This window comes from Brevibacterium sp. R8603A2 (assembly GCF_023072605.1).
Classification (GTDB): domain Bacteria; phylum Actinomycetota; class Actinomycetes; order Actinomycetales; family Brevibacteriaceae; genus Brevibacterium; species Brevibacterium pityocampae.
Genome location: NZ_JALLGN010000005.1, coordinates 1 through 108,443, shown reverse-complemented (window position 1 = coordinate 108,443; position 108,443 = coordinate 1). Strand labels below are relative to the sequence as shown.

The window sequence follows — 108,443 nt, the reverse complement described above, 5'->3', positions numbered from 1 at the left end:
GAGCCGCCGCTTCGCGGTTCCGCCGAGCGCGGCCATCCAGAACAGGCCGGCGAACACGGTGAGGACGATGATCGGCGTCCAGCCGACCGCCGGGTCGCCGAGGAAGTTGTTGAAGCGGATGGCCCCGTACTGCTTGAGCAGCACCGCGACCCAGAACACCGGCAGCGAGTAGAGGAGGAAGGAGACGAAGGTGATGAAGTAGTCGAAGCCGGTGTACTGGCGGATCGCGGAGATCATGCCGACGCCGATGCCGAGCACGATCGAGACGATCGTGGCAGCGGTGACGAGCTTGATCGTGTTGCCGATCGCGCCCGGGAGCATCGAGGTGACCTCCTGGCCGCTCTGCCACGCGGTTCCGAGGTCGCAGGAGCCGATGAGGCACCCGCCGACGCCGCCGAGCCACAGGAAGTAGCGGACGATGACGGGGGTGTCGAGGTTGAGGAGGCGGGTGCGGCTCTCGTAGAGCGCGGCGATGTTCGGCGAGGTCGAGGTCCGCAGGTCGTAGTAGTAGTCCATCGCCGCGTCGAGCAGCAGATAGATGACGAAGGAGACGACGAGCAGGACGAGGGCCGAGGACAGGAATCGGCGGAGCAGGAATGTGAGCATAGGGGCTTCCGGCGGGCTCTGGGCCGGTGAACCTCACCGGTGGCGCCACCCGTGGAACGGGGTGACGCCACCGGGTCCGATCACGCGGCGGACGGAGGGTACCGCGGGGCCTCACGGCCCGCGGACCGGGCGTGATCAGGAGACCTGCCACTCCCAGTAGTTCCAGAACATCGTCGGGGACACCGTGGTGGAGCTGGCGCCCTGGACGCGGTCGCGGTAGATGAGGAGCTCGGGGTGCTGGAAGATCGGCACACCGAAGCCGTCCTCGAGCAGGGCCCGCTCGACCTCGGCGATGCCCTCCTCCTGCGCGGCCTCGTCGGTCTCGCTGAGGAGATCGTCGAGCATCCCGTCGACCTCCTCGCTGCTGAAGCCGCCGTAGTTGTTCTGCGCTCCGGACCGCCAGTTGGCGTCGACGTCCGACACACCGGTGGTGGTCGACTGCCAGCCGAAGAGCGAGGCGTCGTAGGTGCCGTCGCCGAGGCGGGTGCCCCAGTTGTCGTCACCGTCCTCGATCACGGTGAAGCCGGCCTCCTCAGCGGATTCCTTGATGAGCTGGAACTGCTGGGCGCGGCGCTGGTTGGACGCACCGTAGAGGAAGCGCACCTCGGGCGCCTCGACGCCGGCCTCCTCGAGGAGCGCCTTGGCGCCCTCGATGTCGGCGGCCGCCGGGTACATGTCGCTGCCGTTGTTCTCCACCACGCCGTCGTACATCGGTGCGCCGGGCACCTGATAGAGCGAGTCGCGGACGACCGCGGCGTCGTTGAGCGGCTTGATGATCGTCTCGACGATCTGCTCGCGCGGGATCGTCATGAGGAACGCCTGGCGCACCTTCTTGGCCTTCTCCTCGTCGCCGTCGTAGGTCGCCGGGTCGAAGGGGCCGTTGTTATTGAATGTGAGATCGACGTGCTCGTAGGTCGCGCCGTCGCCGGTGTCGACGGTGACGCCCTCGATCCCCTCGGCCGCCTGGAGGACGTCCGCGGTGGCCTGCGGCTGGGTGATGTCGACCTCGCCGTTCTCGATCGCCTGAACCATCGCCATCGGGTCCTCGTTGTACCGGAAGGTGACGGTCTGCACCTGGGTCTCGGTCGGGCCCCAGTAGTTCTCGTCGGCCTCGAGGGTGAGGTACTGGCCCTCCTCGAAGGCGGTCATCTTGTAGGGACCGTTGTGGACGAGGAGATCGGGGTCGTCGGGCAGCGAGGTGAAGTCGAACGCGGTGTTCCACGTGTTCGAGATCTTAGACAGCGCCTCGGCGTCCTCGTTCTCGAGCGCGTCGAGGATCTCCTGCTTCGCCGCCGCGGCGTCCTCGGTGCCGAGGGCCTTCTTGCCGACGATGTGGGCGGGCACGCCGATGCCGTCGCCGCCGAGACCGAGCGAGGTCTCCCAGTCGGCGAAGGGCTTGGAGTACTCGAAGGTGATCTCCTTGCCGTCCTCGGAGATCTCCGGGAAGTCCTCGATGAGGCCGGGGCCGATGTTCGAGGAGTCGAAGTAGACGGTGCCCTCGGGGTTCTCCTGGACGTTGCCCTCGTCGTCGTTGTTCGACTCGACGGTGTTGAAGTTCGCCGACTGCGCGGCCCAGGTGAGCACGAGGTCGGCGGCGTCGATCGGGGTGCCGTCGGACCACGCGGCGTCGGCGTTGAGGGTGTACTTGACCTGCAGCGGATCCTCGGAGACCTGCTCGACGGTGCCGAGCGTGCCGTCCTGCAGCTCGAGGTTGTCGTCGTAGTACTTGAAGTTGTCGTTCATCATGTACGTGACGATCGAGTTGGCCACCGCGTTGCCGTTGGCGGTCATGGTGTTCGTCGAGCGGAAGGGCTCGTTCCAGCCGACGTTGATGACGGAGTCGCCGCCGCCCTCACCGCCGCCCTCTCCTCCGCCGTCGCCGCCGCTGCCGCCGCCGGGCGGGGTGCATGCGCTGAGCACCAGTGCGGCGGCCGCCAGGCCTGCTCCGCTTGCGAGAAGTCGTCTCTTCACCGTGTTCGCTCCCTCGAGGGTTCGTGGACCTGCAGGTCCGACCAGGTGTCGTGCTCCACCGTGCGCTCATCGAGCGGTCAACTACAGTGGTCGGAACACAACACGAATTGATGAGGACACTAATGCGCCGCGTGTGATTCGCGTCTCATATGCCGGAATAATCGGGCGATCGTTATCAATTCGAGACACCGTCCGAGCCGAGCCGGAGCCATGACCGCGCACACCCCTCCCCCGCCCTCGCCGCAGCCCTCGGTGCTGCGCACCGGCGGCTCCCGCCTCATCGTCTCCGCAGTGGGTCTGACCTGCGCGATCGCCCTCGTCACGGTGATGCTCCAGGCGCCTCCGGGGCGCGCCGCCGGGCTCGCGGGGATCGCCGTCGGCCCGGCCGTCCTCGCCTGGGTCCTCTACGGCCACCCGCACCTGCGGATCGCCCCGCACGGGCTGTGGATCGCCAACCCGCTGCGCAGCCACGAAGTCCCGTGGCCGGCGATCACCGGGATCGACGAGCGCCTCGGGCTCAGCGTCGAGCGCGCCGACGGCCGACCGATCGCCGCCTGGGCCCTCCCGGCGGCCGGCCGCCGGGTCGTCCGGCGGGCCGGCGCCCGGCCGACGGTCACCGCCCGCACCTCGCCGCAGATCGCCGCCGTGCACGAGGCGCGCGCCGCCTCGGCCACCGCCCCCGCCGCGGTCCCCGGGACCGGGGTCGAGTCCCGCTGGAACGTCCCCAACCTCGTCCTCCTCGCACTCGCCTCCGGCTGGTTCGCGATCGGCCTCGCGACGCTCTGAACGCCCGGAGGAATCACAAGGAAGCTTGATGCTCGAACCCTCGACACGTCGGGCGGGCACGCGGTAGGTTCGGTGCACCCGGTGGTGCTCGTCGCACTGCCGCTCGACCGAGAGGATCCCATGCGAGTCGCAGTCGTCGGCGCCACCGGCAACGTCGGAACCGCAGTGCTCACCGCGCTGCACGAGCACCCGGAGGTGGCGGAGGTCCTCGGCATCGCCCGCCGGATGCCGGACGAGTCCCGTCCTCCCTACAGCGCGTGCCAGTGGATGTCGATCGACATCGGGGCCGCGCTCGATCCCGACGCCGCCGTCGCGCAGCTCACTCGAGCGTTCTCCGGGATCGACGCGGTCGTCCATCTCGCCTGGCTCATCCAGCCGAACTCGGACCGAGAGCTGCTGCGCCGGGTCAACGTCGAGGGCACCGCGCACGTCGCCCGCGCCGTCGCCGCGGCCGGCGTGCCGCACCTCGTCGTGGCCTCGTCGGTGGGCGCGTACTCGCCGGCCCAGGACGACCGGCCGCACGACGAGACCTGGCCGCGCGGAGGCATCCCGAGTTCGCACTACAGCGTCGACAAGGCGGCCCAGGAACGGCTGCTCGACGAGTTCGCCGCCGCCCACCCGAAGATCCTCCTCACCCGTCTGCGGCCCGCCCTGACCTTCCAGGCCGCGGCCGCCTCGGAGATCCAGCGGTACTTCCTCGGGGACCTGGCACCGGTGCAGGCCCTGCGCGTCGGGCGCCTGCCGGCTCTGCCGGTGCCGAAGGGGCTGCGCGTCCAGGCGGTGCACTCCGCCGATGTCGGCCGCGCCTATGCGGCGGCCGTGGCCACGCGCGCTCCCGGTGCGTTCAACATCTGCACCGATGACGTGCTCGGCGCTCAGGAGCTCGCCGACCTCGTCGATCACGGACGCTTCGTCGAGCTGCCGGTGGGGGCGGTGCGCGCCGCCCTTGCCGCCGCCCATCGGACCGGAGCCGTGCCGGCGGATCCGGGGTGGCTCGACATGGGGATGCAGGTCCCGGTGATGGACGGCTCCCGCGCCCGCAGAGAGCTCGCCTGGGAGCCGCAGCACACCGCTGCGGAGACGCTCGAGGAGCTGCTGGCCGCCCTGTCCGAGGGACAGGGCGGCGACTCCGTGCCGCTCCGGCCGCGCGACGAGCGCCGACTGCGGACTGCCGTGGGCGGCCCGGATCGGGATCGTGACGAGGGAACGCCGGCGATCGCCGCGGTCGTCGACCGGGACCTCCTGGGCCTGTACCTCTCCGATCACCTCACCGGCGCGACCGCGGGCGTGGAGCGGATCGAGCGGATGGCCGAGGCCTACGCGGACTCGCCGGTGTTCGCCCGCCTGTCCTCCCTCGCCGAGGAGATCCGCGGCGAGCGCGAGCTCCTCCGCCGGATCATCCGGCGACTCGGGCTCAAACAGCTCCCTCACCGTCAGGCGCTGTCGTGGGCCGGGGAGAGAGCCGCGCGCCTCAAGACCAACGGCACCCTGCTCTCCCGATCCCCCATGACCCTCGTGCTCGAGGCCGAGCTCATGCGCAGCGCGGTGGTCGGCAAGCGCGGCGGCTGGCAGACGCTGGAGACCAACGCCCACCTGCTCGATCTCGATCCGAGCACATTCGCCGGCCTGACCCGGCAGGTCGATGCGCAGCTCGCGATCCTCGACGAGGTCCATGCCTATGCCCGGGCGCGGGCGTTTCGCACCGACCGCGATACGCTCGGACCGGCCGACACCGACCAGCACGACGCACCCACAACACGACGCACCCAAGGAGACCCGATGCCATCCCCGCAGGACACCGAGACCGCAGCTGCCGACACCGCCGAGGAGATCGCGCGGCTCGCCCTCGCCCACGATTTCACCGTCGCGGTCGCCGAATCGCTCACCGGCGGGAAGATCGCCGTGCAGTTCGCCGCCGCCCCGAAATCCTCGGAATGGTTCGCCGGAGCCGTGGTGAGCTACCAGAGCGCGGTCAAACACAGTGCCCTCGGAGTCCCGGAGGGCCCGGTGATCAGCGAGGCCGCCGTAACCGCGATGGCCGCCGGAGCGGCCCGGCTGATGGGCGCCGATGCCGTCGTCGCCGCCTCCGGAGCGGGGGGCCCCGGGGATCAGGAGGGCAAGCCACCGGGCACCACCTGGCTCGCGGTCGACGTCCGCGGCCGCACGCGCACCGCGCTCCACCGCTTCGACGGCGGGCCGCTTCAGGTGCTGACGCAGACCCAGGAGCATGCTTTGGGCCTGCTCCGCGACGTCATGGCCGAGGACCGCGCGGAGGGCGGATCATGAGGGCGGTGACCTGGCAGGGCAAACGGAAGGTCGCCGTGGAGACCGTTCCGGACCCCGTGCTGCAGCAGCCCGACGACGCGATCATCGAGGTAACATCGACTGCAATCTGCGGTTCGGACCTCCATCTCTACGAGGTGCTCGGCCCGTTCATGGATCCCGGTGACATCGTCGGACACGAACCCATGGGGATCGTGGTCGAGGCCGGGAGGGACACCCGACTGGCGGTCGGCGATCGCGTGGTCGTGCCCTTCACGATCTCCTGCGGCCGGTGCTGGATGTGCGAGCGCGGGCTGTTCTCCCAGTGCGAGACCACCCAGGTGAGGAGCCACGGATCGGGCGCGGCGCTGTTCGGTTACTCGCGCCTCTACGGCTCCGTGCCGGGCGGCCAGGCCGAGTTCCTGCGCGTCCCGCACGCGGACTTCGGACCGATTCGGGTCGGCACGGAGCTGCCCGACCATCGCTACCTCTTCCTCAGCGACATCCTCCCCACGGCGTGGCAGGGGGTGAGGTACGCCGGTGTCGGGGCCGGGGACACCCTCGCCGTGCTCGGCCTCGGTCCGGTCGGCCAGTTCGCGGCGCGGATCGGCGTGCACCGGGGGGCCCGCGTGTTCGGCATCGACCCGGTGCCCGAACGGCGGGAGATGGCCGCGCGCCACGGGGTCGAGGTGTTCGACCCCGGGTCCGACACGATCGCGGCGATCCGGGAGGTGTGCGGCGGCCGCGGCCCCGACGCCGTCGTCGATGCCGTCGGCATGGAGGCGCATGGGTCCCCTCTCGGCGGCGCTGCACACGCAGCCGTCGGCCTGCTGCCCGATGCCCTGGGCCGGCGTCTCATGGAGACCGGCGGCGTCGACCGGCTGGCCGCCCTCCACGCCGCGATCGACCTCGTACGCCGCGGCGGCACCGTCTCGCTCAGCGGCGTCTACGGCGGTCAGGCGAGCCCGATGCCGATGCTCACGCTGTTCGACAAGCAGATCCAGCTGCGGATGGGCCAGTGCAACGTCAAGCGCTGGATCGACGATCTGCTGCCGCTCGTCGAGGACCCTGCCGATCCGCTCGGGATCGATGACCTCGTCACCCACCGGGTGCCGCTCGGGGCCGCACCGCAGGCGTACGCGATGTTCCAGCAGAAGTCCGACGGGTGCATCAAAGTCGTCCTCGATCCCCGGAAGGAACACCATGTCCAGCCCTGACACCGAGCGTGCGCACCGCTGACGGGGCCATCTCAGAAATCACAAGGGAACTTGTCCCATGAACCATTGTTGGCCGCGGTCTGCGCGAGTAGGATGGGAGCCGTGATCCCACCCGGTCGTCCGGACCGGGTCCACGTGCGGCCGTCCCGCTCGTCGGCCGCGGAGAGGACGAGTGCGATATGAGCACGAACGACCCCCGCAGCACCCCCGATCCGATGAACACCGAGCACACGGAGCAGAACCCGAACCTCGACCCCGACCCACGCGGGGATGCCGACCTCGAACCCGGGGGCGGCGTCCGGCCCGGCGACACTCCGCCGGAGTCGCAGTCGGCGACCTCGACCCCGCCTCACCAGCCCGAGGCCTCGTCGTCGGGCTCGAAGGGTCCCGTGATCGCGATCGTCCTCGTGGTCGCCGCACTGGTGTTCCTGTTCATCGCCTATGCCGTCGGCATCTTCGGTTCCTGAGGAGGCTCCCATGACCGACACCCAGCACACCGACCAGCTCACCTTCCAGAACCCCGTCACCCGCTTCCCGGAGATCTCACCGCCGCAGCAGGATCAGCCCGAGCCGGGCCTCGACCAGCAGCTCGCTCCGCAGACCGACCGCGGACAGCACTCGTACCGCGGGACCGGCCGCCTCGAGGGCAGGCGGGCCCTCATCACCGGCGCCGACTCCGGCATCGGCGCCGCCGTCGCGATCGCCTTCGCCCGCGAAGGCGCCGACGTCGCACTGTCGTACCTCCCGGCGGAGGAGGCCGACGCCCAGGAGATCAAGGGGTTCATCGAGGACTCCGGGCGCCGCGCGTTCCTCTTCCCCGGGGACATCTCCGACCCCGCCTTCTGCACCACGCTCGTCGAGCAGGCGGTCGAGGCGCTCGGCGGCCTCGATGCGCTCGTCAACAACGCGGGTCGGCAGATCGCCGTCGAGGAGTTCGCCGAACTCCCCGACGAGCAGTGGACGCAGACCTTCGCGACGAACATCCACGCGATCTTCCGGATCTCCCAGGCGGCGGTGGAGCACATGCCGCCGGGGTCGACGATCGTGAATTCGACCTCGGTCCAGGCCTACGAGCCCTCGGCCCATCTGCTCGACTACGCCTCGACCAAGGCGGCGATCAACAACTTCACCAAGGGTCTGGCCCAGTCGCTCGCCCCGCAGGGCATCCGCGTCAACGCGGTGGCCCCCGGGCCGATCTGGACCCCGCTCCAGGTGTCGGACGGGCAGCCGAAGGAGGCGCTGCCGGAGTTCGGGAAGAGCACACCGCTCGGCCGTGCCGGCCAGCCCACCGAGCTCGCACCCGCCTATGTGTTCCTCAGCTCACCGGAGTCGAGCTATGTGCTCGGTGAGACGCTCAACGTCAACGGGGGCATGCCGACTCCCTGAGGTCCCCGGCACACCGCGTCCCGGCGCACCCCTGGTCGACCCGCTGCGGCCGCGGTCGGCACGGATGAGACGAGAATGAGACACCCCGCATTTCGTCTCATTCTCGTCTCATCGCAAATGCATAGCCTTACGGTTATGAATGGACAGCGACGTCGATCCTCGCTGGCAGGTTCCGGGACCAGGCATACGACCCGGCGCCCTGCCTCCGGCCCGGTCGGCCCACGCGGGGCGCGTCGGCTCGGCCGGTGGGCGCCGTGATGGTGGACGGCGCTCGCCCTCGCCCTCGTCTGCGTCGCCCTGCGGCAGCGCCGCGCCTGGACGCACCTCGTGCTCGCCGCGACCTCGTCTGGATCATCATCGACGACTCCTTCGAGCTCCACGAGAACTGGGGCGGAGCGCTGTCCGACCGGTTCGCCATCCCCCACATGCTCGGCGTCCGCGGTCACGACATCGGCGAGCTCATGGCCTGGGGTCTCATGGGGCTGCCCGTGCTCATCGCGCTGGTCTTCGCGTGGTGGTTCTCCTCCGTGCACGCCCGCCGTCAGGCCTGGGTGGTCATCGCCGGGATCGCACTCATCGCAGTGTTCGCCGCCGGAGTCGACATGCTCACCCAGGCGTCCTACTGGTGGGGGTGGACCGTCCGACAGCGGTACCTCCTCGACCTCGCCGAATCCGCGGGGGAGCTCGCTTCGATCAGTGTGATCATGCTCTCCTGCCTGTGGTTCGTGTTCATTCAGGGCCGCCCCCGCTACGGCCGGCACTCGGTCCACCACCGCCCGCCGGGAGATCCGGCCCCCCGATCCATCGACACGCCCCCACCGGCCCGCACCTCGGGCCCGGACGACCGATAGGCTGGTCCGTCATGCAGATCTCAAATGTTCGAACACCTGTCCGCGACCTGCTCGGTCGGCGGGCGGTCTGGTGGTGGGCAGCGATCATCGCTTCGGTGATCGTCCTCGCTGTGCTCATCGGGTTCGGCATGCTCCACCGGCTCAACACGACGCGCGGGGCGTTCCCCGCCTTCGCGAATCCGCTGTTCAACGCCGACCGGGACCGCGGCTTCGGCGAGACGCTCGGCTACCTCCAGCTCCTCGTCGCCGCCGCAGCCCTGATCTACACCGCACTCCACCTGCCGCGGGCCTGGGTCCACTATGCGATCGCAGCGTCCTTCCTCGTCGTCATCGCCGACGACAGCCTCGAGCTCCACGAGAACTGGGGCGGCGCGCTCGCCGATCGCCTCGGCTTCGAGTCCGGGTTCGGCCTGCGCGGACAGGATTTCGGCGAGCTGCTCGCCTGCGGACTCATGGGGATCCCGGTTCTCCTGGCGCTCGCGATCACCTGGTTCTTCACCGGGAAGCGCGCGCGCCGACAGGCGTGGGTCATCGTCGGCGGGCTCGCCGCCCTCGTGTTCTTCGCCGCGATCCTCGACATGCTCCACCCGGCGTCGGGTCTGTGGGGCTGGCCGGAGCGGGTGCGCTACGGAGTCACCCTGCTCGAGGTCATCGGGGAGATCGGTGCGATGATCTTCATCATGGCCGCCTCGCTGGTCTTCGCCCTGCGGCAGAGCGTGGAGAAGCACACCGCGCGCGCCGGCCGGGCCGACGCGCGCGGGGACTGATCACCAGCCCCGGTCGCGCCATTCCGGGAGCTGCGGGCGCTCCGCTCCGAGCGTCGTCGTGTCCCCGTGCCCGGGCAGCACCCGGACCTCGTCGTCGAAGCGGTCGAAGATCCGCTCCTCGAGGTCGGTGATGAGCGACTCGAAGTCCTCAGCGCTCCACGTCTTCCCCGGCCCGCCCGGGAACAGGCTGTCGCCGGAGAAGATCACGGTCGTGCCGCCGGAGTCCCGGAGCACGTACGCGATGGAGCCCGGCGTGTGGCCGCGCAGCTCGACGGCCTCGAGCCGGAACCCGGCGAACTCGAGCGTGTCCCCGTGGGCGATCCGCTCGTCGATCCGGGCGCCGGACTCCTCCTCGATCGCGTCCGCGTCGTTCTCCCCGGCCAGCGTCCGCGCGTCGTGCTCCGCGGCGGTCTCGCGCAGCGCCCGCACGTGGTCCCAGTGGCGGTGGGTGGTGAGCACCGTGGTGACGCGGGTGCTGTGCGCGGAGTCCTCGGCCCCTGCGGCGAACAGCTCCCGGATCGCGGGGACGTCGTCGGCGGCATCGATGATCACCTGCTCACCGCTCGTGCGCGCGGTGAGCAGGTAGACGTTGTTCTCCATGTCGGAGACGGACGTCGCGCGGATGACGACGTCGCTGAGTGCGAGCGGTTCCATGGTTCTCCTCCTGTGGTCGTATCGGGTTCTGCGGGTGGCCCCGGTGCTGCCGGGCACCGTGTGATCGTGCCCCGGGTTCGGTCCGGGCTCCTCACCACTTCCCGCGGGTGTACTGCGGCGGGTACGGGGCCTCGCGCCAGCCGACCCCGAGCGCATGGGCGGCGCGCTGCGGCCAGCTCGGCTCCCGCAGCGCGGCCCGGGCGAGCAGCACGACGTCGGCGTCGCCGGTGACGAGCACCCCCTCGGCCTGGGCGGGCTCGGTGATGAGTCCGACGGCGCCGGTGGTGACCCCGGCCGCGGCGATCTCCCCGGCGAGCGGGACCTGGTAGGACGGGCCGAGCGGGATGTCGGCGAGCACGTTGCCGCCGCTCGACACATCGACGAGGTCGACCCCGGCGGTCTGGAGCCGCACGGCGATCTCGGTCGCCTCCGCGACGTCGAAGCCGCCCTCGGTCCACTCCGAGGCGGAGATCCGCACGAGCACCGGCATGGTGTCCGGGACCTCCGCGCGCACCGCCTCGACGACCTCGAACAGGAACCGGGCGCGGTTCTCGAGGGAGCCGCCGTACTCGTCGCTGCGCGTGTTCGACAGGGGCGAGAGGAACTCGTGGATGAGGTAGCCGTGGGCGGCGTGGATCTCGACGGCGTCGAAGCCGACGCGCTCGGCGCGAGCCGCCGCCGCGCCGAAGGCGGCGACCGCCTCCTCGATCTGCGCGACCGTCAGGGCGCGCGGTGCGGCGAGCCCTTCGAACGGGGCCTCCGTCGGTCCGACCGCCTGCCAGCCGCCCTCGGACTCGGGGACCGAACCGGTGGGCTCGCCGACGAACGGCCGGTACGTGCTCGCCTTGCGTCCGGCGTGGGCGAGCTGCACGGCGATCGCCGCCCCCTGCGAGTGGACGAACTCGACGACCCGCGACCATGCCTGCGCCTGCTCGTCGTTCCACAGCCCGGCGTCCTGCGGCGAGATCCTGCCCTCGGGGACGACGGCCGCGGCCTCGGTGATGATGAGCCCGAACCCGCCCTGCGCCCGGGCGCCGAGATGGACGAGGTGCCAGTCGGTCGGCACGCCGTCGCGGGCCTCGCACGAGTACTGGCACATGGGCGCGAGCCAGATCCGGTTGCGCACGGTGAGGCCGCGCAGGGTGATGGGGTCGAAGAGTCGGGGCACTGGGTCTCCTGGTCGTGTTTCGGTGCGGACGGTGGGTCGGTGCAGAGGTGCTCGGCGCGGTGCGCCGGAGCGGTCAGTAGGCGATGCCGAACACCCAGGTGGCCAGGGTCATCGTCACCAGGGTGATGAGGACGACACCGGCGAGGTTGAGCAGCACGCCGCCCTTGACCATCTGCGCGATCGTGACGTAGCCCGATCCGTAGGCCACCGCGTTGGGCGGGGTGGCCACCGGGAGCATGAAGGCGCAGGTCGCCGCGAGGGCGACCGGGATGGTCAGCAGCAGCGGATCGATCTCCAGGCCGACGGCGACCCCGCCCACCACGGGCAGGAACGTCGCGGCCGTCGCCGTGTTCGAGGTGATCTCGGTGAGCAGCAGGATGCCTGCGGCGAGGATGAGGACGAGGACGAGGACCGGCACGCCCGCCAGGCCCTGCGCCGATTCGCCGATCCAGTCGGTGAGCCCGGAGGACGAGAACTGGGCGGACAGCGCGAGGCCGCCGCCGAACAGGAGCAGCACGCCCCACGGGAGCTCGACGGCCGATTCCCAGTCGAGCAGCCGGACCCCGCGCTCGGCGCCGGCGGGGACGATGAAGAGGAGGATGCCGACGACGATCGCGATCCCGGCGTCGGAGATCGGCGGCTCCTCGAACACGAGCGGGATGGTGATCCACGAGGCGGCGGCGAGGACGAAGATCGCGAGCACGAGCTTCTCACCGAGCGACATCGCGCCGAGCTTCTCCTTCTCCGCCGCGATGAGGTCCCTGCCTCCGGGGATCCGATCGGTCTCCGGCTTGAACAGCACCTTGACGAGGAGGAACCACGTGATCGCCATCATCACCAGCGAGAGCGGCACGCCGACGAGCATCCACTGGCCGAAGCCGATGGTGATGTCGTGGTTCTCCTGGAGGTACCCGACGAGCAGGAGGTTGGGCGGGGTGCCGATGATCGTGCCGAGCGAGCCGACGGAGGCCGCATAGGCGATGCCGAGCATGAGGGCGGTGCCGAAGTTCGAGCGCAGCACGCTCGATCTCACCGATTCCCCGCCGGGGCTGTCGACGGCGGCCTCGGAGTCCCTGTCCGCCTCATCGGCCTCGCTGACCTCGGCGAGGGATTCGGAGTCGGAGTCCTTCTCCATCGCCTCGTTGACGAGGACGAGGACGGACAGGCCGATCGGCAGCATGAGCACCGCGGTGGCGGTGTTCGACACCCACATCGAGAGGAAGCCGGTGGCGATCATGAAGCCGGCGATCATCGCCCCGGTGCTCTCCCCCATGAGGGAGAGGACGAACAGCGCGATCCGCCGGTGGAGGTTCCAGCGCTGCATCGCGAGCGCGATGAGGAACCCGCCCATGAAGAGGAAGATCGTGTCCGAGCCGTAGCTCGCCCCGACCGAGGACACCGTCGCCGGCTCCTCCTCCGTGCCGCCGAGCAGCGGGAACACGACGAGCGGCACGAGCGCGGTCGCCGGGATCGGGATCGCCTCGGTCATCCACCACACCGCCATGAGCCCGGCCGCGGCGGCGGTGACGCGCGCGGCCTGCGGCAGGTCGTCCGGCATGATCACCCAGAGCAGGACGGCGGCGAGCAGTCCGCCGACGAATCCGATCCAGCGGATCCGGGTGGTGCCGAGGGAGAAGCCCTCGGCCCGCTCACCGGGTGACTTGAATTCTCTCTCCGTATCGCCCTGCGGCAGCGGCGCGTAGCGCGCCGCGTGCTCTCCGGCGGGTCGGGTCGATGACATGGTGTCCTCTTTCGCTCTCATCGGTCGGGCAGCGGTGATCGGGCGGTCCGGGCTGTGCGCTCGGGCCGGCGGCGACGAGCTCAGTCGAGCCGGGCGCCGAAGAATCCGGAGAGGTGCTCGGCGACGAGCTCGGGGTGCTCGGCGACGGGCAGGTGCGCGGAGTCCGGGACGACGGCGAAGGACGAGCCGTCGATCTGCTCGGCCAGGGCGCGCATCGCCTCGGGCGGGTTGCTCGGGTCCTGGGCACCGGCGAGCAGCAGGAGCGGCACGGTGATCGCTCCCACGGAGCCGCTGAGGTCGAAGCCGGCGAGCGCCTCGCAGCAGTCGATGTAGCCCGCGTCGTCCGTCGCGGCGAGCATCTCGAGGACGATCGGCCCGGCCGCGATGTCCTCGTCGAGGAATCCGGCGGCGAACCAGCGGTCGGCGGTGTCCGGCACGAGGGAGCGGGTGCCGTCGGAGCGGACGTCGGCGATGCGCTGCTCCCAGGTCGCGGCATCGCCGAACCGCGGCGCGCAGCACAGGGCGGCGGCGGCGCGCACCCGATCCGGAGCGCGCAGGGAGAGGGCGAGGGCGATCCCGCCGGAGATCGAGATCCCGGCGTAGAAGAAGGAGTCGGCCCCGAGCTCGTCGGCGATCTCGAGGACGAGGTCGCAGATCTGCTCGATCGTCACCCCGGGGACCCGAGGGCTGCGGCCGTGGCCGGGCAGGTCGAAGGTGACGACGCGGAAGTCGTCGGCCAGACGGTAGGCGGGACCGGCCCACAGCGACCCGGTGGTGCCGAGCGAGGGACCGAGGATGAGGACGGGGGCGGCGGGGTCGGCATCGTTGATGATCGAGTAGGCGAGCTGTGACATCGGCGCTTCACTCCCAGCGGGTCGACACTGATTCCGGCGGTTCACCCCTACTGTATCGGCAGGTCCGGACGCGGGCGGCGGTATCCGGCCCGCGCCTCGGCCCCGGCATCCCCGGTCCGCCGGCCGTCGGTGTCCCGGCCCGCCGGCACATCCGCGCCCGGGTCAGTCCGCGTCGCGCGGGAGACCGGCGGACTCCGCGGCGTAGCAGTGCGCGCACAGCGACTCGTAGGTCACCTCCGCGCCGTCGATCGCCACCTGGTCGCCGTCGAACACGAACCGGCCCTCGACCTTGCGGCCGTTGAACAGCGCCTTGCGCCCGCAGCGGCAGATCGTCTTGAGCTCTTCGAGGGTGTGCGCGATCTCGAGGAGGCGGGCGGAGCCGGGGAACGCCCGGGTGCGGAAATCCGTGCGGATGCCGTAGGTCATCACCGGCACCTCGTGGCGGACCGCGATCCGCAGCAGGTCGTCGACCTGGCGCGGCTCGAGGAACTGCGCCTCGTCGACGAACAGGCAGGCGACCGGGGCGAGCGGCATGTCGAGGTGCGTGAGGAGGGCCGACGGGTCCTCGAGCCCGGCGGTGTCGAGGAAGCGCCGCTCGACGTCCTCCCCGGCGCGGATGAGGAAGTCGACGCGCCTGCGCACCCCGAGCCGGGACACGACCTCGTCGTCGCCCTTGGTGTCGAGGGCGGGCTTGGCGATGAGCACCCGCTGATCGCGCTCCTCGTAGTTGAACGCGGCCTGGAGCAGCGCGGTCGATTTGCCGGAATTCATTGCGCCGTAGCGGAAATAGAGCTTGGCCATGACCGTGCGCACTCCCCTCTGCCCTGTCGCGGCATCCCGAACCGACGCCCTCCAGCATGGTACCGATCCGCCCTCACAGTAGAATCGGTGCGTAAACCCCCTACACGATCTGAGGTTGTCCACCGCATGGCAAAGATCATCTACACCCGCACCGACGAGGCGCCGCTGCTCGCGACTTATTCGCTCAAGCCGATCGTCGAGGCCTTCGCGACCACCGCCGGCGTCGAGGTCGAGACCCGCGACATCTCGCTGGCCGGCCGGATCATCGCCCTGTTCGGCGACCGACTCAACGCCGACCAGGCGATGGACGATGCGCTCGCCGAGCTCGGCGAGCTCACCCAGTCGCCCGAGGCCAACATCATCAAGCTCCCCAACATCTCCGCCTCGGTGCCGCAGCTCAAGGCCGCGATCGCCGAGCTCCAGTCGCAGGGCTACGACATCCCGGACTACCCGGAGGAGCCGTCGACGGACGAGGAGAAGGACGCCCGTGCCCGCTACGACACCGTCAAGGGCTCGGCCGTCAACCCGGTGCTGCGCGAGGGCAACTCGGATCGCCGTGCGCCGAAGGCCGTGAAGAACTTCGCGAAGTCCCACCCCCACTCGATGGGCGAGTGGTCGAAGGATTCGAAGACGAACGTCGCGACGATGGCGGCCGACGACTTCCGCGCGAACGAGAAGTCGCACGTGTTCGACTCCGCCGACACCGTCACCATCCGCCTGCGCACCGCCGCCGGCACCACCGACCTCAAGACCTTCGACGTGCTCGCCGGGGAGATCGTCGACGGCACCTTCATGAAGGCCTCCGCCCTCGACGCGTTCCTCCGCGAGCAGGTGCGGGCGGCGAAGGAGCAGGACGTCCTGTTCTCCGTCCACCTCAAGGCGACGATGATGAAGGTCTCCGACCCGATCATCTTCGGCCACGTCATCGAGGCGTTCTTCCCCGAGGTCTTCGAGCAGTACGGCGAGCAGCTCGCCGCCGCCGGCCTCACCTCCGACAACGGGCTCGGCGCGATCCTCAGCGGCCTCGATGCGCTGCCCCAGGACGTCGCCGAGGGCGTGCGCTCCGGGATCGAGCAGGGGATGGCCGAGGGCCCCGCGCTCGCCCAGGTCAACTCCGACAAGGGCATCACCAACCTCCACGTGCCCAGCGACGTCATCGTCGACGCCTCGATGCCGGCGATGATCCGGATCGGCGGCAAGATGTGGGGCCCCGACGGCGGCGAGGCGGACACCCTCGCGGTCATCCCCGACTCCTCCTACGCCGGGATCTACCAGACCGTCATCGACGACTGCCGCGCCCACGGCGCCTACGACCCGACGACCATGGGCTCCGTGCCCAACGTCGGACTCATGGCGCAGAAGGCCGAGGAGTACGGCAGCCACGACAAGACCTTCGAGATCACCGAGGCCGGCACCGTCGAGGTCGTCGACTCCGCCGGCACGGTGCTCTTCAGCCACGAGGTCGAGCCCGGTGACATCTGGCGCGCCTGCCAGACCAAGGACGTCCCCGTCCGCGACTGGGTCAAGCTCGCCGTCACCCGCGCCCGCCTGTCCGACACCCCGGCCGTGTTCTGGCTCGACGGGACCCGCGCCCACGACCGCAACATCACGGCCAAGGTCGAGGAGTACCTCGAGGAGCACGACACCGAGGGCCTCGACATCCGGATCATGAGCCCGGTGGAGGCCACGCAGTTCTCCCTCGACCGGATCCGCAACGGCGAGGACACGATCTCGGTCACCGGCAACGTGCTGCGCGACTACAACACCGACCTGTTCCCGATCCTCGAGCTCGGCACCTCGGCGAAGATGCTCTCCGTCGTCCCGCTCATCAACGGCGGCGGCCTGTTCGAGACCGGTGCGGGCGGCTCCGCGCCCAAGCACGTCCAGCAGCTCGTGGAGGAGAACCACCTCCGCTGGGACTCGCTCGGCGAGTTCTTCGCGATCGCGGAGAGCTTCCGCCACCTGTTCACCTCGGAGGACAATGCGCGCGCCGGCGTGCTCGCCGACACCCTCGACGACGCGACGGAGACGTTCCTCAACGAGAACCGCTCGCCCTCGCGCAAGGCCGGGGAGATCGACAACCGCGGCAGCCACTTCTACCTCGCGCTCTACTGGGCCGAGGAGCTCGCGCAGCAGACGGAGGACCGGGAGCTCGCCGAGGCGTTCACCCAGATCGCCGAGCAGCTGCGGAGCAGCGAGCAGGCGATCACCGAGGAGCTCCTCGCGGTGCAGGGCTCGCCGGTGGACCTCGGCGGCTACTACCACCCGGATGAGGAGAAGGTCGCCGCGGTGATGCGGCCCTCGCAGACCTTCAACGACATCATGCGGGGACTGGAGAAGAAGGACGTCTGACCGTCCGTCCCACCCTCCCCGTGAGAGTGCAATATCCTGCGGTTCCTGAGAACGGAACCGCAGGATATTGCACTTTCAGGGCCGCGGTGACGTGCGACAATAGGGCAACGACACCGGTCGGCGCGCTCCTCCCGGGCTCACCGGCCGGTCGCCCCCCATCGACGAAGGACATGAGTGCAGTGACCGATCCGTACCGCTCCCCCGACCCGGCCGGCGACCGGCCCCTCGACGCGTACGACCCCGCGCCCGAGGCGCCCGCCGGCACTCACCCGCCCGCGCGCCGGGACGTCCCGCCGGAGCACGACGAGCGCCGCGACGACTCCCGGCACCGCCGCCCGGCCACCGAGCCGCGCCGCTCGGCCGGTGTGTCCGCCGGGGTGTGGATCGCGCTCATCCTCGGCGCGGTGATCCTCGTCCTGCTGCTGATCTTCATCATCCAGAACAACGTCACCGCGCAGTTCCAGTACTTCGGCTGGGAGTTCAGTCTGCCGCTCGGCGTCGCGATGCTCCTCGCCGCGATCGCCGGGATCCTCGTCGCCGGGCTCGCCGGCTCCGTGCGGATCGCGATCCTGTCCCGCCGGCTCAAGAAGGCCGACCGCTCGCTGGCCGAGGTCGAGCGCATCCTGGACCGCTGATGGGTGCCGCACCGCTGCCGCCGGAGTCCGCGCTGCCGGGCATGCTCGTCGACGTCGACTGGCTCGCCGACCACCTCGACGACCCGCAGGTGCTCGTCGTCGACGTCACGGCCTTCCTCACCCGCACCGACACCGGGGTGCGCGCAGAATCCGGGGCGGACGCCTTCCGGGCCGGACACATCCCCGGCGCGGTGTTCGCCGACCTCGTGGACACCTTCACCACCGCGGAACCGGTCCGCTTCACCGCCCTGTCGAGCTCTGCGTTCGCCCGCGCCGCCGGCGGCCTGGGGATCGATGAGCACGTCGACGTGGTCGTCTACGACCACGGGGAGAGCGAATGGGCGACCCGCCTGTGGTGGAACCTCCGGCTCGAGGGCCACGATCGGGTCGCGCTGCTCGACGGCGGCCTGCCCGCCTGGCGGGCGGCCGGTCATCCGCTGGACACCGGAGATGCGCAGCCGGTGCCGCGCACCTTCACCGCGCGGCGCCGCCCGGAACTGCTCGCCGACGCCGCCGCCGTCGAGTCCGCGACAGGCGCGGGAGTCCCGGTGGTCAATGCGCTCGACCCGGACGCCTACTCCGGGCGCACCCGCCCCTACGGCCGCCCCGGCCACATCCCGGGCAGCACGAACTCGTTCTTCCGCGAGCTCTACGACGAGGACCGCGACCATCGCCTCGTCCCGGCCGAGCAGGCGCGCGCAGTGCTCGCCCCGACCGGGATCCTCGACTCCGCGGCCGCGCCGATCGCCTACTGCGGCGGCGGCATCGCCGCGACCCTCGTCGCCTTCAGCGCCGCCCGTCTGGGCCGCCACGACATCGCCGTCTACGACGGGTCGATGACGGAGTGGGTGGCCCAGGGCCATCCCCTGGAGACGACTCCCGACTAGACCCGCGCCACCTCGCCGCCCCATCCGACCCGACACCCGGTACGATCCGCACCAGCACCGCGATCGACCGGGCACCACAGGAGGAATCATGTACTTCATCGTCGTCAAGTTCCGTGTGAAGCCCGAGGCCGCCGAGGCGTGGCCGGAGATCGTGCGCGACTTCACCGAGGCCACCCGCGCCGAGCCCGGGAACATGTGGTTCGACTGGTCACGCAGCCTCGAGGACCCGCACGAGTACGTGCTCGTCGAGGCCTTCGCCGACGACGACGCGGCCGCCGCGCACGTGGGCAGCGCGCACTTCGCGACGATGCGCGAGGAGTTCCCGCAGCACCTGCAGTCGACTCCGCGGATCATCTCCCGCAAGATCGAGGGCGAGGGCTGGGACGCGATGGGCGAGCTCCAGGTCGACTGACCGCTCGGCCCGGGCGATGGCCTCGGCCCGGCGAGTGACCGCTCGCCCGGTCGACGACCCGGCTCAGTCGGTGACTTCGGCCCGGGACGCGATCCGCACCGCGGTCGGGTGCTCGACGGTGCGCGACACCGTGCAGTGCTTGTCGTGGGACAGGCGCACGAGGCGCTCGACCATGCCGGCCGCCGTCCGGCCGGCCTCGTCGTCGGGGAAGGCGAGATCGAAGTCGATGCCGATGTCGGTGAGCCGGGAGGCGCCGTCCTCCTCGATCTTCCGCCCGCTCGCGGTCGCCCCGAATCGCTGCGGTTCGGTGCGCCGCGTCGTCACGGTGTCGACGTCGATCGCCGAGCATCCCGCGATCGCCGCGAGCAGCAGCTCGACCGGGGTGAGGAGCCCTTCCCCGCGCCCGAACTCCACCGCAGCACCGTTCGCGCCGACGGCCCGGTAGTGATTCTCCGCCACCCGGGTGAGCTCGACGGAGTGCGTGGGCGCAGCAGCCCGGGAGGAATCGGCGGGCGTGGGGTCCTGGGGTGCTCCGGCACCGGTGCGGGGATCATTCATGCGCCCATGATGGCACACGCCACCAGGGCGCACCCGCCACCACCTCCGCCGCCGGCACTGCAGCAGACCGCACAGTCGCAGACCGCACCACCCCATCCCGCGGCTCAGCCGCACCCGGCGATCACCGCGAAGACTTCCCGGAGCTGGACGGGCGCGGCGTTCGCATGGGCGATGACGAGTCCGTGGCGGCGCGGTTCGCCGGACCAGCCGGCGGCGAGATCGCCCACCCGGATCCCGCGGACGGCGAGCGCACGGTGAGCTTCGCGGGTGGCCTCGGCCGGCATCTCCACGACGAGTCCGCGGCCGCGGTGCACGAGTCCGGGCAGGTGCGAGAACTCGGCGACGACCGTTTCCGCGGCCCGCAGGCGTCGGCGCCCGCGAGCGATCCGCCGGCGCAGTCCCCCGGCGGCCAGGTACTCCGCGAGCGCGTGCTGTATGACGGGCGGCACCGCCGGGCCGAGGCGCTCCCGGGCCGCACGGATGCGCGTGCCCTCCGGCCCGCGCGCCACGATGTAGCCCGTGCCGACCGCGGCGGTGAGGACCGTGGAGAAGGTCCCGATGTGCACGACCCCGCCGCCGGGCGCGGAGTCGAACAGCGGCGGCACCGCAGGTCCCAGGTAGCGCGCCTCGCTGTCGTAGTCGTCCTCGATGAGGAGCATCCCGGCATCGGCGGCCCACCGGCACAGCGCGGCGCGGCGGCCGGCGGGCATCGCGGTGCCGTAGGGGAACTGGTGGTTCGGGGTGACGAGCGCGGCCTCGGGCGGGCGGCCGGGAGTCCTGCCGGCGGGCACCGCGCCGGCGAGCCCCTCCGGGGGCAGCCCTTCGGCGTCGACGGCCACCGGGACGAGCTCGACTCCGTGCAGCGCGCGGCGCAGGCCGGGGAATCCGGGGTCCTCGACCACGAGCCTGTCGGCACCGATCGCCGAGAGCACGAGTGCCACCCCGTCCCGCGAGCCGGCGGTGACGAGGATGTCCTCGGCCTCGACGACCATTCCGCGCATGACCCGCAGGTGCTCGGCGATCGCACGGCGCAGCGGCTCCTCGCCGAGCGGGTCGGGAGGGGCCGGCCTGACGTCGAGGGCCCGGCGCCAGGCCGTGCGGAACGCCGCCTCCCCCAAAGGCGACTCCCCGCCGCGGCCCGGCCGCAGATCCACCCGGACGGCAGGGACGCGGGGCACCGGGGAGCTGCGCGGCGCGCTCGGAGCGGCGAGCGCGGCGGCGGGCAGCTCGGGGTCGATGACGGTGCCGCTGCGCGGGCGCTGGACGACGTAGCCCTCGGCGGCGAGCTGGGCGTAGGCGGTGTCGACGGTGCCCCGGGAGACACCGAGCGCCTCGGCGCAGGCGCGCGCCGAGGGGAGCCGGTCGCCGGGGGCGAGCCGGCCGGCGGCGACGGCGGCGCGGATGCCGCGGATGATCTGCACCGGCAGCGCGATGCCCAAGGAGCGGTCGAGGTCGATGCGGAGGTCGTTGCGTGCCACAGGCCCAGTCCATCACATCTGGCCCAATGGAGTGAGATGATTCTGGCACTTCTCCTGGTCCACATCCGGATCTAGCGTGACGAGTGACGCGCCATCCACGCACCCGCACCCGGCGTACGCACCCACCCACCGAGGAGAACCATGACGACCGTCGCCCAGCCCCTGCTCAACACCGGACTCGCCCAGATGCTCAAGGGAGGGGTGATCATGGACGTCGTCACTCCCGAGCAGGCCCGGATCGCCGAGGCGGCCGGCGCGGTCGCGGTGATGGCGCTCGAGCGGGTGCCCGCCGATATCCGCGCGCAGGGCGGGGTGGCCCGGATGAGTGATCCCGACCTCATCGCCGGAATCATCGACGCGGTGTCGATCCCGGTCATGGCGAAGGCACGGATCGGCCACTTCGTCGAGGCCCAGGTGCTCCAGACGCTCGGTGTCGACTACATCGACGAGTCCGAGGTGCTCTCGCCGGCGGACTTCGTCAACCACATCGACAAGTCCGGCTTCGAGGTGCCGTTCGTGTGCGGGGCGACGAACCTCGGCGAAGCGCTGCGCCGGATCACCGAGGGCGCCTCGATGATCCGTTCGAAGGGCGAGGCCGGAACCGGGGACGTGTCCGAGGCGATGCGCCACATCCGCACGATCACCGGCGAGATCCGGACGCTCGCCGCACGCAGCGAGGACGAGCTCTTCGTCGCGGCGAAGGAGCTGCAGGCACCCTACGAGCTCGTCTCCCGGGTGGCGCGCGAGGGCGCGCTGCCGGTGGTGATGTTCGTCGCCGGCGGTATCGCGACCCCGGCGGACGCGGCGATGATGATGCAGCTCGGGGCCGACGGCGTGTTCGTCGGCTCGGGGATCTTCAAGTCCGGGGACCCGGAGAAGCGGGCGCGGGCGATCGTCGAGGCGACCACCCACTACGATGACCCGGCCACGATCGCCCGGGTCTCCCGCGGTCTCGGCGAGGCGATGGTCGGGATCACCGTCGCGGAGCTGCCCGCCCCGCACCGGCTGGCCGAGCGCGGGTGGTGAGCCCGGCTCCCGTCATCGGCGTCGTCGCGCTCCAGGGCGCGGTGACCGAGCACATGCGGACGCTCACCGTGCTCGGCGCCGAGGTCCGCCGGGTCACCAGGCCGGAACACCTCGCCGGGCTCACCGGGCTCGTGCTGCCCGGTGGGGAGAGCACCGCGATGGTGCGCCTCGCCGCCGGGACCGGGCTGTTCCCGGCGCTCACCGACGCGGCGCGTGCCGGCCTGCCGGTCCTCGGCACCTGCGCGGGCCTCATCCTGCTCGCCCGGGAGGTCGAGGACGGTGCGGCGCTCGAGGGCTTCGCACGCGTCCCCGTGCTCGACATCACGGCCCGCCGCAACGCCTACGGCGCGCAGCGCGAATCGTTCACCGCGCGGGTCGCGCTCCGCACCCGCAGTGCCCCCGGGACGGACCCGGACGACGGGCCGGACGCCCCGGATCGGGAGATCGACGCGGTCTTCATCCGGGCCCCGCAGGTCACCCGGGTGGGCCCCGGGGTCGAGGTGCTCGCCGCGCATGCCGGATGTCCGGTGCTCGTGCGGCAGGGGGCGGTCATCGCGGCGGCCTTCCACCCCGAGCTCACCGCAGACCCGGCGGTCCACCGGCTGTTCCTCACCGCCGCCGCGGCCCAGCCGGTGCACTGACGCGATTCCCGGGTCACCCCAGTGCGGTCACCGGTCTCCGCGGTCGTTCCAGTGCGGATACCGTCCGGTAAGCGCACTGGAACGACTGCGGAACCTCGCACTCCCGGGCCGCGCGGCCGACCGAGTCGGCGGGGCGACCGACCCGGCGGCCCTCAGAACTGGAACGAGCTGAAGAGCAGCACCGCGAGGCCGAGGCCGGCGACGAGGTTGACGAGGGTGGCGGCGGCGAACACGAGGATCGGCTTCCAGCCGGCCTCGCGCACCGAGGACACTGAGAATTCGAGTCCGATCGACACGAAGGCGAGGCTGAGCGCCCACACCTGGAGATCCTTGGCCGCATCGAGGCGCGGTTCGAGCACCGCCGGGTCGACCGTCGCGGCGAGCACCGTGGCGACGATCGAGGCGAGGAGGAAGCCGAGGACGAACTTGGGGAAGCGATCCCACACCATCGCCCAGGCGCGCGGCTTGTGCCCGGACGCACTCGCGGAACCCGCACCGTCACCGGCAGCCGCACCGTCACCGTCACCCGCAGCCACCCGGTCGACGCGCAGCGCGAAGAACAGGGTGAGGAGGACGGCGACGAAGCCGAGCAGCGCGTTCTGCGTGACCTTGACGATCGAGGCGATCTGCAGCGGCTGCTCGCCGGCGACCGCACCGGCGGCGGTGACCGCCGCGGTGGTGTCGATGTTGCCGCCGATCCACGCGCCGGTCACCGCCGGTGGCAGCCCCATGAGGGAGGCGAGCCACGGGAGCAGGAAGATCGAGGGCACGGCGAACACGATGACGAGCGTCGCGGTGTAGGCGAGCTGCTCCTTCTTCGCCCGCACCGCACCGGCGGCCGCGACCGCGGCGCTCACCCCGCAGATGGACAGGGCCGAGGCGAGCAGAGCGCGCAGGCGGTCGTCGAGTCCGAGCACCCCGGCGAACCACCAGGTGAAGGCGAAGACGATCGCGATGAGGCAGATCGCCTGCATGACCGCCGGACCGAAGGCCTTGACGAAGATCGCGAAATTGATCGTCGCGCCGAGCAGCACGAGCCCGATCTTGATGAACAGCTCCGTCCGGAACGCGGCGTTCATCCGATCGCGCACCCCGCACAGCGAGAGCACCGCGTTGCCGAGGAACCCGAGGGCGATCGCGTAGATCGGGTACTCGATCGACTGCGCTACATCGCCGAACCACGTCCCGGCGGTCGACTCGGGGACGGTGTCGGTGAGGAGCTGCACGAGGGCGGCGAGGCCGAGCACCACGACCGCACCGGCGATCGTCCACCCGGTGCGGGCACGCGGGGATGCCGGCGCTGCGGGCGCCTCGGCGGAGGTGGTGGCGGGTGCGGGCCCTGATGCGTCGGTGCGGCTCACGGGATGAGGTCCGCGCTGATGAGGCCGAGCAGGCACGCGCCGAGGAGCAGGAGGCCGATGATCGTCGCGGTCCAGTCCTCGTTCAAGGAGAACTTCCCGTGGTCGTCCGGTGAGCTGTCGTCGTCCACGCCCGTATCCCTTCCTCGCTCGGCCCGCCCCGCCCGAGCCGGGCGGCGTCACCTCATCCTATGAGCGTCCGCGACCGCACCCTCCCAGCGGTCTGCCGCGGTCGGGCAGAATTCATCCTCCCGTCACCGGGCGCCGGATCCGCGCCGCCGCTGTCCCGCATCCCGTCCCGGCGTGTGAGCCGGTCCACATTTGCTCACCTGCGCACATCACGACTTGTGCAGGAGCGATCCGAATCGCTAGAAATTGAGGATCGCTGAGCGGACGGATCGAGGAGGGATCGAGTGGAGAACGTGCTCTTCGCCTTCGCGCTCACGCTCGCCGCCGGCCTCGCGACGAGCCTCGGCGGTCTCATCGCGATCCTCGGCGGCGGCGGTCGGTCGAAGCGCTTCCTCGCCGCCGCGCTCGGATTCTCCGGCGGGGTGATGATCTACATCTCGCTCGTCGAGATCCTGCCGAAGGCCGCGGACTCGCTCGCCGAGGAGCACTCCTCGGAGGCTGCGTCCTGGATGGCGGCCGGCGCCTTCTTCGCCGGCATCGCCGTCGTCGCGATCATCGACCGGCTCGTGCCCGACACCGTGAACCCGCACGAAGTCCCCGGCGACATCCACGAGGAGCGGCCCCGGGAGCGCGCGCTGCTGCGGATGGGCACCTTCACCGCGGTCGCGATCGCCGTCCACAACTTCCCTGAGGGCTTCGCGACCTTCGTGTCCGGCCTGCAGGACCCGCAGATCGCGGTCCCCATCGCCGTCGCGATCGCCATCCACAACGTGCCCGAGGGCATCGCGGTCGCCGCCCCGGTCCATCACGCCACCGGGTCGCGGGGCCGGGCGCTGACCCTCGCGACGCTCGCCGGGCTCGCCGAGCCGGCCGGCGCGCTCATCGGGTTCGTGCTCCTCGCACCCTTCATCACCCCCACCCTGTTCGGCCTCGTGTTCGCCGCGGTCGCCGGGATCATGGTGTTCATCTCCTTCGACGAGCTGCTCCCCACCGCGCAGCGCTCCGGACACCATCACCACGCGGTGTACGGGCTCATCGCGGGCATGGCGGTGATGGCGGCCAGCCTGCTCCTCATGATGTGAGGCGGGCGCGGCCGGTACGCTGGGACCCCACCGACCGCGCTGCCCCGGGAGGCACCATGGACACCGACGTCCTCGTCATCGGCACCGGACTCTCCGGGCTCGTCGCCGCGACCGAGGCGGCCCGTGCGGGAGCACGCGTCGTCCTCCTCGACCAGGAGGGTGAGCAGGACCTCGGCGGGCAGGCGTACTGGTCGTTCGGCGGCCTGTTCCTCATCGACTCCCCCGAGCAGCGACGGATGGGGATCCGCGACTCCTTCGAGCTCGCCCGGGCCGACTGGATGGGCTCGGCCGGCTTCGAGGAGCACGATATGTGGCCGCGCCGATGGGCGGAGGCGTACCTCGACTTCGCGCACGGGGAGAAGCGGGCGTGGCTCCACGCGATGGGCCACCGGTTCTTCCCCGTCGTCGGCTGGGCCGAGCGCGGGGACGGCACCGCCGACGGCCACGGGAACTCCGTGCCCCGATTCCACATCACCTGGGGCACCGGCCCCGGCGTCGTCGCGCCGTTCCTCGCCCGCACCAAGGAGCTCATCAGCGCCGGCCGGCTGCAGGTCCGCTTCCGCCACCGGGTCGACGCACTCCTCACCGGGCCCGGCTCCGTCACCGGCGTGCGCGGCTCGCTGCTCGCACCCGATGACAGCCCGCGCGGCGTCGCCTCGAACCGGGAGGTCACCGGGGAGTTCGAGCTGCGGGCCGGCGCGACGGTCACCGCCTCGGGCGGGATCGGCGCGAACCACGCGCTCGTGCGGCAGAACTGGCCGACCGACCTCGGCACTCCCCCGCGCACCATGATCTCCGGGGTGCCGGAGTACGTCGACGGGCGGATGATCCCGATCGCCCAGGCCGCCGGCGCGCACCTGCTCAACCCCACCCGGATGTGGCACTACACCGAGGGCATCCGCAACTGGGACCCAGTGTGGGCCGGCCACGGGATCCGGATCCTACCCGGCCCCTCGTCCCTGTGGCTCGACGACCGCGGGCGGCGGCTGCCCGTCCCGCTGTTCCCCGGCTCCGACACCCGGGCCACGCTCAAGCACCTGCGGGAGATCGACGCGGAGCACTCGTGGTTCGTCCTCAACCAGCGGATCATCGAGAAGGAGTTCGCACTCTCGGGCTCGGAGCAGAACCCGGATCTGACCGGGAAGTCGATCCGGGCCACGCTCGGGCGGGTGCGCGCGGGGGCGACCGCGCCGGTGGAGGCGTTCAAGCGCCACGGGGAGGACTTCGTCGTCGCGGATTCCCTCGAGGAGCTCGTCGCGGGGATGAACGCGCTCACCGGGGCCGAGACGGGGGCCGGCACGGGGGCCGGGGCCGGCACGGGTGCCCGGCACGTGCTCGACCCGGTGGAGATCCGGCGCATCGTCGAGGCGCGCGATGCCCAGGTGGAGAACGATTTCGGCAAGGACGCCCAGCTCGCCGCGATCCGGCAGGCGCGCGGGTTTCTCGGCGACCGGCTCATCCGGGTCGCCCCGGTGCACCGGATCCTCGACCCGGCGGCCGGACCGCTCATCGCAGTGCGCCTCCACATCCTCACCCGCAAGACCCTCGGCGGCCTCCACACCGACCTCCGGGCGCGGGTGCTCGATGCGACCGGGACGCCGATCGACGGCCTCTACGCCGCGGGCGAGGCGGCCGGGTTCGGGGGCGGCGGCATGCACGGGTTCAACTCGCTCGAGGGGACGTTCCTCGGCGGCTGCCTGTTCTCCGGCCGGGTCGCCGGCCGCGCCGCCGCGGCAGCGGTCTGAGCCGAGGCTCCTGACCCGGTGCGCGCTCTGCTGACCCGGCGCGCACCTCGAGCGCGGGGCACCTGCCCGGACCGTGGTGGAAACGGCGGACAGTGGTGGCATCGATGCCACCATTCCAGCACGGAACCACCACAGTCCGCAGCGCGCACTCGCGGGGCTGTGCCGGCGCGCCGGTGCGTGCGGGGTCGGAGCGTTCAGACTGCCACGGACAGGGCGCCCGGGAGCACGGAGATGCGCAGCCGGGCGACGTTCGGGAACGGTTCGCCGTCGAGGTGGATCGGTGCCGGTGCCGCGGGGACGATCTCCGCCCAGGCGCACCGGTGGTAGGCGAGCACAGCAGGCGCCTCGTCCTGTCCGAGCAGCCCGAAGCAGGCGATCCGCGCCCAGTCCCGCACGCTCCGCGGCGTGCACACGAGCAGCTCGAGGTCCCCGGCGTCCGGAGCGGCGCGCGGGAACACGCGGATCAGCCCCGGCAGGCCGGCGACGTTCCCGGCGAGCACGCTCCACGCCGGTCCGCGGAACTCCCCGTCGTGCCACCGCACGTGCACCCGGGTGCCGGCATCACCGAGGTGCCGGAGTCCGGCGACCAGGTAGGCCGGCCAGCCGAGGACCCGTTTGGCCCGGTCGGTGAGCCCCATGATCGTGGCGGCGTCGCGGCCGAGGCCGGCCGCAGCGAGGAACACCTCGCGCACCTCGGCGCCGGTTCGGGTACGGATGACGGCGATGCCGACATCGGCGCGTCGCACCTCGGCGGCGAACTGCCGCGAGACGCTCGCCGGGCCCGGGGTGACGCCGAGGTTCCGGGCGAAGAGATTCGCGGTGCCTGTCGGCACGAGGGCGAGCGGCGGGAGGTCCGCGCCCTCCCCCTCGGCGGCCATCATGCCGCGCACTGCGGAGCGCACCGTGCCGTCGCCGCCGACGACGACGATCCGGGCAGCACCCGCACAGACCGCGGCAGCGGCCTGCTCCTCCCCCTCGTGCACCGGGGTGGTGCGGTGCAGGGTCCACGGGATGCCGCGGTCGGCGAGGAGCGCGGTGAGCTCCGCGCACCGCCGGCGGCCGCTCGCGTGGATCGGGTTGAGGACGATCGCCCAGGGGCCCACGTGCTCTGCTCGGGTCAGAGGTACCGCTTGATCCCGGAGAACTGCTTGCCTCGGTCCCAGGCCCGCCAGTCGACGATCTCGACGCTCTTCGAGGCGTTGGGGGCGTGGATCATCTTCCCGTGCCCGAGGTAGATGCCGACGTGGTGGACGGCCCCGCGGCCGCCGTTGCCGGCGAAGAAGATCAGGTCGCCGACTGCGAGGTCCTTCACCTTCACCGACTTCCCCGCGCGCGACTGGGGGCCGGAGTCGCGCGGGATCTCGATGCCGTGGGCGCGGTGCACCGCATAGGTGAAGCCCGAGCAGTCGAACCCGGATGAGGAGGTACCGCCCCACAGGTAGCGCACCCCGAGGAAGTCCTTCGCGGTGGACACGAGCTCGGAGGGCTTGGGCTCCTCCGGCCCGCTGCCGGCCGGGTGGAGGTCGACGTCGCGGGTGGGCGCCCAGCCCTTCGCCCCGTCGGGCAGCGCCACCCGCACCCGGTCCCCGGCGCGGGCGAGCACGGGCAGCTCGGCGTTGAACGGCACGTGCTCGACCGCGCCGCCGGTGGGCCGAGCGGTGACCTCGGTGGTGCTGCTGGTGACGATCGCGGTGCCGTGGGCGTCGAGCGCCCGGTCGAAGTCGCGGTTCTCCACGAGCTGGCGGGTCGGCACCCAGCCGGGGTAGCCGTGCTCGTCCCCCGGGCTCTGCTGGCGGGCGACAGCGACCTTCGCCCAGTCGTCGGAGATCTCGAGGATCCGCACCTCGTCGCCGTAGACCGCTTGGGTCTGCGTCCGCCCGGTGAGCGCACGCCGCACCTCGGTCGTCGACAGGTTCGTGCTCCATTCCCCGGTCCGCACGGGGTTCGCGAGCGCCGGTGCATCGATGCGGCGCGGTGAGGAGGGCTTCGTCCACAGGGTGGCGACGGTGACGTCGACGAAAGCGGTGTCCCCGGCCTCGAGCCCCTTGCCCGGGGTCGCGGTGGGGCCGGCGACGGGTGTCCGGTCGATCGCGCCGGCGGACAGGCCCGGGACGGCACCGGCCGGCACTGCGGCGCCGGCGAGGAGGCCGATCCCGAGGACGGCGGCGCTGAGACCGCGGCCCACCCGGCGACGGGGAGCACTGCGGGAGGACTGAGCAGCGGAGGTCCGAGCAGCAGCGCTCTGACGGACAGCAGGCAGGGGTGCAGGCATGGGTGCGTCCTAAGGAGTGGGAAGTGGGACAGCTGCCGACAGTGTAGACATGCCGATCCGCAGCTCCCACCGGGAATCGCACTGGTGCGGGCCATCGTCACGGAATCGTGACTCTGCCGCGCGACTCCCCTACCGGAGGAGCCCGAGTCCCCGCCGCGCGATCCGTACCCCGCGAGATCCCACGATCCGTACGCCCGCGGTGGGACAATGGGTCCATGGTCCCGGCAGGCAGCATCGCGGCGCTGAGCGCGGCCCTCGGGTGCGGCAGCGACGAGGTCTCCGTGCTCGAGGCGATGCTCGTCATGGAGGAGAATCCCGTCACCCGCTCCTGTGCGGGTGAGCTGAGCTGGGAGTTCATCAATTCCGGGGTGGACTTCGTGTTCTCCGACAGCACCCTGTCCGCGATCGGCATCCGCCTCGTCTACGACCGCAGCGGCGGCTTCAACGGCATCGCGGTCCCCTCGTGGCTCGTCGCCGATTGGCACCGCCGCCCGGGCCCGGCGGACATGCGCCGGGCGTTCGGCGAGCCCGTCGCGGCCGGGGAGACCGCTCGTGAAGAGGTGCGGCTGCCGGAATGGGAGGCGCTCGGCGAGGTCTCGCAGCGCACCCGTCCCGGCACGCTGTGGGAAGTGTTCGACCTCGCGGACGGGGTGATCCACGCCGACTACGACGACTCCCGCACCGTGCGCACCCTCACCCTCATGGCCGAACCCCGCTGAGTCCTCGCACCATCTCCCCGAGCCCGGCACCCCCTCCCCCGGGCCCGTGCCCCTCGCTAGGCTGGGTCCATGGACATCACCCTGCGCACCGGAGACATCACCACCTCGACCGCGGACGCGATCGTCAATGCGGCGAACTCCTCGCTGCTCGGCGGGGGCGGGGTGGACGGCGCGATCCACCGCGCCGCGGGCCCGGAACTGCTCGCCGAGTGCCAGGAGCTGCGCGCCACCACGCATCCGGACGGGCTGCCGCCCGGTCAGGCCGTGGCGACCGGAGCGGGCGCGCTGCCGGCCCGCTGGGTCATCCACACCGTCGGCCCGAACCGGCACGCCGGCCAGACCGATGTCGCCGTCCTCGAATCGTGCTTCGCCACCGCGCTCGACGAGGCCGAGCGGATCGGGGCGCGCACGCTCGCCTTCCCCGCGATCGGCGCCGGGGTCTACGGCTGGGACGCCGCCGAGGTGGCCCGCGCCGCCCTCCGGGTGCTCACCGATGCCGGTGCGGCCGAACGCTGGCCGGGGGTCGGGTCGGTCGAGTTCGTGCTCTTCGGCGACGCGGTCGCCGACGCCTTCGCCGCCGTGTTCTGACGCGGTTCCGCGGTGCGTCCGGTGCTTCGGCCGTGTCCGCGCCCTGTGCCAGAATGACCGCATGAGCGATTCCCAGGCGAACCTCGAGGCCATCCGCACCGGCTACACCTTCGACGTCCCCGCACTCGACCTCGGCTCCGCCATCGACGGCGACACCGTGGTCACCGACGCCCGCGTCCGCCTGCCGCTGGGCATGCTCAACCGGCACGGGCTCGTCGCAGGTGCCACGGGCACCGGCAAGACGGTGACGCTCCAGGTGCTCGCCCAGGCGATCTCCGATGCCGGGGTGCCGGTGTTCGCAGCGGACATGAAGGGCGATCTGTCCGGTATGGCGACGCCCGGCGAGGGCTCCGAGAAGCTGCTGGCCCGCACCTCGACGAACGGCCAGGACTGGACTCCCGCGGCGAGCCCGGTGGAGTTCCTCGCCCTCGGCGGGGAGGGCACCGGGGTGCCGCTGCGCGCCTCGGTCACCTCGTTCGGCCCGCTTCTCCTGTCGAAGGTCCTCGAGCTCAACGACACCCAGGAGTCCGTACTCGGCCTGCTCTTCCACTACGCGGACGCGCAGGGTCTCGCACTCCTCGACCTCAAGGACCTCAAGGCCGTGCTCACCCACCTGACCTCGGACGAGGGCAAGGCCGAGCTCAAGTCGATCGGCGGGGTGAGCAGCGCCTCGGTGGGCGTCATCCTCCGGTCGATCGCCAACCTCGAGGCGCAGGGTGCCGACGTGTTCTTCGGGGAGCCGGAGTTCGACATCGCGGACCTCCTGCGCACCGCAGAGGACGGCCGCGGCATCGTCTCGATACTCGAGCTGCCCGCGGTGCAGAACCGCCCGGCCCTGTTCTCGACCTTCCTCATGTGGCTGCTCGCGGAGCTGTTCGAGACCCTGCCGGAGGTCGGCGATCCGGAGAAGCCGGCGCTCGTGTTCTTCTTCGACGAGGCGCACCTCCTGTTCCGCGATGCCTCGAAGGCGTTCCTCGACTCGGTCGCGCAGACCGTGCGCCTCATCCGCTCGAAGGGTGTGGGCATCGTGTTCGTCACCCAGTCCCCCACGGACGTCCCCGACGAGGTGCTCGCCCAGCTCGGCTCGCGCATCCAGCACGCGCTGCGCGCCCACACCCCCAAGGACGCCAAGGCTCTCAAGGCCACGGTGGAGACCTTCCCGATCACCGACTTCGACCTCGGGGCGCTCCTCACCGGGCTCGGCACCGGCGAGGCCGTCGTCACGGTCATGGATCCCGACGGCTCCCCCACCCCGGTGGCCCCGACCCGGGTCTTCGCCCCGGCCTCCCGCATGGGACCGACCGACGCCCCGGTGATGGAGCAGATGGTCGCCGGCTCCCCGCTCCAGGCGAAGTACGGGGAGGCGATCGACCGGGAGTCCGCTCACGAGCTCCTCACCCGGCGCTACTCCGAGGCCGAGGCGCAGCCGGAACCGGCCGACTGCCCGGCGAACGCCCCGCGCACCCCCGACGCCTCGACCACGGACCCGGGGCCCGCGGACACGCCGCCGGCACCCACCCGCCAGGAGACCCCGACCCGCATCCCGACGCCCCGCCGCGCGCCCCGGCAGCGCGCGGAGACGGCGTCCGCTCCGCAGGAATCGATGTTCGAGAAGGTCGTCGAATCGCAGGCCTTCAAGCAGTTCACCCGCACCGCCGCCCGGGAGATCGCCCGCGGCATCTTCGGCACCGGGCGCAGGCGCCGCCGGTGACCGACGGCCCCGACGATCACGCACCGGGCTCCGCACACCCGGACTCCGGGGAACCGGCATCCGTGCCGCAGGCGTCCCCGGTGCCGACCACCGAGCACCATGCGCCGGGCGGCCCGCTGGCCCCGAACGTCACCGACACCGCGCTGATCTTCGAAGGCGGCGGGATGCGTGCCTCGCTCACCTCCGCCGTCGTCGTCGTGCTCCTCGAGGCAGGGATCCGGTTCGACTACGTCGCCGGGATCTCCGCCGGGGCGAGCAATCTCGCCAACTACCTGTCGCAGGACTCCCGGCGGGCCCGCCGCTCCTTCGTCGACTTCGCCGCGGACCCGAGGTTCGGCGACGTGCGCACGATGCTCCGCGGCGAGGGCCTGTTCAACGCGAAGTACATCTACGAGGAGACCGGCCTGCCCGACCAGGCGCTGCCCTTCGACTGGCGGACCTTCGCCGACAATCCCGCCGACTTCCGGATCGGCGCCTTCGAAGCGGAGACCGGGGACGAGGTGTTCTTCTCCCGCGCGGATGTCACGGAGATGACCGACCTCATGGTGCGGGTGCGCGCCTCCTCGACGATGCCGGTGATCATGCCGCCGGTGACGATCGACGAGCGCACCTACGTCGACGGGGCGCTCGGGGCCGACGGCGGCATCGCCCTGTCCCGCGCCCAGGCGGACGGCTACGAGAAGTTCTTCGTCGTGCTCAGCCAGGAGCGCGCGTATCGCAAGGCCCCGCAGCGCTTCCCGTGGTTCTACCGACAGTACTTCCGCCGGCACCCGGCGATCGCCGAGGCCCTCCTCACCCGCTGGCAGCGCTACAACGACACCCGGGATCGGCTGCTCGAGCTCGAGCGGGCCGGGCAGGCCTACCTGTTCGCTCCCGAGGTCATGCCGGTGGGCAACGGCGAGCGCGACCTCGCGAAGCTCGCCGCGAGCCACCGCCGCGGCCTGTCGCAGGCCCGCCGCGAGCTGCCCGCCTGGCAGGAGTTCCTCGGCCGCGCCTGAGGTGCGTGCGATCGAGCTGCGTGCGCTCTGAGGCATTCGCGTGCGGACTGAGGCGCTCGCGCGCCCGCGCTCTGAGGCATTCGCGTGCGGTGGCCGGTCCCCGCGCTGCCCTCCCCGCCCAACTGCGGAGTATCCGAAGAGCGGCGCGCAATTGCGCGTCGCCTTTCGGATACCGCGCAGTACGCAGCGCGTCAGTGCCTCAGGTCAGCACCTCAGTTCACTGCCGTGCTCGGTCGGTGCCTCACTCGATGGGGTCGAGGTACATCCAGCGGCCGGCGCGGCGGACGAACCGCGACTTCTCGTGCATCCGGCCCTGCGCCATGAGGTCGCGGAACCGGGCGGTGAAGGTCACCGTGCCCTCCTCGTCCTCCGGTCCGCCGCCGGTGACGTCCTCGATCTCGAGACCGAGCCACTGCGTCGTCCGATCGGCCGTCGAATCCACCGGCCGGGTGCGCGGGTGCCAGGTGCGGAACAGGTGGTCGTCGTCGCGCAGCGCGAAGGCCGTGTAGCGCGAGCGCATGAGCGCCTCGGCGGTCTCCGGCCACACCTCGCCGGCGAGCGCCGGCCCGCAGCACTCGATCAGGGAGCTGCCCGCAGGCACTCCGCCGCACGGGCACGGGATCACAGCAGACATCTGTCCTCCTTCGTCTAGCATGACCCTATGCCGAAGCCGCAGCACTGCACGACCGCCCCTGCCCAGCCTTCCCGCCGCGTCGGCCGGAGCACCCGATGAGCGGCGGTCTCGTCGCCCTCCTCGACGATGTCGCCGCACTCGCACGGATCGCCGCGGCGAGCGTCGACGACGTCGCCGCCGGAGCCGCGAAGGCGAGCGCGAAGGCCGCCGGCGTGGTCATCGACGACGCCGCGGTCACCCCGCAGTACGTCACCGGCGCTGAGCCCTCGCGCGAGTTGCCGATCATCTGGCGGATCGCCAAGGGTTCGCTGCGCAACAAGCTCCTCATCATCGTCCCGGTGCTCCTCGTCCTCAGCCAGTTCGTGCCGTGGATCCTCACCCCGATCCTCATGCTCGGCGGCACCTACCTGTGCTTCGAGGGCGCGGAGAAGGTGTGGGCGAAGATCCGCGGGCACCATGCGGAGAAGGGCGAGCCCGCGGTCGAGCAGGGCAGGGATGCCGAGGACAAGATCGTCAAGAGCGCGATCACCACGGACTTCATCCTCAGCTGCGAGATCATGGTGATCTCCCTCAACGAGGTCACCGACGAGACGCTGCTGAGCCGCGCGATCATCCTCGTCGTCGTCGCGATCGGCATCACCCTGCTCGTCTACGGCGTGGTCGGCCTCATCGTCAAGATGGACGACATCGGCCTCCACATGGCGAAGAAGGACTCGGCCGGCTCCCAGAAGTTCGGTCGTCTGCTCGTCAGCGGGATGCCGCACGTGCTCGACTTCATCTCGCTCGTCGGCACCTTCGCGATGCTCTGGGTGGGCGGCCACATCATCCTCGTCGGCATGGACGAGCTCGGATTCCACGCGCCGTACGCATTCGTCCACGGGATCGAGGGCCTCGTCGCCGGCATCGCGGTCGCCGGTCCGATCCTCGCCTGGCTCATCAACACGTTCTTCTCACTCGTCCTCGGTCTGCTGTGGGGCCTCGTCGTCGTCGGCATCGTCCACCTGCTGCCGATCGGTCGCAAGCACGGCGACGTGCACACGAGCACCGACAGCGCCCGGGGAACCGCCGCCGAGGCGCGCGCCGGCTCACCCGCGCAGGCCGGGGAGCCGTCCCCTGACGGGGACGGGCCGACCGGTTCGCACGCCCCCGGGCACCGCCCGGGCGACTCCGCCTGAGGCGGCCCGGGTTCAGCGGAAGCGCCGCCACACCTCGGTGAGGAATGCGGTGAGCGGTTCGGCGCCTCCGCGCAGGGTGCTCGGCAGGGACAGGCCGGGTCCGCCGATGAGCTTCTCCTCGGTGGCGCGCAGGGACGCCAGGATCTCCGAGTCCGACTCCGCGATGTGCTCGGCGGCGGCCGGGGTGAGGCGGATGACGGTCATCTCCGTGGTGCGTCCGCTGCCGCCGGGCACCTCGGCCGTGTCGATCCCGGTGATGCCGGACCAGGCGAGCCGCCCGAGGTTGCGCTTGGAGTTCGGCCAGCCGCGCTTGAGCTCGACCCCGTCGGTGGTGACGATGAGCCGGTCGGGGTTGACGAACTGGCTGGCGAACAGCGGGAGGCCGAGCACTCCGAAGAAGCCGACGGACAGGATCCCGATCATCCACGACCAGGACCACATGGGCGATTCGAGGATCATGAGCAGGCCGGCGGCGGTGAAGCCGAGCGCGATGCCGAACACGCAGCCGAGCCCGGCCTTGCCCGTCGTGATGACGACGCGCCCCGAGCGGTCGAGCCGGGCGCGCCAGGTGTCGGTGAGGGATGCCATGGACTCACCGTACCCAGCCGCACCGGTGTTCGGAGATCCGGAATGTTCCGATTCCGTGACACCGGAGGCCGCCGTCCCCGCGGCGTACCCGGCGATGGTGCGCCGCTACATCCAGCGCACCCCGTCGTCCTCGAACTCGCTGAGGCGGCGGGCGATCATCCGGCGCAGGAGCGCGTGCGGGATCGGGGCGTCATAGGGCAGCTTCACCGAGCTCTTCGCCGCGGCGAACTCCGTGATCTCGGCGGCGGACGCCTCCTTGGTCGAGGGGGTGAACACGAAGTTCGCGTGGTGCCGGTGCCCGCTGAATTGGAACAGGATCGTGTCGGTCCAGTAGGCCGGGCTGCCCCACTTGAGGCCCTCCTCCGTGTGCGGAGCGGCCTCGCGGCTGAGTTCGCGGAGCTCTCCGAGGAACTCCCTGACGGGTGATTCGAGCCTCGCGAGGTACTCCTCGACGGTGCGCGGCTTCTGCGAGTCGGTCATGGCGGGCCTCCGTGGAGTGTTCGGGACGGGCGCGGTCGTCTCCTCGGAGTGTATGCCCGCGCTGTGATCGCGCCGCACGGTGACGCCGCCCCGATAGTCTGGGCCCATGAGCAGCGACGCCGCGGATCAGCAGGCCCAGGGACCGACCGTGCACTGTGACGACCAGCCCGAGGGCGCGGAGAAGGTCGTCCTCGATCGCCTCCGCACCCAGCTGCCCGATGACGCGGTGATCATCCACGGGCAGCGGCTCACCACCCCGGACGCCGACGTCGAGATCGACTTCCTCATCCTGTGGCCGGGCATCGGGATCGTCGTGCTCGAGGTCAAGGGCGGTCAGGTGCGGGTGCAGGACGGACGCTGGTCGGCGAGCGGCAATCCGCTGCGCCGCTCGCCGCTCGATCAGGCGATGGCGGGCAAGTACGCGTTCCTCGACTGGATCCGGCCCCGGATGAGTGTGCGCCCCGGCCGCACCGTCCACATGGCGTGCCTGCCCTACACGAACACCTCGCGGTGGGACGATCTGCCGGATGCGCCGCGCAGCCATGTCGTCGGCCAGCAGGACCTCGACGGTCTCGCCGCGGCGATGAGCACGGTGCTGCGCACGTCCATGCAGCGCGAGGACCCGCCGAGCCCGGCGGCCGTCGCCCTCGTGGTCAAGCAGCTGCGGCAGACGCACGCCGCGATCGAGAACGCGCGCTCGGCCGCGATCGAGCTCGAGGACCGCGCGAACCGCTTTACACAGGAGCAGGAGAAGCTCCTCTCCGTGCTCCGCTACCAGACCCGCGCCGAGCTCAGCGGCGGTCCCGGCTCCGGCAAGACCCACCTCGCGCTCATCAAGGCCCGGCAGCTCGCCGCGGACGGGCAGCGGGTGGCACTCATGTGCTACTCCCGCGGGCTCGGACGCTACTTCGAGCTCATGACCGCGCAGTGGCCGCAAGCGGAGCGCCCGGCCTTCATCGGCCTCTTCCACGACCTGCCGCTGAGCTGGGGCGCCGAGCACGCCGGTGACGACGACCCGCAGTTCTGGGAGGTCGAGCTCCCCACCCGGATGCGCGCGCTCGCCGCCGAGCGCGACCGGGCGGAGCTGTTCGACGCGATCGTCGTCGACGAGGGCCAGGACTTCTCCAACCTCTGGTGGGAGGCGGTGCTGTCGTGCCTGCGCGACCCGGACGCCGGCGTGCTCTACGTCTTCACCGACGAGCGGCAGCGGATCTTCGATCGCGACGGGGACGCCCCGATCGAGATGAACCCCTTCCACCTGGGCGAGAACCTGAGGAACGCGCAGACCGTGGCCGAGGCGTTCGGCTGGCTGTCCGACGAGCCGCAGATCGTCCGCAATCCCGGCGGGGAACCGGTGGAGCAGATCGATGTGCCGTTCGACCAGGCTCTCGAAGCCGCCGACGACGCCGTGGAGCGACTGCTGGAGAGCGGCGACTGGAAACCGGAGGACATCGCGCTCCTCACCACCTACAGCCGCCACCCGGTGCAGAAGGAGACCGTCGAGACCGAGGGCTACGACGCCTACTGGGACGGGTTCTTCTCCGCCTCCCAGGTGTTCTACGGCCACGTGCTCGGCTTCAAGGGGCTCGAGCGGGCCGTCGTCGTGTTCTGCATCAACGGCTTCCGCGATCCCGCCCGCGCCCGCGAGATGCTCTACGTCGGGATGTCGCGGGCGCGCTCCAAGCTCGTGCTCGTCGGCAACATGACGAAGATCCAGGAGCTCACCGCGGTCGCCGAGGAGCCCTGAGCCGGCATCCACCAATCAGGGGTGTTCGCACGTGATCCATGGGGACGACCTCTCTGCGATCTCATGCGGGTCCACGCCGAACAGCGGAACGAGTGGGGTGCACTTCTGGTGACGCATCCGGGGATGCCGAACGGCCGCCGGATTCCTCCGACGGCCGTTCGGGTCGAGCTGCTCGCACCCGGCCGGGGCTCGGTGCCCGGCGGGGCAGGAATCACAGGTTCGGGAAGGATCCGATCGACTCGCCCTCGCCGGCTTCCAGGAGCGACTTGCCGCGGCCGACGATCTTCTTGTCGACCTTGCCGACGACCCGATGGTCCTTCTCCGGGTAGTCGAACTGCGAGAGCACGTAGCGCATCGCCTCGAGGCGGGCGCGCTTCTTGTCGTTCGACTTCACCACGGTCCACGGGGCGTGGGCGGAGTCGGTGTAGAAGAACATCGCCTCCTTCGCCTCGGTGTAGGCGTTCCACTTGTCGCGGCTGGCGAGGTCGGTCGGCGAGAGCTTCCACTGCTTGACCGGGTCGTTGGACCGGGCCTGGAAGCGGGCGGCCTGCTCCGCCTGGGAGACGGAGAACCAGAACTTGATGAGGTGGATGCCGGAGTCGACGAGCATCCGCTCGAACTCGGGGCAGGTCCGCATGAACTCGAGGTACTGGGCGGGGTCGCAGTAGCCCATGACGCGCTCGACGCCGGCCCGGTTGTACCAGGAGCGGTCGAAGAACACGATCTCTCCGCCGCTGGGCAGGTGCTCGACGTAGCGTTGGAAGTACCACTGGGACTGTTCGCGCTCGGTGGGAACGCTCAGTGCGACGATGCGGGCGCCGCGCGGGTTGAGGTGCTCCATGAACCGCTTGATCGACCCGCCCTTGCCGGCGGCGTCGCGGCCCTCGAAGAGGATCGCGATCTTCTGGTCGTTGGTCTTGACCCAGAGCTGGAGCTTGAGGAGCTCGACCTGGAGCTGTCGCTTCTGGCGCTCGTAGCTGCGCCGGGACAGCTTGGTCTCGTAGGGGTAGTTCTCCTGCCACGCCGGGATCCCGCCGGGACCGCTGGGAGCGGTGGCCTTGGCGTCCTTCGCCGCCTGCACCTTGACCTTGGAATGGAGTTCGACGAGCTCGTCGACCTCGTACCGGTTGTGGTCGTGCTCGATATCGAGTTCGGTCATGCGGCACCCTCGGCTCTGCGGCTCAAGCGACGCAGGATACGCCGCCGGTCAATTGTACAGGACATGGACGATGCCCGCCGTGCCCGGGGGCTCCGGCACGGCGGGCATCGCGAGCGGATCTCAGCCCAGGGCTGCGACGGCGGCGTCGTAGTCCGGTTCGGTGGTGATCTCGGGGACGAGCTCGGTGTACGTCACGGTGCCGGACTCGTCGAGGACGAGCACGGCCCGGGCGAGCAGACCGGCCATCGGCCCGTCGGCGAGCCTGAGACCGAAGTCCTCGCCGAAGCTCGAGCGGAACGCCGAGGCGGCGGTGACGTTGTCGATGCCCTCGGCCCCGCAGAAGCGCGCCTGCGCGAACGGCAGGTCCTGGGAGACGCAGAGCACAGCGGTGTTCTCGAGGCCGGCGGCGAGCTCGTTGAACCGGCGCACCGAGGCGGCGCAGACGCCGGTGTCGATGCTCGGGAACACGTTGAGGACGAGGCGCTTGCCGGAGAACGATCCACTCGTCACCGCGCCGAGGTCAGTGCCGACGAGGTCGAACGCCGGGGCCTGGGCACCGGTGGCGGGGAGATCGCCGGAGGTGTGGACGGGTGTCGATTTGAATGCGGTTTCAGCCATGACCCCATCCTCGCCTGCCCGCGGCCCGCGATCAACCGTCTGCGGCATCCGTCCGGGTTCGCCGAGCGGCCTCCCGCTCGTCCTCCTCGGCCTCGATCTCGTGGACCGTGGGCGAGAACTTCCGCTCGAACACGACGAGGGCGGCCACCGCTGCGGCGCCGAGGAGCGCGAGCAGCACCGGCCCGAGCACGGGATCGTAGGGGGCGAGCAGGGTTCCCGGAGCGCTCTCATCGCCGCCGGCCGACGACTGCCACGGCCACAGGGCACGGAGCGAACCGATCATCAGCCCGGTCATGACGAGCAGGGTGAGGCGGCGGTGGCGGGTGAGGAGGTGCTTGAGGAGCCGCACGAACGAGGCGAGCCCGACGAGTGCGCCGAGACCGAACACCGCGATGTAGCCGAGGTCCCGGTCGTCGAGCGCGCTCATCGTCGTCGAGTACAGGCCGACGGCGAGGAGGAAGAAGGAGCCGGAGACCCCAGGCACGACGAGCGCGCAGATCGCGATCGAGGCGGCGAGGAACACGACGAGGAGCGAGGGGTCGGTCTGCGCTCCGCCGCCGGCGAATCCGATGAGCACGAAGGCGATGATCGCGGCTCCGATGACGAGCCCGGCATCGAGCAGCCGGGCGCCGGCCGAGGGCGATTCGCGGGAGGGGAGCATGAGGACCGGGACGAGGATGCTCATCGCGACGAGTCCGAAGAACAGGCCGCGCGAGGCCTCGGGGTGGTCGGCGACGAAGCGGGCCATCACTCCGGCGGCGGTGAGCACCGCGGCGGCCATCCCGATGAGCACCGGGATGATGAGCAGCCACTGCGTGCGCGCGAGCTCCGCCCGGAACCCGGCCCAGCGGTCGGGGCCGGCGACGAGCCGCTTGATCGCGGACAGCATGTGCGAGGCGGAGTCGATGAGCTGGTCGTAGACCCCGGTGACGAGTGCGACGGTGCCGCCGGACACGCCCGGGACGAGCTCGGCCATGCCGATGAGGAAGCCGCGGACGAGGTCGAGGGGCAGCACCCACAGGGGGCGTCGGGCCGGGGCGCTCATTCGGCCCCCGCAGCGGTGCGCTCGCTCACCTGGCGCTGGATGCGCGCGAGCATGCCGCTCATCCCGCGCAGCCGCAGCGGGCTCACCTGCTCCTCGAGCGACAGGCGCAGCGGCAGCTCCGCCGGGACTGAGAGCACGGTGGCGGCCGGGCGGCCGTCGAGTCCCTCGTGGAGGATGCCGGCGAAGCCGCGGGTGGTGGGTGCTTCGGGCGGGGCGCTGAAGTGGAGGTGCACGGTGCGCTCGGGGTCGTCGTCGACCTCGGTGACGAGGAAGATCGGCGACTGGCATTCGGGTACCGGTTCGAGCAGCTCGGGGTGCTCGGCGAAGCGCTCGGGCAGGTCCGGCAGCTCCTGGCTGAACTCGAGGAGCAGCTGGAGCTTGTCCGGGTCCGGCATCGCGGCGAAGTCGTCGGCGATCTCCTGCAGGCCGCCGGGCAGGGGTGCGGTCTCGCTCACGACGTCCGGGCCTCCCCCGGCTCCTCGCCGCGCGCGATCGGCACGCGAACGACGTTGCCCCATTCGGTCCACGAGCCGTCGTAGTTCTTCACGCCGCGGAAGCCGAGCAGGTGCTCGAGGACGAACCACGTGTGGCTCGAGCGCTCACCGATCCGGCAGTAGGCGATGACGTCCTCGTCCGTGTCGAGCCCGAGGTCGTCGACGTAGATGCTGCGGAGCTCCGCGGCGGACTTGAAGGTGCCGTCCTCGTTCGCGGCCCGGGCCCACGGCACGGAGCGGGCGGTCGGGATGTGCCCGCCGCGCAGCGCGCCCTCTTCCGGGTAGTCGGGCATGTGGGTGCGCTTACCGGTGTACTCGTCGGGGCTGCGGACGTCGATGAGCGGGACGCCGCCGATGCGCTCGAGCACCTCGGGGAGGAAGGCGCGGATCCGCGAGTCGTCGCGGTCGATGACAGGGTAGTCGGTCGCCGGGCGCTCGGGCTTGGCGGTGGTGAGCTCGCGGCCCTCGGCCTGCCACAGGGCGCGGCCGCCGTCCATCAGACGGACGTCGGAGTGGCCGAACAGGGTGAACACCCAGAGGGCGTAGGCCGCCCACCAGTTGGACTTGTCCCCGTAGATCACCACGGTGTGGTCCCGGCCGATGCCCTTGGCCCCCATGAGGGCGGCGAATCCGGCACCGTCGACGTAGTCGCGGGTGATGGGGTCGTTGAGCTCGGTGTGCCAGTCGATCTTCACCGCGCCGGGGATGTGCCCGGTCTCGTAGAGGAGGACGTCCTCGTCGCTCTCGACGACGACGACGCCGGGGGTGTCGAGGTGGTCGGCGACCCACTGGGTGCTCACCAGCCGCTCGGGGGCCGCGTATTCGGCGAACTTGGGGTTCGTGCTGTCGGCGGGTGCTCTCACGGTGCCTCCACGGTGTCGGGTTCGGGGTGCTCGTCCGGCGCGGCGCCGGTCGGGTCGGTAGGGGCAACGGCGGGCCGGGCCCCGGATATTCCCGCCTGCGCGTCTCCGGTCCTCGCGCCCAGGGCCAGGCAGCGGCCGGTCGCGGTGCCGGCGGCGGCGACCTCGGCCGGGGTGCCGGCCGCGATGATCCGGCCGCCGTGCTCGCCTGCTCCGGGACCGAGGTCGATGACGTGGTCGGCTCCGGCGACGACGCGCATGTCGTGCTCGACGAGGACGACGGTGCCGCCCTGGTCGACGAGGCGGGAGAGCTCGGCGAGGAGGAGGTCGACGTCGGCGGGGTGGAGCCCGGTGGTCGGTTCGTCGAGGAGGTAGACGGTGTGTCCGCGGGGTGCGCGCTGGAGCTCGGTGGCGAGCTTGATGCGCTGGGCCTCGCCGCCGGAGAGCTCCGTGGCCGCCTGGCCGAGCGTGAGGTAGCCGAGCCCCACGGCGGCGAGCGAATCGAGGGCGCGGGTGATGCGGGCGTCGGAGGCGAACACCGGGCGGGCGGCTTCGACGGTGAGGTCGAGGACCTGCGCGATGGTGAGCCCGTTCCACGTCACCTCGAGGGTGTCCGGGGCGTAGCGGGCGCCGTGGCAGTCCGGGCAGCGGGCGTAGCTGCCGGGGAGGAACACGAGCTCGACCTCGATCTGGCCCTCCCCCGCGCAGGTCGGGCAGCGACCCTCGACGACGTTGAAGGAGAAGCGGCCCACGCCCCAGCCGCGGGCCGCGGCTTCCGGGGTGTCGGCGAACAGTCGGCGCACCCGGTCGAACAGGCCGGTGTAGGTCGCCAGGCAGGAGCGCGGGCTGCGGCCGATCGGCTTCTGGGTGATGTGGACGAGCCGGTCGACCGATTCCGCCCCGGTGACGCCGCGCACCTGCACGGCATCCGCCCCGGCGCCGCCGTCCCCGTCGTCCCCGACGACGGTGGTGCGCACCCGTCCGGCGAGCACACGGGCGAGCACATGGGTGACGAGCGTGGACTTGCCGGAGCCGGAGATCCCGGTGACCGCGGTGAGCACGCCGAGCGGGATCTCGACGTCGAGGTCGCGCAGCGTGCGCGCGGTGATCCCCTGCAGCCGCAGCCGGCCGGTGGGGGTGCGGGCCTCGGCGGCGGTGCGCGGCGCGGGAGGCGGGGCGCCGAGGTAGCGCGCGGTGACGGAGTCCGGGACGCCCGCGAGCGCGGCGACCGGGCCGGAGTGGAGGATCCGGCCGCCTCCGGTGCCGGCGCCGGGTCCGACGTCGATCACCCAGTCCGCGCCGGCGACGAGTCCCATGTCGTGCTCGACGAGGAGGACGGAGTTGCCGTCGGCGATGAATCGCTCGAACAGCTCGGTGAGCACGCCCTTCTCCGTCGGGTGGAGGCCGGCGGAGGGCTCGTCGAGGACGTAGGCGACGCCGAACAGGCCGGAGCGCAGCTGGGAGGCCAGGCGCAGGCGCTGGAGCTCGCCGGCCGACAGGGTGGCCGCCGGCCGGTCGAGGGACAGGTGGCCGAGGCCGAGCCGCACGATGGTGTCGAGCACGGGCAGCGCCGAGGGCAGGAGGATGCGTTCGGCCTCCTCCTCCGGGGTGCCCTCCCCGGCAGGCAGCGCGGCGAGCCGGTCCGCGAGCCGGGTGCGGACCTCGGCGGCGGTGCGGGCGGCGAGTGCGGGGATCGGCTCGCCGAGGTAGGTCACGCGCAGGGCGTCGGCACCGAGCCGGTGGCCCTCGCAGACGGGGCAGGTGCGGGTGTCGAAGTAGCGCAGGGCGCGCGTCCGGGTCTTCTCCGATTTCGTGTCGTGGTAGGTGTGCAGCAGATAGCGGCGCACGGAGGACCACTTGCCCTGGTAGTCGCGCTGGATGCGGCCGGCCTCGCGCTCCGGTGAGACGGTGACGACCGGCTGCTCCTCGGTGAAGAGGATCCATTCCCGCGTGTCGGCGGGCAGGGAGTCCCAGGGAGCGCGGAGGTCGATGCCGAGGGTGCGGAGGATGTCGCGGAAGTTCTTGCCGAGCCAGGCTCCGGGCCAGGCGGCGATCGCGCCCTCGGCGATCGAGAGCGACGGGTCCGGGACCATCGAGGACTCGGTGGGTTCGTGGAGGACGCCGGCGCCGTGGCAGCGCGGGCACATGCCCTCCGGGGTGTTGGGGCTGAACGCGTCCGAGGTCAGGCGCCCGCCGTGGAGCGCGGAGCCGCGGGCGAGGACGTCTGCCGGGTGGTCGCCGGCCCGGGAGTACAGCAGTCGGATCGCGTTGGACAGCGTGGTGATCGTGCCGACCGTCGAGCGGGTTCCGCCGGCGGTGTGCCGCTGCTCGAGGGCGACGGTCGGGGGCATCCCGGTGACGGATTCGACGCGCGGGTCCACGGCGGAGCCGATGAGGCGCCGGGCGAACGGGGCGATCGATTCGAGGTAGCGCCGCTGCGCCTCCCCGTGGAGGGTGCCGAAGGCGAGCGAGGACTTCCCGGAGCCGGAGACGCCGGTGAACGCGACGAGACTGCCGCGCGGGAACGACGTGGAGACGTGCTGGAGGTTGTGGAGACGGGCGTCGCGGACCCGGACGTCACCGGTGGGCACGGCGGGTGCGGCTCGATTCGCTGGCATGGCGTCCACGCTACCGGCAGGCACGGACGCGGGCGCACCGGGCGCACTCGCCGGCGCACCGGGCACAATGGTGGGCATGAGCGATCTCTACCTGTCCACGGATGCCCGCGCCGACGCCCTGCTCGCGGAGAACCCCTTCGCCCTGCTCACCGGCATGCTGCTCGACCAGCAGGTGACGATGGAGTCCGCGTTCGCCGGCCCCGCGAAGCTCGCCGAGCGCCTGGGCGGCTACTCCCCCGCCCTCGTCGCGGACATGGACCCCGAGGCGTTCCTCGCGGCGTTCCGGGAGAAGCCGGCGGTGCACCGGTTCCCCAAGTCCATGGCCGAGCGGGTGCAGAAGCTCGCCGCCGCGATCTGCAGTGATTACGACGGCGACGCCGCGGCGCTCTGGACCGCGGGTGACCCGGACGGCTCCGAGGTGCTCCGCCGTCTCAGGGCGCTGCCGGGGTTCGGGGAGCAGAAGGCGAAGATCTTCCTCGCGCTGCTCGGCAAGCAGTTCGACCTGCGAGCCGCCGGCTGGGAGGCCGCCGCCGGCGAGTACGGAGCCCCGGAGGCCCGGCTGTCGATCGCCGACGTCGTCGACGAGCACACGCTCGCCGAGGTGCGTGCGACGAAACAGGCCCGCAAGGCCGCCGCGAAGGCGCAGAAGCAGCGGTAGCGGCGGCCGCCGGGCCGGCCGGTCACATCTGGACGGTGCGCGATTCCCCGGCCTTCGGGGTGCCCTTCGTCGCCGCCGAGGTGAGCATCGAGAGCATGGTGCGCACGCCGCCGGGCGAGTCCCAGAACTGCGCGGTGTGCGGGGTGAAGCGGATGAGGCGCACGGCCGGGTCGTCGGCTCCGCCGTCGAACCAGGCGGAGGTGAAGGTGTTCCACAGCTCCTTCTGCTTCGCGACGTCGCGGATCACGGTGGCGGTGCCGGACAGGGAGACCCAGCTCGACTTATCGGAGTAGGCGACGTTGACCTGGGAGTCGACGGCGAGCTCGTCGACGATGTCGGAGTCCGCGGCGGTGATGAACCAGACGTCGCCGTCCTCGACGACCTCCTGGGTGCCCATCGGCCGGGAGACGAGCGTGCCGTCGGTGTCGACCGAGGTGAGCATCGCGATGCGGGTGTCGTTCATGAGCTCGCGGACCTTCTCGCGGAGCTCGGCCTCGGAGGTGCGGGGCGTGTCATTCATGGCGGGTTCCTTCCCATCGACGTGTCCCCTCCACTCTTCCAGCATCAAGGCACCTTGTCGATGGGACGGCCCCGGCACTCGGCAGATGCTCAGTCGGCGGCCAGCCGTTCCCGCAGTCCCCGCTCCCCGGCGGCCATGACCCGGCCGTGCGCCCAGGGTGCGAGCGCTCGCAGCGCGCGCACGAGCCGAGGGCGGCTCACCACGCACCAGGTGATGGTGAGCGCCGTGCCCGCGCCCGCCTCGGTCGCGGTGAGCCGTCCGGTGCCGCGGAGGTCGCCGGCGGCCCGGATGAGCGCGCCGCCGGGCGGGTCCGCGGAGGCGAGCTCGAGGGCGAGGTGCAGCCGGTGCCCGAGCGGGCTGCCCACGGTGAGCGCGACCGTCCGGCCGGGCAGGCCCTCGCCGGGGTCGGCGACGAGGTGCGCGCTGCGGATCCCGGGCCACCACGCCGGCCAGTGCTCGACGGCGATGAGCTCCTCCCACACCCGTCCGGGCGGCACCGGCATCGTCCACTGCGATTCGAAGTGGAACGCCGCCGATTCCCCGCGGGCGGGGACGGTGTGCCGGTGCGGCCCGGCGGGTGCGGGGTGCGCGGTGATCGGGGTGCCGCTCAGCCGGCGGACCAGCCGGCGTCGACCGGGATCACGGCACCGTTGACGTCGGAGGCCGCGTCCGAGGCGAGGAAGGCGATGACCTGGGCGAGCTCCTCGGGCTTGGCGTTGCGGATCGCGCTCTGGTGGACCGGGGTGATCGCGGCGAGGCCGTGCTCGGGGTTCATCGCGGACATGTCGGTGCCGGACATGATGTTCGTCTCGACGCCGCCGGGGCACGCGGCGTTGCAGCGGATGTTCTGCCGGGCGTAGGTGTAGGCGGTGTTGACGGTGAGGCCGATGAGCCCGTGCTTCGACGCGGTGTAGGCGGCTCCAGCCGCCCCGCCGCGCAGCGATGCCGCGCTGCCGACGTTGACGATCGCACCGCCGCCGCGCTCGAGCATGACCGGGACGGCGGCGCGGATGAGGAACATCGGGGCGGTGAGGTTGACCCGGAGGATCCTGTCCCACTGCGCGGTGTCGACGTGGGCGGCTCCGGAGAAGTCGTCCATGATCCCGGCGTTGTTGACGAGCCCCAGGCGGTCACCGCGCTCGGCGGCGCGGGCGATGAGCTCGCTCGCACCCTGCTCGTCGGCGATGTCCCCGATCACTGCGGTCGCCTCGCCCCCGGCTCCGGTGACGAGCTCGACTGTCTCGTGCGCGGATTCGGCGATGTCGGCGACGACGACGTGCGCGCCGCGGGAGGCGAGGAGCTGCGCGGTGGCGCGGCCGATCCCCGAGCCGGCGCCGGTGACGACGATCGTGTGTCCGGTCATCTCGGTGGTGGTCATGGGTCCTCCGTGATTCGGTGACGTGGGCGGCGGCCCGGTGTGAGGCGCGCCACGTCGAGCCTGTCACAGTCGGGCGGCACCCGCATCCGGGCCCGGCCGGGCGCGCGGTGATGGCCCCGGCCGGGCGCGCGGCGATAATGGACGGATGCACATCGTCCTCGGCCCCGCAGATCCCGGCACCGGAGATCCCGGGGCTTCGGGGTCCGAATCTCCGCTGTGGCGGGCCCTGCTCGTCGAGGACGGCCGGGTCCTCGACTCCCGCGATGCCGCGCAGTCCGGGCTGCCGGACCTCGTGCGTGCGCTCGCCGCGGAGGCGCCCCGGCCCGAGGCGATCCGCTGGGTGTGGGCGCAGACCGCCCGGGTCTATCCGCCGCTCCTCGCCGCCGGATTCGAACCGGCGCGCTGCTGGGACCTGAGCCTGTGCCAGCGGATCCTGGCCGGCGCAGCCGCTTTCGAGCACACCGGGGTGGAGTACGCGCCGGTGGTCGAGCTCGATCCGACCCCGCCCGAGCCCGCCGAGGAGCGCGTGCTGCCGCGCGTCGACCCCGCCCAGGGCTCCCTGTTCGACTCCCCCGCGACCGCCGAGCACTCGAGCGAGCCCACGGCAGAGCAGCTCGCCGCGGAGCTCGCCGAGCAGCTGCGGGCCGTCGCCGGCAGCCGGCACCCGCAGCGGCTCATGCTGCTGCTTGCCGGGGAGTCGCAGGGCGGGATGATCGCCGTCGAGATGCACTCAGCCGGCCTGCCGTGGCGGCGCGACCTCCACGAGGCGCTGCTCGCCGACGCGCTCGGGCCGCGCCCGGCCGACGGCGCCCGGCCGGCCCGCATGCAGGAGCTCGCGGACCGGATCGCCGCCACCCTCCAGGTCACCGGGGTCAACCCGGACAGCCAGCCCTCGCTGCTCAAGGCGCTCCACACCGCCGGGATCCCGGTGCGGACGACGAGCAAGTGGGACCTCATGGCGTGGGCGGAGGAGGGCGGTGAGCGGGTCGCGGAGCGGCGGGCGCTCATCGCGGAGCTCCTCGAGTACAAGACGCTCCAGCGGCTGTGGACCGCGAACGGCTGGCACTGGCTCGACGCCTGGGTGCGCGACGGCCGCTTCCACGCCTCCTACGCCGTCGGCGGGGTGGTGACCGGCCGCTGGGCCGCCCACGGCGGAGGGGCGATGCAGGTGCCGGCGACCGTGCGCGGGGCGGTGCGCGCCGACCCCGGGTGGCTGCTCACCGTCGCCGACGCCTCCCAGGTCGAGCCGCGCATCCTCGCCGCGATGTCCGGGGACCGGGCGCTCGCGCAGGCGGGCCGCGACGGCGACATGTACCTCGGCGTCGCGGAGCTCGGACGGCGGGCCGGGTCGGCGGTGAGCGAGCGCTCGCGGGCGAAGATCGCGCTGCTCGGCGCGATGTACGGGTCGACGACCGGGGACTCCGGGGCGCTCGTCCCGCACCTGCGCCGGCTGTTCCCGGCGGCCCTCGAGTTCGTCGAGTCCGCCGCCCGGACCGGGGAGCGCGGCGGTCTCGTCGCGACCTGGCTCGGCCGCACCTCGCCGGCCCCGAGCGCGGACTGGCAGGCGCAGGTCGCCGACGTGTCCACCGCGGAGGCCGAGTCCCGGGCGCGGTCGATGACCCGCTCCCACGGTCGGTTCACCCGCAACTTCGTCATCCAGGGCACGGCCGCCGAATGGGCGCTGTGCTGGATGGGCGGGGTGCGCCGGCGGCTCCTCGCCGGCACCCCGGACGGGCGACCCCTGCGGACCCGGATGGTGTTCTTCGTCCATGACGAGATCGTGCTCCACGGCCCGGAGGAGGAGGCCGAGGCGATCCGCGCACTCGTCTCCGCGGCGGCCTCCGAGGCCGGACGGCTGCTGTTCGGCGCAGCTCCCGTCGAGTTCCCGCTCACCGTCGCGACGGTGGAATCCTACGCCGAGGCGAAGTGAGGCGGGGCGGCCGGGTCTCCGGTCGGCAGGCAGATCCAGCCCTCCACGCGAGCCGCCTCGGCCTGTTCCGGCTCGGGGCGGAGGCAGCGGCCGCCGGCGATCTCGCGCGCGAGGAGAGCCGAGAGGACCGCATCCACGGCGTCGTCGCTGTCGGCGCAGAGCTCGTCGTACCCGTGCCACTCGAGCCACGGGAGCATGTCCGCCAACCGGCGGACGAGGTCCCGCCGACGCGCGTCGTGGTCCCTGCCCTTGTACCCCCGATGCGGAAGTCCCCAGACCTTGAGGGCGGCGGCCGGATACACCTCGCAGGCTGACCCGGTTCCATCCCGAGCGGTATCGACGCCGTGCGCGCGGAGCCGCGCGGCGACGGCGGCCCAGCGGAAGGCCGGATGGGCGATGCGGTCGGTCGACACGCTCAGCGGCACCACCCCGGCCCGTGCGCGGACGATGAGGTCGGTGGTGCGCATCGCCAAATGCCTGCGCCACCCGTCCCCGGTCGGCAGCTCGGCGCTCACGTCTCCGCGGGCGTGGGCCGCGATGAGCGCGGCGAAGGGCAGCGGCCATCCGAAGGGCACGTCGACCCCGGTCCGGTCGGCGCGGACCACGGCGGCCACGACGGCGTGGTCATCCGCACCGACGGCCACGCTGTCGATGTGGACGCGGTGGTCCGCGGGATCCTCGACGAGGAACGCGAGTCCGGTTCTCCGCGGGTCCGCCGCGAGATCGATCCCGCACCAGATGCTCCCGGTTCGTGTCGTCGTGTCCATAGATGTCCCATCTTCCACCCCGGCGCGGATACCGCAAGGCCCGCGCGGCCGGGCCTAGGATGATCCCACCGGAGGCAGACGATGGACTTCGACGTGATCCCGGGCGACATCGCGACGCAGGCGGTGCTCCTCGGCTGCGCCTTCGTTCTCGCGGCGATCATCGGCATCGAGCGCGAGGTCCGGCACAAGAGCGCCGGAGCGCGCACGCACATCCTCGTCGGCCTCGGGTCCGCCCTGTTCACCCTCGTCTCGGTCTACGGCTTCGCGGGGATGGTCGAGGACGAGACCGTGCGGGACCCCGGCCGGATCGCCGCCCAGATCGTCACCGGGATCGGCTTCCTCGGCGCCGGCGTGATCTTCGTCCGGCAGAACGTCGTGTCCGGACTCACCACCGCCGCCTCGATCTGGGTGAGCGCGTCGGTGGGAATGGCGTGCGGGGCAGGGATGCCGCTCATCGGCGCGCTCGCCGTGGTGCTCTACCTGTTCACCGTGACGGTGGTGAATGCGCTCGTCGAACGGATCAAGCGCCCCGAGCTCGCTGAGCACTTCACCGTCCAGTACGAGGACGGTCGCGGGGTGCTGCGCGACATCCTCGAGGCGACCTCCCGGCAGGGCTACGAGTCCTCGCTCAACCACACCCGCCGGGTCCGGGGCGAGAGCGGGAAGCTCATCGAGGCCGACCTCCGCTTCACGCCGCGCCAGAGCGGGGTGGACCGCGGGGTGTTCGAGATTCTCCACGACATCACCGGGGTGCACTCCGTGGAGATCAACGAGCAGGTCAATGACTGACCGGGATGTCAGTCCCCGCCGACCCCGGCGGCCGTCGCGATCTCCCGATAGGCCTCTGAGAGGGCGTCGAGACTCGCGTGCGCGTTGAGCCCGCTCGGATTCGGGGCGACGAACAGCGCGGTGCCCGGCCACGGCGATTCCTGCCGACCGGTGACGGCGCGGGGCGCCTCGAACGCGGTGCGGTACGCGGTGATCCCGAGCACCGCGACGACCCGCGGGGCGTGCTCGGCCACGAGCCGGTCGAGCCGGCGGGCCCCGGCGCGCAGTTCCTCCCGGGTGAGCTCGTCGGCGCGGGCGGTGGCGCGCGGGCAGATGTTGGTGATCCCGATCCCCCGCCCGGTGAGCTGCGCCCGGTCGGATTCCGTGTACCCGTCCGCGGCGTCGATGAGGGTGTCGGTGATGCCGGCGCGGTGCAGCGCAGGATGGAACCGGTTGCCGGGCCGGGCGAAGTGGGCGCCGGTCGCCGCCGTCCAGAGGCTCGGGTTGATCCCGACGAACAGCAGCCGTAGCGGCTCCGGCAGGAGGTCGGGGACGGTGGCATCGCGGAAGCGCTCGAGCTCGGCACGGCTGAAACCCATGCGCCCAGGCTACGCGGGGCGCTCCGCGCACCATGGCGGCCGGTCGGCGTTGCCCGCGCCGGGGCCGGGGACTACCGTCGGATCCGACGGGTCCGCAGCGTGCGGACCGCTCCCCGGAGAAGGAGACCCTCATGATCATGGCATCCCCTGCCCTCCGCGCTGCCATGCAGGGGCATCGACCCCAGGGAGCCTGAGTCATGAGCAGGGATCGTGAGCGACTCAGGCCGGCACAGCTCCGCCGGGTCGACGAGCTGTGGGGCCGGCTGTGGCACACGGGCTCCGTCGAGATCCCGCCGCGCACGGGGCGCCTCGTGCTTTTGCTCATCGGGGCGGTCGTGTTCACCCTGCTCATCTGCATACTGCTGTTCACCACCGCGGTCGCTGTCGGCAGCGGGGAGGAGCCGTGGTGGGTCGCGTTCAACCCGATGACGCTGATCATGTTCGTCGGGCTGTTCTTCTTCGGCTTCCTGGGGATCCCGGCCGTCATCATCGTCATGGTCAACCGTCCCACCCTCGTGCTCAACCGGGACGGCTACGCCGAGGTCGTCGGACGCGGCAGCAGCCGGAAGGTCCGCGCGTTCCTGCCGTGGGACGACGTGGAGCGGATCGGTGCGACCTTCATCGCGGCCCACAAGTGGCCGATGCCGCCGACCCACCTCGTGACGATCGTCCTCACCCCGGAGGCGTTCGCGGCGCACACCGCGGGCAGCGGCAAGCTGGCCCGCATCCTCTCCGCGGCCGACCGCTCGATCTCCGGGCCGCGCTCGTTCGTCCTGCGCCACGGCATCCACGGTCACGGCCGGGTGCTCCAGGAGCTCTTCACCCGGGCGCACGAGCAGTTCGCCCGGACGCGGTGACCGGGGCGACCAGGGGTGGCCGGGGTCAGTCCCTGTCGTCGAGGAGGAATCCGCGCAGCACGGCGATGAACTCCTCGGGCTTCTCCGAGTGGAGCCAGTGCCCGGCGTCCTTGATCATCATCCGCGTGGTCCGCGGGAACAGGGCGCGCATCGCCTCCCCGTATTCGGGGCGGATGTAGTCCGACCGCGTCCCCCCGACCCACAGCACCGGGTGGTCGAACCGGGCATCGCCGAGGTCGGGGAAGCCGCCGATCACCGGCAACGAGGCGTGGAGGAGTTCGAGGTTCGGCTCCCAGAACAATCCGTCGTCGCCGCTGCGGAGGTTCTGGAGGAGGAAACCGCGGACCGTGCGGGTGGGGATCGACTCGCTGAGAGCCTCGTCCGCAGCCGCACGGTCGGTCACGGAGCCGAGGTCGAGAGCGCGGAGACTGCTGAGCAGATGGTCGAACTCGGACCCGCCCGACCCGGCGTCATCTGCGCCAGCGGACTCTGCGTCATCGGACTCCGCATCACGGGATTTCGCGGCCTCGGTCCCGACCGGGGAGATGTCTTCGACGACGAGCCGGTCGACGAGCTCGGGGTGGCGCAGCGCGAGCACCATGGCGACCTTGCCGCCCATCGAATGGCCGATGACGTCGACGGGGCCGGCCGCGGCGAAGTCCGCACGCAGCGTCGCGGCGACGTGGTCGGCCATGGCGCGGTAGTCGAACTCCTCCGTCCAGTCCGAGCGGCCGTGGTTCGGGAGGTCGACGAGGAGGCTCGTGCACTCCGGCTCGAGGCCCTTGGCGATCCGGGTGAAGTTCTTGCCGCGGCCGAACAGACCGTGGAGGAACACGACGCGGCGCTCCCCGTCGCCGACGGTCCGGGTGAAGAGGTCGATGCTGTCTGAGTCCGTCACGCGTGCAGTCTAACGGGGCGGCCGGGTCGACGTGGGCAGCCCGAGCCCCCTCCCCGGGTGGGGATCCGCTCGTTAGGGTGGAGGTCATGACGAACGCTGAGCAGACCCCGGACCAGGCGGAGAACCGAGCGGCGCGGGTCGTGGTCACCGGTGAGGTGCAGGGTGTGTCGTACCGGGAATCGTGCCGCCGCGCAGCGGAGTCCCGAGGGGTGGCCGGCTGGGTGCGCAACACCGAAACCGGGACCGTGGAGGCGCTGTTCGTGGGTCCCGGAGCCGCGGTCGACGCGATGATCGACTGGTGCCGCACCGGACCGCCCGCGGCCGAGGTGGCCGGCGTGCACGTGGAGCCGAGCGACGAGTCGGCCCCTGACGCCGGTTTCACGGTCCGCTGAGGGAGCGCGCGATGACACACGACACCGTCCTCCTCGACGTCGACGGCACCCTCATCGATTCGACGTACCACCACGCGATCGCCTGGCACCGCGCCTTCGACGACCACGGCATCGACCTCCCGATGTGGCGCATCCACCGGGTGATCGGCATGGGCGGCGACCGGCTCATCACTGCCGTCGCCGGGGCCGAGGTCGAGGAGCGGCTCGGCGACGTGCTGCGCACGGCGCACGGGGAGAAGTACGAGGAGATCGCCGAGGATGTGGGCCCGCTGCCCGGTGCGCGCGAGCTCGTGCAGTTCCTCGGCGAGCGCTTCATCGTGGCGCTCGGGTCCTCGGGCAGTCCCGAGCACACCTCCCTGGCACTGGAAAAGGTGGGGCTCGGCGAGCGAGATATCGCCGCCGCGACCTCATCCGGTGACGCGGACTCCTCCAAGCCGGCGCCGGACATCCTCCGGGCCGCGCTCGAGCAGGCGGGCGGGACGAGCGCGATCGTCATCGGCGACGCCCCCTACGACATCGTCGCCGCCGCGCGGATGGGTGCCCCGTGCATCGCAGTGCGTACCGGGGGCTTCGGACCGGCCGAGCTCGAGGCGGCCGGAGCGATCCTCGTGGTCGACGGGCTGCCCGAGCTGCTCGAAGCGGACTGGGATGCACTTGCTCGCGCGACCCCGCCGGCGGGCGCCGAGGACGACCCACCGGTGCTCTGAACAGCGGTTCGGCGAGTCCCGGCGCTCGGGGATCATCCGAACAGTGTCAGAAGCGCCGCGGTGTCAGAAGCTCCATGGGCCGCCGTTGAGCGTGCCGGCGATCATGGTGAGGGTGGCGTGCACCACAACATTCACGAACGTGTAGGCGGCGACCGCTGTCGCGACCACGACGAGCAGCCTGCGAGGTCGGACGCGGGCACGGTGGACGATCCCGAGGACGAGGGCGACCAACGCGATGATCACACTGACGATCACCCCTGTCCGACCGAAGAGGACGTAGGTGTTGAAATCGATCGGCCCGTCGATGACCACCGGGAGCAGCTGGAGCACCGCGCTGTACCCGATCTCGACGAGCCACGCCAGCGCCGCAAGGACCACAGCGCTGATGCCCAGGGAAGCGCCGAACAGCAAGCGAGCGAGCGGCGGATGGTGCGGCGCAGGGCCCGAGTACGCGCCCGGATGCGGATCTGCGGGCCAGAACTCCGGAGTCGCGTCAGTCATCTCAGAACCTCCCTGCAAGGAAACCGGTCGACAAGCCGAGGACGCCGAAGAACACGGTGTCGAACACGATGAGTGCGGCGATCGTCGTGGCGATGACGTTCAGCGAGCGACGGGGCCGCACCCGCACCAGACCGATGGTCCCGCAGACGAGTGCGGCGAGAGCGGTGACGAGGATGACGATCGCGCTCACGAACGCGAACAGACCGTACAGCTCGAACGACCCAGAGAAATCGGGTGCCAGCAGTGGGAACAGGTACAGTCCCACTGACCGCGCCACAGTGAATGCCCACGCGAGACCGGCGAGGATGACAGCGACGAGACCGATCGGGCCGCCGGTTCTCGAGGAGCGCGGTGCCGGCGGCGCCGCATACTGCGATGGTTCGGTCATGGTACGAGCATCAGCAGTCGGCGGGTGTGCAGACGCCACTGGGCGAGGACGACGAGCCCGCAGCTGGAGATCAGCACGCCGGCCGCGGCTGTGCAGCCGATGTCGGGCGCCTCAGGGCATGAAGAGAGCGGGCGACGGGAATCGAACCCGCGTATCCAGCTTGGGAAGCTGGCGCTCTACCATTGAGCTACGCCCGCGTGCAGTGAGAGTCTAACGCACATCTGGCCGGTGCGAAGAACCGGGAGGTTGAATCCACAGCCTGTGGAAAACGCCTGCACGACGATCCGAACCCGGTCACACTGTGCTCATGGGAATCAGATACCGCGCCTTTCCGCTCCGCACTGAACTCGACCTGATGTACGCCCGAGCGAACCCGTTGGAATGCGCTCACGCGCTGGACCACCGCGAACATGAATGGGAGCACACCGCTCCGGGAACTCCTCGAATCGGCGAGCTGTACCTCGATAAGGCGTGGAGGCAACTGCAGTGGTACTTCTCGGAGAGCCCGCCGATACCGGATGAGCTGCGGGGTCCCGTCGCGGCTCATTCGCTCGCGCGGCCGGGTCTGCTCCTGCTGAGCGGCGACGTTTCGTTCGTCGGAACCGACTACGGCTGGGACCCCTACCTCGGCGTCGTTCCTGCACCGTATGTGCGAATAGCCGCCGACGACTACGCCACCGTCGATGAGAACGATCTATTCGAGCGTGGAGAAGAGTATCGCGCGGGTGACGGCGAGTATTGCCGGCAGTACTTCGTCCACCTGCGCGATACGACCCGCCGGTGGTCGGATGAGGGGTTCGGAGCGCTCTACTACATCGGCTGAGCCTCGGGTGCTCTTCTGAACCATGCGAACACCGGGACAGACCGACCTCCGCCGCGCACGTCACGACAGCTGCATCCTGCAACCGGCATCACGACGCAACAGGGAACTCGACGAGCCGGGACCGCAGCAGGTGCTCGGCCATGCTGAGGATCCTGCCGGGCGGAGAGCGATCATCGTCGAGGCGCTCCCCGGCCGGACCTGCAGGTGACGGACCTGCTCGTGACGGGTCCGCACGGGCTCCCGTTACCGCGGACTGCAACGGAGCGACGACATCGGCGTGGGTGATCATCACCGGCGGAGTGTCGACCGTGTACTCGTGCCCGGTCGGGGTGCGCACTGCGAGCACATCCGGTGTCGCGTCGTGGGTCCAGCCGGGGTTCTCCTTCGCGTAGTTGCATGCCGCGCACAGCCCGGAGGCGTTCGTGAAGTCCGTGACCCCGCCGTCCCGGTGCGGCTGCGCGTGATCGACGTGTCGGATCGGCGCATCGCAGAAGGGGCTGCGGCACACGTCGTCCCGGAGCATCACCATCCGCCGCAGCAGTCCGGTGAACTCCCGTCGCCGCGAATCCATTCCCACCAGGCGGCCACTGTCCGGCGTGGTGAAGAGCCGCCGGAGGAACACCCCGGCCTCGCTGTCGCGCAGCATGCGGCGGGCGGTCCCCGCAGGGACCGACCCGTGGCCCGGGATCCACGCCGGCTCCTCCCCTTCTCCGACGAGCGCGGCGTCGGTCATGACGAGATGCACCTCGACCGGCACGGCCTCAGCTGTCGTCTGCCCGGTGACGTGCTCGACGAGGAGATCAGCCGCCCGCTGCGCCACTGTTCGTCCCCCGGCCTCTCCGGTGCCGACGAGAGCGGCCGCGGACTTCTGCAAGGTGGCGTACACCGCCACCGCCTGCGGCATCGGCAAGAGCGCAGTGAGGTACGCCATCCCACCGGGGGTCGGCCGCACACTCACCCGACGCTCCTTCACCGTGCGCTCGAGGTGCTCCACCGCGGCATCCTGGTCGAGACGCTGGGCGTGGGCGCGGGCTTCTGCCCCGAGCCGGCGCACTCCGGTCTGCTCGAACCGGTCGGACATGAGCTCATCGACCTGGCGACGCTTCTCCCCGCGCAGCCATGACGTCTCGCGGTGGAGCACGTGGGCCTTCTCCTCCGACACGGCTCCAGCGGTCAGTGCCGCGAACGTCCGTGGCAGGTCCCGATCGAGGGATCGGGCGAGGCCGAGGAAGCGGGCGCCTCGGGCCGGGGATTCCCGCCGGGCCAACCCGATCTCCGCACCCAGCCCCCGGCACCGAGCGGTCGATTCCAACCCGCGGGCGGCCTCGGTCTCGTTCCGCAGTCGGTCGAGAGCGATCACGGCGCGGGCCTGGGCGGCCGTCGCCGCGGCCTTGAGCTCCTCGAGCACGCGGACCCGGTCGATCGCCTCGGACTCGGATCCGACCACCTCCAGCACAGCGAGCGCGTCACGCACCGCGGCGACATCGCCGGTGGTGCGGACTCCCTGCTCCTGCTTCATGCCACCCACGCTAGCGCGACCCACGGACACGGGCGCTCACCAGCAGGAACAGTGTGTTCGCCGGCCACGTCCCACGGCCTCGTACCCGGCTGGGCGCCTCGGTCCCGGCGATCCCGACGGTCATCTGCCCTCGAGTGCTCCGACTAGGATTGATCCCCGAACACACCGCACATGCACGGCATCACACATCCACCGCGAAGGAACGGGGGCTTCATGAGGATCACCGTTGTCGGCGGCTCGAAGGGCACCGGCGCCCAGCTCGCCGAGCTCGCACTCTCCGCCGGGCATGAGGTCGCCGTGGTCTCGCGCAGCGGCAGGGCGCCGGCCGGAGCGTCGAAGGCGATCGGGAGTGCGACCGATCCGGGACTCGTCGCAGCGGCCGTCGCCGGTGCGGATGCCGTCGTCGTCACCGTCGGCGGCGCCACGGGCGTGCACCATCAGCGGGCCGCGGTCACCCGGACCGTCATCGCCGCCATGCAGGAGGCAGGCGTGCGCAGGCTGCTCGTCCAGTCGTCGCTCGGCGCGGGCGACTCCGCCGCGCAGCTGCCTACCCCACTCAACCTCTTCACCCCGCTCGTCCTCGCGAAGCCGCTGGCCGACCACAACGCGCAGGAGGCGGCGGTGAAGGACTCCGGCCTGGACTGGACCATCGTGCGGCCGGCCGGGCTGAGCGACAAGCCGGCGACGGGATCCTGGCAGGCGCTCGAGGTCGGCGACGAGGGTCGGCTGCGCGGCACGATCCCGCGCGCCGACCTCGCGGCGTGCATGCTCCACGCCCTCGAGGACGACGCCACGATCGGCTCGGCACTCGGCGTGAGCATCCGGTAGCTCGTCAGCGGCCGGCCGCGCTGGGCAGCACCGGCAGCGCTCGGATGGTCAGCGCATCCGCACGAAGGCGCGGAGCGAGCCGGAGTCGATGTCGCGGATCTCCGCGAACCCGAGCGATTCGTAGAACGACCGCTGCCGAGGTTCGTCATCGGTGAGCAGGACGTGCTGCCTGATGTGGGAATACGGTTCGAAGGCGGCTTCGACGAGCCGTCTGCCCAGACCGGTGCGCTGGGTACGCGGATGGACGAGCACGTCCTGGAGGTACGCGATCGTCGCACCGTCGGACACGATGCGGGCCAGGCCCACGATCACTCCGGCATCGCGCCCCGTCACCACCCGCGCCGACCCCTCGAGTCCGCGGCGCAGGGTGGGGATGTCGGCGGTGTAGGTGCTCCAGCCGACCGAGTCGTAGAGTTCGCGCAGCTCGTCCTCGCAGGGGGTCTCCCCCGTGGTCAGGACTGCGGTCATCGGTGACCTCCTCCGGAGTTTCGACCGTGCGGGACGGGATGAACTGCCACCAGGCTCACTGTCGTTCCCCGTAAGGATGCCTGCAGTCATCCCTTGCTACCCTGACCCGGTGGACGGATTCGAGGGTGAGCGGTACATGCGCAAGGAGCGCCGCGAGGCGGTGCTCATGATCATCATCGCTGTCATCTTCACCGGCCTCGGCGTGTTCCTCTGGGTCGTCGCCGGCAATCTCTGGATGGGACTGACCGGCATCGCGTTCTCCGTCTCCCTGGTCGCCGCCGCCATCGCGAAGATGAACCGCTCCCACACCGCCTCGGCGCGCATCGGCGCCCTCGTCGGGTGCCTGGCATTCGGCATCACGGGTGCGGTGATGATCGCTTCGACCTTCACCGACACCATGCCGTTCGGGAATCGCCAGCTGCCCGCGCTCATCGCCGGCATCCTGTGCCTCGTGTTCTTCGGCGGCGGCTTCGTGCTGCTGCTCATCCGGGAGATCCAGCGCGTCCTCGCTCCACGGAACAGGACGCGCCGGTGAGCGCGGATCCCACCGGGTTCAATCGGAGGCGCCTACCGGTCCGAACCGTTGCGGAGCTCGGGTGGCCCTACCCGTGGCGAGGCGGCACGGTCCGCGCCAGCACGTGCACGACGAGCGCGGCGGGCACGAGCACCATGGCGCCCCGTACACGATCATGCCCCGCCAACGGTGTTCCTGCACGTGCGAGCTCACGCCGGGCGAGGAGCACTCCGGGCAACATGATCGGCAGAACCGTGGCGACCCCGGCCGAGTATCCGCGCTGGATCACCGAGGCACCCACATGGGTCCCGATGTGCGCCTCGAGACCGGCGAGCACGGCTCGGTACAGCCGGGATCGACCGCGCGAACGATAGCCGCGACAGCACGCGGCGGTGATGAGAATGCCCATGAGGCCGACAGCTACCCACGACTGACGGGCATCCATCCGCAAAGCTGCGACCCCGGTTCGCTCGGCGATCTCGTCGCAGAACGAAGGGAATGCGATCGCTTCCTCGATGTCATGCAGCGCCCAGGCGAGCAGTAGAGCGGGCGGCCCAATCATGCTTCCTCGCGCGCGAGACCCCTTGTCGGCGGTGAGGGACGGCACGACGCGTTCGATCATCATGCGGCCTACCCAAACACCTCGGCCCCCGAGGCGCAATGTGTCCTCACCGCGTCGCTGCGAACACCCGCCTCGACAGCGCGCACGAGCCGGTCGTCCTTGGATGCCTACACTCGTCCCATGGACGCGCTGACCATCGAGCCGGGCCCCGGGATCCCTGCCGGCCTCGTCATCCCCGCCGCCGACCTCAGCGAGCAGTTCGCCCGTTCCTCCGGCCCCGGCGGCCAAGGGGTCAACACCACTGACAGCAAGGTCCAGCTGTCCCTCGACATCGCCACCGCCACCGTGCTCTCCGAGACGCAGCGACAGCGGGTGCTCACCAACCTCGAGCACCGGCTGGCGGGCACGGTCCTCACCGTCGAGGCCTCCGAACAGCGTTCCCAGCTGCGCAACCGCGCAGCCGCCCGTCGGCGCCTGGCCGAGCTGCTCCGCGAGGCCCTGGCACCTCCACCGCCCTCCCGACGGGCCACCCGCCGGACACGCGGGTCCGTCCGCCGTCGGCTCGCCGTCAAGAAGCGCCGATCCGAGATCAAGTCGGCCCGCCGTCGGCCGACCGGGGAGTGACCGGCGGGCACCACGGCCGAGGCGCGGACCGCCATGCACCGGCGCGAAGCCTCCCGATCCGAAGTAGGCTCGTCGAATGACTCCCCACACCTCCCCCGACAGCACCACCTGGTTCGAGGACAACCGGAAGAACTGGGACGACCGGGCGGCCGTTCACCAGGCATCCGGGTACGGGATCCCCGAACTCATCGACGACCCCGAGGCGATCCCCTCCACACTCGCCCCGACGCCGACCGGCTGGGCGACCTGCGGGGCGCCGCGGTCATCCACCTGCAGTGCCACCTCGGCACCGACACCGTGGGTCTGTCCCGCCTCGGGGCCGCCCGCGTGGTGGGCGTCGACCTGTCCGGCGCGTCGATCGCGCATGCGCGGGAGATCGCCGAGTCGTGCGCGGCGGACATCGAGTACGTCGAGGCCAACGTCTACGACGCCCGCAGCGCGGTCGAGGGGAGCTTCGATCTCGTCTACACCTCGATCGGGGTGCTGTGCTGGCTCCCCGACATCGATGCGTGGGGCGCGTGTCGTCGCCTCGCTGCTGTCCCCCGGCGGTCGGTTCTTCATCCGCGACGATCACCCGATGTTCATGACCGTCGGTGAAGACGTCAGCAACGGGCTGCGCATCGAACAGCCGTATTTCCAGCGGGACACGCCGCTGACCTGGGAGGACGAGGGCAGCTACATCGAGATCGCGGCCGAGGCGCCGGAGATCACGCACACCCGCAACCACCAATGGAACCATTCCCTGGGCGAGATCGTCACCGCCCTCGTGCGCGCCGGCCTGGTCATCGACGCGCTCGAGGAGGTCCCGTACTCCGCGTGGGCTCCGTGGCCTGAGCTCATGGTCGAGGACGAAGGTCGCGGCTACCGCCTGCGCGATCGGCCCGAGCGGCTCCCCCTGCAGTTCGTCGTCGAGGCGCACCAGCCGCAGTAGAGCTGGTCCGGCCGCGCGCGCACCGACCCATGCGGTGGGCTGTCATGCAGGGTTCCGTCATCCGGCGCTCCGTCGTCCGCACCGCGGCGGGCAGAACCTCGGGGATTGCTAGGGTCGATTCCATGAGACATCGTGCCGTCCTCGCCGCCGCACTCCTTTCCGTCTGCGCCCTGCTCACCGCCTGCGCCGGACAGGGCGAACCGGGCGGGCCGGAGACTCGCGCCCCCACCGCCGAGCAGCCGGCCGCGGGCACCGCGGAGTCGACCGGTGGCGAGGTGGATCCCGACCTGGAGTTCCCCGATGTGCTCGCCGCCGGGCTCATGGCCGATGGCGACGGGCACCGCATCGAGGTGACGGTCTCCTCGCCCTACGACACCCCCGAACGGTACGCCGACGGATTCCGCGTCCTCACACCCGACGGCGAGGTGCTCGCCGAGTTCGAGTTCACCCACGATCACGCGGACGAGCAGCCCTTCACCCGTTCCCGCGGTCCGTTCGAGATCCCCGCGGACGTCACCGAGGTCGAGGTGGAGGCGCGGGACAGCGAGAACGGCTACGGCGGCGGGACCGCTGTCGTGACCGTTCCGCGCTGACGCCTCACGCGGGCCCGGGACCGTGCGAACCCGAGTGCGATCTCACCTCCGCCGGTAGCGCAGGAAGACGGTGCCGCTGTCGAAAATCCGGTGCTCGACGACCCGCAGCCCTCAGCCGAGGACGAACAGGGTGACGCCGGCGGAGATGAGGTTGGCCACGGCGTGGAGGATCCAGCTCGGCACGATCGAGCCGCCGGCCTTCCGCTCGTTGATCCAGCCCATGACGAGGCCGAGCGCGGCGGAGTAGACGCCGGTGCCCAGGCTGAGGAGGGGGCTCATCCCGAGCAGCAGGAACGGCACCATGTGGACCAGCCCGAACAGCACAGCCTGCACCACGTTTCCCGTCCAGAATCCGAACCGGGCGGCGATGCGCTTGAGCAGGAACCCGCGGAACAGCGACTCCTCGGCAAACGCGGTCTGCGCCACGGCATAGACGATCGCCGCCCCGAGGTCCGCGAAGCCCAGACCGGTGAGCGGCGAGGGCGAGACGTCCGCGGCCGCGGAGATGAAGAGCACTCCGACCGCGCCGGCGACGACGAGAGTGCCGATGATGACGAGCGCCAGTCGCCCCGGATGGGTGACCCGGGGTCGCTTCCAGCCCAGCCACCGAAAGAACGGCTCCGTCCTCCGGGCGGTGACGAGCCACCAGATGAAGGGGATGAGCAGGAAGATGAGGATCTGGATCAGGGCGGAGATGGTCTGGGGGATGAAATCGGTCATGGGTCGCACCTCCCCACGCGGAAGGTGTCTGCGGTCGGGCGACGGGAGTAGCACCCTGGCATGCCGCATCCACCTCGGCACATCCAGTCAACACCATCGGTCCTCATGACCGGTGACGTGTCCGAGGCACGATGTCCTCCGGTATCGGTGTCCGGGCATTCTGCCCGCAGGAGGGCCGGTCCGACCGGAGGGGGAGGCTCCTACCAGGGAATGCGCAGTCGCCGACCGTAGTCTCGTCGTCATGGCACAGCGATCGAGAAGAACTACGACTGGTCGCAGCTCGGCCCCACCCCGTGGACGGAGCGCTCCGTCGTCACCCTGCAGGTCGACCTCCACTCCTATGACCGCGGCGGTGCGCTCTGGACGGCGGTCGAGCAGTGGTGGTCGGGGATGGAGAAGGACGTCGACCGGGAGCTGTTCCCCGACGGCGCCCAGACGGCATTCGCCGGCGGCTGCCGGTTCCCCGCGCCCGTGCGCGTCACCGACCACCACGTCACCGCCTGGGTGGTGTCCCACGGCGAGGACGCCTTCGACTCGATCGCCCACTACGCCGAGGAGCTCCGCCGGGTGGCCGAGTCCGCCGACGCCGAGGTGGTCGTCACCTGGACCGAGCTGCCACACCGGTGACCCCGGCTTCCCCCACCGCGGACTCGGGTCAACCCCACTGCGGTTCGGTCCCCCTCTGCGTAAGGTCGAAGACATGAGAACCTTCTTCGATTCCATCCGCAGCATCGGCTTCCGACGCGGCCCGCAGCGCCTGTTCGCCGGCATCGGCGGCGGCCTCGCCCGCCAGTACGGGCTCAACGTGTGGCTGGTGCGCCTGCTGATCCTCGTCTCATTCATGCTCCCGGTCCTCGGGGTCGGGGCCTACCTCATCGCCTGGGCGCTGACCCCGTGGGAGGACGGCCGGATCCCGGTCGAGCGGGCACTGCGCGGCTGAACCGCACTCAAGCGCCGGGTGGGACGCGGGCCTCCCAGAGGGTCCAGTGATCGACTTCACGGATGGGCTCTCCGGCAGCGGCCCCGTCGGTCGCCTCCCGGCAGGCCCGGTCAGTGAGCCGTGCCAGCTCCTCGTCGTCGAGTGCGTGGAGGAGCGAGCAGTGATCAGTGTGATCCGGCCTCGAGGACGCTGATGATCGCGTCGTGCAGCCTCCGGTCCGTGGGCTCGAGCCCGTCGAGGACCTCTTCGAGCGACACCGTCGTTCGTCGGATCACTTGGTAGTCGCGCCGGGTCACGTAGACGTAGGAGTAGTCGGCGTTCTCCGGATCGGCGACGTCGCGCCAATCGGGATCCTTTTCCATGGCGGTCCATGCACTCGGACCGAACTTCAGCTGAACCAGCGGCCCGGTGACGGCGAAGTCGAGACCCTCGATGTCGAAGTTGATCGTCCACTGGTAGATCCCGGCGTAACGCGCACTCACTGTGCCGACCCTGCCCTGTTCCAGGGTCGCGTTGAGCTGGTCCTTCAGCGGACCGGCGCTGAACGCGCGGAGAGTGCTCTTGATGGTATGCAGAAGCTGCCGCCCCTCGAGGAAGCGCTGCCGCGCTTGCACGGCGAGCTCGCTTGCGAACTGTTCGGCCGCTTCCTCCTGTCGAATCCACCCGTACCTCTCGGCCTCTCCGGTGTCGCTCAGGGCGGTGACGAATCTGAGCACATCTCGATCTCGCACGAGGCTCCTCTCTGTGACGAATTTCCTGTGCAGCTGTTCGAGGAAGGAGAAGGATTCCGGATTCTCGCGCCGGTAACGTCGATCTGCTGCGACCTCGTCGAGCAGCCGGTCGATGAGCATGCTGTACGTGAGGACCCTGGAGTTCTCCCACCCGTGGGACAATCGGGACCGGTCCTCGTCACGGCACAGCAGGACGACGGTGCCCCGCCTGCCGTCCTGAGTGCTGTATTCCTCGTACTTCTCGAAGCTGTGTCCGTGCCCGTCGGAGGTGTGGAAGTTCTCGACCACGATGCGCGCCGCCGAGCTGTCGAGCACCAGGTCGGCGATGTCGGCCTCGCCGGGACTCGACGAGGTGTTGACCTCCTGCCGGACCCGATAGCCCGTGGTCGGAAAGGGCATGGCCCCTGGAGCAGCGCTGTTCACCGCGTCGACGAAGATCGCGATGAACCGTCTCCCGAGGTCGTGAGAACCGCCGGAGTCGAGCAGCCACCCGAATACGTTGGAGATCTGCTTCTCGTGGGTTCCGTGATGCATCACGTCGAAGACATTGAATCCTCGGTCGAGCACTCTGCCGAGTATCGGCAGGAGCTCGGTCACCAGATCGTCTGCCACTGTTCCTCTCCACCCCGCTGCGTCATTGCTCGCCTTCAGACTACAGAGAACGCGCACATCCGAACGTGATCGGAGAACGAGTCAGCCCTGTGAGCCGGGGCATGAACCGAGTGTCCGCGCGTGCCCAGGTCCCCAATGGTCACGGCTGTTCGGACCGCCGTCACCTCGACCCTCACCAGGGGGACCCGATGGTTGCCAGGAAGATCGCCGCTGAGATCCCTGCGAACACGAGCAGGGTCACCCCCATCCACGGTCCCACCGGCCGACTGGTCGGTGCCTGCGTTCTCCTGAGACGGCCGACCAGGACAGCGAGACCGAGGGTTTGGACGACCCCCAGGACCGCCAGTGACGGATCCCGGAGGAAGACGGCCAGCGGCAGGAAGTGCAGCGCGACCACGACCGCGACCCACCACGCCATCCAGCGCCCCTGGCCCCGCCGCGCGAGGACGAAGCAGCCGACAGCGGCGAGCAGCACCTCCAGTCCGACGACGACTCCGAACCAGGCATACTGACCGTCGAGCGCTGACCCGTCGTTCCAGCGGGTGAAGACGGCGAAGCCGAAGATCCCGGCCACGATGAGCCCGACAGCGGAGCCCGCACCCAGCCACACTCTGCGGGATCTCGGCGGGTCCTCCTGACCCCAACCGAACCAGACGAAGGACATGACGCCGAACCACGCGATCGTGAACGCATGATCGCGGGCGAATTCGGTGAGCATCGGTGCACCTCTGTGGAGATCGACGGGTCCAGTCCGATCGACTCTACGCGGGAGCCCGGATCATTCTGTGCACCGCGACACCTGCAGACGATGCGCTGCTGTGTGCCCCAGCGCTCCGGCCCCACCTTGGATCCGGTACTCCTTTTCCTCTGGTTCGCGATCGGAACCGGCTGCCTCGCGGCGCTGGCAGCGCAGGGCTGGCCGGTGAGGGTCACCTCGGCGTGCGCCCGCTCCTCCCGGATCGGGCCTCGACGATCTCGGCGAGCTTCTGGGCCTGCGCATCGACGGACTGCGGGCCGTTCCCGGTGAGGAGGCTGTGCTCCTCGTCCCAGACCACCTCGACCGCGGACGGGTTGAGTGTCAGCGAGACGTCGTAGCCGGCCTCCTTGAGTGCGACGTCGACGTAGTACGGCAGCCGCGTCATCTTCCCCGGGACCTTCGGGTAGCCGAACGTGAGCATCCCGATCTCGCCGTACTTCGGAACGGTCGTGACCCGTGCACCCCGGAAGGCATGATCCTCGTCGACGAGCGTGCTGCCGTCCTCGCCGAGCCGATACTTCGCCGAGGTCATCGCGACGGGCGCATGGCAGATCAGGCCGATCGGGACGTGGTTCTCCCGGAGCGCATGGAGCAGCTCGCCCATGACCGGGTTGTCGTGGAAGTCGACCATCGGCGCGTGCCCGCCGGGGGCGTACATGAAGTCGAGGTCCGCGAGCGAGAACGCGTCGGACAGGCTGCGGTGCCGGGCGATGACGTCCGCGATCGAGTGCCAGCGCTGCTCCGGCAGGCCGTCCAGGGTCGCGACGACCTCGTCGCGGATGGATGCGGCCTCCGCATCCGTGTTCGGCAGGTTCTGCGAGACCGGCATGCGGCCGAGGTGCCGGCGCAGCAGCGCGAGCTCGGATTCGCGGCGCGCGACGAGCTCGGGGTGCTTGTCGCGCAGCTGCGCGGGTCCGGACTTCCCCACACCCTGCTGCACCGTGATCGACGCGGTGTCGCGGCCGAGGTCCTTGCCGCCTTCCATCGCCAGCGCCAGGCCGTTGATGTCGAGGGTGGGCACCCGGCCGTCGGGGGTGGCGAGGATGAACTCGTGGGTGTCCGCGAACCGCTCCAGAACGGCGGCGAGCTCGACCAGGAACCATCCGATACTCAGGCTCTCACCTGCGGGCTCGGCGAGCGGCAGCTGCGAGGCGGACGAGATGACGATGAGGGCCTGGCTTCGATCCGTGCGATCAGGGGTGCCGGTCATGGTCTGCGCTCCGTCCGGGTCGTCGGCCGCCGGCGGACCACGGAGGTCCAGGGCCGGCAGCGGGGCCGTTCCTGTGCCGACATCGTAGCGCGGGCGCGCCGGGGTCAACGCAACCAGAAATCGGTGCGGGCCTTTGGAAGCTAGCCCACGCCATCTACACATGCAGCAGGAAAAACGATACGCGAGAGCGCCGGCGAGAAAGCACTCCGTAGACATTCAAGGACATTGTGGGACACTTAATCCATTGAATGCTCATTAACAACCTTCGAGGAGGACGAGTTGAAGTCAGAGATTCGCGATAGCACAATATCAGCCCTGTCCGAGCGCGTACGCAAGCGGAACTACGCCAAGTATCTCTCGGGGATGCGCCTGGTGAAGCTTCGAGGATTCGAGGACGTCGAAGTTCGATTCGACTTCCCAGTGACAGCGCTCATCGGACCAAACGGTGCGGGCAAAACCACGATCCTAGGAGCGGCTGGGCTAATCTACGACTCCGTTCCTCCTCGTCGTTTCTTCGCCAAAAGTGGAACATATGACGCGTCAATGCGCGGATGGAAGATTGAATACGAGCTCATTGACCGTAACCGACAAGGGTCTCCATCGGTTAACCGAACAGCGAGTTACCTGTTAGCAAAGTGGAATCGTGACGCGATGGAACGCGTAGTTGTCATCTCAGGAATTAGCCGCACTCTTCCCGCTAGCGAGCGGAAGGACACATACCGATTCATAAAGGGAGACTTCGCCGGCGCACGCGAAATCACCTTCTCGAAATCCGTGGTGGACGCAGTAGAGAATATTCTAGGTAAGGCTGCGGCCAATTATTTGCAAGTCGACGCGGATGCTGAAGGTAAGAATTCAATCTATGCTGTGCGGGGTAATACTGACACCGAAGACAGTTACAGTGAATTTCACTTCGGCGCAGGTGAGGCAAGCATCATTCGAATTGTCAGCCGCATCGAGGAGGCCCCGGACTATTCATTGCTTCTAATCGAGGAAATCGAAAACGGACTACATCCTGTTGCGACAAGACGTCTCGTTGAGTACTTAGTTGACGTTGCACGGCGGAAGTCGTGTCAAGTAATATTTACTACTCACTCCAACGATGCCCTCGCACCCCTTCCGACCGAAGCCGTTTGGTCCACCTATCGTGGACGGATCACCCAAGGAAAACTCGACGTAGCCGCGCTAAGAACCCTTACTGGTCAGGTTCAGGCCCAGTTGGCAGTATTTACGGAAGACGAGTTCGCCGCCAAATTCGCTGAAGTCACCCTACGGTCATATTGCCAAGCAAAAAATTACGAATTAGCCGGAATTGAAATCCACGCTCTCGGTGGCGCATCACCCGCACGCGATCACACACGCTTCCAGAACGGGAACCCCACCCGCAATTTTCCCGCGATTGCGCTACTTGATGGCGATAAGCGCAATGAGGACGGCTATCGTGCTGAACAAATCACTGAAAATTCTACTGGCGGAGAGCAGGCCTCCGAATGCCGTGCGGACATCGTCTATGGACCCGGCGATGGGCACCCCGAAGAAGCGGTGTTCGAAGATATACACGACAATCTCGATAGGATCGGCAATTTACTCGGCAAGCTAACTATTGCTCTGCAGCTAGACACGCCAATGCAGTCCAGAGTGCGAGCTTCGATTGAGGAAAGGCGCCGCACAAACCGTGACATTCATGTCATATTCGCTCAAATTGGCGAAGACTTGGATTTTCTATCCGAATCACTAGTCCAACGAGCCTTCCTCAGCACCTGGGCAAACACGTTCCCCGATAAGGTATGCGAAGTCTGGGACGCGTGTGAAGAATTGTTTATTCCAAAACCAAAATAATCAGACGAAATTCTTATGCGACTTCTGTGTTCGTTCGAAATCGATGTCGTGCCAGAACAGAGTGAGACGATGCTGGCGTGAAGACGACTCCCGCTTCCGTCAGGAGGGAAGGCTCGCGACAGACATTTCGGTGCTCGGCGCTGGTGTGGTCGGCAGCTTCTACGGTGCGCTGCTCGCGCGTGCGGGACACGACGTCCGCCTCGTGGCTCGCGGTCCCCGGGCCGAACAGCTCCGAGAGCGGGCTGCGCGTGCACCTCGACGACGACCATATGCAGGTCAGGCCCGATGATGCGACCCACCTGGTTCGGGCTCCGTGCGACGTCCTGGTCTCCCCGTACGGGGAGACCAGCTCCGCCAGGTGCTCGACGACGTCGCCGCATGCAGCGCCGATCTGGTGCTGGTCTTCACCAACCCCCTCGAACTCCGCGAGGAGGCGGAGAACCGGATCGGGGCGGGACGCGCGGTGTGGTGCTTCTCCGGCATCGGCGGTGAGGTCGTCGATGGGACGGTCATCGCCCACCGAGTGCGGGAGCAGCCCACGGTCGTGCAGATGGGCGCACCCCTCAGCAGCCAGGCCGTGGACCTGTTGACGAGCGTCGATGCCCGGTTGCGTCGTGTGCCCGACATGGTGGGGTGGCTCGACACCCATGCCGTCTTCATCGCCGCCATGGCCGCCGTCATCCTCCACGAGGACACAGCGTCGATGCGCGCCTGCCCGCGCAGCGCGCGCCACCTCGTCACCGCGATGCGCGAGGGTTTCGCCGAGCTGGAAGCACGGGAAACGGTGGTGACGCCTGGAAACCTGCGCGCGATCTTCGGGCGGGTGCCTGTGCCGATCGCCGCCGCCTACTGGGCCATCCAGCTCTCGCGTCCGATGGTGACCGTCTCCATGGCACCCCACGTTCGCGCCACGCGCGACACCGAACAACGGGCAGTGGCTCGTCATGCACTGGCCCTGGTGGATCCGAGCGCGGCACATTACCGGCGCCTCGTTCAACCATTGGCCTGCTCGTAGGAGCGCTCCGATCGGCTGGAGTACTGGCGCTCGACGTTGAACCGGAACTCGACCGGGTTCTGTACAGGCCGAACACCAAGCAGACTGCACAATCAGGACATGCCCGGCACTTCAGTTCTGCATCAGGTCCTTGAAGTAGCGCGCGACGGGCCAACGCTGGAAGCCGGCCGCCTCATACGTTGACCGGCTGGGGGCATGTCCCGAGTCACCTCCCGTCTCGACCATCGCCATCCTGAGTCCGGCGTCCCGAATCCGCTCGAAAGAGCGATCCATCAGAGCGGTAGCAATGCCTTGGCGCTGATGGTCAGGATCGACAGCGAGGACGTACACCTCACCCATGTCGTCTTCCGGATGCAATCGAGTGCACACCCAACCGACGACCTGGCTGTCGATCACCGCAACGTCGATGCGCCCGGCCTCTCGGTCAAGGACCTTCGCCAGGTCCGCCTCCTGACGAATGCGCCAACCGCGTGGATAGAAGCACTCGTACACGAACGAGGACACTTCGCTTTCCAGCGCCGAGAAGACGGGCTCCCAAGAACGCAGCGACAGAGCCAGCAGAGTCGCCCTGTCCTCACTCCGGTAGGGGCGGACCTCAGTCACGAGGCTGCCTGGATCGGCGAGATCGCCGCGACCTGCTGCGCGACTCGGTCCTCCGCGAGCTCCAAATCGTAGCGCGACTGCAAGTTGAGCCAGAACTGAGGCTCCACCCCGAAGTAGCGGCCCAACCGCAGTGCCGTGTCAGCCGTGATCGCCCGCTTGCCGTGCACGATCTCGTTGATGCGGCGAGGCGGCACGCCGATGGACACTGCGAGCTTGTGCTGGGTGATGTCGAACCCCTCGATGAAGTCCTCCATGAGGATCTCGCCTGGAAGAATCGGCGGGTAGAGCTTCTCGGTCATGGTGCACCTCAGTGGTGGTCCTCGATGATCACATTCTCCGGGCCCGCGTCGGTCCACACGAAGCAGATGCGCCATTGGTCGTTGACCCGGATGCTGTGTTGGCCTTTACGTTCACCCTTCAATGCCTCGAGCCGGTTTCCTGGCGGAACCCGAAGTGAGTTGAGCGAGGTCGCAGCATCCAGTTGGCGCAGTTTCCTGTTCGCCGCCTTGTGGATCCGTGGATCGATTCTTCGCGCCGATTCACGAAGCCAGACCAGTTCCGTGTCACGGTCGCCGAAGCATCGGATCACGCGTCCAGCGTCTTACCCATAATGCAAGACGTCACTATCGTTAGACGTTAAACCGGAACTCGACCGCATTCCGTAGCCGAGTAACCTTTGGAGAGCTATGTCCATAGGTCGGTGCTCGCTCACCGTCCCTCCGGCGCTCCCATGTGGGAGATCGGGACGATCACAAGCTCTCGAACGACTGCGAGCACCAGAGCTGTCACTACGGTCGCGGGAGTGCTGGAGCTCGTCCGAGTTCCGAGGTCGGTAACCTTGCCACGTCGCGCTGGGGCCACGAGACGGGCGTTGCCGCGACGACTGGTATGACGGCCTACGATCAGGTGGCGACGAGAACCGCGGAGGAGGTCCACGTGCGCACCGTACTCGCGGCCGGGAACCGGCACTCAGTGCTGCGACGCGAGGACGGGACCGTGATTGCCACTGGCAACAATCAAGCCGGCGAGTGTGACGTCCTACCCTGGTCCGACGTCATCGCCGTAGCCGCTGGCAGCGTCCACACGGCCCGCAATACCGGCAAGTCTCACACAGTGGGGCTCCGAGCCGATGGGACTGCACTTGCTACCGGCTGGAGCGACGCCGGGCAGACCGCCGTCACGCAGTGGCGCGAGATCACGGCAATAGCCGCCGGCTGGAGGACCACCGTGGGGCTACGTGCCGACGGATCGGTCGTCGCCACCGGTCGCACCGCGGAAGGACAGTGTGACGTGCAGTTGTGGAGCGGGATCGTCGCGATCGCGTGCGGCGACTGGCACACAGTCGCAGTTCGACGCGACGGCACAGCCCTCGCAACTGGCAACAATCAGCGAGGGCAGACCGACGTCGCCCGGTGGACACACGTGTCCGGGGTCTCTGCCGGCTACCTGCACACCGTCGGCTTACACGAAGACGGCACCGTCGTCGCCGTCGGCGACGACAGCAGAGGCCAGTGCGAGGTGTCATCGTGGAGAAGCATCACCTCAGTGGCGGCCGGCTCCGTCCATACGCTCGCGCTGAGCCAGACCGGAAGGGTCTTCGGAACGGGCGACAACCAGTTCGGCCAGTGCGATGTCCAGTCATGGACCGGCATCACAGCGATCGCAGCCGGAGCGAGACACTCGCTTGGGCTGCGCGCCGACGGAACAGTCGTGGCTGCGGGCGACCACACCGAGCAGCAATGCAATGTCAACGCCTGGGCCACTCGACCACAGATGAACTGAAGTCCAGCGTGCCCGGTAGTCGGCCGTCGATCACACGTTGAACCTAAACTCCACCGCGTTCCGGTACGTACAACCATCTGGTTCCGATCAGGGATCAAGGTCACGGAGACCGCTCACTTGCAGCCGAGGGGTTGTGGGCGCATGCTCGTCACCAGTCGATGCTGAGCATGGCCGCGCTTCGCCGCCAGTGCTCAACCGCGATACCGGCGTCGTAGGCCTGCCTGTTCGTGCGGCCGATTCGGCCCGGTGCACCGTAGTACTCCCCCGATGTCCACGCCCGGCCCGGTTGACCCTCGATGAAGTGCCGCAGGCGTGCTCCTCCCTGCTCTGGGGAGATCAGGAACGCCCTGAGCGCGCCGTGGTAGACGCGTTGGAAGTAGCTGTCTGTGTCCGAGGCGAAGTTCGTCGCGACATTGCCAGGATGGAATGCGACTGAGGAGAGGCCTCGGCCGTGGAAGCGCTCGTGCAGTTCCTTGGTGAACAGGATGTTTGCGAGCTTGGCGTCGCCATAGGCCTTGTTCGGTGAGAACCCCGCCCAGTTGTTCAGGTCCTCGAGGTCGATGTGGCCGAACAGTCTCGCGCCGATGCTGGAGGTGTTGACCACGGCCGAGCGGCTGCCGATCAACTTGTCGATCAGCAGGTGCGTGAGGAGGTAAGGGGCGAGGTGATTGACCTGGAAGGTCTTCTCGAAGCCGTCCTGGGTGACTGTCGGTCCGGAGAACATGCCGCCCGCGTTGTTTGCCAGCACGTCGATCCGCTCGCAGACCTCATTCAGCTCGCCGGCGAGGCGGCGTACGTCGTCGAGCCTGGCGAAGTCGGCGACATAGTGCTCGGCACCGGTGGCGGCGGCGACCGAGCTGGTCTTCTCCGGCGAACGCCCTACGATGATCAGCCGTGCGCCGGTCTCCGCGAGCTGTCGGCTGGCTGCCGCGCCGATGCCGTCACTGGCTCCGGTGATGACGATCGTTCTCATCGGTTCTCCCTTCCTGGATTCGGGTCAGCAGCGGAGGGGAGGAACCGGGCTGTGAGCGCTTCGACCGCCTCCCAGGCTTCACGCTCGCGCTGCCGGTCATAGGACGCCGGCGATGATGCAGCCACTCGGTCGCGGTCGATGTACGCGCCGGTCGAGGCCGAGACGGTGCCGAGTACCGCGTCGGCCAGGAACCGCCCTGCCAGGCTGGGGGAGGTCGCCAGCGGAGTGAGCGTCAGCAGGGGCATGACCCGTCGCATGGCGAACCGGGAGATGGCATCGGCATCGCGTGCGAGGTCGGTGCCGGGCACGAAGCCCGGGTTGAACGAGGTGATCGTCAAGCCGGTCGGGAGTCGGCGCGCGTATTCGTGGACGAGGTAGATGGCGGCGAGCTTGCTGGTCGAGTAGGCGGCCCGCCCCGCTGTGCTGCCGCTCGGGTCGGGGAACGCTGCGGCCCGGGCCAGGGTCTCTACCGGGTGCCACTGCGGGCCCGGCACCATGCCGAGGTTGTGCCTCAGGTCGCCGAAGTGCGTGTCGCTGACCGTCACTACGACCCGCGCGCTGGGAGGCAGGTGCCCCTGGAGCCTCCGCAGCAGGACGTGGTTGGCCAGGACGTTGACCGCGAAGGTCGCCTCGAAGCCGTCCACGGTCTCGGTCAGTGCGTTCGTCAGCTGCACCCCGGCGTTGCAGACCAGCGCTCCGATCGGTGGCAGGCGGCCGGGATGCACCAGCTCCACCACCTCGTCAGCCGCCTCGCTCACGCTGCGCAGAGAGGACAGGTCGGCGCGGATGACAGTCACCGACCCGCCGGCTGCTCGCAACTCGTCGACCAGTGCCTGCGGGACGGTACGGCTCAGCAGCACCAGATGCGCCTGCGGGCGACCGGCGAGCAGGCGGCGCGCCGCCGTGCGGCCGATCCCGCGGCTCGCTCCGGTCATCACCACGGTCTGCTCCATCGTCATCGCCTCCGGGCCCTTCCGCCGGGACCCGGTTGGGCGGTGTCACCGGCGATGGCCTGGATCAGGAGTGTCACGTCGCTGCCCGGCAGAAGGTCGTCGTGTCCTGCGCCTTCCGCGAAAGCGACGCGGGCCAAGACCGTCCCCACGACCAGGTGCGCCGCGGATGCGGCATCGGCTCCCACGGCCTCGCCCCGTGCGGCAGCACGGTCGAAGATCGCCTCCAGGTGCTCCCGCGTCGGTTCGAGGATGCTGGCGTGCACGATCGCGGCGAGTTCTCGGTCATGCGCCGACTCGCCGACGAGCGCGACGAGTGTCGCGCCGATCCTGCCGGAGAGCACAGCACGCTTATGGGCCAGCAGCGCGCGCAGGTCTCCCTCCACTGTGCCGGTGTCGACGTCGTCCGCCTCGGCCTCGCCGATCTGACCAGCCGCGGCCAGCAGGAGCTCCCGCTTGGAGGGCCATCGGCGGTACAGCGTCGCTGTGGACACCCCGGCCCGCTTCGCGACCGCAGCGGTGGTCAGCCGGGCGTAGCCCTCGTCCGCGAGCAGAGACAGCACCGCCTCCATGATCGCCGGCGTCAGTTCAGCATTGACAGGGCGACCTGACGATCCTCCGAGTCCACCTGAGCCCTCTGTCATGACGATGCCCCGTCCTTTCGATACGAAATGGTTTCCTTTCATAAGGTACCCGCACTCGCCCTCCTACACAACCGAGCCCCGTGGATATTCGGTCCGCGATCCGCACGAAGGACGACCACAGACGTTAGACCGAAAATCCACCACGTTCCGTAGCCGAATAATCTCCGACGTAGGCTGACCCCATGAGCACCGAGCCGCGACGGGCCGCCGTCTACCCGCGGATTTCTCAGGATCGCGAGAACCGTCGCCTGGGTGTGGACCGCCACAGGGAGGACGACGAGGCGCTCATCAAGGCTAGAGGGTGGACTCCAGCAGGGGTCTACGAGGACAACGACTTCTCCGGCACGGGCACGAAGCGCCCCGCCTTCGAACGCCTGCTCGCCGACATCGAGCGAGGGTTGATCGACGTCGTCGTCGCACAGGAATGGCCCCGCCTGGAACGGAACCGTGCGGACGGGGTGCGCGTCATCGAGACAGCGCAGCGTCACGAGATACTCCTGACCTTTGTCAAGGGCTCCGACATCGACTGCACCACCGCGGCGGGGCGCCTCAGCGCAGACCTCTTCTCAGCGATCGCACGCAGCGAGATCGCGGTCAAAGGCGAAAGACAAAGTCGTGCCCAACGGCAGCGTGCAGAGCAGGGACGTCCCCCGAAAGGGGTACGCCCACTTGGCTACACCCTCAAGGGAGAGGTCATCGCCCATGAGGCGCAGGCAGTCGCGGCCATCTATCAGGCATTCACTGCCGGAGCCTCCCTACGAGCGATCGCAGCGGCGCTCTCCGGCAAGACCGGCCCCGACATCTCCAGCGTGCCGCCACTCCCCCGCCACGCCCGAACCCTCGCTCTAGAGCGCAATGAGAAGCGAGCCGCGGACGGACTGCCTCCACGACCCGTACCAGATGATGGAGACTGGCCCCCATCGACCATCCTCGGGATCCTTCGAAACGCGCGATATGCCGGCTACTCGACGTACTCGCCGGCCTCTGTGAAGCCCGACGGCGGGAAGCGACGCTCATGGCGCGGCACCATCTTGCGCACCGACACTGGCGAGCCCGTGCGCAGTCAGTGGGACCCCTGAGTCCCAGAGGCCACCTGGTGGGCAGTTCAAGACCGTCTCGACGATCCAAGCCGGGTGACGAACCGAGCCGGCACTGACCGCCGCCACCTCGGGTCGGGCCTGTACCTCTGCGGCTGGGAAGACCCGGCCACCGGGGAGGTATGCGGCAAGCCAATGCGTGCACACGGCCTGCGATACCGGTGCGAGGGCCATGTGATGCGGTTGCGCGAGCACATCAATACGTATGTCGTCGAGACGATCCGCGCGCGCCTTGCACGACCGGACCTCAGTGGCGTCGTCGCAACGCCGGACAACCCGCGCCTTCGGGGCATCTCCGACGAGATCACGATGCATCGGGGCCGGATCGCCAGAGCGCAGTCCGACTACGACGCGGAGATCATCGAGGGGCGCGACCTCAAGCGCATCCGCGACAAAGCCGAGGCGGCCATCGCCGCGCTCGACGCCGAGAGGTCCCGTCTATCAGCGGGGACCGGACTCAGCACCGTCCTTGACGCAACCGATCCAGTTGCGGCATTTGATGATGCCGACCTTGGCACTCGACGATCGGTGATTCGAGCACTTTGCACGGTGCACGTACACGCGCACCCTCGAGGGCGGAAGGGATTCAATCCCAGCACCGTGACGATCACACCGAGAGCGCAGGCCTGATACCGAGGAGCCTCACCCGAGCTTCAGCTGCGACACGCAACGGCGCGTGCCGCGTATATTTTTGCGCTTCATTGGAGCCGTAAAAGCCCTGGTGAATTCGAAAGTAACACACCCCAACACCGACGAAAGCAAGCCTCTGACCAGGAGTGATGCTTGCTCCACCCCTCGGGACGAGGTAACCTGAGAGGGCAAGAAGGAGAGAGCTTGCAGGCCCTCTGGGCCTGCATGAAACATGCCCTATGCCTCTATTTCAACAGAGGCGGAAAGTGCACATCTCATGTCTTCTCCTTCTTCTCGAATCGCGCAGTCAAAACTCGCAAATGCCGTAAAGAACGGCGACAGCGAGTCGACAGTCAAGACTCTGCGCATCAAGTTCGCAGTAGCACGCGCGATCGACGCAGTTGATGCGATTCCAGGCGACCTGGACCATGAGAGTCATGCCGCGCTCATCAGCGCGATTGACGAGAAAGCCCTCACCGCATCGAAGCGTGGCCGACATGGATGAGCAGAGCCGAACCGCCATCCGCAAAGCGGCCGAGGCCGAGGCAGCGACCTGGCCGGAGCTAAACGACGACCAGCTTCAGGAGCTGCGCGCGCTGCTCTCCCAGGCCGCCGTGACCCGCGAGCGGCAGGTGGCGGCATGACTCCAAGGCATTCCCTTCTGAGGGCGCTCCTCCCCATCGACGACGGTGAGAGTGAGTGACGTGACGAAGCAACGCGCACGGGGCGTAGACCTGATTCGCGACGGAGTAAGCAAGGAACGTTTGAAGCAGGGCGGCAGCCGCTCCGTATTCAGCGCCTTGATCTCCACTGCGATGTCCTGGCAGAACCGCGGCTGGACGTACGACATGTGGGTCTCCACCCTACGAGAGCCGCAGAGCCTGCTCTTCCGACAGGTCCAGCTCGACCATCGAAAGATGCCGCGAACTGCACGCGCCGTCACCGCTGATCTACAGAGCGCCTGGACGAAGGCGGAGCGCTACATCGCGGAAAGGCCTTCGTCTAGGGTGTGTCTGACAAAGCCCGAGCCCAGGCGACGGCGGCATGGATGAGGACGGCGGCGCGGTAGACGATCGCGTGTTTGTCGTAGCGGGTGGCGAGGCCGCGCCATTGCTTGGTATGGCAGAAGCGGCGCTCGATCACGTTGCGGTTTCTATAATCGGTGACGTCGAGTCCGACGGGCCTGCCGCCGTGTGAGCCGCGCCTCCTGCGGTGCCCCTGCTGGTCGCGCGGTTCCGGGATCACGGCCTTGATGCCGCGTCCGCGCAGGTGCGAGCGGATCGCGCGTGACGAGTATGCTCTATCGCCGCGAATTGCGTCCGGCCGGGTGCGGGGCCGGCCATTATCACGCTTCACGCGTAGCTGCTCGAGCAGGGGAAGTAGCATCGGCGAGTCGCCGGCCTGCCCCGGAGTGATCAGCGTCACCAGCGGCAGCCCGTTGCCATCGACGAGCTGATGGATCTTCGTGGACAGGCCTCCTCGTGAGCGGCCGATGCCGTGATCAGGCGGCTCGACGGCCGGAATTGTGTAATTCGATCCAGCCCCCGTGAGACGGGTGGTGTTCGTCGCGTGCTGATGCGCGCGAGCGATTGTCGAATCCACCGATACCGACCAATCGACCAAGCCCTCAGCATCGGCCTGCGCGATCAGCGCGGACACGATCGTGTCCCAGACTCCCTCCGCAGCGAGGCGGTGATGCCAGGTCCACGGGGCCTGACCCTTGTTCGTGGACACGCTGATTCCAGCATTGGCTGGGGAAGCGAGATTATGAACCATGGCCAGAAAGAACTACTCCGAGGAGTTCCGCCGGCAGGCGGTCGACCTGTATGAGTCGACTCCGGGAGCGACGCTCCGCGGTATCGCGGAGGACCTCGGGATCGTCCGGGGAACGCTGCGGCAGTGGCTGGAGACTCACGGGACCGGGAAGAAAACGGCGGCTGACGGCACGCTGACAGACAGCCCGTTGCGGTCCGCGCCGACGGCTTCCACATCGGATCCTGATGAGCCGCTCGAGCAGCGCGTGGCACGGCTGGAGGCGGAGAACGCCCAGCTGAGAGCCGAGACGACGAAGCTCACCACAGAGCGGGAGATCCTCCAGAAGGCCGCGAAGTATTTCGCCGGGGAGACGCGCTGGTGAGTCGCTTCCAGTTCGTCGCCGAGAACTCCACCACCTACCCGGTGAAGCGACTGTGCGAGCTCGTCGAGATCGAGCGCTCCTCCTACTACGCCTGGCAGACAGGCACCCCAGCTCGGTCCGCGCGGGCCGCTTCCGATGGCGAGCTGCTCGAGCGGATCCGCATCATCCACGCGGAGGACGATGCCCAAGGCGTCCCGCGGATCACGGCCGAGCTCAACGACGGGGCCGCGCCCGAGGACCGCGTCAACCACAAGCGGGTCGCCCGCGTGATGCGGGAGGCCGGACTCAGCGGGTACGTCAAGAAGCGCAAGCACCGCACGACGGTGCCCGAACCGGCCGACCAGGTCGTTCCTGACCTGCTGAAACGGGATTTCACCGCCGAGGCGCCGAACCAGCGCTACGTCGGCGACATCACCTACCTGCCGCTGTCCGAGGCCAGTGGCGGCGGGAACCTATATCTGGCGACCGTGATCGACTGCTACAGCCGCCGTCTGGTGGGATGGGCCATCGCCGATCACATGCGCACCGACCTCGTCGCCGACGCGCTCAAGGCCGCCGCCGCGACCCGTGGATCTCTGGCAGGAGCGATCTTCCACAGCGACCACGGGTCGGTCTACACCTCCAAAGCCTACGCCGAGCTCTGCCAGCAACTCGGCGTCATCCAGTCGATGGGAGCCGTCGGCACCAGCGCCGACAACGCGATGGCAGAGTCATTCAACGCGACGCTGAAGCGCGAGGTTCTCCGGGACGCCGCGTGCTTCACCGACGAGCTGTCCTGCCGCCGCAAGATGTTCCGATGGCTGACCCGCTACAACACCAAGCGCCGCCATTCCTGGTGCCGCTACCTCTCCCCGAACGCCTACGAGCGCGCCTACACCGCTACGCTGGCGCTCGCAGCGTAAACAACCCCCGTGTCCAAGAACCGGGGGTAGGCCCCCACACCGTCTGCCACGGCCCGAATACCTCGGGCAAGTCTCGCCACGCGATCCCGCACCGATACCGGTAGATGATGCCCTCGACCATCGACCTTGCATCCGAGAATCTCCGCCCTGGACTGCCCGTCGGCTTCGGCAACATCGGCTCGATCAACGACCATTGAGCATCCGAGAGCGACTGAAACCGTGACACGTGTTCAAGGCTCTCAGTCCGCAGACGCACCCTCGGTCAGCCGCGCCCTAGTAGTTCAGCGCCGACAGCGCATCCCTGGCATCGTTCACGGATACGCCACCAGCCACCGCGAGCAATGCCGCCCGCCAGCCAGCCGCGAGCACCTGACCCACCGGCTCCTTGCGCGGCGCAAGGAGCCGGTGGAGCATTTCCACCAGCAGATCGTCTTCAGCGCCGAGAGGCGGCTGGGCGAGCAGGTGTAGGAATCCTTGCCCGGTTGCGAAATCGAACCCGACCTGCAGCGCGGCACGCACCGCGTGCTGCCTCGCGAACTCGGCAGCGCCCTCCATGCGGTCGATCAGCCTTCGTTCGACGTCGCGCCGAACGAAGGCGTACAGGCCGAGCTTGCTGCCGAAGTGATGGTAGATCGCTCCGGTGGTCACGTCGGCCGCGGCGGCGAGCTCACCGACCGTCACTTCGCCAAAGGGGCGTGCGCCGAACTCTTTGACCGCCGCGAGCGCCAGACGCCCCTTCGGCGAAGTTGAGATCGGAATCCACTCGCGCATAACCACATAATGCCATTATGCTCTGAGGAAAAGCCGCTACGACGCGAAAGTGATGGACCCATGAAGCTCGAACTCCTCTTCTTGCCGACCACCGACCTTGACGCCACGCTCGCGACTTATCGCGATCTCGGATTCGAGGAGGTCTGGCGCGAAGGCGACAGCACCGCCGCCATCACTCTTCCCGGAGGCAAAGTGCAGATCATGCTCGACTCGAACGATCCGACCGCAGTCGCAGGGCCGATGCTCGTGGTGGACAACGTGCAGACGTTCCATGACGCCCGACCGGCGGCGCTCGAAGTCCTGCAAGCACCCGCAGAGATCCCCGACGGGTTCATGGCGACTTACCGCGACGCGGGCGGCACCACCATCTACGTACTCGACCAATCGACCGCGGGCTGAATCCTCTACCGCGCCGCCGTCCTCATCCACGCTGCTATCGCTTGGGCCCGGGCTTTGTCAGACACGCCCTACCTCACCCCGTACCTGCTGGAGCCCGTCGGCGCGACCGGTGACACCGTCACCCTCGTCCTCTTCCTCTTCGGTCTCGCAAGCCTGATCGGCACCCAGCTGGGCGGTGCGAACACAGATAGGCGCGGGCACCACGTCGCACTTGTCGTCACCAAGTCCGTCCACGTCCTGGCGCTCCTCGCCCTGCCCCTGTTCGCGGGAGCCGTTGGCGGGAGCATCGCCATCCTCATCATCTGGAGCCTCGCAGCCTGGGGCAGTGCCGCACCGCAGCAGATGCGCGTCTCCTCACTCGAGCCGTCTGCAGCGCCGATGCTCATCGGTCTCAACCAGTCGACGATGCAGCTGGGGATCGCGATGGGTGCGGGCGGCGGCGGAGCCCTCGTCGCCATGTTCGGCGTCGGGATACTGCCGTGGATCGCGGCAGCCGCCGTCCTCGCGTCTCTGATCCTGACGATCGCCGCTGCCCGCCGTGTATGATGTTGCGCGTGAAGAAGTGACCTCGTTCCCCTCCTGCGACTGCGGCGCTGCCCCGCGGGAGTCCGACCGAACTCGAGGACACCCCTGTGCCCGCTTCTTCCATCCCCTCCCCTGCCCCGCACTCCGCCGCGCAGTCCCCTGCTGCGACTGCGCCGTCCGATGCTGCGACCGCACCCGCGCCCACCGCACCCACCGGGGCACCCTCCGCCGCCCACCTGCGCGCCGACGGGATCTCCCTCTCCTACGGCGCCCGCCGCGTCCTCACCGACGTCTCCCTCACCGTCTCCGCCGGCGAGCGCGCGGGCCTCATCGGCGAGAACGGCTCCGGGAAGTCCACCCTCCTGCGCATCCTCGCCGGCCTCCAGGAGCCGGATGTGGGCACGGTGCGGGCGACTGCTCCGGGCGGCCGGGTCCCCCGTGTCGGGCTCCTCCACCAGGAGCCGCCGTTCCCGCCCACGGACACGGTCGCCCAGGCGCTCGAGTCCGCCGTCGCACCGATCCGTCAGGCGGAGCACGACCTCAACCGGGCGGCCTCCGCACTGGCGGACTCCCCTCAGGACGACTCCACCCTCCACGCCTACACCCGCGCCCTCGAGACCGCTCAGGACCTGCGCGTCTGGGAGATCGACTCCCGCATCGAATCGCTCCTGGCCGGACTGGGCCTGGCCGACCTGCCCCGCGACCGCCTCACGCGGGAGCTCTCCGGCGGGCAGGCCTCGCGCCTGTCGCTGGCGTGGCTGCTGCTCTCCGCCCCGGATGTCCTGCTCCTGGACGAGCCCACCAACCACCTGGACGATTCCGCGACCGCGCACCTGCGCGACGTCCTCTCCTCCTGGCCCGGTCCCGTGCTGCTGACCAGCCACGACCGGGCGTTCCTTGACGAGGCGGTCACAGCGCTGCTCGACCTCGATCCGGCACCGATCCCGCACGCGGTCGCGGGCGACCTCATCGAGGACGGCACAGGGACGGGGATCGGCCTGACCCGCTTCAGCGGTGCCTACACGGACTATCTGCGCGCCCGCCGCGACGAGCGCGCCCGGTGGGAGCGCCAGTACCGGGACGAGCAGGAGGAGCTGACCCGCCTGCGCAGGTCCGTGGGCGAGAACCAGACTGTCGGCCATCACGATTGGAAGCCCCGCACCGAGTCGCGGATGGCCCAGAAGTTCTACGCCGACCGCAACGCGAAGGTCGTCTCCCGCCGCGTCAAAGACGCCCGCAACCGCCTCGCGGACCTGGACGAGCACCAGATCCGCAAGCCCCCGCAGGAGCTGCGGTTCGCGGGCTTCCAGCCCGGCACAGCAGACACCTCCGCCGAGGCCGCCCGGGCCGACGCCGGCCCACCCGCCGCCGAGGCCACCCGGACCACCGCTGCCGGCCCACCCGCCGCCGCGGCCGGGACCGCCGGGAGCGGTCGCGCGTCCGCCGACGCACCCGCCGGCACGGGAGGACAGGCGACCAGCACTGCGACCGTCCTCACGGCCTCGGGAGCGGGGGTGAAGGGCAGGCTCGCTCCCACTGATCTGCTGGTGCGCGCGGGCGAGAAGTGGCTCATCACCGGCGCCAACGGGGCCGGGAAGTCGACGCTGCTGCATGTGCTAGCGGACAGGCTGGAACCCACGAGCGGGCACGTCGAGCGCGCCCCGGGGCTGCGCATCGGGCTGCTCTCGCAGGAGGTCGACCTGCCCGACCCAGGCAAGCGTGGCCCGCAGCGCACGGTCGCGCAGGCGTACGAGGACCTCGTGGGCATCGCGCGCGCCCAGCGGACTCCGGTGACGGACTTCGGTCTGCTGGCCGGGCGCGATCTGCACCGGCCGGTCGCCAGTCTGAGCGTGGGCCTGCAGCGGCGCCTCGAACTGGCCGTCGTGCTGGCGAACACCCCGGAAATCCTGTTGCTGGACGAGCCCACGAACCACCTGTCCCTCCTCCTCGTCACCCAACTGGAGGCCGCGATCCACGAACACGCCGGCACCGTCCTCGTCGCCTCGCACGACCGCTGGCTGCGACGCGGCTGGACCGGCGAGACCCTGCACCTGTGACCCGCCCCGCCCACGGCCCAGGCGGCGACATTCGGCGGGACGCGTGACCTCCGTGCCCGGACCGGGCCAAAGCCGGCCGGTAGGCTGACGGCACGTCCTTCTCGTGCACGCCCGCTGCACACGACGAAAGGAAGTCCTGGTCGCATGACTGTTCTCGATATGTTCGACCTGTCCGGCACGGTGGCGATCGTCACCGGAGCCTCCGCCGGCCTGGGCGTCGCATTCGCCCGCGCCTTCGCAGAGGCGGGAGCGGACGTCGTGCTCGCGGCGCGCCGCACCGACCGCCTGCAGGAGACCGCCGCCCTCGTCGAGGAGACCGGCCGCCGGGCCCTGACGGTCGCCACCGACGTCGCCGATCCGCAGCAGTGCCAGGAGCTGGTCGACGCGGCCGTGGCGGAGTTCGGTCACGTCGATGTGCTCATCAACAACGCGGGCGTGGGCACGGCGGTGCCGGCCACCCGTGAGACGCCGGAGGAGTTCCGCCGCGTCATCGACATCAACCTGAACGGCTCGTACTGGATGGCGCAGGCATGCGGACGGGTGATGGGAGAGGGAAGCTCGATCATCAACATCTCGAGCATGCTGGGCATCACGACCGCCTCGCTACCCCAGGCGGCGTACGCATCGAGCAAGGCCGGAGTCATCGGACTCACCCGCGATCTCGCCCAGCAGTGGGGTTCGCGCAAGGGCATCCGGGTCAACGCCCTCGCTCCGGGGTTCTTCAAGTCGGAGATGACCGATCAGTACCACGAGGGGTACCTCGACTCGCAGATGCCGCGCGTCCAGCTGGGCCGCGCCGGGGACCCGGCGGAGCTGGCGGCGACCGCCGTGTGGCTGGCGTCGCCGGCCGGCGCGTACGTCACCGGACAGACGATCGCGGTCGACGGCGGCTTCACGATCACCTGATCAGCACCTCCGACCGGTGGCTGCGGCACGGAGGTGCGGGCGCGGCACTGCATTCGGACCACCGCACCCACTACACTCATGGCTGTGACCGGGCTCACGAATGCGACGATGTCCACTGCGGACACGCTGCTGACCTCCGCCCTCGGGCTGGCGCGCAGCCGCCCCGAGGACCTCACCGTGGCCGATCTGGCCGACCACGTGGGGTACAGCCCCTTCCACTTCTCGCGCCTCTTCACCCACCGTCTGGGGATCGGTCCGGGCCGTTACCTCACCGCCCTGCGGATCGACCGGGCAAAGCGGCTGCTGCTGGAGGACACGGAGTCCGTCATCGACGTGGCCTCCGCGGTGGGCTTCGACTCGCTCTCCAGCTTCAGCCGTCGTTTCAGCGCCACCGTGGGGGTGGCGCCCGGGCGGTTGCGCCGCCTGGCGGACAGGATCAGCGACCGCCCGCCCGTGCCGTTCAGCCTCCTGCGACCGGCCGCGGGCTCCGTGCGCGTCGACCTGGACGTGCCCGCCGCGCTGGGCGTCCGCGGCGACCCGCACATCTGGGTGGGCTGGTTCCCGCAGCCGGCGCCCATCGGGCTGCCGCGGTCCGGCACCCTCGTGTCCGGAGTGGCGTCCATCGATCTGCCCCTGTGCCCCGGCGCCCCGCACCTGCTGGGCTTCGCGGTGCCCCAGCACGCGGACGCGATGGACCAGCTGGCGCCCACGGAACCCACCGTCGCCGTGGCACCCGGCCCGCTGCGCGCCGGTTCCCGCGTCACGCTGTCCTTCGCCTCCGCGCAGTCCGCCCAGCGCCCCGTTCCGCTGCTGACCGCGCTGCCCAGCCTCTGCTCGCGGTGAGCACCTCAGCAAGTTTGGACACACACGGGACCACCGCCCATTCCTACAGTGGAACCACTGGAGCGGAGATGCCGTTCCGGACCTCACACTTCACGGAGGAATCATGGCCAGCACCACGGGAACCACCACCTGGATCGATCTGGGGTCGAAGGGCCTCGACGAGACGCAGCGCTTCTACTCCGGGCTCTTCGGCTGGACGTTCGAGTCGCAGGGCGAGGAGTTCGGAGGGTACTCGATCATCCGCAACGGCGATGACCTGGTGGGCGGCGCCATGGACATCACCGGGATGACGTGCCCTCAGGGCGGGGAGATCCCCGCTCGCTGGGACGTGTATCTCACGGCAGACGATCTGGACGCCCGCCTGGCGAGCGCGCAGCAGCACGGCGCGACGCTGCCGATGGAGCCGCAACAGATCGGCGATGCCGGTCGCATGGGCATGCTCATCGATCCCACCGGCGCCCCGATCAACGTGTGGGAGCCGAACGAGCTCCCCGGGTACGACTTCACCGGCAAGCCCGGCTCCCCCGTCTGGTTCGAGCTCATGACGCACCAGTACGACCGGGCCGTCGAGTTCTACACCGCAGTCTTCGACGCGCAGATGGTGCCCATGTCCGAGCAGATGGACGACGACAGCTTCCGCTACTCCACGAATGGGACGCAGGACGTCGCGACCTGGGGGCTGGGCGACGCGACCGGCGTCATGCCCGAGGAGGCCGCGGGCTGGCGCATCTACCTGGCCGTCGAATCGTGCGATGCCGCCGCGCAGAAGGTCGTCGACCTGGGCGGGCAGCTGCTGGACGGGCCGGTCGACTCCCCCTTCGGCCGCATCGCGACGGTCGCGGATCCGCACGGGGCGACCTTCCAGATCTCCGCGATGAGCGAGGCCGTGCCGGAAGGCTGAGCCACCCGCGCACACGGCCGGGTCCCGGGAGCAGCCGCCTGTTCCCGGGACCCGTCACCAACAGTTCCACCGCCGAGGCCGCGGCCGGCCCAGCGTGGCCCGGCACCACCCGCTGCCACGGCCTCGGCCCCGAGCCGCTCAGCTCAGGTGGTGGACCTCCTGCAGCCCGTAGACCGGGGTGTCGATGCCCTCGTAGCGGGCCTTGAGCTGGAGGGCCAGGTAGAGCGAGTAGTGGCGCGACTGGTGGAGGTTCCCGCCGTGGAACCACAGGTTCTCCTGCTGGGTGGGCTTCCACATGTTGCGCTGCTCGCCCTCCCACGGCCCGGGGTCCTTCGTGGTCTGGGAACCCAGGCCCCACACCTTGCCCACGCGGTCCGCGGTCTCCTGGTCGACGAGGTCCGCGACCCACCCGTTCATCGACCCGTAGCCCGTCGCGTAGACGACGAGGTCCGCCGGCAGCCGCGTGCCGTCCTCCAGCACGACGGCGTCCTCGGTCAGGTGGTCGACCTGCCCCTTCGCCAGCGCGACGCTGCCATCGGCGATGAGGTCGGCAGCACCCACGTCGATGTAGTAGCCGGAGCCGCGTCGCAGGTACTTCATGAACAGGCCCGACTCGTCATCGCCGAAGTCCAGGTCGAACCCCGCGTCCGTCATCCGCCGGTAGAACTCCCGGTCCCGCTCCTTCATCCGGTCATAGAGCGGGATCTGGAACTCGTGCATGATCCGGTACGGCAGGGAGGCGAAGATGAGGTCCGCCTTCTCCGTCGTCACCCCGTTCTGAAGCGCCCGCTCCGAGTACAGGTCGCCCAGCCCGATCTCCATGAGCGACTCGCTCTTGACGATGTGCGTGCTGGAGCGCTGGACCATCGTGACGTCCGCGCCCACCTCGTGCAGCGCCCCGCAGATGTCGAACGCGGAGTTGTTGCTGCCGATGACGACGACCCTCTTGCCCGCATACGCGTCCGGTCCCGGGTGCTGCGAGGAGTGCTGCTGCTCACCCGTGAACACGTCCGCACCGGGGAAGTCGGGGATCATCGGCTTGCCGGACATGCCCGTGGCCATGACAAGGTGCGTGGGATGCAGCGTGACCGTCTCGCCGTGGCGGTCCAGTTCGACCGTCCACCGGCCGGCGGCCTCGTCGTACGTCGCCTTCCTCGCGGTCGTCGACGACCAGTACGGGACCTCCATGACCTTCGTGTAGGACTCCAGCCAGTCCGCGATCTTGTCCTTGGGCGCGAAGACCGGCCAGTTGTCCGGGAACTTGAGGTAGGGCAGGTGGTCGTACCAGACGGGATCGTGCAGGCACAGCGACTTGTACCGGGACCGCCACTGGTCGCCGGGCCGCTCCCACCGGTCGACGACCAGAGCGGGCACGCCCAGCTGCCGCAGTCGCGCACCCAGTGCGATGCCGCCCTGCCCGCCGCCCACCACCAGGGTGTACGGGTGGGCCGTGTCGCCCCAGGCCGCGTCCTCCTCCGCCCGCTTCTCCGACCAGCTCTTCCGCTGGGGGTCGACGCCGTGCTTCGCACCGCTGATCCGCCTGGGCCCCCGGGGCTCCTCGTGCCCGTCCAGTTCCTGCAGGGCCGTCAGCAGAGTCCACGCCTTCGTGCCGTCCTCGTCGACGAGCCGGACCAGGCCGGTGCCCCGGCCCACCGAGGTCGCGAAGGTGAACCAGGCCTCGGTCACCCCGTCCGCGGTCGCGGCCGGTTCGCTCAGCTCGAAGTCGGTGGGCGCGACCCGTTCGAGGGTGTGGGTGAGCAGGTCGCGGACCCCGTCGCGGTCCTCGACGGTCCTGAGGTTCCACGTGAAGGACACGAGGTCCCGCCAGTAGCTGGTGGTGGCGAACAGGTCCACCGCCGCGTCGATGTCCTGCGCCCGCAGCGCCGCTTCGAAGTCCTCCAGCCACCCTGTCGCGATGTCGTCCGCGGTCCGCTGGGTCTCGTCGACCATTGTCGTCATAGCACTCCTCCTCCTTGAGACGTGTGACTTCACACTAGGAGGGCGGTCACCGGGGCGAAAGAGTTGCATGACCGTTGCATGGCCCGGTCAGATCACCCGATGACGGGGACGCCGGGACCCACGAGGAACGCGGCCGCCACCAGCAGGACCGTCACGACGACCACCGTCACGTCCAGTGCGGACACCCGCAGGTACGCCAGTCGCAGCGTCCGCCCCGCCTCGTTCTTCGCACCGTAGGTGAACCCGCGGGTCTCCAGCGCTTCGACGGTCGTGCGGACGTTCTTCGCGGTGTTGAGCATGATCGGGTAGAACGCGGTCACCGCCAGGACGCACCACTGCCACACGACCCGCAGACCCAGGAAGCCGGGCTTCTCCACCGGCGCGTGCCGCAGCCGCTGTCCCTCGAAGACCGTCACGTACTCGTCGACCAGGATCGGCAGCATGCGGTACCCGTAGCTCACGCCGAACGCCAGCAGCTCCGGCGCCCGGAACCACAGGAGTGCATCGGAGAGCTTCTCCGGATCCAGCGACACGAACGCCGCCATCGACGCCATCGACACCGCACCCAGCTTGAGGTTGAGCTCGCCCAGCGCCACGAGCGTGCCCAGGTCGCCGCCGAACAGGAACGACGCGGCGAACAGCCCCACGACGTTGCCCAGCAGCCCGATGAGGAACAGGCCCAGCACCAGCGGTCCCACCCGCGCCAGCACGACGGAGGCCGCTCCCAGCACGAACAGCACCAGGAGGACGCCCGTGCTGTGGGTGAACCACGGGGCGATCGCCATGACGAGGTACCAGGCCAGCACCATCCGCGGATCCATGCGGCTGAACAGACCGCCGCGCGTCGAGTACGCGGTCCGCAGCAGTTCCAGCCGGACCCAGTCGACGCTCAGCACGTCGTGTGTCTTCCGCGCCATCAGCGCTCCCCCGTCCCGGTCGTGTCGAACCCAGTCGCGCCGAGGCCGTCGGTTCGACTCAGATGATCAGCCCGGGCGGACTCGACGGTCCCGTCGATCGTCCGCAGCCGAGCCCGCAGGTCCTCAGCCGTCAGCGGCAGCGGGTCGAGTCCCAGCTCCAGGCCGATGCGGGCTGCCTGCGGCGGCACCAACCGCGTCTGCGTCGTGAGCTCCGGCCGGGAGAACAGCTCCTGCGGGGTGACATCCGCCAGCACCCGCCCCCGGTCCAGGACGAGGACGCGGGTCGCCCACGTCGCCACGAGCTCCATGTCGTGCGTCGCGACGACCGCGCACTGCACGGTCCCGGACAGGGACTCGAGCATCGTCGTCACGTCGTCGCGGGACCGGATGTCCAGGCTGGACGTCGGCTCGTCCAGCAGGAGCAGCCGCGGCCGCATCGCCAGTCCGATCCCCAGGGTCGCCCGCCGCTGCTGGCCGCCGGACAGGCTGCGCCCGTCGCGCTCGGCCAGCGCGGACAGTCCCGCCTCCGCGACCACCCGGTCGACGATCGCCTCCGCGTCCTCGACCCTGCGCCCGCGCGGGAAGAGGGCGATGTCCTCGCGCACGGAGTCCTTGAGGAACATCTGCTGCGGATGCTGGTAGATGTACGACACGTGATCCGCCAACCGCGCGGCTGACCGGCTGCGCGTATCGATCCCGTCGACGGTCACGGTCCCGGCGCGCGGCACGATGAGTCCGGTCAGCAGCTTCATGAGGGTCGTCTTGCCGGCGCCGTTCGTGCCCACGAGCGCGACCTTCTCCCCCGCGTGCAGGTCCAGGTCCAGCCCGTCCAGGACGGTCGAGAGACCGCCGGCGACCGTCCGGTAGCCGTGGTGCACCCCGCGCAGCGACGCGACGACCGCGGGAGGTGCCGTGTCAGCGACCGTCTCCCCGGCCTCGGGACCGGTGTCGACCATGCCCGAGGCCGGCGTCGCCGGATCGGGACCGGGCACCTGCCCGTCGTTGCCTGCTCCCGCTGCCGCAGGCACCGGTTCCGAACCGGGCACCTGCTGCTCGCGCAGGGCCGGGCGCAGGATCCGGACCGCGGAGTCCACGTCGAGGGCGACGTGGGGTGCGCCCACGGCCGCGGTGAGGGCGACGGCGTCCGGGGCGGGCACGCCGTGGCTGGACAGGTCCGCGTGCCGGTCCATCGCCTCCTGGATGGGCAGGTGCCAGACAGGCGCGCCGTCGGCCATGAGGACGACGGACTTCGCGAACTGGGCGATGAAGTCCGCGTGGTGCTCGATCGTGATGACGGTGAGGCCTTCGCGCTCGTTGAGGTCGCGCAGACGGCGGTAGATCTCGCCGGCGCGGGCGGGGTCCAGCTCGGCGACGGGCTCGTCGACGACGATGACCTCCGGCCGCAGCGCCAGCACGGCGGCGAGCGCCACCAGATGCGCCTGCCCGCCGGACAGCTGCCACACGAACTGGTCGCGCAGGTGCTCGATGCCCAGCTGGGCGAGCGCCTCGTCCGTGCGCTCGCGGTAGTCGGCGTGGCCGAAGTTGAGGGGTCCGAAGGCGACCTCGTCGCGCACCGTGGGACGGACCAACTGGTTCTGGAAGTCCTGGTAGACGTAGCCCACGCGGGCGGACAGCTCCGCGACGGACGACTCCCACGTGTCGATGCCGCCCACGTGGACGCTGCCGGCGAAGTCGCCGCTCCAGTAGTGCGGGACCAGCCCGTTGAAGGTCTTGCACAGCGTCGTCTTGGCCGACCCGTTGCCCCCGACCACCGCCACGAAGTCCCCGCGCTCGATCGTGAGATCGACGTTGCGCAGCGTGTCGCGGTCCGTGCCCGGGTAGCGGAAGGACAGGTCCTTCACCCGGATGACGGGCGCGGCGGCCTGCGCGGCGGGGGTGTCCTGCACGGCGGCCTCCTGCGGCGCTGGATCCTGCGACGCGGTATCCCGCAGAGTCGCCCGCTGCGCAGTCGCCTGCTGCGGCGCTGCCTGCTGCGCGGTGGGGTGGGTGGTCGGGGGCACGGTCGGCACGAGGGGCTCCTTCTCAGACGATCCGGTTCAGGACCGGTCCGCGGTCGACTTCGAGGTCCGCGACAGGCGGAACAGCAGGATCGCCAGGCCCAGCACCACCACGATCGCGACGATGGAGACGAGGATGAACCAGTCGCCGAACATGTCGAGGAAGTCCGGCTCGAACGCGCCCGCGGAGATGTCGAACGCCTCGAGGAACGCGAAGCCGAAGCTCACGATCGACAGGAGCACGGCGAAGCCCACGAAGACGCCCGAGGCCTGCGCCTGTCCCGGGATCGGCTCACCCGCGACACGGGGCCGCATGCCCATGAGCGGCTCGATCTTCCCGTGCAGGGCGGGGATGAGCCAGACCGCGGGGATCGCGCCCAGGAGGACGCCGGACATGACGACGTCGACGCCCAGACCCAGGGTCTCCAGCGCCAGCATGGACTGGGGCAGGCCCTCGACGAACTCGGCGTCCTCGACGCCGATCCACACCTTCGACAGGTCGACGATGGCGGAGAGGATCTTGTCGACCAGGACCAGGACGATCGAGCCCACCGCGATCTGCCCCTTCGAGCGGGGGTTGCGGATCAGGGAGCCTGCGATGAAGACGGCGAGGAACATCTGGAGGTAGCCCTCGATCTCCGCGAGGCCGGAGAAGTCGCCCATGAGGAGGTCGGTGAAGACGATCTCGCCCAGCGGCGCGCCCAGGGCGGCCCAGAACGGGGAGAAGAGTGCGGCGATCGTGAGCGGCACGAACACCATGTAGGACACGGAGATGTCGACGGGGCCGATCGAGGGGTCCGGGATGATCTCGAGGATGATGTTCGACAGTCCGAAGAGGGACATCGACAGCACGAACACCATGAGCTTCTGGGACGTAGTGAGCTCGACGCTGCGGATGCCGTCGACGGCACCGCGCAGAGTGCCGCGACGCTCGTCGGCGGGGGCGGGGGTCTGGGTGGACATGGGGTCTCCTTCAGTGAGGCAGGGCGGTGACGTCGGCGAGGTCAGGAGGGAAGGTCGGTTCGGAACGGAGGACGGGAGGGTCGGTCAGTCCGGTGCTGGTCCGGTGGCGGACGTCAGGCGGGTGAGGGCGCGAAGGCTGGGGTCAGGCCGGTAAGGGCTCGGAATCAGGTGCCAGGCGCGCGCCGAGGACGTCGATGACATCCGCGGGGCCGTCCAGGACGTGGTCGGCCCAGCCCTGGGCCAGCGCTTCGTCGAGGGCGGCGTCCGCGTCCTTGCCGCCACGCAGCAGGCAGACGGTGCCGATCCCGGCGTCGCGCCCGCCGCGGCCGTCGTTGAGCGCCTTGTCGCCCACGTAGACGACGTCCGCCGGCTCCACCTGCAGGCCGGACAGGGCCGCCGCGAACACGGCGGTCCCGGGCTTCCGCACACCCACCTCGTCCGAGTACGCACCGGGGCCCAGCAGGTCGAGGATCCCGTAGTCGGCCAGCGTGGCGCGCACACCGCGGCCGGAGATCGTGTTCGACACGATCCCCACGACGATCCCCTGCGCGTGCGCCCACCGGACCAGCTCGAGCGCACCCTCGCGCGGGCTGGGCGTGCCCTTCGTCCGGTGCAGCAGGTAGGACAGCTCCGCGGCCTCGAGCCGCATCGCCGCGCGCACCGGCTCCGGCAGGTCCGCGCCCACCAGGTCGCCCCACAGCACGGCCGGGTCGACCTCGTCGAAGCGGTGGGCGGGGTCGGTGAGGACGTCGCGGGATCGCTTCCGCGCCCGGTGCCGCTCCCAGCCGTCCCGCATCGCCGCGGACGCGGCCTCCAGCGTGATCGGATGCCCGCACCGCTGCGACAGCTCCACGAGGGCCTGCCCCATGACCGCGTCCCGGTCCGGATTGGCGACCGAGGTCGTGAGCACGCCTCCGTGGTCCAGCAGCAGGGCGACCCGCCGAGGCCCCGGCCGGCTCCCCGTCGACGTCGGGTCCGCGGACCCGACCACGGCGGACACGGGCCCGGCGGCGTCGGATCGAGCGGCCTCGGCGGCGTCGGATCGAGCGGCCTCGGCGGTGGAGTTCTCCCACGTCCCCGCGGGGACGGACCGGCGCAGTTCGTCCAGCAGGCCCGCGGGGGTGTCGAGGACGAGGTCGGGGGTGTCCGCGACCGAGAACGGCGGGTGGTCGGTGCGACGGTCACGGGTGATGATGACGCGGCCGGCACCGGCGCGGCGGCCGGCGACCACGTCGCGGTCGACGGTGTCGCCCACGTACCAGGTCTCGTGCGGAGCGGCCCCCAGCGCTTCAGCGGCCAGGCGGATCATGCCGGGGTGCGGCTTCCGGATGCCCACCTCGTCGGAGTAGACCTGGACGCCGAAGCACCCGTCGAGACCCTTCTCCCGGAGGATCTCCCGGTGCGCGCCGCCGGCGTGGGCGTTCGAGACGATGCCCAGCCCGATCCCGCGCTCGCGTGCCAGTGACAGCAGCTCCGGGATGCCGGGGCGCACGTGGTGATCGGAGACCGCCCGGCTCTTCGCCGCGAGGATGCGGGCGGCGTCCAGGGCGAGCGCGCGGCGGGCCGGACCGGGCAGATCGGACAGGAGGAAGTCCTCGACGATCTCACCGGGTGCCAGCTCGCGCGGCTCCTGGCGGCGGGAGGAGGCGTTCTTCCACAGGGACAGGGCGGAACGTCCCGTCCGCAGCGACTGCTCGACCAGGTCGCGGTCCAGGTCGAAGCCGGCGCCTGCGGCCAGGTGCAGCACGGTGTCCGCCAGTGTCTGCGCCCAGTCCTCGCGTGCGGTCGTCGAGACGACCACACCGCCGAAGTCCAGCAGCAGCGCGCGCGGCTGGACGAGCGCGGCGGGAGCGGAGGGGGCGACGACGGCCTGGGCGGCCGGCGCGGGGCCGGCGGTCGCGGTGTCCTGCGCAGTGAGCGCGGGGCCGGGAGCAGGCGCGGGAACGGTGGGGACGGAGTTCATGGCGGTCACGCTACGGAGCCGGTCCGGTCCCCGGATGAACCGGCGGTGAACCGGCGGCCACCGCACAGCCACATCTTCTGCAGATCTGCAGTACATGTCCCGTCACCGATGCCGGCGGTGCTAAGCAGGGGGCATGGGAGCACGATCGGGGCGGGCCACGCTGGCGGATGTGGCGCAGGCGGCGGGGGTGTCGGCCTCGGCGGTGTCGATGGTCATGAACGACAGGACGGGCCTCACGCAGGCGACCCGGCTCAGGATCCTCGCGGCCGCGCGGGCGGTGGGGTACCCGGTGCGGGGACGGGCCGGACGCGAGGGCCGGGTCCTGGGCGTCCTGCCCACGGACCTGGGCAACCCGTACCACACGGACGTCATCACGGGGATCGAGAAGCACGCGGAATCCGTGGGGGCGGCGGTCGTGATCGGGCACGGCCGCCGCGACAGCGCGCACCTGGAGCGGCAGCTGGACCGGATGCTGGGGTTCGGCGTCGACGGCATCGTCGCGGTGACGACGTGGTTGCGGCCGGCCGCCCTCGAGGACGCGGCGACCGTCCTGCCGGTCGCGGTGATCGGGCGGATGCAGGACCCGGCGACCGGGGTCGACATGGTCCGCGGCGACGACGCGGCCGGCGCCGCGCAGGCCGTCCGCCACCTCGTCCGGCTGGGGCACACGCGGCTCGTCCACGTGACGATGTCGACGCGGCCCGGGCCGGCGGCGCGCCGGGCGGGGTTCCTCGCGGAGGCCGCTCGGCTGGGACTCGAGGGACAGGCCCGCGTCATCGGGCCGGCGGCGGACTGGGCGGCGATGGAGGAGCAGATCGATGCATTCCTCGAGCGGATCCGCGCGGGACGGTCGACCGCGCCCACCGCGGTGTTCGCCGCGAACGACATCGCGGCGGTGCGCGTCATGCACCGGGCGGCCGCGCTGGGCGTGCGGGTGCCGCAGCAGCTGAGCGTGGTGGGGTACGACTCCTCGGCGGCGGCGCTCATGATCCGGCCCCATCTCACCAGCGTGAACCAGCCGCGTGAGGAGATGGGGCGGTTGGCGGCGGGGATGGTCCTCGAGAGGCTGGCCGGGCGCGCTTCCGACGCAGAGCTGATCGTCCGTCCGGTCCTGCGCGAGCGGGAGTCCAGCACGTGGCATCCGGACGCAGACCGGGAGACTGCGAACCAGACGGGCGATGCGGCGAACCCGACGGGCGACGCGGCGGACCCGCCGGGCACGGGACCGAACCGGTCAGCGGACCCGGCCGCGGCCTCGGGCTGAGTGGGGTTCTCCCCCGCCCGGAATCCGGCCGACCACCCTGTGCTCGCGTCCGCCGGTCCGTACCGTGGTGGGCATGAACTCCTTCTTCGACACCATCAGGAACATGGGCTTCCGCCGCGGTCCCCAGCGACTCCTCACCGGCATCAGCGGCGGGCTGGCCGTCTCCCTGGGCATGAACGTGTGGCTGGTGCGCGTCCTCGTGCTCCTGTCCTTCCTCCTGCCCGTCGTGGGCCTGGGCCTCTACGCGCTGGTGTGGGTGCTGACCCCCTGGCAGGACGGCTCGATTCCGCTGGAGCGGGCACTGGGCGGCACGTACCGCGCCTGAGGCAGGCGGCTCGCTGGCACTCCGCGACGATGCTCAGCGCACGCCCGTCCGGCTACCCTGCGCGGGATCCCCCGCGAGACCCCGCACCCGCGTATCGTGCGTTGCATGGATCCCGCATCGGCGCCCTTCGACCGCATCGTCGTCGTCCACGGCTTCCGCGCCTCCCCGCAGAAGCACTGGTTCCCGTGGCTGGCCCGGACGGAACCAGCCGCTCGGGTGCTGGCCCTGCCGGACTCGGCGACACCGGACGCGGACGCCTGGATCACGACGGTCGCCCGGACGATCGGCACCCTCGATGCCCGCACCGCTGTCATCGCGCACAGCCTGGGCTGCATCACGACGGTGCGCGCCGTGCAGCGACTGGCGGCAGAGCAGGGAGAGGCGGAGCCGGGGACTGAGTCGGGGGCGGCGGAGTCGCAGACGCTGCCGCGGCAGCACGCGACCGGACCCGCCTCATTGGGCGCGTTCGTCGCCGTCTCCCCGTTCGCGCAGACGCTGCCGACCACCGGTGACGAGGGGCTCGATACGTTCGCGGCCCACGGTCTTGCTCCCTTCCTGGACGGGGCCGATCTGCCGGGCACACGCCCGCGCCTGGGCCGCGTGACGGTCATCCGGTCAAACGACGATCCGCTCGTCGTCCCGGCACTCTCCGACGCGTTCGCCCGCGACCTCGGCGCGCGTGTCCAGGTGATCCCGGGCGCTCGCCACTTCCTGGAGCGCCACGGGGTGACCCAGCTGCCGGAGGTCCTGCGCGCTCTCGAGGGCTCCGCGGCTGCAGGGGCCTGACCCGTCCCCCGGCACGGGTGGGCGGCCGCATCCACGACTCGATCACCCTCCAGCACTCGCCGCTGCCCCGCGAGCTCGCCGTCGTGGGCGGCGGCTGCATCGGCATCGAGTTCGCCTCGTTGTCCGCCCAGTACGGGTCGCAGGTGACCGTGCTGGACCGCGGACCCCGCCGCCTCCCTCCTGCGCGCTGCATCCAGCGATCTGAAGGACCACCTCACGAATCGATGCGCTCACGCGTCTTCCGTGCGAGAGGATGAACGTGACCCCCTGGAAGAGGTGAGGACGATGGACGGACTGCGGCACGGACGGATCGACACGGAGCTGGGTGAACTGGTCGTGGTCGCCCGCGACGAGGCGCTGACCGGCGTCTACTTCCCCGGCCACTGGACCCTGCCGGAACCGGACGCGTTCGGGGAGCCGGCCCAGGCCTCGGCGGACCCGGTGATCTCCGTCGTCGCGGAACAGCTGGACGACTACCTCGCGGGCGAGCGCCGGGAGTTCGAGGTCCCGGTGCGCACGGACGGCGACGACTTCTCCCAGCGGGTGTGGGCGCTGCTGCGGGAGATCCCCTACGGCGAGACGACGACGTACGGTGCGCTGGCGGAGCATCTGGGCAACCGGCACCTGGCCCAGCGCGTGGGACAGGTCGTGGGCCGCAACCCGGTCAGCATCGTCATCCCGTGCCATCGTGTCGTGGGATCGGACGGGTCCCTCACCGGGTACGCCGGCGGGCTGGAGCGCAAACGGCACCTGCTGGAGCTCGAGGATCCGACCACCGCGGAGAGCAGGCTCTTCTAGATGAGGACCCCGTTCGACGAGGCCGTCACCCGCCACGGGGGCACCGTGCTGCGGGTGTGCCGCGCTGTGCTGGGCGCGGGCCCCGATGCGGACGACGCGTGGTCGGAGACCTTCCTCGCCGCGCTCCAGGCGTGGCCGGACCTGCCGGCGGACACGAACGTCGAAGCCTGGCTGGTCCGCGTCGCCGGCCGCAAGGCGATCGACATCACCCGCGCTCGTGCCCGGCACGCGATCCCCACGGACGCGCTCCCCGAACGACCCACCGCGCTGGGAGTGGCCCGCGACGACGAAGTCCATGTCTGGGCGCAGGTCGCCCGACTGCCGGAGCGCCAGCGCCTGGCGATCGCCCACCACTACCTGGGTGGACTGCCCCACACGGAGACCGCCCGGATCATCGGCGGCACGCCGGAGTCGGTGCGCCGCGCAGCCGCGGACGGCATCCGCGCGCTCCGCCGCACCCACCACGCGGACGAGGCCGCGCAGAGCGCCCGGACCGCACACACCCGGAAGGAGCACCCCGATGCGTGAGTCCACCGCACTCGGCGACAGCACCGAGACACCCACCGACACCCGCACGGAGGCCACGGACCCTCACGATGCGGCTGACCGCTTCGACAGGACAGGGGCCGAGATCCAGCAGGTCTTCTCCCTGGAACCCGGCGCAGTCGACGACCTGCGCACCCGCCTGGCCCAGACTGCGGAGGCTCGCGACCTGGCCGACGTCGCCTACCGCACCCTCGATTCGCCCGTGGGCCCCCTGCTGCTGGCGGCCACCCCCTTGGGCCTGGTCCGCGTCGCCTTCGCCCGCGAGGACTTCGACACCGTCCTGCAGACGCTCGCGAAGAAGATCAGCCCCCGCATCCTCGAGGCCCCGGACCGCCTGGACACCGTCGCCGCCCAGCTGGCCGAGTACTTCGCCGGCACCCGCCGCGCCTTCGACGTACCCCTGGACTACGCCCTGTCCACCGGCTTCCGGCAGACCGTGCAGCACTACCTGCCGCACATCGCCTACGGTCACACCCAGACGTACAAGGAGGTGGCCGCTCACGTGGGCAACCCCGCCGCCGTCCGCGCCGTGGGCACCGCCTGCGCGACCAACCCCTTGCCCGTCGTCGTCCCCTGCCACCGGGTGCTGCGCACCGACGGCGGCCTGGGAGGCTACCTGGGCGGGCTGGAGGCGAAGACGACCCTGCTGACCCTGGAGCAGGCCGCATGAGCTTTCCGTCCCCCACCGTGAACCCCGCCGCCGAGGCCGTGAGGAGCGCCCGTTGAACACCCTGTTCGGAGACGACCTGTTGGGACCCACCGGTCCGCAGCTTCCCGCCGGCGCCCACCACGTGCCCGGCTGGCTCACGCTGGAGCAGCAGCGGTGGATCGTCGCCCGCTTCCACGAGTGGACGCAGGGGCCGGTGCCCCTGCGCTCGGCGAAGATCCGCGGTCACGAGATGAGCGTGCGCACCGTGTGCCTGGGCTGGCACTGGCGGCCGTACGCCTACTCGCGCGATGCCGTCGACGTGAATGGCAACCGGGTCCTGGACTTCCCCGACTGGATGGTGCGGCTGGGTCGGACAGGTCTCGTCGCCGCGACCGGGGATCCGCACGCGGGCGACGACTACACGCCGGACACCGCGCTGGTGAACTACTACGACGACACCGCGAAGATGGGCATGCACCAGGACAAGGACGAGGAGTCGATGGCCCCGGTCGTCTCCCTGTCGATCGGCGATGCGTGCCGGTTCCGCTTCGGCAACACGGAGACCCGGACGAAGCCCTACCAGGACATCGACCTGGGGTCCGGCGACCTGTTCGTCTTCGGCGGACCCTCGCGGCTGGCCTACCACGGCGTCACGAAGGTCCATCCGGGCACCGCGCCGGACGGCTGCGGACTGGAGTCCGGACGGATCAACATCACGATGCGGGAGACAGGACTGAACGGATGAGCACAGACACAGGCATCGTGATCGGTGAGGACGGGATGGCCCGGCCCGCGTGGGCGGCGACCGACCCGCTCATGCGCGAGTACTACGACACGGAGTGGGGCCTGCCCGTCGGGGACGAGCAGGGACTGTTCGAGCGCATCAGCCTCGAGGCGTTCCAGGCGGGCCTGTCGTGGGCGACGATCCTGCGCAAACGCCCCGCGTTCCGGGAGGCGTTCGACGACTTCGACCCGGACCGCGTGGCCCGGTACGGCGACACGGACGTCGCGCGCCTGATGGGCGATGCGGGCATCGTGCGGAACCGGGCGAAGATCCTCGCGACGATCACCAATGCGAACGCGACGATCCGGCTGCGGGAGAAGGGCGGGCTGGTCGACTTCGTCTGGTCGTTCCAGCCGGAGGAGACACCGGCGCCCCGGACCATCGCCGAGGTCCCCACGCAGTCCGCGGAATCGCTGGCCCTGTCGAAGGCGCTGCGGAAGGAGGGGTTCGCATTCGTGGGCCCCACGACGATGTTCGCGCTCATGGAGGCGATCGGCATCGTCGACACCCACCTCGTCGACTCGCACCGGCGCGGCAGCTCCGGCGTGTGGACACCGTGAGTGTGCGCGCGTCGTTCCGTGTCGACGCGAGCGGCCCGTTCGACCGGGAGGCGGCCCGCGCCTCATTGGCGGTCCACGCAGTGGAGGGTCTGCACCTGCTCGAGGGGGCCTCGGCGACGATGACGCGGTGGGTCGACGTCCACGGCGACCCGCACGCGGTCACCGTCCGCCTCGACGAGGCGGGTGCGGAGGTCGCGACGTCGACCGTGGACGCGGGCGTCAACGACGTCCTCGCCGCGCGGGTGCGGCACTGGTTCGATCTGGACGCGGATGTGAGCGGGATCGACGCGCACCTGGGTGCGGACCCGCTGTTCGCGCAGCAGGTGCGGGAGCGACCGGGTCTGCGGATCAGCCGGTTCCAATCGCCGTTCGAGGCCGTCGTCATGACCGTCATGGGGCAGCAGGTGACGCTGCGGACCTCACGGCTGTTCGACGCTCGGCTGGTCGCGGCGTTCGGTGCGGAACCACCCGCGGTGGATGGCATGCCGACCCTCGCTCCGTATCCGCACGACGGGGCGGACATGGGCGGCGACCGGCCGGCTGGATCACACACAGGCGGGTTGCGGCTCTTCCCCACCCCTGACGTGCTGGCAGCCGTGCCCCTCGAGGAGCTGCGGGCCACCGTGCGGCTGACGGGCAGCCGGGCGCGCACCGTGCACGAGGTCGCGGTCCTCTTCGCGGAGCAGGGTGATCCGGACCTCCTGCCGACGCGGGAGGACCTGCACGCGGTCCACGGGATCGGACCGTGGACGCTCGACTACCTGGCGATCCGGGCGGGCACGGACGCGGACGCGTTCCCGGCCGGCGACGCGGTGCTGCGGCGGACGCTGCGCGACCTGGATCCCGCGGCGGACGCGGACCGCGTCGCGACGTGGAGTCCGCACCGCAGCTACGCGGCCGCGCGGCTGTGGGCGCACGCGTCCTGAACCGGGAGCGGAGCCGGCCGGGTCCGCAGTCCGACCACGCCACGAGGTCCACCATGTGCGCATGACCTCCGCACCCGACCGCATCCGCACGGTGCGCGTCGGACAGCTGCGGCGCTGGCACCGAGCGCTCCAAGAAGTCCGGATCGTAGCCGCGCGTCGCGGCCTGCTCAGTCGCGGCCTCGGCGGCGGTTCCGGCGGAGACCGCCGGATGCGAGATGCTCACACCCGGGACGAGCGGGTCCGCATGCGATCTGCGGACGTCCGAGGCGGCCTCGGGCACCACCAGGGCCGCCGGGAGTTCCTGGACGCCGACCCGATCGACGAGATGCACGTCGCGATCGCGCTGGTCGACTACGGAAGCGGTCTGCGGCTGTGGGACAGGCCCGAGGAGCTCGAGGACCGATTCCACCTCGAGAGGATCACGGCCCCCGGCGGGGTCGAGCACTGCTTCCTCTGTAGGCGCTGAGCTCGTTCAGGCCGTGAGAACGTACGTGAGCGTCTGGACGACTTGGTCGGTGGTCGTGCACCAGGCCTGGGCGTCTGCGTCGACCTCCTTGAGCGGGTGGACGATGTCCGCGTCGTGGAGGGTGATGTACGGCTTGCCCAAGGCGGCGGCGTAGCCCGCGTCGAAGGCCGCGTTCCACTGCTTGTACTTGTCGCCGAAGCGGACGACGACCAGATCCGCCTGCTCGATGAGCGTGCGTGTGCGGATCGCATTGACCTTCGCTGACTGGTGGTCGCGCCAGAACGAGCTGTCGTTCGCCCCCAGGTGGTCCCCGGCCGCGTCGCTGGCGGGGTGATCGGTCACCGGTGCGGTGAAGACGACGTCCAGGCCGGCGGCCTCTGCTCCGCGCTGGATCTCATCGCGCCAGCCGGTGTGGATCTCGCCGGAGAGGTAGACGAAGAAACTCATAGTGGATGCTCCTCGAGCGAATCGGGCCGGTCAGGGGGTCGTCCACCACCCTAGTCGGTCACCGCTCGCGCTCAGCCGACCGTCTCAGACCCGCGAGGAGGTGCACGAGCACCCCGTCGCCAATCCGCCTCTGCGACGCAGCTAGGTGTTGTGGGTCGTGACGTCGGCTACATGGCCCCGCAATGCTTCGGCGAGCGGCGGGAGGTGTGCTTCCACGACATCGCGGAAGATCTCGACGTCGACTCCGAAGTCCTGGTGGACGAGGATGTTGCGGAATCCTCTGATCTGCGGCCACGCGATACCTGGGTGAGCATCGATGATCTCCGCAGGAAGGTGGTTCACGGCTTCGCCGATGATCTGCAGGTTGCGTTCGATCGCATCCTCCTCCATCCCCACCAGGTCGGCGTCGGCCTCGTCGCCGAGAACCGTCACGTACCGCTGGCATCGCTCGATCGCATCGAGTACATCGGCGATGCGCTGGGACGGACCGCGACTCAAAGTGCGACCGCATCTGCAGGTGCTGAGGCAGCCGCGTCCGTGGCACCCCGGCATGCTCAACCAGCCGACCGGTCCATGAGCCATGGATGACAGCGGTGAAGGTCGGGCCATTGTGCCCACCGTCCCCGATGTCCGCCTCGACGCCCTGGTCGAGCACAGCCCGACCATAGGGCTCGATCTTGTCCGGGGCGAGTGACCTGTCTCCAGGGTCGGGTATGGACCGTTGCCTATTGAGGCTCGCTCAATTGCAGGTCTCTGACCTCGGGCTTCAAACATTGAAGCGGAACTCCACCGAGTTTCAATACGTATGGCCATCTGGTTGCCATCCGGGATCATTGTCCTCGAGGTAGCTCCATTGCAGGCGGCGGGCAGTGGGCGCTTGCACTTCACCAACTGATGTTGAGCATCGCCGCGCTTCGCCGCCAGTGCTCAGCCGCGACGCCGGCGTCGTATGCCTGCCGATTTGATCGGCCGATCCGACCCGGCGCTCGGTAGTACTGCCCCGAGTCCCACGTCTTGCCCGGCCGGCCTTCGATGAAGTGCCGCAGGCGCGCCCCTCCCTGCTGCGGAGAGATCAGGAATGCCCTAAGCGCGCCGTGATAGACGTGTTGGAAGTAGCTGTCGGTGTCCGATGCGAAATTCGTCGCGACATTGCCAGGGTGGAAAGCGACCGAGGAGAGGCCTCGGTCGTGGAACCGTTCATGCAACTCCTTCGTGAACAAGATGTTGGCGAGTTTGGCGTCGCCATACGCCTTGTTTGGGGTGAACCCATCCCAGTTGTTCAGGTCCTCGAGGTCGATATTGCCGAACAGCCTCGCACCGATGCTGGAGGTGTTGACCACGGCCCCACGGCTGTCGAGCAGCTTGTCCAACAGCAGGTACGTGAGCAGGTACGGGGCGAGGTGGTTGACCTGGAGTGTCTTCTCGAACCCATCGCGAGTGGTCGTCGGACCGGAGAATATGCCTCCTGCGTTGTTCGCCAGCACGTCGATCCGGTCGCACGTGTCGTTCAGTTCGATGGCAAGGCGGCGGACGTCTTCGAGCCTCGTGAAGTCGACTACGTGGCACTCGGCACCGGTGGCGTCGGCGATCGCCTGCGTCTTGTCGGGCGAACGCCCTACGAGGATCAACCGTGCGTCGGTACCGGCGAGCTGTCGACTGGCTGCCGCACCGATACCATCACTGGCTCCGGTGATTATTATCGTCCGCATCAGGTCTCCGTTCATCGTCCGTGGTTCTGGTCAGTGGCGCAGATTGATCAGTGTCGATGATGATCAGCGACCACCCATGATGGCGTTGAGCAGCATCGCCACGTCACTTTCTGGTAGCAGGCTTCCGTCCTCGACGTCATCGAATGCGATCCGAGACAGAATCGCGCCGACAATCAAGTAAGCCGCAGCCGCCGGATCGCGCGTTGCCTGCTCACCGCGTGCCCTCGCGCGTTCGAAGATCCACTCCAAGCGATCCCGGGTCGGATCGAAGACACTGGCGCGCACTATCGCACCGAGCTCAGGATCGTGCGCCGACTCACCGGCCAACGCCACGAGCACCGCCCCGATCCTTCCGGAGAGCACTGCCCGCTTGTGAGCGAACATCGAGCGCAGGTCATCTTCGAGGGTGCCGGAGTCGACGTCGGCGGACTCCTCCTCGGCAATCTGACCTGCTGCAGCCAACAGTAGGTCGCGCTTGGAGGGCCATCGACGGTAGAGCGTCGCCGTGGACACCCCAGCCCGCTTCGCGACTGCGGCGGTTGTCAGCTGGGCGTACCCCTGTTCGGCGAGGAGAGACAGCACCGCGTCCACAATTGCCGGCGTGAGGTCAGCATTGAGCGGACGACCCCGCGTCACTCCAGCTTCGACATCTGCCACAGCACCCCTCCAAAGTTTCGATACGAAACACCTCACTTTCGTATATTAACCGAGTCCGTCCCACACAGCAATGCAGTGCCTCCGAGTGCACGGAAAGCACTCGGCGCGGCCCTTGTACGCCTTCAATCAGGCTGGGTTGGCCGCACATTCGAAAGGCCTACTGCATACACGCCCCGATGCTCGGGCCACGTCACATCGACGCGACCTTGAGCACGACCGCTCGGCGCAGCAGACGTTAGACGGCGAAACGAAATTCCACGGCGTCGCCACGGCTAGGAACGCATGCACGCCTCACCGGGCCAGACCGGTCTCAGGGCTACGGTCCCTCACCGCGCATGGCCGACTCAGCTGCCTCTCCGCTGGTCATCCAGCACCTGTTCCATCTCATCCAAAACCTCGTCCAGGAGGACCTGGAAGCCGGGCTCCTCGAGGGGGAAGTGGCCGCAGCCAGGAAGCATCACGACCCGGATCTTGCCGTGAAGCCGACCAAGGTAGTCGAGGCTGAGCTCCGGCATAGTCCAACGATCCTCGGCCGGATGCAACAGCACGACCGGTGGTCCTTGGTATTGCTCGGGTGGAATAGCCGGACCTGCCTCGAGGAACGAGCGGTACCAGCCCACCGGCATCGCGCCACCACCGCCGCACGGGTCGGTGAGCACTGCATGACTGAGGGCAGGGTCGTTCGCAATCGCAGACATAGGGGTCAGCACCCGGACCGGGATCCGTGGATTCGCCGCTGGCCCCCGGGCGAACTGCAGCAGTGGCAATCCCAGCCGCGCTATCCACGGGGCTCGCACGATGGCGGCAGCGATGCCCGGCCGAGTCGGGTCGAGCAGGCAGGTCGCGATGACCCGCTTGGCCAGTCCGGTCACTGCAGCGGTGTCGACCGCGAGGGCACCACCCATGCTCGCCCCGACGAGGACAAGTGGCCGCTCGTCATGCTCGCGACCCACGAGATCGACGAGCAGCTGCTGCCAGTCGCCATAACTGACGCTGCGGCGTCCACGCCGCACCCGGATCGTTCGCCCGTAACCGGGCAGATCGACCACCGTAACCCGAGCGCCCAGGCGACTCAGGTGTGCAGCGTAGGGCTACATCGCCGCCGCGTTCCCTCCCGCTCCATGGACCAGCAGCATTCGGACCGAAGCCGTCGGGGCACCCACGTGCTCGATGTGCAGGTCCCACGAACCACCCCCGTCCGGCGCATCCCACCTCCACGACGAGGCCACCCGCCGCACTGGTGCAGGGACGAGGCGCACGAAAGGCTCGTACCGGCGGTCCATGGAGTCAAGTCGGCCAGTCCGTGCTGGTGGCACCTTCGCTCGGCCCTTCGAAAGCGCCCCATTCATACCCGCAATGTTACGGGAGAGCCCGGTGTCAGGGACTGATGCGCAGGTAGGTGGGTCAGAAGCCTGTATTAGACATTGAACCTGAATTCAACTGCGTTCCGACACGGAGAACCATCAGCGATGACGTTCCCTCATTACGCGCCGAGATGCGCAGCGAGCGCGTCTGCGACCTCGTCCGCAGTCCGCGCAGCCGTATCGAACTCCACGACCTCATCGGACCACGCGGCGTAATCAGCGCGACGGCGCTGCACGTCCGACCAGGTCGGCTCGCCGACGTGGGTGAGTCCGCGATCCCTGCCGCGGAGCCTTCGCTCATGCTCCCGCGCATCGGAGATCATGAGGTACACGAACTCGATGCGTGCACCTGTTCGCGAGGCCGCCGTCCGCCATGTCTGCCGAGCCTCGTCACTGTCGTTGACCGCATCAACGACGACATCGTGACCGAGCCGCAGATTCTGCTCCGCCATTGCACGCGCCGCCTCGTACGCCGCGACACCTACTTCCCACCCTGCCGGCAGACCGCATGCAAGGAGCGACTCCTCGACGGCGTCGATGGACAGGTGGACCGACCCCGTGCTCGCCGCGATGATCTCGGCCACGCTTGTCTTTCCGACGCCGGGAAGGCCGGAGATCACGATGAGATGCCCGGTCATGCGACATGCAACGGCGTGATCGCGGCAACCTTGTCGCGCAGTGCACGGCGCTCGAGCCGGAGCTCGTAGTTCGACTGCAGATTCATCCAGAGCTCCTCGGACGTTCCGAAGTAGCGCGCCAGACGGATCGCCGTATCAGCGGTGATCCCCCGCTTGCCGTGCACGATCTCGTTGATCCGGCGCGGCGGCACACCGATGGACACGGCAAGCTTGTTCTGCGTGATCCCGAAGCCCTCGATGAAGTCCTCCATCAGGATCTCCCCCGGGTGGATCGGCTCGATCAGGTCGTCCTCAGTGGTAGTCGACGAGTTCGACATTGTCCGCACCTCCATCTCTCCAGACGAAGCAGAGACGCCATTGCGCGTTCACGCGGATGCTGTGCTGCCCGCGTCGGTCACCGACCAGACGCTCCAGGCGGTTACCTGGCGGGACCCTGAGGTCCTCGACATCCTTCGCCGCATGAATCAGCTCGAGCTTCCGCAAGGTCGCCCTCTGCACCGTCCGGTCAACGCGCTTGACGTACTGCTCATGCCAGATGCGCTCGGTGTCCTTGCTGCCGAACGATCTGATCACTCGACCACTGTATAACGGGGTGCGTCATTAACGCTAGACGTTGAACCGGAACTCGACCGCATTCCGTAGCCGAATCACCTTTGGAGAGCTATGTCCATAGGTCGGTGCTCGCTCACCGTCCCTCCGGCGCTCCCATGTGGGAGATCGGGACGATCACAAGCTCTCGAACGACTGCGAGCACCAGAGCTGTCACTACGGTCGCGGGAGTGCTGGAGCTCGTCCGAGTTCCGAGGTCGGTAACCTTGCCACGTCGCGCTGGGGCCACGAGACGGGCGTTGCCGCGACGACTGGTATGACGGCCTACGATCAGGTGGCGACGAGAACCGCGGAGGAGGTCCACGTGCGCACCGTACTCGCGGCCGGGAACCGGCACTCAGTGCTGCGACGCGAGGACGGGACCGTGATTGCCACTGGCAACAATCAAGCCGGCGAGTGTGACGTCCTACCCTGGTCCGACGTCATCGCCGTAGCCGCTGGCAGCGTCCACACGGCCCGCAATACCGGCAAGTCTCACACAGTGGGGCTCCGAGCCGATGGGACTGCACTTGCTACCGGCTGGAGCGACGCCGGGCAGACCGCCGTCACGCAGTGGCGCGAGATCACGGCAATAGCCGCCGGCTGGAGGACCACCGTGGGGCTACGTGCCGACGGATCGGTCGTCGCCACCGGTCGCACCGCGGAAGGACAGTGTGACGTGCAGTTGTGGAGCGGGATCGTCGCGATCGCGTGCGGCGACTGGCACACAGTCGCAGTTCGACGCGACGGCACAGCCCTCGCAACTGGCAACAATCAGCGAGGGCAGACCGACGTCGCCCGGTGGACACACGTGTCCGGGGTCTCTGCCGGCTACCTGCACACCGTCGGCTTACACGAAGACGGCACCGTCGTCGCCGTCGGCGACGACAGCAGAGGCCAGTGCGAGGTGTCATCGTGGAGAAGCATCACCTCAGTGGCGGCCGGCTCCGTCCATACGCTCGCGCTGAGCCAGACCGGAAGGGTCTTCGGAACGGGCGACAACCAGTTCGGCCAGTGCGATGTCCAGTCATGGACCGGCATCACAGCGATCGCAGCCGGAGCGAGACACTCGCTTGGGCTGCGCGCCGACGGAAAAGTCGTGGCTGCGGGCGACCACACCGAGCAGCAATGCAATGTCAACGCCTGGGCCACTCGACCACAGATGAACTGAAGTCCAGCGTGCCCGGTAATCGGCCGTCGATCACACGTTGAACCTAAACTCCACCAAGTTCCGGTACACGCCAACCTCTGTACTCATGGATCACCACGCCCGTGCGCGCAGGCGCTATCCCGTGACCAGGCTCGATGCCCAGGAGCGAATGCCACCCAACAGTGAGCCCTCGAGCACGAGAGAAGTTGAGATTGATCTACTTCAGCGAAGGCTGGCTCGAAACCCTGCGGAATCTCGCTTGTTACAGCTCCTTAAGTCTTATGGCGTGGTCCACGTTGCACACGAGATCAGGAGCCAGATTGCAGCGAACGTGACTAGGCAGTTTGAACCGCCCCAGGTTTGATGCCGCTGCTGTTTAAGTCCGGAAGGATGGTAGTGCCCCATAGAGTGGTGTAACGCGCGGAGGTCCGGGCACATCGCTCCTGATGTGGACGCGGCCACCGTGTGATCCTTCGAGTCAACCTTCCAAGAATCCTCGAACGGAGTCACAACGATGACCGCTCCTCACATTATCGACCCTGCCGGCCTGCTGGGTGAAGCCCTGTCCGAAGCCTCCCCGGACATGATGCGTACCCTGCTGCAGACCATGATCAATACCCTGCTGTCCGCGGACGCCGATGCCGTTGTTGGTGCCGAGTGGGGCAAGTCCTCCCCGGACCGGACGGCCAGGCGTAACGGCTACCGCCACCGGGAGCTCGACACC

The 108,443-nt window shown here is 69.8% G+C and carries 122 protein-coding genes, 1 tRNA gene and 2 pseudogenes (1 of these 125 running past the window's edge); 64 read left to right on the top strand and 61 right to left on the bottom strand.

Annotation, left to right across the window (positions count from 1 at the left end; genetic code table 11):
• Positions 1 to 606: the start of an ABC transporter permease gene (locus MTQ12_RS06500; RefSeq protein ID WP_137319352.1), read on the bottom strand. It extends 936 nt beyond the left edge of the window; only the first 606 of its 1,542 coding nucleotides appear in the window; the start codon lies at positions 604 to 606; its stop codon lies beyond the left edge, outside the window.
• A gap of 135 nt (positions 607 to 741) precedes the next feature.
• Positions 742 to 2,577 (bottom strand): ABC transporter family substrate-binding protein, encoded by a 1,836-nt coding sequence (locus MTQ12_RS06495; RefSeq protein WP_247425249.1) that lies wholly within the window; start codon positions 2,575 to 2,577, stop codon positions 742 to 744.
• 210 nt (positions 2,578 to 2,787) lie between these two features.
• Between MTQ12_RS06495 and MTQ12_RS06490 the strand changes: the two genes are divergently transcribed.
• From MTQ12_RS06490 to MTQ12_RS06460, 7 genes are all read left to right on the top strand, one after another.
• Positions 2,788 to 3,363 (top strand): PH domain-containing protein, encoded by a 576-nt coding sequence (locus tag MTQ12_RS06490; RefSeq protein ID WP_137319351.1) that lies wholly within the window; start codon positions 2,788 to 2,790, stop codon positions 3,361 to 3,363.
• A gap of 120 nt (positions 3,364 to 3,483) precedes the next feature.
• On the top strand, positions 3,484 to 5,649 hold the full coding sequence (locus tag MTQ12_RS06485) for a nicotinamide-nucleotide amidohydrolase family protein (RefSeq protein ID WP_247425246.1): 2,166 nt from the start codon (positions 3,484 to 3,486) through the stop codon (positions 5,647 to 5,649).
• Positions 5,646 to 6,842: a zinc-dependent alcohol dehydrogenase gene (locus MTQ12_RS06480; RefSeq protein ID WP_247425244.1), complete on the top strand. Its 1,197-nt coding sequence runs from the start codon at positions 5,646 to 5,648 to the stop codon at positions 6,840 to 6,842. Before MTQ12_RS06485 ends, MTQ12_RS06480 begins: the two co-directional genes overlap by 4 nt.
• 179 nt (positions 6,843 to 7,021) lie before the next feature.
• Positions 7,022 to 7,309, top strand: a complete 288-nt coding sequence (locus MTQ12_RS06475; protein WP_217494841.1) for a DUF6480 family protein — start codon at positions 7,022 to 7,024, stop codon at positions 7,307 to 7,309.
• 10 nt (positions 7,310 to 7,319) lie between these two features.
• Positions 7,320 to 8,228: an SDR family oxidoreductase gene (locus MTQ12_RS06470; protein WP_137319347.1), complete on the top strand. Its 909-nt coding sequence runs from the start codon at positions 7,320 to 7,322 to the stop codon at positions 8,226 to 8,228.
• Positions 8,229 to 8,473: 245 nt separating this feature from the next.
• The gene (locus MTQ12_RS06465; RefSeq protein WP_247425241.1) at positions 8,474 to 9,079 is read left to right on the top strand and encodes a hypothetical protein; all 606 of its coding nucleotides are present in this window, start codon (positions 8,474 to 8,476) and stop codon (positions 9,077 to 9,079) included.
• Positions 9,080 to 9,090: 11 nt separating this feature from the next.
• Entirely contained in the window at positions 9,091 to 9,846 is a 756-nt protein-coding gene (locus tag MTQ12_RS06460; RefSeq protein ID WP_247425239.1) for a hypothetical protein, read from the top strand.
• Here the strand turns inward: MTQ12_RS06460 and MTQ12_RS06455 are convergent, their stop codons facing one another.
• From MTQ12_RS06455 to MTQ12_RS06435, 5 genes are all read right to left on the bottom strand, one after another.
• Positions 9,847 to 10,500, bottom strand: coding sequence for an MBL fold metallo-hydrolase (locus MTQ12_RS06455; protein WP_137319345.1), 654 nt, complete (start codon positions 10,498 to 10,500; stop codon positions 9,847 to 9,849). It lies immediately after the preceding gene.
• Positions 10,501 to 10,591: 91 nt separating this feature from the next.
• The gene (locus MTQ12_RS06450) at positions 10,592 to 11,668 is read right to left on the bottom strand and encodes an NADH:flavin oxidoreductase/NADH oxidase (RefSeq protein WP_247425238.1); all 1,077 of its coding nucleotides are present in this window, start codon (positions 11,666 to 11,668) and stop codon (positions 10,592 to 10,594) included.
• Between the two features lie 73 nt (positions 11,669 to 11,741).
• Entirely contained in the window at positions 11,742 to 13,409 is a 1,668-nt protein-coding gene (locus tag MTQ12_RS06445; protein WP_247425237.1) for a DASS family sodium-coupled anion symporter, read from the bottom strand.
• A gap of 80 nt (positions 13,410 to 13,489) precedes the next feature.
• A complete protein-coding gene (locus MTQ12_RS06440; RefSeq protein ID WP_247425236.1) occupies positions 13,490 to 14,263 on the bottom strand; it encodes an alpha/beta fold hydrolase in 774 nt (257 codons plus the stop codon).
• Between the two features lie 162 nt (positions 14,264 to 14,425).
• Positions 14,426 to 15,064, bottom strand: a complete 639-nt coding sequence (locus MTQ12_RS06435; RefSeq protein ID WP_137319341.1) for a thymidine kinase — start codon at positions 15,062 to 15,064, stop codon at positions 14,426 to 14,428.
• Positions 15,065 to 15,190: 126 nt separating this feature from the next.
• On the opposite strand from MTQ12_RS06435, the gene MTQ12_RS06430 reads away from it, so the two are divergent.
• From MTQ12_RS06430 to MTQ12_RS06415, 4 genes are all read left to right on the top strand, one after another.
• Positions 15,191 to 17,416 (top strand): NADP-dependent isocitrate dehydrogenase, encoded by a 2,226-nt coding sequence (locus tag MTQ12_RS06430; protein WP_247425235.1) that lies wholly within the window; start codon positions 15,191 to 15,193, stop codon positions 17,414 to 17,416.
• Positions 17,417 to 17,586: 170 nt separating this feature from the next.
• Positions 17,587 to 18,051, top strand: coding sequence for a LapA family protein (locus MTQ12_RS06425; RefSeq protein ID WP_137319339.1), 465 nt, complete (start codon positions 17,587 to 17,589; stop codon positions 18,049 to 18,051).
• Positions 18,051 to 18,938 carry a rhodanese-like domain-containing protein gene (locus MTQ12_RS06420; RefSeq protein ID WP_247425234.1) on the top strand — a complete coding sequence of 296 codons (888 nt, stop codon included), beginning with the start codon at positions 18,051 to 18,053 and terminating at the stop codon, positions 18,936 to 18,938. Before MTQ12_RS06425 ends, MTQ12_RS06420 begins: the two co-directional genes overlap by 1 nt.
• Before the next feature lie 88 nt (positions 18,939 to 19,026).
• Positions 19,027 to 19,350, top strand: a complete 324-nt coding sequence (locus MTQ12_RS06415; RefSeq protein WP_247425233.1) for a putative quinol monooxygenase — start codon at positions 19,027 to 19,029, stop codon at positions 19,348 to 19,350.
• A 63-nt stretch (positions 19,351 to 19,413) separates the two neighbouring features.
• Here MTQ12_RS06415 and MTQ12_RS06410 read toward each other — a convergent pair whose 3' ends face one another.
• Together MTQ12_RS06410 and MTQ12_RS06405 are read right to left on the bottom strand one after the other, a co-directional pair.
• On the bottom strand, positions 19,414 to 19,908 hold the full coding sequence (locus MTQ12_RS06410) for an OsmC family protein (protein ID WP_247425232.1): 495 nt from the start codon (positions 19,906 to 19,908) through the stop codon (positions 19,414 to 19,416).
• Positions 19,909 to 20,012: 104 nt separating this feature from the next.
• Complete coding sequence (locus MTQ12_RS06405) at positions 20,013 to 21,386, bottom strand: PLP-dependent aminotransferase family protein (RefSeq protein WP_247425230.1); 1,374 nt, start codon at positions 21,384 to 21,386, stop codon at positions 20,013 to 20,015.
• A gap of 141 nt (positions 21,387 to 21,527) precedes the next feature.
• Here MTQ12_RS06405 and pdxS point away from each other — a divergent pair, with 141 nt between their 5' ends.
• Together pdxS and pdxT are read left to right on the top strand one after the other, a co-directional pair.
• Positions 21,528 to 22,412, top strand: coding sequence for a pyridoxal 5'-phosphate synthase lyase subunit PdxS (gene pdxS, locus MTQ12_RS06400; protein ID WP_247425228.1), 885 nt, complete (start codon positions 21,528 to 21,530; stop codon positions 22,410 to 22,412).
• On the top strand, positions 22,409 to 23,053 hold the full coding sequence (pdxT, locus tag MTQ12_RS06395; RefSeq protein WP_265808518.1) for a pyridoxal 5'-phosphate synthase glutaminase subunit PdxT: 645 nt from the start codon (positions 22,409 to 22,411) through the stop codon (positions 23,051 to 23,053). The genes pdxS and pdxT overlap by 4 nt, the downstream gene beginning before the upstream one ends.
• Before the next feature lie 152 nt (positions 23,054 to 23,205).
• On the opposite strand, the gene MTQ12_RS06390 is transcribed toward pdxT, so the two are convergent.
• The gene (locus tag MTQ12_RS06390; RefSeq protein ID WP_247425223.1) at positions 23,206 to 24,414 is read right to left on the bottom strand and encodes a putative sulfate exporter family transporter; all 1,209 of its coding nucleotides are present in this window, start codon (positions 24,412 to 24,414) and stop codon (positions 23,206 to 23,208) included.
• Complete coding sequence (locus tag MTQ12_RS15165; protein ID WP_265808517.1) at positions 24,411 to 24,542, bottom strand: hypothetical protein; 132 nt, start codon at positions 24,540 to 24,542, stop codon at positions 24,411 to 24,413. The genes MTQ12_RS06390 and MTQ12_RS15165 overlap by 4 nt, the downstream gene beginning before the upstream one ends.
• Positions 24,543 to 24,824: 282 nt before the next feature.
• Between MTQ12_RS15165 and zupT the strand changes: the two genes are divergently transcribed.
• Together zupT and MTQ12_RS06380 are read left to right on the top strand one after the other, a co-directional pair.
• The gene (gene zupT / locus MTQ12_RS06385; protein WP_247425221.1) at positions 24,825 to 25,622 is read left to right on the top strand and encodes a zinc transporter ZupT; all 798 of its coding nucleotides are present in this window, start codon (positions 24,825 to 24,827) and stop codon (positions 25,620 to 25,622) included.
• Between the two features lie 56 nt (positions 25,623 to 25,678).
• Positions 25,679 to 27,367 carry an FAD-binding dehydrogenase gene (locus MTQ12_RS06380; RefSeq protein WP_247425220.1) on the top strand — a complete coding sequence of 563 codons (1,689 nt, stop codon included), beginning with the start codon at positions 25,679 to 25,681 and terminating at the stop codon, positions 27,365 to 27,367.
• A 194-nt stretch (positions 27,368 to 27,561) separates the two neighbouring features.
• Here MTQ12_RS06380 and MTQ12_RS06375 read toward each other — a convergent pair whose 3' ends face one another.
• Together MTQ12_RS06375 and MTQ12_RS06370 are read right to left on the bottom strand one after the other, a co-directional pair.
• Positions 27,562 to 28,470, bottom strand: a complete 909-nt coding sequence (locus tag MTQ12_RS06375; RefSeq protein ID WP_247425218.1) for a diacylglycerol kinase family protein — start codon at positions 28,468 to 28,470, stop codon at positions 27,562 to 27,564.
• Between the two features lie 14 nt (positions 28,471 to 28,484).
• Complete coding sequence (locus MTQ12_RS06370; RefSeq protein ID WP_247425216.1) at positions 28,485 to 29,639, bottom strand: C40 family peptidase; 1,155 nt, start codon at positions 29,637 to 29,639, stop codon at positions 28,485 to 28,487.
• A 215-nt stretch (positions 29,640 to 29,854) separates the two neighbouring features.
• Here MTQ12_RS06370 and MTQ12_RS06365 point away from each other — a divergent pair, with 215 nt between their 5' ends.
• From MTQ12_RS06365 to MTQ12_RS06350, 4 genes are all read left to right on the top strand, one after another.
• The gene (locus MTQ12_RS06365; protein WP_137319327.1) at positions 29,855 to 30,358 is read left to right on the top strand and encodes a hypothetical protein; all 504 of its coding nucleotides are present in this window, start codon (positions 29,855 to 29,857) and stop codon (positions 30,356 to 30,358) included.
• Positions 30,359 to 30,427: 69 nt separating this feature from the next.
• Positions 30,428 to 30,946 carry an O-acetyl-ADP-ribose deacetylase gene (locus MTQ12_RS06360; RefSeq protein WP_247425214.1) on the top strand — a complete coding sequence of 173 codons (519 nt, stop codon included), beginning with the start codon at positions 30,428 to 30,430 and terminating at the stop codon, positions 30,944 to 30,946.
• 61 nt (positions 30,947 to 31,007) lie between these two features.
• Positions 31,008 to 32,657, top strand: coding sequence for a helicase HerA-like domain-containing protein (locus MTQ12_RS06355; protein ID WP_247425212.1), 1,650 nt, complete (start codon positions 31,008 to 31,010; stop codon positions 32,655 to 32,657).
• 80 nt (positions 32,658 to 32,737) lie between these two features.
• Positions 32,738 to 33,655: a patatin family protein gene (locus tag MTQ12_RS06350; RefSeq protein WP_348983857.1), complete on the top strand. Its 918-nt coding sequence runs from the start codon at positions 32,738 to 32,740 to the stop codon at positions 33,653 to 33,655.
• A gap of 241 nt (positions 33,656 to 33,896) precedes the next feature.
• Here MTQ12_RS06350 and MTQ12_RS06345 read toward each other — a convergent pair whose 3' ends face one another.
• A complete protein-coding gene (locus tag MTQ12_RS06345; protein WP_217494840.1) occupies positions 33,897 to 34,289 on the bottom strand; it encodes a YchJ family metal-binding protein in 393 nt (130 codons plus the stop codon).
• 95 nt (positions 34,290 to 34,384) lie between these two features.
• Between MTQ12_RS06345 and MTQ12_RS06340 the strand changes: the two genes are divergently transcribed.
• Complete coding sequence (locus tag MTQ12_RS06340; RefSeq protein WP_247425210.1) at positions 34,385 to 35,464, top strand: DUF808 domain-containing protein; 1,080 nt, start codon at positions 34,385 to 34,387, stop codon at positions 35,462 to 35,464.
• 12 nt (positions 35,465 to 35,476) lie between these two features.
• Here the strand turns inward: MTQ12_RS06340 and MTQ12_RS06335 are convergent, their stop codons facing one another.
• Together MTQ12_RS06335 and MTQ12_RS06330 are read right to left on the bottom strand one after the other, a co-directional pair.
• Entirely contained in the window at positions 35,477 to 36,052 is a 576-nt protein-coding gene (locus MTQ12_RS06335) for a hypothetical protein (protein WP_137319322.1), read from the bottom strand.
• Positions 36,053 to 36,157: 105 nt separating this feature from the next.
• Complete coding sequence (locus MTQ12_RS06330; protein WP_247425209.1) at positions 36,158 to 36,532, bottom strand: DUF1801 domain-containing protein; 375 nt, start codon at positions 36,530 to 36,532, stop codon at positions 36,158 to 36,160.
• A 106-nt stretch (positions 36,533 to 36,638) separates the two neighbouring features.
• Between MTQ12_RS06330 and MTQ12_RS06325 the strand changes: the two genes are divergently transcribed.
• Positions 36,639 to 38,279 (top strand): NERD domain-containing protein, encoded by a 1,641-nt coding sequence (locus MTQ12_RS06325; protein WP_247425207.1) that lies wholly within the window; start codon positions 36,639 to 36,641, stop codon positions 38,277 to 38,279.
• Positions 38,280 to 38,490: 211 nt separating this feature from the next.
• On the opposite strand, the gene ppk2 is transcribed toward MTQ12_RS06325, so the two are convergent.
• The 6 genes from ppk2 to MTQ12_RS06295 form a co-directional block, all read right to left on the bottom strand.
• Positions 38,491 to 39,438, bottom strand: coding sequence for a polyphosphate kinase 2 (gene ppk2 / locus MTQ12_RS06320; protein WP_137319316.1), 948 nt, complete (start codon positions 39,436 to 39,438; stop codon positions 38,491 to 38,493).
• A gap of 120 nt (positions 39,439 to 39,558) precedes the next feature.
• Positions 39,559 to 40,056, bottom strand: coding sequence for a thiol peroxidase (tpx, locus tag MTQ12_RS06315; protein ID WP_137319315.1), 498 nt, complete (start codon positions 40,054 to 40,056; stop codon positions 39,559 to 39,561).
• Between the two features lie 31 nt (positions 40,057 to 40,087).
• Entirely contained in the window at positions 40,088 to 41,101 is a 1,014-nt protein-coding gene (locus tag MTQ12_RS06310) for a DUF368 domain-containing protein (RefSeq protein WP_247425205.1), read from the bottom strand.
• Positions 41,098 to 41,556, bottom strand: a complete 459-nt coding sequence (locus MTQ12_RS06305; RefSeq protein ID WP_247425204.1) for a SufE family protein — start codon at positions 41,554 to 41,556, stop codon at positions 41,098 to 41,100. The genes MTQ12_RS06310 and MTQ12_RS06305 overlap by 4 nt, the downstream gene beginning before the upstream one ends.
• Complete coding sequence (locus MTQ12_RS06300) at positions 41,553 to 42,458, bottom strand: sulfurtransferase (protein WP_247425202.1); 906 nt, start codon at positions 42,456 to 42,458, stop codon at positions 41,553 to 41,555. The genes MTQ12_RS06305 and MTQ12_RS06300 overlap by 4 nt, the downstream gene beginning before the upstream one ends.
• Positions 42,455 to 45,073, bottom strand: coding sequence for an excinuclease ABC subunit UvrA (locus MTQ12_RS06295; protein WP_247425200.1), 2,619 nt, complete (start codon positions 45,071 to 45,073; stop codon positions 42,455 to 42,457). The genes MTQ12_RS06300 and MTQ12_RS06295 overlap by 4 nt, the downstream gene beginning before the upstream one ends.
• A 76-nt stretch (positions 45,074 to 45,149) precedes the next feature.
• On the opposite strand from MTQ12_RS06295, the gene MTQ12_RS06290 reads away from it, so the two are divergent.
• Positions 45,150 to 45,731 (top strand): HhH-GPD-type base excision DNA repair protein, encoded by a 582-nt coding sequence (locus MTQ12_RS06290; RefSeq protein WP_247425197.1) that lies wholly within the window; start codon positions 45,150 to 45,152, stop codon positions 45,729 to 45,731.
• A 22-nt stretch (positions 45,732 to 45,753) separates the two neighbouring features.
• On the opposite strand, the gene MTQ12_RS06285 is transcribed toward MTQ12_RS06290, so the two are convergent.
• From MTQ12_RS06285 to MTQ12_RS06275, 3 genes are all read right to left on the bottom strand, one after another.
• Complete coding sequence (locus MTQ12_RS06285; RefSeq protein WP_247425194.1) at positions 45,754 to 46,251, bottom strand: pyridoxamine 5'-phosphate oxidase family protein; 498 nt, start codon at positions 46,249 to 46,251, stop codon at positions 45,754 to 45,756.
• Between the two features lie 89 nt (positions 46,252 to 46,340).
• A complete protein-coding gene (locus tag MTQ12_RS06280) occupies positions 46,341 to 46,847 on the bottom strand; it encodes an SRPBCC family protein (protein ID WP_348983856.1) in 507 nt (168 codons plus the stop codon).
• 11 nt (positions 46,848 to 46,858) lie between these two features.
• The gene (locus MTQ12_RS06275; RefSeq protein ID WP_247425190.1) at positions 46,859 to 47,629 is read right to left on the bottom strand and encodes an SDR family oxidoreductase; all 771 of its coding nucleotides are present in this window, start codon (positions 47,627 to 47,629) and stop codon (positions 46,859 to 46,861) included.
• Between the two features lie 145 nt (positions 47,630 to 47,774).
• On the opposite strand from MTQ12_RS06275, the gene MTQ12_RS06270 reads away from it, so the two are divergent.
• On the top strand, positions 47,775 to 49,559 hold the full coding sequence (locus MTQ12_RS06270) for a bifunctional 3'-5' exonuclease/DNA polymerase (RefSeq protein ID WP_247425188.1): 1,785 nt from the start codon (positions 47,775 to 47,777) through the stop codon (positions 49,557 to 49,559).
• On the opposite strand, the gene MTQ12_RS06265 is transcribed toward MTQ12_RS06270, so the two are convergent.
• Positions 49,541 to 50,326, bottom strand: a complete 786-nt coding sequence (locus tag MTQ12_RS06265; RefSeq protein ID WP_247425186.1) for a DUF429 domain-containing protein — start codon at positions 50,324 to 50,326, stop codon at positions 49,541 to 49,543. The two genes, MTQ12_RS06270 and MTQ12_RS06265, sit on opposite strands and share 19 nt — an antisense overlap.
• 81 nt (positions 50,327 to 50,407) lie before the next feature.
• Between MTQ12_RS06265 and MTQ12_RS06260 the strand changes: the two genes are divergently transcribed.
• Complete coding sequence (locus MTQ12_RS06260; protein ID WP_247425184.1) at positions 50,408 to 51,115, top strand: MgtC/SapB family protein; 708 nt, start codon at positions 50,408 to 50,410, stop codon at positions 51,113 to 51,115.
• 8 nt (positions 51,116 to 51,123) lie between these two features.
• Here the strand turns inward: MTQ12_RS06260 and MTQ12_RS06255 are convergent, their stop codons facing one another.
• Positions 51,124 to 51,693, bottom strand: coding sequence for a mismatch-specific DNA-glycosylase (locus MTQ12_RS06255; RefSeq protein ID WP_247425183.1), 570 nt, complete (start codon positions 51,691 to 51,693; stop codon positions 51,124 to 51,126).
• Positions 51,694 to 51,890: 197 nt separating this feature from the next.
• Between MTQ12_RS06255 and MTQ12_RS06250 the strand changes: the two genes are divergently transcribed.
• Positions 51,891 to 52,550 carry a hypothetical protein gene (locus MTQ12_RS06250; protein ID WP_247425181.1) on the top strand — a complete coding sequence of 220 codons (660 nt, stop codon included), beginning with the start codon at positions 51,891 to 51,893 and terminating at the stop codon, positions 52,548 to 52,550.
• A 25-nt stretch (positions 52,551 to 52,575) separates the two neighbouring features.
• Here the strand turns inward: MTQ12_RS06250 and MTQ12_RS06245 are convergent, their stop codons facing one another.
• Positions 52,576 to 53,448, bottom strand: a complete 873-nt coding sequence (locus MTQ12_RS06245; protein ID WP_247425178.1) for an alpha/beta fold hydrolase — start codon at positions 53,446 to 53,448, stop codon at positions 52,576 to 52,578.
• 86 nt (positions 53,449 to 53,534) lie between these two features.
• Here MTQ12_RS06245 and MTQ12_RS06240 point away from each other — a divergent pair, with 86 nt between their 5' ends.
• A complete protein-coding gene (locus tag MTQ12_RS06240) occupies positions 53,535 to 53,840 on the top strand; it encodes an acylphosphatase (RefSeq protein WP_247425176.1) in 306 nt (101 codons plus the stop codon).
• Between the two features lie 11 nt (positions 53,841 to 53,851).
• A complete protein-coding gene (locus tag MTQ12_RS06235; protein ID WP_247425174.1) occupies positions 53,852 to 54,547 on the top strand; it encodes an HAD family hydrolase in 696 nt (231 codons plus the stop codon).
• Between the two features lie 63 nt (positions 54,548 to 54,610).
• Here the strand turns inward: MTQ12_RS06235 and MTQ12_RS06230 are convergent, their stop codons facing one another.
• The 3 genes from MTQ12_RS06230 to MTQ12_RS06220 all read right to left on the bottom strand — a co-directional run bounded on the left by MTQ12_RS06230 (position 54,611) and on the right by MTQ12_RS06220 (position 55,633).
• The gene (locus MTQ12_RS06230; protein WP_247425172.1) at positions 54,611 to 55,048 is read right to left on the bottom strand and encodes a hypothetical protein; all 438 of its coding nucleotides are present in this window, start codon (positions 55,046 to 55,048) and stop codon (positions 54,611 to 54,613) included.
• Between the two features lies 1 nt (position 55,049).
• Positions 55,050 to 55,436, bottom strand: a complete 387-nt coding sequence (locus MTQ12_RS06225) for a hypothetical protein (RefSeq protein WP_247425170.1) — start codon at positions 55,434 to 55,436, stop codon at positions 55,050 to 55,052.
• A 126-nt stretch (positions 55,437 to 55,562) separates the two neighbouring features.
• Positions 55,563 to 55,633: transfer RNA gene (locus tag MTQ12_RS06220), tRNA-Gly, on the bottom strand.
• 110 nt (positions 55,634 to 55,743) lie between these two features.
• Here MTQ12_RS06220 and MTQ12_RS06215 point away from each other — a divergent pair.
• Positions 55,744 to 56,259: a hypothetical protein gene (locus MTQ12_RS06215; RefSeq protein WP_137319299.1), complete on the top strand. Its 516-nt coding sequence runs from the start codon at positions 55,744 to 55,746 to the stop codon at positions 56,257 to 56,259.
• An 88-nt stretch (positions 56,260 to 56,347) separates the two neighbouring features.
• On the opposite strand, the gene MTQ12_RS06210 is transcribed toward MTQ12_RS06215, so the two are convergent.
• A complete protein-coding gene (locus MTQ12_RS06210; protein ID WP_247425168.1) occupies positions 56,348 to 57,778 on the bottom strand; it encodes a DUF222 domain-containing protein in 1,431 nt (476 codons plus the stop codon).
• Between the two features lie 213 nt (positions 57,779 to 57,991).
• Between MTQ12_RS06210 and MTQ12_RS06205 the strand changes: the two genes are divergently transcribed.
• Entirely contained in the window at positions 57,992 to 58,606 is a 615-nt protein-coding gene (locus MTQ12_RS06205; protein WP_247425166.1) for an NAD(P)-binding oxidoreductase, read from the top strand.
• Positions 58,607 to 58,654: 48 nt separating this feature from the next.
• Here MTQ12_RS06205 and MTQ12_RS06200 read toward each other — a convergent pair whose 3' ends face one another.
• The gene (locus MTQ12_RS06200; RefSeq protein WP_247425164.1) at positions 58,655 to 59,074 is read right to left on the bottom strand and encodes a GNAT family N-acetyltransferase; all 420 of its coding nucleotides are present in this window, start codon (positions 59,072 to 59,074) and stop codon (positions 58,655 to 58,657) included.
• Positions 59,075 to 59,183: 109 nt separating this feature from the next.
• On the opposite strand from MTQ12_RS06200, the gene MTQ12_RS06195 reads away from it, so the two are divergent.
• Positions 59,184 to 59,609: a hypothetical protein gene (locus tag MTQ12_RS06195; RefSeq protein ID WP_247425162.1), complete on the top strand. Its 426-nt coding sequence runs from the start codon at positions 59,184 to 59,186 to the stop codon at positions 59,607 to 59,609.
• A 67-nt stretch (positions 59,610 to 59,676) separates the two neighbouring features.
• On the opposite strand, the gene MTQ12_RS06190 is transcribed toward MTQ12_RS06195, so the two are convergent.
• Entirely contained in the window at positions 59,677 to 60,213 is a 537-nt protein-coding gene (locus MTQ12_RS06190; RefSeq protein ID WP_247425159.1) for an HXXEE domain-containing protein, read from the bottom strand.
• 117 nt (positions 60,214 to 60,330) lie between these two features.
• Here MTQ12_RS06190 and arfB point away from each other — a divergent pair, with 117 nt between their 5' ends.
• Entirely contained in the window at positions 60,331 to 60,774 is a 444-nt protein-coding gene (arfB, locus tag MTQ12_RS06185) for an alternative ribosome rescue aminoacyl-tRNA hydrolase ArfB (protein WP_247425155.1), read from the top strand.
• Positions 60,775 to 60,927: 153 nt separating this feature from the next.
• On the opposite strand, the gene MTQ12_RS14995 is transcribed toward arfB, so the two are convergent.
• Positions 60,928 to 61,056, bottom strand: coding sequence for a hypothetical protein (locus MTQ12_RS14995; RefSeq protein WP_282599208.1), 129 nt, complete (start codon positions 61,054 to 61,056; stop codon positions 60,928 to 60,930).
• 15 nt (positions 61,057 to 61,071) lie between these two features.
• On the opposite strand from MTQ12_RS14995, the gene MTQ12_RS06180 reads away from it, so the two are divergent.
• The 3 genes from MTQ12_RS06180 (at position 61,072) to MTQ12_RS06170 (ending at position 62,298) form a co-directional block, all read left to right on the top strand.
• A complete protein-coding gene (locus tag MTQ12_RS06180) occupies positions 61,072 to 61,371 on the top strand; it encodes a class I SAM-dependent methyltransferase (RefSeq protein WP_247425153.1) in 300 nt (99 codons plus the stop codon).
• The gene (locus tag MTQ12_RS06175; protein ID WP_247425150.1) at positions 61,352 to 61,705 is read left to right on the top strand and encodes a hypothetical protein; all 354 of its coding nucleotides are present in this window, start codon (positions 61,352 to 61,354) and stop codon (positions 61,703 to 61,705) included. The genes MTQ12_RS06180 and MTQ12_RS06175 overlap by 20 nt, the downstream gene beginning before the upstream one ends.
• A gap of 122 nt (positions 61,706 to 61,827) precedes the next feature.
• On the top strand, positions 61,828 to 62,298 hold the full coding sequence (locus MTQ12_RS06170) for a hypothetical protein (RefSeq protein ID WP_247425148.1): 471 nt from the start codon (positions 61,828 to 61,830) through the stop codon (positions 62,296 to 62,298).
• A 111-nt stretch (positions 62,299 to 62,409) separates the two neighbouring features.
• Here MTQ12_RS06170 and MTQ12_RS06165 read toward each other — a convergent pair whose 3' ends face one another.
• The gene (locus MTQ12_RS06165; protein ID WP_247425144.1) at positions 62,410 to 63,018 is read right to left on the bottom strand and encodes a CPBP family intramembrane glutamic endopeptidase; all 609 of its coding nucleotides are present in this window, start codon (positions 63,016 to 63,018) and stop codon (positions 62,410 to 62,412) included.
• Between the two features lie 390 nt (positions 63,019 to 63,408).
• Between MTQ12_RS06165 and MTQ12_RS06160 the strand changes: the two genes are divergently transcribed.
• On the top strand, positions 63,409 to 63,645 hold the full coding sequence (locus MTQ12_RS06160; protein ID WP_247425141.1) for a hypothetical protein: 237 nt from the start codon (positions 63,409 to 63,411) through the stop codon (positions 63,643 to 63,645).
• A 73-nt stretch (positions 63,646 to 63,718) separates the two neighbouring features.
• Positions 63,719 to 63,958: a PspC domain-containing protein gene (locus tag MTQ12_RS06155; protein ID WP_247425139.1), complete on the top strand. Its 240-nt coding sequence runs from the start codon at positions 63,719 to 63,721 to the stop codon at positions 63,956 to 63,958.
• 164 nt (positions 63,959 to 64,122) lie between these two features.
• On the opposite strand, the gene MTQ12_RS06150 is transcribed toward MTQ12_RS06155, so the two are convergent.
• From MTQ12_RS06150 to MTQ12_RS06140, 3 genes are all read right to left on the bottom strand, one after another.
• A complete protein-coding gene (locus MTQ12_RS06150) occupies positions 64,123 to 65,301 on the bottom strand; it encodes a PD-(D/E)XK nuclease family protein (RefSeq protein ID WP_247425135.1) in 1,179 nt (392 codons plus the stop codon).
• A 172-nt stretch (positions 65,302 to 65,473) separates the two neighbouring features.
• Positions 65,474 to 66,019, bottom strand: a complete 546-nt coding sequence (locus tag MTQ12_RS06145; protein WP_247425132.1) for a hypothetical protein — start codon at positions 66,017 to 66,019, stop codon at positions 65,474 to 65,476.
• 211 nt (positions 66,020 to 66,230) lie between these two features.
• Complete coding sequence (locus MTQ12_RS06140) at positions 66,231 to 67,268, bottom strand: hypothetical protein (protein ID WP_247425127.1); 1,038 nt, start codon at positions 67,266 to 67,268, stop codon at positions 66,231 to 66,233.
• Between the two features lie 279 nt (positions 67,269 to 67,547).
• Between MTQ12_RS06140 and MTQ12_RS06135 the strand changes: the two genes are divergently transcribed.
• The 3 genes from MTQ12_RS06135 (at position 67,548) to MTQ12_RS06125 (ending at position 70,122) form a co-directional block, all read left to right on the top strand.
• Entirely contained in the window at positions 67,548 to 69,107 is a 1,560-nt protein-coding gene (locus MTQ12_RS06135) for an AAA family ATPase (RefSeq protein WP_247425124.1), read from the top strand.
• Between the two features lie 43 nt (positions 69,108 to 69,150).
• On the top strand, positions 69,151 to 69,396 hold the full coding sequence (locus tag MTQ12_RS06130; RefSeq protein WP_247425437.1) for a 2-dehydropantoate 2-reductase: 246 nt from the start codon (positions 69,151 to 69,153) through the stop codon (positions 69,394 to 69,396).
• 69 nt (positions 69,397 to 69,465) lie between these two features.
• Positions 69,466 to 70,122 (top strand): hypothetical protein, encoded by a 657-nt coding sequence (locus tag MTQ12_RS06125; RefSeq protein ID WP_247425119.1) that lies wholly within the window; start codon positions 69,466 to 69,468, stop codon positions 70,120 to 70,122.
• Between the two features lie 111 nt (positions 70,123 to 70,233).
• On the opposite strand, the gene MTQ12_RS06120 is transcribed toward MTQ12_RS06125, so the two are convergent.
• Genes MTQ12_RS06120 through MTQ12_RS06110 form a run of 3 tightly spaced genes read right to left on the bottom strand, consistent with a single transcriptional unit; the run spans position 70,234 to position 71,314 of the window.
• Positions 70,234 to 70,725 carry a GNAT family N-acetyltransferase gene (locus MTQ12_RS06120; protein WP_247425116.1) on the bottom strand — a complete coding sequence of 164 codons (492 nt, stop codon included), beginning with the start codon at positions 70,723 to 70,725 and terminating at the stop codon, positions 70,234 to 70,236.
• Positions 70,722 to 71,024, bottom strand: a complete 303-nt coding sequence (locus MTQ12_RS06115; RefSeq protein WP_247425113.1) for a HigA family addiction module antitoxin — start codon at positions 71,022 to 71,024, stop codon at positions 70,722 to 70,724. Before MTQ12_RS06115 ends, MTQ12_RS06120 begins: the two co-directional genes overlap by 4 nt.
• Before the next feature lie 8 nt (positions 71,025 to 71,032).
• Complete coding sequence (locus MTQ12_RS06110) at positions 71,033 to 71,314, bottom strand: type II toxin-antitoxin system RelE/ParE family toxin (RefSeq protein WP_247425111.1); 282 nt, start codon at positions 71,312 to 71,314, stop codon at positions 71,033 to 71,035.
• Between the two features lie 347 nt (positions 71,315 to 71,661).
• Here MTQ12_RS06110 and MTQ12_RS06105 point away from each other — a divergent pair, with 347 nt between their 5' ends.
• Positions 71,662 to 72,507 (top strand): chromosome condensation regulator, encoded by an 846-nt coding sequence (locus tag MTQ12_RS06105; protein ID WP_247425107.1) that lies wholly within the window; start codon positions 71,662 to 71,664, stop codon positions 72,505 to 72,507.
• Between the two features lie 148 nt (positions 72,508 to 72,655).
• On the opposite strand, the gene MTQ12_RS06100 is transcribed toward MTQ12_RS06105, so the two are convergent.
• From MTQ12_RS06100 to MTQ12_RS06090, 3 genes are read right to left on the bottom strand one after another with little or no spacing between them, the layout of a single operon-like run.
• Positions 72,656 to 73,480: an SDR family NAD(P)-dependent oxidoreductase gene (locus MTQ12_RS06100; RefSeq protein WP_247425103.1), complete on the bottom strand. Its 825-nt coding sequence runs from the start codon at positions 73,478 to 73,480 to the stop codon at positions 72,656 to 72,658.
• The gene (locus MTQ12_RS06095) at positions 73,477 to 74,433 is read right to left on the bottom strand and encodes an SDR family NAD(P)-dependent oxidoreductase (RefSeq protein ID WP_247425098.1); all 957 of its coding nucleotides are present in this window, start codon (positions 74,431 to 74,433) and stop codon (positions 73,477 to 73,479) included. The genes MTQ12_RS06100 and MTQ12_RS06095 overlap by 4 nt, the downstream gene beginning before the upstream one ends.
• Positions 74,434 to 74,435: 2 nt before the next feature.
• Entirely contained in the window at positions 74,436 to 75,002 is a 567-nt protein-coding gene (locus MTQ12_RS06090; protein WP_247425095.1) for a TetR/AcrR family transcriptional regulator, read from the bottom strand.
• Between the two features lie 254 nt (positions 75,003 to 75,256).
• Here MTQ12_RS06090 and MTQ12_RS06085 point away from each other — a divergent pair, with 254 nt between their 5' ends.
• The 4 genes from MTQ12_RS06085 to MTQ12_RS06070 all read left to right on the top strand — a co-directional run bounded on the left by MTQ12_RS06085 (position 75,257) and on the right by MTQ12_RS06070 (position 77,445).
• The gene (locus MTQ12_RS06085; RefSeq protein ID WP_247425091.1) at positions 75,257 to 76,153 is read left to right on the top strand and encodes a recombinase family protein; all 897 of its coding nucleotides are present in this window, start codon (positions 75,257 to 75,259) and stop codon (positions 76,151 to 76,153) included.
• A gap of 201 nt (positions 76,154 to 76,354) precedes the next feature.
• Positions 76,355 to 76,801: a hypothetical protein gene (locus tag MTQ12_RS06080; protein WP_247425088.1), complete on the top strand. Its 447-nt coding sequence runs from the start codon at positions 76,355 to 76,357 to the stop codon at positions 76,799 to 76,801.
• 232 nt (positions 76,802 to 77,033) lie between these two features.
• Positions 77,034 to 77,306, top strand: a complete 273-nt coding sequence (locus MTQ12_RS06075; RefSeq protein WP_247425084.1) for a hypothetical protein — start codon at positions 77,034 to 77,036, stop codon at positions 77,304 to 77,306.
• Positions 77,299 to 77,445: a hypothetical protein gene (locus MTQ12_RS06070; RefSeq protein WP_247425081.1), complete on the top strand. Its 147-nt coding sequence runs from the start codon at positions 77,299 to 77,301 to the stop codon at positions 77,443 to 77,445. Before MTQ12_RS06075 ends, MTQ12_RS06070 begins: the two co-directional genes overlap by 8 nt.
• A gap of 358 nt (positions 77,446 to 77,803) precedes the next feature.
• Here MTQ12_RS06070 and MTQ12_RS06065 read toward each other — a convergent pair.
• Positions 77,804 to 78,508 (bottom strand): annotated as a pseudogene (locus MTQ12_RS06065) (IS5 family transposase); the annotation flags it as partial.
• Between the two features lie 67 nt (positions 78,509 to 78,575).
• Between MTQ12_RS06065 and MTQ12_RS06060 the strand changes: the two are divergent.
• A protein-coding gene (locus MTQ12_RS06060; RefSeq protein ID WP_247425079.1) for an IS3 family transposase occupies positions 78,576 to 79,840 on the top strand; the annotation gives its coding sequence in 2 pieces (ribosomal slippage) (positions 78,576 to 78,924 and positions 78,924 to 79,840; 1,266 coding nt in all).
• A 34-nt stretch (positions 79,841 to 79,874) separates the two neighbouring features.
• On the opposite strand, the pseudogene MTQ12_RS06055 reads toward MTQ12_RS06060, so the two are convergent.
• Positions 79,875 to 80,066, bottom strand: a pseudogene (locus MTQ12_RS06055) (transposase); the annotation flags it as partial.
• 47 nt (positions 80,067 to 80,113) lie between these two features.
• Positions 80,114 to 80,611, bottom strand: a complete 498-nt coding sequence (locus MTQ12_RS06050; protein ID WP_247425077.1) for a TetR/AcrR family transcriptional regulator — start codon at positions 80,609 to 80,611, stop codon at positions 80,114 to 80,116.
• Positions 80,612 to 80,671: 60 nt separating this feature from the next.
• Between MTQ12_RS06050 and MTQ12_RS06045 the strand changes: the two genes are divergently transcribed.
• From MTQ12_RS06045 to MTQ12_RS06020, 6 genes are all read left to right on the top strand, one after another.
• On the top strand, positions 80,672 to 81,010 hold the full coding sequence (locus MTQ12_RS06045) for a VOC family protein (RefSeq protein ID WP_247425074.1): 339 nt from the start codon (positions 80,672 to 80,674) through the stop codon (positions 81,008 to 81,010).
• Positions 81,011 to 81,064: 54 nt separating this feature from the next.
• Positions 81,065 to 81,556 carry a hypothetical protein gene (locus MTQ12_RS06040; protein WP_247425072.1) on the top strand — a complete coding sequence of 164 codons (492 nt, stop codon included), beginning with the start codon at positions 81,065 to 81,067 and terminating at the stop codon, positions 81,554 to 81,556.
• A gap of 86 nt (positions 81,557 to 81,642) precedes the next feature.
• Positions 81,643 to 83,592: an ABC-F family ATP-binding cassette domain-containing protein gene (locus MTQ12_RS06035; protein ID WP_247425070.1), complete on the top strand. Its 1,950-nt coding sequence runs from the start codon at positions 81,643 to 81,645 to the stop codon at positions 83,590 to 83,592.
• A 144-nt stretch (positions 83,593 to 83,736) separates the two neighbouring features.
• Positions 83,737 to 84,498: a glucose 1-dehydrogenase gene (locus MTQ12_RS06030; RefSeq protein WP_247425068.1), complete on the top strand. Its 762-nt coding sequence runs from the start codon at positions 83,737 to 83,739 to the stop codon at positions 84,496 to 84,498.
• 84 nt (positions 84,499 to 84,582) lie between these two features.
• Positions 84,583 to 85,341 carry a helix-turn-helix transcriptional regulator gene (locus tag MTQ12_RS06025; protein ID WP_247425065.1) on the top strand — a complete coding sequence of 253 codons (759 nt, stop codon included), beginning with the start codon at positions 84,583 to 84,585 and terminating at the stop codon, positions 85,339 to 85,341.
• A gap of 103 nt (positions 85,342 to 85,444) precedes the next feature.
• A complete protein-coding gene (locus tag MTQ12_RS06020; protein WP_247425063.1) occupies positions 85,445 to 86,242 on the top strand; it encodes a VOC family protein in 798 nt (265 codons plus the stop codon).
• Between the two features lie 138 nt (positions 86,243 to 86,380).
• Here MTQ12_RS06020 and MTQ12_RS06015 read toward each other — a convergent pair whose 3' ends face one another.
• The 5 genes from MTQ12_RS06015 to MTQ12_RS05995 all read right to left on the bottom strand — a co-directional run bounded on the left by MTQ12_RS06015 (position 86,381) and on the right by MTQ12_RS05995 (position 94,062).
• On the bottom strand, positions 86,381 to 88,201 hold the full coding sequence (locus MTQ12_RS06015) for an NAD(P)/FAD-dependent oxidoreductase (RefSeq protein ID WP_247425060.1): 1,821 nt from the start codon (positions 88,199 to 88,201) through the stop codon (positions 86,381 to 86,383).
• A 92-nt stretch (positions 88,202 to 88,293) separates the two neighbouring features.
• Positions 88,294 to 89,118 (bottom strand): energy-coupling factor transporter transmembrane component T, encoded by an 825-nt coding sequence (locus MTQ12_RS06010; protein ID WP_137319293.1) that lies wholly within the window; start codon positions 89,116 to 89,118, stop codon positions 88,294 to 88,296.
• The gene (locus tag MTQ12_RS06005) at positions 89,118 to 91,148 is read right to left on the bottom strand and encodes an ABC transporter ATP-binding protein (protein WP_137319292.1); all 2,031 of its coding nucleotides are present in this window, start codon (positions 91,146 to 91,148) and stop codon (positions 89,118 to 89,120) included. Before MTQ12_RS06005 ends, MTQ12_RS06010 begins: the two co-directional genes overlap by 1 nt.
• A 27-nt stretch (positions 91,149 to 91,175) precedes the next feature.
• A complete protein-coding gene (locus tag MTQ12_RS06000; protein ID WP_137319291.1) occupies positions 91,176 to 92,099 on the bottom strand; it encodes a cell division protein FtsQ in 924 nt (307 codons plus the stop codon).
• Between the two features lie 142 nt (positions 92,100 to 92,241).
• Positions 92,242 to 94,062 (bottom strand): HAD-IA family hydrolase, encoded by a 1,821-nt coding sequence (locus MTQ12_RS05995; RefSeq protein ID WP_247425057.1) that lies wholly within the window; start codon positions 94,060 to 94,062, stop codon positions 92,242 to 92,244.
• A 133-nt stretch (positions 94,063 to 94,195) separates the two neighbouring features.
• Between MTQ12_RS05995 and MTQ12_RS05990 the strand changes: the two genes are divergently transcribed.
• The 11 genes from MTQ12_RS05990 to MTQ12_RS05940 all read left to right on the top strand — a co-directional run bounded on the left by MTQ12_RS05990 (position 94,196) and on the right by MTQ12_RS05940 (position 101,166).
• Complete coding sequence (locus tag MTQ12_RS05990; protein ID WP_247425054.1) at positions 94,196 to 95,326, top strand: LacI family DNA-binding transcriptional regulator; 1,131 nt, start codon at positions 94,196 to 94,198, stop codon at positions 95,324 to 95,326.
• Between the two features lie 73 nt (positions 95,327 to 95,399).
• Positions 95,400 to 95,651: a PspC domain-containing protein gene (locus MTQ12_RS05985; protein WP_137319289.1), complete on the top strand. Its 252-nt coding sequence runs from the start codon at positions 95,400 to 95,402 to the stop codon at positions 95,649 to 95,651.
• Positions 95,652 to 95,756: 105 nt separating this feature from the next.
• Positions 95,757 to 96,437: an alpha/beta fold hydrolase gene (locus MTQ12_RS05980; RefSeq protein ID WP_137319288.1), complete on the top strand. Its 681-nt coding sequence runs from the start codon at positions 95,757 to 95,759 to the stop codon at positions 96,435 to 96,437.
• Between the two features lie 17 nt (positions 96,438 to 96,454).
• Entirely contained in the window at positions 96,455 to 96,694 is a 240-nt protein-coding gene (locus tag MTQ12_RS05975) for an FAD-dependent oxidoreductase (RefSeq protein WP_265808502.1), read from the top strand.
• A gap of 28 nt (positions 96,695 to 96,722) precedes the next feature.
• Positions 96,723 to 97,235, top strand: a complete 513-nt coding sequence (locus tag MTQ12_RS05970) for a methylated-DNA--[protein]-cysteine S-methyltransferase (RefSeq protein ID WP_137319287.1) — start codon at positions 96,723 to 96,725, stop codon at positions 97,233 to 97,235.
• Positions 97,236 to 97,763: a sigma-70 family RNA polymerase sigma factor gene (locus tag MTQ12_RS05965; RefSeq protein ID WP_247425050.1), complete on the top strand. Its 528-nt coding sequence runs from the start codon at positions 97,236 to 97,238 to the stop codon at positions 97,761 to 97,763.
• Positions 97,756 to 98,451: a methylated-DNA--[protein]-cysteine S-methyltransferase gene (locus MTQ12_RS05960; RefSeq protein ID WP_247425048.1), complete on the top strand. Its 696-nt coding sequence runs from the start codon at positions 97,756 to 97,758 to the stop codon at positions 98,449 to 98,451. The genes MTQ12_RS05965 and MTQ12_RS05960 overlap by 8 nt, the downstream gene beginning before the upstream one ends.
• Positions 98,452 to 98,503: 52 nt before the next feature.
• Positions 98,504 to 99,175 (top strand): alpha-ketoglutarate-dependent dioxygenase AlkB, encoded by a 672-nt coding sequence (locus tag MTQ12_RS05955; RefSeq protein ID WP_137319284.1) that lies wholly within the window; start codon positions 98,504 to 98,506, stop codon positions 99,173 to 99,175.
• Positions 99,172 to 99,774 carry a DNA-3-methyladenine glycosylase I gene (locus MTQ12_RS05950; protein ID WP_247425044.1) on the top strand — a complete coding sequence of 201 codons (603 nt, stop codon included), beginning with the start codon at positions 99,172 to 99,174 and terminating at the stop codon, positions 99,772 to 99,774. The genes MTQ12_RS05955 and MTQ12_RS05950 overlap by 4 nt, the downstream gene beginning before the upstream one ends.
• A 2-nt stretch (positions 99,775 to 99,776) precedes the next feature.
• Positions 99,777 to 100,700, top strand: coding sequence for an AlkA N-terminal domain-containing protein (locus MTQ12_RS15160; protein ID WP_247425041.1), 924 nt, complete (start codon positions 99,777 to 99,779; stop codon positions 100,698 to 100,700).
• Positions 100,701 to 100,761: 61 nt separating this feature from the next.
• Positions 100,762 to 101,166 carry a hypothetical protein gene (locus tag MTQ12_RS05940; protein WP_247425037.1) on the top strand — a complete coding sequence of 135 codons (405 nt, stop codon included), beginning with the start codon at positions 100,762 to 100,764 and terminating at the stop codon, positions 101,164 to 101,166.
• 6 nt (positions 101,167 to 101,172) lie between these two features.
• Here MTQ12_RS05940 and MTQ12_RS05935 read toward each other — a convergent pair whose 3' ends face one another.
• From MTQ12_RS05935 to MTQ12_RS05900, 8 genes are all read right to left on the bottom strand, one after another.
• A complete protein-coding gene (locus MTQ12_RS05935) occupies positions 101,173 to 101,613 on the bottom strand; it encodes a YtoQ family protein (protein WP_247425034.1) in 441 nt (146 codons plus the stop codon).
• A gap of 141 nt (positions 101,614 to 101,754) precedes the next feature.
• Positions 101,755 to 102,165, bottom strand: coding sequence for a HepT-like ribonuclease domain-containing protein (locus MTQ12_RS05930; protein ID WP_282599212.1), 411 nt, complete (start codon positions 102,163 to 102,165; stop codon positions 101,755 to 101,757).
• Positions 102,166 to 102,497: 332 nt separating this feature from the next.
• Positions 102,498 to 103,337, bottom strand: coding sequence for an SDR family NAD(P)-dependent oxidoreductase (locus MTQ12_RS05925; protein WP_247425028.1), 840 nt, complete (start codon positions 103,335 to 103,337; stop codon positions 102,498 to 102,500).
• Between the two features lie 48 nt (positions 103,338 to 103,385).
• On the bottom strand, positions 103,386 to 103,979 hold the full coding sequence (locus MTQ12_RS05920) for a TetR/AcrR family transcriptional regulator (protein ID WP_247425026.1): 594 nt from the start codon (positions 103,977 to 103,979) through the stop codon (positions 103,386 to 103,388).
• A gap of 344 nt (positions 103,980 to 104,323) precedes the next feature.
• On the bottom strand, positions 104,324 to 105,055 hold the full coding sequence (locus tag MTQ12_RS05915) for an alpha/beta hydrolase (protein WP_282599210.1): 732 nt from the start codon (positions 105,053 to 105,055) through the stop codon (positions 104,324 to 104,326).
• Between the two features lie 407 nt (positions 105,056 to 105,462).
• Positions 105,463 to 105,981 carry an AAA family ATPase gene (locus tag MTQ12_RS05910; protein WP_137319281.1) on the bottom strand — a complete coding sequence of 173 codons (519 nt, stop codon included), beginning with the start codon at positions 105,979 to 105,981 and terminating at the stop codon, positions 105,463 to 105,465.
• Positions 105,978 to 106,298 (bottom strand): HigA family addiction module antitoxin, encoded by a 321-nt coding sequence (locus tag MTQ12_RS05905; RefSeq protein WP_099195592.1) that lies wholly within the window; start codon positions 106,296 to 106,298, stop codon positions 105,978 to 105,980. Before MTQ12_RS05905 ends, MTQ12_RS05910 begins: the two co-directional genes overlap by 4 nt.
• Entirely contained in the window at positions 106,273 to 106,554 is a 282-nt protein-coding gene (locus tag MTQ12_RS05900) for a type II toxin-antitoxin system RelE/ParE family toxin (protein ID WP_094450848.1), read from the bottom strand. Before MTQ12_RS05900 ends, MTQ12_RS05905 begins: the two co-directional genes overlap by 26 nt.
• Positions 106,555 to 106,894: 340 nt before the next feature.
• On the opposite strand from MTQ12_RS05900, the gene MTQ12_RS05895 reads away from it, so the two are divergent.
• Together MTQ12_RS05895 and MTQ12_RS05890 are read left to right on the top strand one after the other, a co-directional pair.
• Positions 106,895 to 107,740, top strand: coding sequence for a chromosome condensation regulator (locus MTQ12_RS05895; protein WP_247425021.1), 846 nt, complete (start codon positions 106,895 to 106,897; stop codon positions 107,738 to 107,740).
• A gap of 493 nt (positions 107,741 to 108,233) precedes the next feature.
• On the top strand, positions 108,234 to 108,443 hold a 210-nt coding region (locus tag MTQ12_RS05890; RefSeq protein WP_247425017.1), incomplete at its 3' end, for a transposase.

Bases quoted from the DNA above. Each gene is read 5' to 3' on its own strand.
- MTQ12_RS05925 (WP_247425028.1), bottom strand. From the start codon at position 103,337: ATGAACGGAGACCTGATGCGGACGATAATAATCACCGGAGCCAGTGAT.
- MTQ12_RS06345 (WP_217494840.1), bottom strand. From the start codon at position 34,289: ATGTCTGCTGTGATCCCGTGCCCGTGCGGCGGAGTGCCTGCGGGCAGC.
- MTQ12_RS06015 (WP_247425060.1), bottom strand. From the start codon at position 88,201: ATGACGACAATGGTCGACGAGACCCAGCGGACCGCGGACGACATCGCG.
- MTQ12_RS06240 (WP_247425176.1), top strand. From the start codon at position 53,535: ATGACGAACGCTGAGCAGACCCCGGACCAGGCGGAGAACCGAGCGGCG.
- MTQ12_RS06095 (WP_247425098.1), bottom strand. From the start codon at position 74,433: ATGGAGCAGACCGTGGTGATGACCGGAGCGAGCCGCGGGATCGGCCGC.
- MTQ12_RS06455 (WP_137319345.1), bottom strand. From the start codon at position 10,500: ATGGAACCGCTCGCACTCAGCGACGTCGTCATCCGCGCGACGTCCGTC.
- MTQ12_RS06115 (WP_247425113.1), bottom strand. From the start codon at position 71,024: ATGACCGAGAAGCTCTACCCGCCGATTCTTCCAGGCGAGATCCTCATG.
- MTQ12_RS06270 (WP_247425188.1), top strand. From the start codon at position 47,775: ATGCACATCGTCCTCGGCCCCGCAGATCCCGGCACCGGAGATCCCGGG.
- MTQ12_RS06335 (WP_137319322.1), bottom strand. From the start codon at position 36,052: ATGGCATCCCTCACCGACACCTGGCGCGCCCGGCTCGACCGCTCGGGG.
- MTQ12_RS06140 (WP_247425127.1), bottom strand. From the start codon at position 67,268: ATGACCGGCACCCCTGATCGCACGGATCGAAGCCAGGCCCTCATCGTC.
- MTQ12_RS06355 (WP_247425212.1), top strand. From the start codon at position 31,008: ATGAGCGATTCCCAGGCGAACCTCGAGGCCATCCGCACCGGCTACACC.
- MTQ12_RS06215 (WP_137319299.1), top strand. From the start codon at position 55,744: ATGGGAATCAGATACCGCGCCTTTCCGCTCCGCACTGAACTCGACCTG.
- MTQ12_RS06440 (WP_247425236.1), bottom strand. From the start codon at position 14,263: ATGTCACAGCTCGCCTACTCGATCATCAACGATGCCGACCCCGCCGCC.
- arfB (WP_247425155.1), top strand. From the start codon at position 60,331: ATGGACGCGCTGACCATCGAGCCGGGCCCCGGGATCCCTGCCGGCCTC.
- MTQ12_RS06475 (WP_217494841.1), top strand. From the start codon at position 7,022: ATGAGCACGAACGACCCCCGCAGCACCCCCGATCCGATGAACACCGAG.
- MTQ12_RS06235 (WP_247425174.1), top strand. From the start codon at position 53,852: ATGACACACGACACCGTCCTCCTCGACGTCGACGGCACCCTCATCGAT.
- MTQ12_RS06085 (WP_247425091.1), top strand. From the start codon at position 75,257: ATGAGCACCGAGCCGCGACGGGCCGCCGTCTACCCGCGGATTTCTCAG.
- MTQ12_RS06170 (WP_247425148.1), top strand. From the start codon at position 61,828: ATGAGACATCGTGCCGTCCTCGCCGCCGCACTCCTTTCCGTCTGCGCC.
- MTQ12_RS06430 (WP_247425235.1), top strand. From the start codon at position 15,191: ATGGCAAAGATCATCTACACCCGCACCGACGAGGCGCCGCTGCTCGCG.
- MTQ12_RS06460 (WP_247425239.1), top strand. From the start codon at position 9,091: ATGCAGATCTCAAATGTTCGAACACCTGTCCGCGACCTGCTCGGTCGG.
- MTQ12_RS06445 (WP_247425237.1), bottom strand. From the start codon at position 13,409: ATGTCATCGACCCGACCCGCCGGAGAGCACGCGGCGCGCTACGCGCCG.
- MTQ12_RS06380 (WP_247425220.1), top strand. From the start codon at position 25,679: ATGGACACCGACGTCCTCGTCATCGGCACCGGACTCTCCGGGCTCGTC.
- MTQ12_RS06290 (WP_247425197.1), top strand. From the start codon at position 45,150: ATGAGCGATCTCTACCTGTCCACGGATGCCCGCGCCGACGCCCTGCTC.
- MTQ12_RS05950 (WP_247425044.1), top strand. From the start codon at position 99,172: ATGAGCACAGACACAGGCATCGTGATCGGTGAGGACGGGATGGCCCGG.
- MTQ12_RS06145 (WP_247425132.1), bottom strand. From the start codon at position 66,019: ATGCTCACCGAATTCGCCCGCGATCATGCGTTCACGATCGCGTGGTTC.
- MTQ12_RS06340 (WP_247425210.1), top strand. From the start codon at position 34,385: ATGAGCGGCGGTCTCGTCGCCCTCCTCGACGATGTCGCCGCACTCGCA.
- MTQ12_RS06160 (WP_247425141.1), top strand. From the start codon at position 63,409: ATGGAGAAGGACGTCGACCGGGAGCTGTTCCCCGACGGCGCCCAGACG.
- MTQ12_RS06045 (WP_247425074.1), top strand. From the start codon at position 80,672: ATGAAGCTCGAACTCCTCTTCTTGCCGACCACCGACCTTGACGCCACG.
- MTQ12_RS06310 (WP_247425205.1), bottom strand. From the start codon at position 41,101: ATGAGCGCCCCGGCCCGACGCCCCCTGTGGGTGCTGCCCCTCGACCTC.
- MTQ12_RS06255 (WP_247425183.1), bottom strand. From the start codon at position 51,693: ATGGGTTTCAGCCGTGCCGAGCTCGAGCGCTTCCGCGATGCCACCGTC.
- MTQ12_RS06275 (WP_247425190.1), bottom strand. From the start codon at position 47,629: ATGACCACCACCGAGATGACCGGACACACGATCGTCGTCACCGGCGCC.
- MTQ12_RS06415 (WP_247425233.1), top strand. From the start codon at position 19,027: ATGTACTTCATCGTCGTCAAGTTCCGTGTGAAGCCCGAGGCCGCCGAG.
- MTQ12_RS06250 (WP_247425181.1), top strand. From the start codon at position 51,891: ATGAGCAGGGATCGTGAGCGACTCAGGCCGGCACAGCTCCGCCGGGTC.
- tpx (WP_137319315.1), bottom strand. From the start codon at position 40,056: ATGGCTGAAACCGCATTCAAATCGACACCCGTCCACACCTCCGGCGAT.
- MTQ12_RS06295 (WP_247425200.1), bottom strand. From the start codon at position 45,073: ATGCCAGCGAATCGAGCCGCACCCGCCGTGCCCACCGGTGACGTCCGG.
- MTQ12_RS06260 (WP_247425184.1), top strand. From the start codon at position 50,408: ATGGACTTCGACGTGATCCCGGGCGACATCGCGACGCAGGCGGTGCTC.
- MTQ12_RS06425 (WP_137319339.1), top strand. From the start codon at position 17,587: ATGAGTGCAGTGACCGATCCGTACCGCTCCCCCGACCCGGCCGGCGAC.
- MTQ12_RS06225 (WP_247425170.1), bottom strand. From the start codon at position 55,436: ATGACCGAACCATCGCAGTATGCGGCGCCGCCGGCACCGCGCTCCTCG.
- MTQ12_RS05930 (WP_282599212.1), bottom strand. From the start codon at position 102,165: ATGCCGGGGTGCCACGGACGCGGCTGCCTCAGCACCTGCAGATGCGGT.
- MTQ12_RS06050 (WP_247425077.1), bottom strand. From the start codon at position 80,611: ATGCGCGAGTGGATTCCGATCTCAACTTCGCCGAAGGGGCGTCTGGCG.
- MTQ12_RS06230 (WP_247425172.1), bottom strand. From the start codon at position 55,048: ATGACTGACGCGACTCCGGAGTTCTGGCCCGCAGATCCGCATCCGGGC.
- MTQ12_RS06155 (WP_247425139.1), top strand. From the start codon at position 63,719: ATGAGAACCTTCTTCGATTCCATCCGCAGCATCGGCTTCCGACGCGGC.
- pdxS (WP_247425228.1), top strand. From the start codon at position 21,528: ATGACGACCGTCGCCCAGCCCCTGCTCAACACCGGACTCGCCCAGATG.
- MTQ12_RS06000 (WP_137319291.1), bottom strand. From the start codon at position 92,099: ATGTCCACCCAGACCCCCGCCCCCGCCGACGAGCGTCGCGGCACTCTG.
- MTQ12_RS06285 (WP_247425194.1), bottom strand. From the start codon at position 46,251: ATGAATGACACGCCCCGCACCTCCGAGGCCGAGCTCCGCGAGAAGGTC.
- MTQ12_RS06010 (WP_137319293.1), bottom strand. From the start codon at position 89,118: ATGGCGCGGAAGACACACGACGTGCTGAGCGTCGACTGGGTCCGGCTG.
- MTQ12_RS05985 (WP_137319289.1), top strand. From the start codon at position 95,400: ATGAACTCCTTCTTCGACACCATCAGGAACATGGGCTTCCGCCGCGGT.
- MTQ12_RS06370 (WP_247425216.1), bottom strand. From the start codon at position 29,639: ATGCCTGCACCCCTGCCTGCTGTCCGTCAGAGCGCTGCTGCTCGGACC.
- MTQ12_RS06210 (WP_247425168.1), bottom strand. From the start codon at position 57,778: ATGAAGCAGGAGCAGGGAGTCCGCACCACCGGCGATGTCGCCGCGGTG.
- MTQ12_RS06175 (WP_247425150.1), top strand. From the start codon at position 61,352: ATGTTCATGACCGTCGGTGAAGACGTCAGCAACGGGCTGCGCATCGAA.
- MTQ12_RS05905 (WP_099195592.1), bottom strand. From the start codon at position 106,298: ATGTCGAACTCGTCGACTACCACTGAGGACGACCTGATCGAGCCGATC.
- MTQ12_RS06325 (WP_247425207.1), top strand. From the start codon at position 36,639: ATGAGCAGCGACGCCGCGGATCAGCAGGCCCAGGGACCGACCGTGCAC.
- MTQ12_RS06205 (WP_247425166.1), top strand. From the start codon at position 57,992: ATGAGGATCACCGTTGTCGGCGGCTCGAAGGGCACCGGCGCCCAGCTC.
- MTQ12_RS06090 (WP_247425095.1), bottom strand. From the start codon at position 75,002: ATGGAGGCGGTGCTGTCTCTGCTCGCGGACGAGGGCTACGCCCGGCTG.
- MTQ12_RS06075 (WP_247425084.1), top strand. From the start codon at position 77,034: ATGCCCTATGCCTCTATTTCAACAGAGGCGGAAAGTGCACATCTCATG.
- MTQ12_RS06200 (WP_247425164.1), bottom strand. From the start codon at position 59,074: ATGACCGCAGTCCTGACCACGGGGGAGACCCCCTGCGAGGACGAGCTG.
- MTQ12_RS06485 (WP_247425246.1), top strand. From the start codon at position 3,484: ATGCGAGTCGCAGTCGTCGGCGCCACCGGCAACGTCGGAACCGCAGTG.
- MTQ12_RS05970 (WP_137319287.1), top strand. From the start codon at position 96,723: ATGGACGGACTGCGGCACGGACGGATCGACACGGAGCTGGGTGAACTG.
- MTQ12_RS05960 (WP_247425048.1), top strand. From the start codon at position 97,756: ATGCGTGAGTCCACCGCACTCGGCGACAGCACCGAGACACCCACCGAC.
- MTQ12_RS06265 (WP_247425186.1), bottom strand. From the start codon at position 50,326: ATGGACACGACGACACGAACCGGGAGCATCTGGTGCGGGATCGATCTC.
- MTQ12_RS06435 (WP_137319341.1), bottom strand. From the start codon at position 15,064: ATGGCCAAGCTCTATTTCCGCTACGGCGCAATGAATTCCGGCAAATCG.
- MTQ12_RS06365 (WP_137319327.1), top strand. From the start codon at position 29,855: ATGGTCCCGGCAGGCAGCATCGCGGCGCTGAGCGCGGCCCTCGGGTGC.
- MTQ12_RS06030 (WP_247425068.1), top strand. From the start codon at position 83,737: ATGACTGTTCTCGATATGTTCGACCTGTCCGGCACGGTGGCGATCGTC.
- MTQ12_RS06470 (WP_137319347.1), top strand. From the start codon at position 7,320: ATGACCGACACCCAGCACACCGACCAGCTCACCTTCCAGAACCCCGTC.
- MTQ12_RS05965 (WP_247425050.1), top strand. From the start codon at position 97,236: ATGAGGACCCCGTTCGACGAGGCCGTCACCCGCCACGGGGGCACCGTG.
- MTQ12_RS05990 (WP_247425054.1), top strand. From the start codon at position 94,196: ATGGGAGCACGATCGGGGCGGGCCACGCTGGCGGATGTGGCGCAGGCG.
- MTQ12_RS06360 (WP_247425214.1), top strand. From the start codon at position 30,428: ATGGACATCACCCTGCGCACCGGAGACATCACCACCTCGACCGCGGAC.
- MTQ12_RS06165 (WP_247425144.1), bottom strand. From the start codon at position 63,018: ATGACCGATTTCATCCCCCAGACCATCTCCGCCCTGATCCAGATCCTC.
- MTQ12_RS06020 (WP_247425063.1), top strand. From the start codon at position 85,445: ATGGCCAGCACCACGGGAACCACCACCTGGATCGATCTGGGGTCGAAG.
- MTQ12_RS05980 (WP_137319288.1), top strand. From the start codon at position 95,757: ATGGATCCCGCATCGGCGCCCTTCGACCGCATCGTCGTCGTCCACGGC.
- MTQ12_RS06070 (WP_247425081.1), top strand. From the start codon at position 77,299: ATGGATGAGCAGAGCCGAACCGCCATCCGCAAAGCGGCCGAGGCCGAG.
- MTQ12_RS05910 (WP_137319281.1), bottom strand. From the start codon at position 105,981: ATGACCGGGCATCTCATCGTGATCTCCGGCCTTCCCGGCGTCGGAAAG.
- MTQ12_RS05935 (WP_247425034.1), bottom strand. From the start codon at position 101,613: ATGAGTTTCTTCGTCTACCTCTCCGGCGAGATCCACACCGGCTGGCGC.
- MTQ12_RS06480 (WP_247425244.1), top strand. From the start codon at position 5,646: ATGAGGGCGGTGACCTGGCAGGGCAAACGGAAGGTCGCCGTGGAGACC.
- MTQ12_RS06420 (WP_247425234.1), top strand. From the start codon at position 18,051: ATGGGTGCCGCACCGCTGCCGCCGGAGTCCGCGCTGCCGGGCATGCTC.
- MTQ12_RS06190 (WP_247425159.1), bottom strand. From the start codon at position 60,213: ATGATGATCGAACGCGTCGTGCCGTCCCTCACCGCCGACAAGGGGTCT.
- ppk2 (WP_137319316.1), bottom strand. From the start codon at position 39,438: ATGACCGAACTCGATATCGAGCACGACCACAACCGGTACGAGGTCGAC.
- MTQ12_RS05995 (WP_247425057.1), bottom strand. From the start codon at position 94,062: ATGAACTCCGTCCCCACCGTTCCCGCGCCTGCTCCCGGCCCCGCGCTC.
- MTQ12_RS06100 (WP_247425103.1), bottom strand. From the start codon at position 73,480: ATGAGAACGATCGTCATCACCGGAGCCAGTGACGGCATCGGCGCGGCA.
- MTQ12_RS06490 (WP_137319351.1), top strand. From the start codon at position 2,788: ATGACCGCGCACACCCCTCCCCCGCCCTCGCCGCAGCCCTCGGTGCTG.
- MTQ12_RS06410 (WP_247425232.1), bottom strand. From the start codon at position 19,908: ATGAATGATCCCCGCACCGGTGCCGGAGCACCCCAGGACCCCACGCCC.
- MTQ12_RS05940 (WP_247425037.1), top strand. From the start codon at position 100,762: ATGACCTCCGCACCCGACCGCATCCGCACGGTGCGCGTCGGACAGCTG.
- MTQ12_RS06330 (WP_247425209.1), bottom strand. From the start codon at position 36,532: ATGACCGACTCGCAGAAGCCGCGCACCGTCGAGGAGTACCTCGCGAGG.
- MTQ12_RS06130 (WP_247425437.1), top strand. From the start codon at position 69,151: ATGTCGTGCCAGAACAGAGTGAGACGATGCTGGCGTGAAGACGACTCC.